This window comes from Mumia flava, assembly GCF_002797495.1.
GTDB lineage: Bacteria > Actinomycetota > Actinomycetes > Propionibacteriales > Nocardioidaceae > Mumia > Mumia flava.
The window spans coordinates 1,084,835-1,168,938 of the sequence record NZ_PGEZ01000002.1; the positions used below are offsets into that span (position 1 = coordinate 1,084,835).

74 protein-coding genes, 2 pseudogenes and 2 other annotated features (1 of these 78 cut by a window edge) are annotated in these 84,104 nt (G+C 70.9%); of the genes and pseudogenes, 44 read left to right on the plus strand and 32 right to left on the minus strand.

Annotated features, from left to right (window positions below):
• The 3 genes in view from CLV56_RS19015 to CLV56_RS19025 are tightly spaced (each overlapping or abutting the next) and all read right to left on the minus strand, a layout consistent with a single transcriptional unit that may run on beyond the window.
• Nucleotides 1-1,267: the 5' portion of a C45 family autoproteolytic acyltransferase/hydrolase gene (locus CLV56_RS19015; RefSeq protein ID WP_039365022.1), read on the minus strand. The gene continues 260 nt to the left of window position 1, outside the view; 1,267 of the gene's 1,527 nt are visible here — the first part of the coding sequence; it begins with the start codon at nt 1,265-1,267; its stop codon lies beyond the left edge, outside the window.
• Nucleotides 1,264-2,109, minus strand: coding sequence for a polysaccharide deacetylase family protein (locus CLV56_RS19020; protein WP_100415447.1), 846 nt, complete (start codon nt 2,107-2,109; stop codon nt 1,264-1,266). The genes CLV56_RS19015 and CLV56_RS19020 overlap by 4 nt, the downstream gene beginning before the upstream one ends.
• Nucleotides 2,106-3,608: an APC family permease gene (locus tag CLV56_RS19025; protein ID WP_100415448.1), complete on the minus strand. Its 1,503-nt coding sequence runs from the start codon at nt 3,606-3,608 to the stop codon at nt 2,106-2,108. Before CLV56_RS19025 ends, CLV56_RS19020 begins: the two co-directional genes overlap by 4 nt.
• Before the next feature lie 216 nt (nt 3,609-3,824).
• On the opposite strand from CLV56_RS19025, the gene CLV56_RS19030 reads away from it, so the two are divergent.
• Both CLV56_RS19030 and CLV56_RS19035 read left to right on the plus strand, forming a co-directional pair.
• Nucleotides 3,825-4,286 carry an Lrp/AsnC family transcriptional regulator gene (locus CLV56_RS19030; RefSeq protein WP_039365020.1) on the plus strand — a complete coding sequence of 154 codons (462 nt, stop codon included), beginning with the start codon at nt 3,825-3,827 and terminating at the stop codon, nt 4,284-4,286.
• A 79-nt stretch (nt 4,287-4,365) separates the two neighbouring features.
• Entirely contained in the window at nt 4,366-5,175 is an 810-nt protein-coding gene (locus tag CLV56_RS19035; protein ID WP_100415449.1) for an adenylate cyclase, read from the plus strand.
• Here CLV56_RS19035 and CLV56_RS19040 read toward each other — a convergent pair.
• Nucleotides 5,169-5,477: a YrhK family protein gene (locus tag CLV56_RS19040; protein WP_039365018.1), complete on the minus strand. Its 309-nt coding sequence runs from the start codon at nt 5,475-5,477 to the stop codon at nt 5,169-5,171. The two genes, CLV56_RS19035 and CLV56_RS19040, sit on opposite strands and share 7 nt — an antisense overlap.
• A gap of 131 nt (nt 5,478-5,608) precedes the next feature.
• Between CLV56_RS19040 and CLV56_RS19045 the strand changes: the two genes are divergently transcribed.
• The 8 genes from CLV56_RS19045 (at nt 5,609) to CLV56_RS19080 (ending at nt 10,593) form a co-directional block, all read left to right on the plus strand.
• Nucleotides 5,609-6,040, plus strand: coding sequence for a YciI family protein (locus tag CLV56_RS19045; protein WP_039365015.1), 432 nt, complete (start codon nt 5,609-5,611; stop codon nt 6,038-6,040).
• Between the two features lie 66 nt (nt 6,041-6,106).
• A complete protein-coding gene (locus tag CLV56_RS19050) occupies nt 6,107-6,568 on the plus strand; it encodes a PPOX class F420-dependent oxidoreductase (protein WP_039365013.1) in 462 nt (153 codons plus the stop codon).
• 62 nt (nt 6,569-6,630) lie between these two features.
• Complete coding sequence (locus CLV56_RS19055; RefSeq protein WP_039365009.1) at nt 6,631-6,978, plus strand: DMT family transporter; 348 nt, start codon at nt 6,631-6,633, stop codon at nt 6,976-6,978.
• Nucleotides 6,978-7,295 (plus strand): DMT family transporter, encoded by a 318-nt coding sequence (locus CLV56_RS19060; protein WP_039365006.1) that lies wholly within the window; start codon nt 6,978-6,980, stop codon nt 7,293-7,295. Before CLV56_RS19055 ends, CLV56_RS19060 begins: the two co-directional genes overlap by 1 nt.
• A 110-nt stretch (nt 7,296-7,405) precedes the next feature.
• On the plus strand, nt 7,406-7,825 hold the full coding sequence (locus CLV56_RS19065) for a YciI family protein (protein ID WP_039365003.1): 420 nt from the start codon (nt 7,406-7,408) through the stop codon (nt 7,823-7,825).
• Between the two features lie 15 nt (nt 7,826-7,840).
• Nucleotides 7,841-9,130 (plus strand): RNA polymerase sigma factor, encoded by a 1,290-nt coding sequence (locus tag CLV56_RS19070; protein ID WP_100415450.1) that lies wholly within the window; start codon nt 7,841-7,843, stop codon nt 9,128-9,130.
• A gap of 25 nt (nt 9,131-9,155) precedes the next feature.
• Complete coding sequence (locus CLV56_RS19075) at nt 9,156-10,010, plus strand: alpha/beta fold hydrolase (RefSeq protein ID WP_039365114.1); 855 nt, start codon at nt 9,156-9,158, stop codon at nt 10,008-10,010.
• Nucleotides 10,003-10,593: a TetR-like C-terminal domain-containing protein gene (locus tag CLV56_RS19080; protein WP_039365001.1), complete on the plus strand. Its 591-nt coding sequence runs from the start codon at nt 10,003-10,005 to the stop codon at nt 10,591-10,593. The genes CLV56_RS19075 and CLV56_RS19080 overlap by 8 nt, the downstream gene beginning before the upstream one ends.
• 70 nt (nt 10,594-10,663) lie before the next feature.
• On the opposite strand, the gene CLV56_RS19085 is transcribed toward CLV56_RS19080, so the two are convergent.
• Both CLV56_RS19085 and CLV56_RS19090 read right to left on the minus strand, forming a co-directional pair.
• Nucleotides 10,664-12,259, minus strand: coding sequence for a M14 family metallopeptidase (locus CLV56_RS19085; protein WP_039364998.1), 1,596 nt, complete (start codon nt 12,257-12,259; stop codon nt 10,664-10,666).
• A gap of 186 nt (nt 12,260-12,445) precedes the next feature.
• Nucleotides 12,446-13,192 carry an ABC transporter permease gene (locus CLV56_RS19090; protein WP_157805228.1) on the minus strand — a complete coding sequence of 249 codons (747 nt, stop codon included), beginning with the start codon at nt 13,190-13,192 and terminating at the stop codon, nt 12,446-12,448.
• 70 nt (nt 13,193-13,262) lie between these two features.
• Between CLV56_RS19090 and CLV56_RS19095 the strand changes: the two genes are divergently transcribed.
• Both CLV56_RS19095 and CLV56_RS19100 read left to right on the plus strand, forming a co-directional pair.
• Nucleotides 13,263-15,374: an alkaline phosphatase family protein gene (locus tag CLV56_RS19095; protein ID WP_100415452.1), complete on the plus strand. Its 2,112-nt coding sequence runs from the start codon at nt 13,263-13,265 to the stop codon at nt 15,372-15,374.
• Between the two features lie 132 nt (nt 15,375-15,506).
• Nucleotides 15,507-17,531: a vWA domain-containing protein gene (locus CLV56_RS19100; RefSeq protein ID WP_100415453.1), complete on the plus strand. Its 2,025-nt coding sequence runs from the start codon at nt 15,507-15,509 to the stop codon at nt 17,529-17,531.
• Between the two features lie 30 nt (nt 17,532-17,561).
• Here the strand turns inward: CLV56_RS19100 and CLV56_RS19105 are convergent, their stop codons facing one another.
• The gene (locus CLV56_RS19105; protein WP_039364992.1) at nt 17,562-18,443 is read right to left on the minus strand and encodes a LysR family transcriptional regulator; all 882 of its coding nucleotides are present in this window, start codon (nt 18,441-18,443) and stop codon (nt 17,562-17,564) included.
• 83 nt (nt 18,444-18,526) lie between these two features.
• Between CLV56_RS19105 and CLV56_RS19110 the strand changes: the two genes are divergently transcribed.
• Entirely contained in the window at nt 18,527-19,780 is a 1,254-nt protein-coding gene (locus tag CLV56_RS19110; RefSeq protein ID WP_245857992.1) for an MFS transporter, read from the plus strand.
• Nucleotides 19,781-19,803: 23 nt separating this feature from the next.
• Here the strand turns inward: CLV56_RS19110 and CLV56_RS19115 are convergent, their stop codons facing one another.
• Nucleotides 19,804-20,490 (minus strand): TetR/AcrR family transcriptional regulator, encoded by a 687-nt coding sequence (locus CLV56_RS19115; protein WP_245857993.1) that lies wholly within the window; start codon nt 20,488-20,490, stop codon nt 19,804-19,806.
• Nucleotides 20,491-20,581: 91 nt separating this feature from the next.
• Between CLV56_RS19115 and CLV56_RS19120 the strand changes: the two genes are divergently transcribed.
• The 3 genes from CLV56_RS19120 to CLV56_RS19130 all read left to right on the plus strand — a co-directional run bounded on the left by CLV56_RS19120 (nt 20,582) and on the right by CLV56_RS19130 (nt 24,366).
• Nucleotides 20,582-22,180, plus strand: coding sequence for an acyl-CoA carboxylase subunit beta (locus CLV56_RS19120; RefSeq protein WP_100415456.1), 1,599 nt, complete (start codon nt 20,582-20,584; stop codon nt 22,178-22,180).
• Nucleotides 22,177-22,521: an acyl-CoA carboxylase subunit epsilon gene (locus CLV56_RS20885; protein ID WP_170224827.1), complete on the plus strand. Its 345-nt coding sequence runs from the start codon at nt 22,177-22,179 to the stop codon at nt 22,519-22,521. The genes CLV56_RS19120 and CLV56_RS20885 overlap by 4 nt, the downstream gene beginning before the upstream one ends.
• Nucleotides 22,522-22,584: 63 nt before the next feature.
• Complete coding sequence (locus CLV56_RS19130; protein ID WP_039364988.1) at nt 22,585-24,366, plus strand: acetyl/propionyl/methylcrotonyl-CoA carboxylase subunit alpha; 1,782 nt, start codon at nt 22,585-22,587, stop codon at nt 24,364-24,366.
• Nucleotides 24,367-24,451: 85 nt separating this feature from the next.
• On the opposite strand, the gene CLV56_RS19135 is transcribed toward CLV56_RS19130, so the two are convergent.
• The 3 genes from CLV56_RS19135 to CLV56_RS19145 are packed head-to-tail and all read right to left on the minus strand — an operon-like array spanning nt 24,452 to nt 26,319.
• Nucleotides 24,452-24,913 (minus strand): GNAT family N-acetyltransferase, encoded by a 462-nt coding sequence (locus CLV56_RS19135; protein ID WP_039364985.1) that lies wholly within the window; start codon nt 24,911-24,913, stop codon nt 24,452-24,454.
• Between the two features lie 31 nt (nt 24,914-24,944).
• Nucleotides 24,945-25,955, minus strand: a complete 1,011-nt coding sequence (locus CLV56_RS19140) for a cation diffusion facilitator family transporter (protein WP_245857994.1) — start codon at nt 25,953-25,955, stop codon at nt 24,945-24,947.
• A 1-nt stretch (nt 25,956) separates the two neighbouring features.
• Nucleotides 25,957-26,319: an ArsR/SmtB family transcription factor gene (locus tag CLV56_RS19145; RefSeq protein WP_039364982.1), complete on the minus strand. Its 363-nt coding sequence runs from the start codon at nt 26,317-26,319 to the stop codon at nt 25,957-25,959.
• Between the two features lie 131 nt (nt 26,320-26,450).
• Here CLV56_RS19145 and CLV56_RS19150 point away from each other — a divergent pair, with 131 nt between their 5' ends.
• Both CLV56_RS19150 and CLV56_RS19155 read left to right on the plus strand, forming a co-directional pair.
• Nucleotides 26,451-26,906, plus strand: coding sequence for a MarR family winged helix-turn-helix transcriptional regulator (locus CLV56_RS19150; RefSeq protein WP_100415458.1), 456 nt, complete (start codon nt 26,451-26,453; stop codon nt 26,904-26,906).
• Nucleotides 26,903-27,325 carry an organic hydroperoxide resistance protein gene (locus CLV56_RS19155; RefSeq protein WP_039364920.1) on the plus strand — a complete coding sequence of 141 codons (423 nt, stop codon included), beginning with the start codon at nt 26,903-26,905 and terminating at the stop codon, nt 27,323-27,325. The genes CLV56_RS19150 and CLV56_RS19155 overlap by 4 nt, the downstream gene beginning before the upstream one ends.
• Nucleotides 27,326-27,583: 258 nt before the next feature.
• Here the strand turns inward: CLV56_RS19155 and CLV56_RS19160 are convergent, their stop codons facing one another.
• Both CLV56_RS19160 and CLV56_RS19165 read right to left on the minus strand, forming a co-directional pair.
• Nucleotides 27,584-28,189, minus strand: coding sequence for a hypothetical protein (locus tag CLV56_RS19160; protein WP_100415459.1), 606 nt, complete (start codon nt 28,187-28,189; stop codon nt 27,584-27,586).
• Nucleotides 28,155-28,586: a hypothetical protein gene (locus CLV56_RS19165; RefSeq protein WP_211288204.1), complete on the minus strand. Its 432-nt coding sequence runs from the start codon at nt 28,584-28,586 to the stop codon at nt 28,155-28,157. Before CLV56_RS19165 ends, CLV56_RS19160 begins: the two co-directional genes overlap by 35 nt.
• Nucleotides 28,587-28,687: 101 nt before the next feature.
• On the opposite strand from CLV56_RS19165, the gene CLV56_RS19170 reads away from it, so the two are divergent.
• The 4 genes from CLV56_RS19170 (at nt 28,688) to CLV56_RS19185 (ending at nt 32,373) form a co-directional block, all read left to right on the plus strand.
• Nucleotides 28,688-29,266: a TetR/AcrR family transcriptional regulator gene (locus CLV56_RS19170; RefSeq protein ID WP_245857995.1), complete on the plus strand. Its 579-nt coding sequence runs from the start codon at nt 28,688-28,690 to the stop codon at nt 29,264-29,266.
• Complete coding sequence (locus CLV56_RS19175) at nt 29,263-30,039, plus strand: IclR family transcriptional regulator (protein WP_100415460.1); 777 nt, start codon at nt 29,263-29,265, stop codon at nt 30,037-30,039. Before CLV56_RS19170 ends, CLV56_RS19175 begins: the two co-directional genes overlap by 4 nt.
• 98 nt (nt 30,040-30,137) lie before the next feature.
• On the plus strand, nt 30,138-31,136 hold the full coding sequence (locus tag CLV56_RS19180) for a PDR/VanB family oxidoreductase (protein WP_100415541.1): 999 nt from the start codon (nt 30,138-30,140) through the stop codon (nt 31,134-31,136).
• Between the two features lie 34 nt (nt 31,137-31,170).
• Nucleotides 31,171-32,373 (plus strand): cytochrome P450, encoded by a 1,203-nt coding sequence (locus tag CLV56_RS19185; protein WP_039364911.1) that lies wholly within the window; start codon nt 31,171-31,173, stop codon nt 32,371-32,373.
• 200 nt (nt 32,374-32,573) lie between these two features.
• Here CLV56_RS19185 and CLV56_RS19190 read toward each other — a convergent pair whose 3' ends face one another.
• Nucleotides 32,574-33,746 carry a LacI family DNA-binding transcriptional regulator gene (locus CLV56_RS19190; protein WP_211288205.1) on the minus strand — a complete coding sequence of 391 codons (1,173 nt, stop codon included), beginning with the start codon at nt 33,744-33,746 and terminating at the stop codon, nt 32,574-32,576.
• 123 nt (nt 33,747-33,869) lie between these two features.
• Here CLV56_RS19190 and CLV56_RS19195 point away from each other — a divergent pair, with 123 nt between their 5' ends.
• The 5 genes from CLV56_RS19195 to CLV56_RS19215 all read left to right on the plus strand — a co-directional run bounded on the left by CLV56_RS19195 (nt 33,870) and on the right by CLV56_RS19215 (nt 41,947).
• A complete protein-coding gene (locus tag CLV56_RS19195; protein WP_039364909.1) occupies nt 33,870-35,180 on the plus strand; it encodes an ABC transporter substrate-binding protein in 1,311 nt (436 codons plus the stop codon).
• A gap of 84 nt (nt 35,181-35,264) precedes the next feature.
• Nucleotides 35,265-36,149: a carbohydrate ABC transporter permease gene (locus tag CLV56_RS19200; RefSeq protein ID WP_039364907.1), complete on the plus strand. Its 885-nt coding sequence runs from the start codon at nt 35,265-35,267 to the stop codon at nt 36,147-36,149.
• A 1-nt stretch (nt 36,150) separates the two neighbouring features.
• Nucleotides 36,151-37,050: a carbohydrate ABC transporter permease gene (locus CLV56_RS19205; protein ID WP_100415462.1), complete on the plus strand. Its 900-nt coding sequence runs from the start codon at nt 36,151-36,153 to the stop codon at nt 37,048-37,050.
• Entirely contained in the window at nt 37,047-39,716 is a 2,670-nt protein-coding gene (locus CLV56_RS19210; RefSeq protein ID WP_100415463.1) for a family 78 glycoside hydrolase catalytic domain, read from the plus strand. Before CLV56_RS19205 ends, CLV56_RS19210 begins: the two co-directional genes overlap by 4 nt.
• Nucleotides 39,713-41,947: a glycoside hydrolase family 3 C-terminal domain-containing protein gene (locus CLV56_RS19215; protein ID WP_039364905.1), complete on the plus strand. Its 2,235-nt coding sequence runs from the start codon at nt 39,713-39,715 to the stop codon at nt 41,945-41,947. The genes CLV56_RS19210 and CLV56_RS19215 overlap by 4 nt, the downstream gene beginning before the upstream one ends.
• A gap of 210 nt (nt 41,948-42,157) precedes the next feature.
• Here the strand turns inward: CLV56_RS19215 and CLV56_RS19220 are convergent, their stop codons facing one another.
• From CLV56_RS19220 to CLV56_RS19240, 5 genes are read right to left on the minus strand one after another with little or no spacing between them, the layout of a single operon-like run.
• Nucleotides 42,158-43,150 carry a cyclase family protein gene (locus CLV56_RS19220; RefSeq protein ID WP_039364903.1) on the minus strand — a complete coding sequence of 331 codons (993 nt, stop codon included), beginning with the start codon at nt 43,148-43,150 and terminating at the stop codon, nt 42,158-42,160.
• Nucleotides 43,147-44,358, minus strand: coding sequence for an alpha/beta hydrolase family protein (locus tag CLV56_RS19225; RefSeq protein ID WP_100415464.1), 1,212 nt, complete (start codon nt 44,356-44,358; stop codon nt 43,147-43,149). Before CLV56_RS19225 ends, CLV56_RS19220 begins: the two co-directional genes overlap by 4 nt.
• On the minus strand, nt 44,358-45,401 hold the full coding sequence (locus CLV56_RS19230; RefSeq protein WP_100415465.1) for a fumarylacetoacetate hydrolase family protein: 1,044 nt from the start codon (nt 45,399-45,401) through the stop codon (nt 44,358-44,360). Before CLV56_RS19230 ends, CLV56_RS19225 begins: the two co-directional genes overlap by 1 nt.
• A gap of 7 nt (nt 45,402-45,408) precedes the next feature.
• The gene (locus CLV56_RS19235; protein ID WP_039364901.1) at nt 45,409-46,347 is read right to left on the minus strand and encodes a VOC family protein; all 939 of its coding nucleotides are present in this window, start codon (nt 46,345-46,347) and stop codon (nt 45,409-45,411) included.
• A gap of 41 nt (nt 46,348-46,388) precedes the next feature.
• Nucleotides 46,389-47,519: an FAD-dependent monooxygenase gene (locus tag CLV56_RS19240; protein ID WP_039364900.1), complete on the minus strand. Its 1,131-nt coding sequence runs from the start codon at nt 47,517-47,519 to the stop codon at nt 46,389-46,391.
• Between the two features lie 114 nt (nt 47,520-47,633).
• Between CLV56_RS19240 and CLV56_RS19245 the strand changes: the two genes are divergently transcribed.
• The 5 genes from CLV56_RS19245 (at nt 47,634) to CLV56_RS19265 (ending at nt 53,361) form a co-directional block, all read left to right on the plus strand.
• The gene (locus CLV56_RS19245; RefSeq protein WP_100415466.1) at nt 47,634-48,626 is read left to right on the plus strand and encodes a LysR family transcriptional regulator; all 993 of its coding nucleotides are present in this window, start codon (nt 47,634-47,636) and stop codon (nt 48,624-48,626) included.
• A 113-nt stretch (nt 48,627-48,739) separates the two neighbouring features.
• Complete coding sequence (locus CLV56_RS19250; RefSeq protein ID WP_100415467.1) at nt 48,740-49,963, plus strand: MFS transporter; 1,224 nt, start codon at nt 48,740-48,742, stop codon at nt 49,961-49,963.
• A 163-nt stretch (nt 49,964-50,126) separates the two neighbouring features.
• The gene (locus CLV56_RS19255; RefSeq protein WP_039364899.1) at nt 50,127-51,326 is read left to right on the plus strand and encodes an MBL fold metallo-hydrolase; all 1,200 of its coding nucleotides are present in this window, start codon (nt 50,127-50,129) and stop codon (nt 51,324-51,326) included.
• A gap of 296 nt (nt 51,327-51,622) precedes the next feature.
• On the plus strand, nt 51,623-52,735 hold the full coding sequence (locus CLV56_RS19260; protein ID WP_039364897.1) for an S-(hydroxymethyl)mycothiol dehydrogenase: 1,113 nt from the start codon (nt 51,623-51,625) through the stop codon (nt 52,733-52,735).
• Nucleotides 52,732-53,361, plus strand: coding sequence for an MBL fold metallo-hydrolase (locus CLV56_RS19265; protein WP_039364895.1), 630 nt, complete (start codon nt 52,732-52,734; stop codon nt 53,359-53,361). Before CLV56_RS19260 ends, CLV56_RS19265 begins: the two co-directional genes overlap by 4 nt.
• Nucleotides 53,362-53,448: 87 nt before the next feature.
• Here CLV56_RS19265 and CLV56_RS19270 read toward each other — a convergent pair whose 3' ends face one another.
• The gene (locus tag CLV56_RS19270) at nt 53,449-54,129 is read right to left on the minus strand and encodes a TetR/AcrR family transcriptional regulator (protein WP_170224828.1); all 681 of its coding nucleotides are present in this window, start codon (nt 54,127-54,129) and stop codon (nt 53,449-53,451) included.
• Between the two features lie 98 nt (nt 54,130-54,227).
• On the opposite strand from CLV56_RS19270, the gene CLV56_RS19275 reads away from it, so the two are divergent.
• Together CLV56_RS19275 and CLV56_RS19280 are read left to right on the plus strand one after the other, a co-directional pair.
• Nucleotides 54,228-54,458: a helix-turn-helix domain-containing protein gene (locus CLV56_RS19275; RefSeq protein WP_100415469.1), complete on the plus strand. Its 231-nt coding sequence runs from the start codon at nt 54,228-54,230 to the stop codon at nt 54,456-54,458.
• Nucleotides 54,459-54,595: 137 nt separating this feature from the next.
• Nucleotides 54,596-57,730 (plus strand): glycosyl hydrolase, encoded by a 3,135-nt coding sequence (locus CLV56_RS19280; RefSeq protein WP_100415470.1) that lies wholly within the window; start codon nt 54,596-54,598, stop codon nt 57,728-57,730.
• Between the two features lie 444 nt (nt 57,731-58,174).
• On the opposite strand, the gene CLV56_RS19290 is transcribed toward CLV56_RS19280, so the two are convergent.
• Together CLV56_RS19290 and CLV56_RS19295 are read right to left on the minus strand one after the other, a co-directional pair.
• Nucleotides 58,175-59,659, minus strand: a complete 1,485-nt coding sequence (locus tag CLV56_RS19290; RefSeq protein ID WP_100415471.1) for a carboxyl transferase domain-containing protein — start codon at nt 59,657-59,659, stop codon at nt 58,175-58,177.
• Between the two features lie 127 nt (nt 59,660-59,786).
• Nucleotides 59,787-60,653, minus strand: a complete 867-nt coding sequence (locus tag CLV56_RS19295) for a fumarylacetoacetate hydrolase family protein (protein ID WP_039343623.1) — start codon at nt 60,651-60,653, stop codon at nt 59,787-59,789.
• Nucleotides 60,654-60,707: 54 nt separating this feature from the next.
• On the opposite strand from CLV56_RS19295, the gene CLV56_RS19300 reads away from it, so the two are divergent.
• Both CLV56_RS19300 and CLV56_RS19305 read left to right on the plus strand, forming a co-directional pair.
• Nucleotides 60,708-61,430, plus strand: coding sequence for a FadR/GntR family transcriptional regulator (locus CLV56_RS19300; protein ID WP_100415472.1), 723 nt, complete (start codon nt 60,708-60,710; stop codon nt 61,428-61,430).
• A 13-nt stretch (nt 61,431-61,443) separates the two neighbouring features.
• Nucleotides 61,444-62,709 carry a DUF3500 domain-containing protein gene (locus CLV56_RS19305; protein ID WP_039343624.1) on the plus strand — a complete coding sequence of 422 codons (1,266 nt, stop codon included), beginning with the start codon at nt 61,444-61,446 and terminating at the stop codon, nt 62,707-62,709.
• A 34-nt stretch (nt 62,710-62,743) separates the two neighbouring features.
• Here the strand turns inward: CLV56_RS19305 and CLV56_RS20725 are convergent, their stop codons facing one another.
• A complete protein-coding gene (locus CLV56_RS20725) occupies nt 62,744-62,893 on the minus strand; it encodes a hypothetical protein (RefSeq protein WP_157805229.1) in 150 nt (49 codons plus the stop codon).
• 116 nt (nt 62,894-63,009) lie between these two features.
• Between CLV56_RS20725 and CLV56_RS19310 the strand changes: the two genes are divergently transcribed.
• The 3 genes from CLV56_RS19310 to CLV56_RS19320 all read left to right on the plus strand — a co-directional run bounded on the left by CLV56_RS19310 (nt 63,010) and on the right by CLV56_RS19320 (nt 64,912).
• Nucleotides 63,010-63,825, plus strand: coding sequence for an IclR family transcriptional regulator (locus tag CLV56_RS19310; RefSeq protein WP_245857996.1), 816 nt, complete (start codon nt 63,010-63,012; stop codon nt 63,823-63,825).
• Nucleotides 63,826-64,082: 257 nt separating this feature from the next.
• Nucleotides 64,083-64,370, plus strand: coding sequence for a DUF1905 domain-containing protein (locus CLV56_RS19315; RefSeq protein ID WP_039343627.1), 288 nt, complete (start codon nt 64,083-64,085; stop codon nt 64,368-64,370).
• 104 nt (nt 64,371-64,474) lie between these two features.
• The gene (locus CLV56_RS19320) at nt 64,475-64,912 is read left to right on the plus strand and encodes a VOC family protein (RefSeq protein ID WP_039343628.1); all 438 of its coding nucleotides are present in this window, start codon (nt 64,475-64,477) and stop codon (nt 64,910-64,912) included.
• A gap of 48 nt (nt 64,913-64,960) precedes the next feature.
• Here CLV56_RS19320 and CLV56_RS19325 read toward each other — a convergent pair whose 3' ends face one another.
• Nucleotides 64,961-66,469: a lipoxygenase family protein gene (locus CLV56_RS19325; protein ID WP_039343629.1), complete on the minus strand. Its 1,509-nt coding sequence runs from the start codon at nt 66,467-66,469 to the stop codon at nt 64,961-64,963.
• On the minus strand, nt 66,466-68,307 hold the full coding sequence (locus tag CLV56_RS19330; RefSeq protein ID WP_039343632.1) for a peroxidase family protein: 1,842 nt from the start codon (nt 68,305-68,307) through the stop codon (nt 66,466-66,468). Before CLV56_RS19330 ends, CLV56_RS19325 begins: the two co-directional genes overlap by 4 nt.
• A gap of 145 nt (nt 68,308-68,452) precedes the next feature.
• Between CLV56_RS19330 and CLV56_RS19335 the strand changes: the two genes are divergently transcribed.
• Together CLV56_RS19335 and CLV56_RS19340 are read left to right on the plus strand one after the other, a co-directional pair.
• Nucleotides 68,453-69,121 (plus strand): helix-turn-helix domain-containing protein, encoded by a 669-nt coding sequence (locus tag CLV56_RS19335; RefSeq protein ID WP_039343634.1) that lies wholly within the window; start codon nt 68,453-68,455, stop codon nt 69,119-69,121.
• A complete protein-coding gene (locus CLV56_RS19340) occupies nt 69,118-69,939 on the plus strand; it encodes a hypothetical protein (RefSeq protein WP_039343638.1) in 822 nt (273 codons plus the stop codon). Before CLV56_RS19335 ends, CLV56_RS19340 begins: the two co-directional genes overlap by 4 nt.
• Here the strand turns inward: CLV56_RS19340 and recD are convergent.
• From recD to recC, 3 genes are read right to left on the minus strand one after another with little or no spacing between them, the layout of a single operon-like run.
• Nucleotides 69,927-71,768, minus strand: a complete 1,842-nt coding sequence (gene recD, locus CLV56_RS19345; RefSeq protein WP_100415473.1) for an exodeoxyribonuclease V subunit alpha — start codon at nt 71,766-71,768, stop codon at nt 69,927-69,929. The genes CLV56_RS19340 and recD overlap by 13 nt on opposite strands.
• Nucleotides 71,765-75,184: a UvrD-helicase domain-containing protein gene (locus CLV56_RS19350; RefSeq protein ID WP_245857997.1), complete on the minus strand. Its 3,420-nt coding sequence runs from the start codon at nt 75,182-75,184 to the stop codon at nt 71,765-71,767. Before CLV56_RS19350 ends, recD begins: the two co-directional genes overlap by 4 nt.
• Nucleotides 75,181-78,570 carry an exodeoxyribonuclease V subunit gamma gene (recC, locus tag CLV56_RS19355; protein ID WP_039343639.1) on the minus strand — a complete coding sequence of 1,130 codons (3,390 nt, stop codon included), beginning with the start codon at nt 78,568-78,570 and terminating at the stop codon, nt 75,181-75,183. Before recC ends, CLV56_RS19350 begins: the two co-directional genes overlap by 4 nt.
• A gap of 42 nt (nt 78,571-78,612) precedes the next feature.
• Between recC and CLV56_RS20730 the strand changes: the two genes are divergently transcribed.
• Nucleotides 78,613-78,762: a VOC family protein gene (locus CLV56_RS20730; protein WP_157805230.1), complete on the plus strand. Its 150-nt coding sequence runs from the start codon at nt 78,613-78,615 to the stop codon at nt 78,760-78,762.
• A gap of 124 nt (nt 78,763-78,886) precedes the next feature.
• Here the strand turns inward: CLV56_RS20730 and CLV56_RS19360 are convergent, their stop codons facing one another.
• The 3 genes from CLV56_RS19360 to CLV56_RS19370 form a co-directional block, all read right to left on the minus strand.
• Nucleotides 78,887-80,224 (minus strand): SNIPE associated domain-containing protein, encoded by a 1,338-nt coding sequence (locus CLV56_RS19360; RefSeq protein ID WP_211288206.1) that lies wholly within the window; start codon nt 80,222-80,224, stop codon nt 78,887-78,889.
• A gap of 89 nt (nt 80,225-80,313) precedes the next feature.
• Complete coding sequence (locus CLV56_RS19365; protein WP_039343647.1) at nt 80,314-81,588, minus strand: hypothetical protein; 1,275 nt, start codon at nt 81,586-81,588, stop codon at nt 80,314-80,316.
• A gap of 489 nt (nt 81,589-82,077) precedes the next feature.
• On the minus strand, nt 82,078-82,446 hold the full coding sequence (locus CLV56_RS19370; protein ID WP_039343649.1) for an IS5/IS1182 family transposase: 369 nt from the start codon (nt 82,444-82,446) through the stop codon (nt 82,078-82,080).
• Nucleotides 82,447-82,505: 59 nt separating this feature from the next.
• On the opposite strand from CLV56_RS19370, the gene CLV56_RS19375 reads away from it, so the two are divergent.
• Both CLV56_RS19375 and CLV56_RS21460 read left to right on the plus strand, forming a co-directional pair.
• Nucleotides 82,506-82,829 (plus strand): transposase, encoded by a 324-nt coding sequence (locus tag CLV56_RS19375; RefSeq protein WP_039343652.1) that lies wholly within the window; start codon nt 82,506-82,508, stop codon nt 82,827-82,829.
• Nucleotides 82,787-82,915, plus strand: a sequence feature (AL1L pseudoknot). (Overlaps the previous gene by 43 nt.)
• Nucleotides 82,916-83,013: 98 nt before the next feature.
• Nucleotides 83,014-83,130 (plus strand): annotated as a pseudogene (locus CLV56_RS21460) (IS3 family transposase); the annotation flags it as partial.
• Nucleotides 83,131-83,209: 79 nt separating this feature from the next.
• Here the strand turns inward: CLV56_RS21460 and CLV56_RS19385 are convergent.
• Nucleotides 83,210-83,952, minus strand: a pseudogene (locus tag CLV56_RS19385) (IS3 family transposase); the annotation flags it as partial.
• Nucleotides 83,504-83,653 (minus strand) — a sequence feature (AL1L pseudoknot). It overlaps the preceding pseudogene by 150 nt.
• Nucleotides 83,953-84,104 lie beyond the last annotated feature (152 nt).

The window sequence follows — 84,104 nt, forward strand, 5'->3', positions numbered from 1 at the left end:
AGAGCGTCAGGTTGCCCAGGTCGATCGCCGCCCACTCCTCCTCCTTCTCGTACGGAAGGTGGAACGGCAGGCCGAGAAGTCCGTGGTAGAACGCCACGAGCCGGTCGACGTCGTGGGTCAGGATGTCCATGTTGTCGATGCGCTTCAGGTTCAGCGTGCTCATCGTGCTCTCCTCGTTCGGTGGTGCTGACAGAGATTCGTGGTGGGCGGGCAGCCGCGGATGGGTACACGGCCCGCCGGGCTCGGCGTCGAGCGTCCCCGCGCGCGGGTCGACGACGACGGTGGCGAGCGTGCGGTAGCGGGGCGTGTCCGGGCGCTGTTCGTCCGGGTGGCAGCACAGGCCGCCACCCCCGAGCAGGTGGCTGTCCATCGCGGCCAGGACGTCCGGGACGGCGACGCGGTCGCGCCCACCGAGCCGGCGACGCAGCAGGTCGAGCCGGACGACGGTGTCCGGGCCGGTGACGAGCTCGGTGTCGCGCCGCGCGGCCGGCTCGGTCAGGAAATGGTTCGTGTGCAGCAGGAGGCCGTGCTCGTCGGGGAAGGCGTACCCGATCCGATCCGGGTTGACCTCGACGCTGACGGCGGCCGCCTCGTCGCCGCGGGCGGAGACCAGGGTGAGCGACGACGACGCCGACACCGGGGCCGCGGCGAGCAGCGCGAGCGCCTGGTTCAGGTCGGTGCAACCGTCGAGCACCGAGCGCGCGAGCACGTGCACGGGCGCTCCGACCGGCCCGCCGTCGGCCTCGTGGTGCAGGATGTTGAACAGCACCCCCAGGCCGTCGGCGTTGACGCCGATCTTGCCGACGATCCCGAACTCCGTGAGCGTGCGCGTGACCCGCCCGTCGGGGTGCGGGATTTCCCAGACCAGCCACAGGTCGGCCAGCGACTCGAACCAGTCCCAGGCCTGCATCGCGACCGGGCCGTCCTCGTACAGCTTCACGACGGTCGAGCACTCGCCGCGCGTGACGGCTCCGCAGGCCGCGAGGATCTCGGTGCGCGCGTTGATCGCGGCGACCTCGGCGACGTCGCGGCCGGCGCCGGCCGCGATGCCTTCGATCTCCTCGGCGAGGTCGGTCGAGACCGCGCGGATCGCGACCAGCGCCTGTGCCCCCAGCGCGTGCACGTCGACCGTACGGCCGGCCACGTCGGCGAACAGCGCCGTGTAGGCGTCGACGCAGGCGCTGACCTCGCGGGCGTGCGCACGACCGAACTCCTCGCCCCGCTCGCGGGGTGGGAGGACGCTCGAGCGGAAGGTCCGCACGGTCATCGGTCCAGCCCCAGCAGCGGCCGCGTGTGCGCCGCCACCTCGTCGAGGCGCGCCCACCAGACGTCGTCGCGCTCAGCGATCCGCGCCACGACCGCCTCGAGCTCCGCGAGCCGGTACGGGCGCCCGATCACCTCGGGGTGCATCGTGAAGCTCGTGTGCCGGTGCTCCGCGACGGCGGAGTCGAACTCGGCGAGCCAGCTGCGGCGCATCTCGGCGGGATCGGCGACGTTGCCGCCCCCGTCGATGTTCCAGCCGTAGCGTGGCCAGTCGTCGAGCGACCAGTGCACCGGGATCTCGAGGATCTCGCGTCCGTCCCAGCTCTCGACGTACGGGCGGTCGTCGCCCATGCAGCTCGAGTCGTACCCGAACCCGCGGTCGACGAGCAGGTCGAACGTCTCCGGCGTGAGCTCCCAGGAGGTGGAGCGGTATCCGGTCACGTCGTCGGCTCCAGCCTTCGCGAGCGCCTCGAGGCCACGGTCGATCTCCTCGGTCTGCGCGGCCGCGTCCACGTGGTCGCTGCGCAGGTGCAGGTAGCCGTGGTGGGCGACCTCGTGCCCGCCGTCGAGGAGCCGGCGGACGAGGTCCGGGTGGGTCTCGGCGGTGTAGCCGGGGACGAAGAACGTCGCCGGGATGGCGTACCGGTCGAGCAGGTCGAGGATGCGCGGGACGCCGCGGACCACCCCGTACCGCCCCTCGGAGAGGATTGTCAGCCGACGGGCGTACTCCTCGCCCTCGCCGAGCCAGCCGGCCTCGGCGTCGACGTCGAAGGTGAGCGAGACGGCCACGTCCTTGCCGTGCGGCCAGGCCCAGTCCGACACGTCGGTGGTCGGTGCGGTGCTCATGCGTGCTCCTTCACGGTGTCGGTCTCGGGACCGGGGCCGGTCGCGGGCTCGTTCTCCACCAGGTCCGCGGTGACCTCGGAGACCGGCTCCTTCCACGCCCACTCCTGCTTGTCCTGCACGAGTCGGCGGTACGCGTAGAGCACGACCGACAGCGACAGGACGAGGACGCCGATGACGAGCTCGCGGGTGCCTCCGTAGCCGGTGATGTTGGCGCTCAGCGCACCGACGACGACGAGGACGGTGTCGACCACGGCGAGCACGCCGGCGACGTAGACCCACTGGCGGCCGAGCTTGATCGGCCGCTCGGCGTCGGGGAGGTCGCGACGCAGGTTCAGGAAGCCGGTCAGCGACAGCACGTGGCAGATCAGGTAGCCGAGGATGCCGGCGACGATCACGGCCAGCGCCTCGCCGACGAAGAGGATGAGGATCACGTTGACCACGAGGTCGAGCGACATCGCGCGACCGGGGACCTTGAAGCGGTTGAGCACGCCGAGCTGCTTGATCGTGAGACCTTCGAGCGCGCTGCCGTGGAGCACCCGGCCGCCGTCCGCGGTCGTCATGATCATGAGCAGCAGCAGTCCGGCGATCAGGCAGACCGTCATGATGATGTCGCCGCCGGGGAAGAGGCTCTCGAACGCCCCGAGGTAGAAGGTCACCGGGTTCTCGGCGACCTCGGCCTGGTCGACCATGCCGCCGACGCCGAACGGCACCAGCAGGTAGACGGCGACGACGAAGAGGCCGGCGAGGCGCAGGGCGATCCGGGTGTCGCGCACGGTGTCGCGGAACTCCGGGACGAAGGAGGCGACGGCCTCGATCCCGTAGACCGACCACGCCAGGACGAACATCCACGCGATGGCGGTCTGCCAGCCCGGGGCACCGCTGGCTGCGATGTCCCAGTGCATGTTCGACAGGGACCAGTCGCTGGAGATGATCGGCGCGAGCGCGAAGGCGATGATCGGGATCATCACGAGGACGCCGGTCGCGTACATCAGCCACATCGCCGGACGCATGCCGAGCACGTTCAGCGCCCAGCCGAGCACCAGCACGCCGAGCGCGACCATGTGCGGGAAGCCGATCTCCGCCAGTCCGGTCGAGAAGGTCCAGGTCTGGTCCGGGAACCACTCGGCCTGGACGAGCGTGCCGATCTGGAGTCCGTAGATCGCGAGCGAGCTGGACCACGCGAACCAGTAGCCGTACGTCGCGAGCGGACCGACGAGCGTGGATCGCGTGCGCCAGCCCTGGTGGGCGTACATCGAGATGCCGCCGACCTTGTCGGTGAACATGCCGGCCATCTCGGAGTAGATGTAGTTCTGCAGGCACGCGATCACCGCGACGGCGCCGAGCAGCGCGAGCGCCGTCCAGGCGCCGATGAAGCCGATCGCGTACCCCATCCCGATGAACAGTGCGGCCGGGATGGACAGGCTGATGGTGAAGCCGTCCCACCAGCGCAAGGTCTTCTCGTAGGCGTGATCGCCCGCGATGGCGTCGTGTGCGCTCATTCGCTCGTCCCCTTCGTGGACCGTTCCTCTGATCGTGACCACCCAGAGCAGCCTCGCCCTGCGCGTATGTGATTGGCAAGACACTAGGACTACGCATTGCGCAGCGCAAGGGTCTGCGCGAAGATATTTTGCGTGGTTCATGATCGAAACACTCGTGCAACGCGCGGAACGGGCGCCGCGGCCCCGCGCATCGCGCACGGCGATAGGGTGCGGAGCGTGGCAGAGCACGCACTGGATGAGCTCGATCGGGCGATCATCGGGGAGCTGGAGTCGGACGGGCGGCGCGCCTTCCGCGAGATCGCCCGCAACCTCGGTGCCTCGGAGGCGACCGTACGGGCCCGCGTGAAGCGACTGCAGGAGCTGAACGTCCTGCGCATCGTCGCCTTCGCCGACCCCGAGCAGCTCGGCGGGTCCCAGCTCAACCTGATGCTCGTCCGCGTGACCCCGAGCCGGCACCAGGCGGTCGTCGAGACCCTGACGGACCGCCCGGAGGTCACCTACCTCTCGACCCTCCTCGGGTCGCACGACCTGTGCATCGAGGTCTCCACGACGGACAACGCCGAGCTGTGGCAGTTCGTCCAGAAGCACGTGCAGACCCTCGACGGGGTGCAGGCAGTCGAGACGCTGCCGATCCTCAAGGTGCACAAGCTGCGCTACGCGAACATCGACCTGAGCTGAGCGCCCCGCCCCCGTACAACGGCCACCCCGTTCACCCGCCCGCGACCTACCGTGATCCCAGGGACGGCGAGGGGGAAGCATGAGCCAGGGCACCGAACGGGTCACGGACCCGACCGCACGAGCAGGACTGGACCCGGCGCAGCTCGCCGAGCTCCTCACGATCCTGCCGGACATGGACTCCGTCGAGCTCAAGCTCGCCGTGGACGACGCGCAGCGCCGGTCGGTGATCGCGGCGCTCGGGCTCGACCCGGTCGGCGCGCAGATCCGCGAGATCGTCTTCGTCGACACGCTCGACCTCGACCTCCTCGCGGCGGGGGTGATCCTGCGCGGCCGCCGGTCGATCGATCGCGCCGACGTCGTGGTCAAGCTGCGCCCCGTCGACCTGCGCACGGTCCCCGAGCACATCCACGGCCTGAAGCGGTTCAAGGTCGAGGTCGACGTGTCGCCGCAGGGCTTCTCGGCGTCGTGCTCCCTGCGGGCGAAGGTCTCGGGCGACCAGGTCCAGGCGCTCGTGACGGGAGGGCACAGCATCACCGACCTGTTCGACGCCCACCAGCAGGAGCTGCTCCGACCCCGGGTCGCCGACCTGGACCTGTCCCGACTGGTGCCGCTCGGCCCTGTCCCGGTGCTCAAGCGCGTGATCGAGCCGAAGGGGCTGGGTCACAGGCTCGTCGCCGAGATGTGGTTCCTGCCGGACGGGCGCCGCGCGCTCGAGCTGTCCACGCGCTGCACACCTGCCGAGGCATTCATGGTCGCGGCGGAGACGAAGGCCTTCCTCGGGACGAACGGTGTCGATCTTGCCGCGCCGCAGGCACCGAAGACGCGGACGGCGCTCGACGCGCTCGTCGCGGACCACAGGGCCGGTGACGCGGCGGCCGCAGGTCAGTAGTCCGCGCTGCCGCTGCCACCGCCGGCGAGCTCGGGGTGCAGCCTCTTGAGGTGGATCCGGCGCGCGAGCCGGATGCCGGGGCGGATCAGCATCTCGATGCTGCCGAGGACGAAGAGCGCCGTCCCGATCTCGGCCGTCGAGGAGAAGAAGAACAGCACGCTCCCGACGAGGAACCACACGCCGATCAGGATGTCGTTCGCGATGCTGAGGACCTCGTACCGGTCGCGGATCACCAGCTCGGCGTGACCGATGCGGAAGCCGACGGTCCCGTCGTCGGCGCTGGTTGGTCCGTCCGGGCTCATGCGCCCAGGGTAGGCAGCCGGAGCACCGCTCCGCTCGGTCGCCGCCCCGGGCAGAAGCCTGTTCGATCTGCCGCCGAGCCGCAGACGGGTGACGATGGTGAGGATCGACCTCGGTCGGACAAGGGACCGCCATGGCGAAGTACATGCTGATCATCCGGACCATCGACGACGTGCCGAGCGCCTCGGAGACCGTCGACCTCGACCAGCTCCTGGACGAGGTCGGCCGCTTCAACGACGCCCTGATCCGAGCAGGGGTCCTGCTGGCGGCGGAAGGGCTCGACCCCGATCCGGCCGAGAGCGTGGTGGTCGACTTCACCGGGGACGCGCCCGTCGTCGTGGACGGGCTGTACGGCCGCTCGGGTTCGCGGTTCAGCGGTTTCTACGTGCTCGCGGTCGCCGACCGCCAGGAGGCGGTGGAGTGGGCGAAGCGCATGCCGCGGACGAAGGGCGCGATGATCGAGATCCGGCGTGTCACGACGCTCGACGAGGTCGCGCAGGTCGCCGGCGACAACCGGTGGATCGCCGAGGAGCGAGCGTGGCGCGAGAGCACGGGACAGCTCTGAGCCGGGCGCGAGCGGGCGTGGCAGGATCGCTCCGAGACCGGCACCGAACCGACGCGGGAGGACCCGATGGCCCGTAGCATCGCGACCAGCACGACCGTCTCGATCGACGACCTCCTGGCGTTCGTACGACCGCGCCACCGCATGGTCCTGCTGACCGAACGGGCCGACGGCACGACGCAGGCGTCGCCGGTCACCGGCGGGGTGGACGACGAGGGCAGGGTCGTGATCTCCACCTATCCCGAGCGCGCCAAGGCCCGCAACGTACGAGCCCGTCCGCGCGCGAGCGTGGTGGTGCTGTCCGAGGAGTGGGACGGGCCGTGGGTCCAGGTCGACGGCGACGCCGAGGTCCTCGACGTCCCGGAGGCCCTGGACGCGTTCGTCGAGTACTTCCGGAACATCTCCGGCGAGCACCCCGACTGGGACGAGTACCGCCAGGCGATGCTCGACCAGGGCAAGGCGCTGGTCCGGATCACGCCGACGCGATGGGGACCGGTCGCCACCGGCGGATTCCCCGCGCGCCTGGCCTGATCCGCGCGACCGCGGCGTTCGAGCCCGCCAGCCTATACCGTCCGGCTGGTACAGTTCCTGCCGTGAAGAGCTGGCTCCTGCTCGGGACGGCGATCGGCTTGGAGGTGGCCGGTTCGCTGTCGCTCAGCGCCGGGCAGGACGCTCCGGCGTGGTACGTCGTGACCGTCGTCGGCTACCTCGGCGCGTTCGTCGGGCTGTGGCTGGTCCTGCGGACCGGGATGCCGCTCGGCGTTGCGTACGGCGTGTGGGGCGCGAGCGGAGTCGCCCTGACCGCACTCGGCGGCACCGTGCTGCTCGGCGACCCGTTCACGCTCACGATGGGGATCGGGATCGTCCTCGTCGCGCTCGGGATCCTCGCCATCGAGACCGGCTCCCGCTCCCGCCCGTCGCTCGAGCGGAGCGAGCCGTGATGTGGCTCGCGCTGCTCGGGGCGATCCTGGCCGAGGTCGGTGCGACCCTCTCCCTTCGGATGCTGGCCCACGGAAGACGGACGTGGATCGTCCCGGTGGTGGCCGGATACGCCGTCTCCTTCGGACTTCTCGCCCTGACCCTTCACCTCGGGCTGACGATCGGCGTCGCGTACGGCATCTGGACCGCGGTCGGCGTCGCGGTCACCGCGCTCGCGGGCCACGTCCTGTTCGGCGAGCCGCTGACCGCGCTGATGGGCCTCGGGATCGCGCTCGTCGCCGCCGGCGTGCTCTTCATCGAGGCCGGCGCGACGCACTGACCCCGAGACCAAGGAAGAATCCGGGTCGTCGTGTCGATCCGGGCGGACGCCGTTCGACCTCCGGGTGACGAGGGGTCGCACGGACCCCCGCGAACGTTAGGACTGGAACCATGGCCAAGTACATGCTGATCATGCGGGCCTCCGAGGACATGAGCGCATTCGAGGGACTCGACTTCGACCAGATCCTCGAGCAGGTCGGCCGCTTCAACGACGAGCTGATCCGGGCCGGTGTGCTCCTCGCCGCCGAGGGCCTGGACCCGGACCCGTCCGAGAGCATCGTCGTCGACTTCACCGGCGAGACGCCGGTCGTGACCGACGGACCCTACGGCGAGACGAAGGAGCTGTTCAACGGCTACTACGTGCTCGACGTCGCCACCAAGCAGGAGGCGGCCGAGTGGGCGAAGCGGATGCCGCTGACCGACGGCTCCCGGATCGAGGTCCGCCGGGTCACGACGATCGACGAGTTCCCCGCGGACAACGAGTGGATCGCCAAGGAGCGGGCTTGGCGGGAGAGCACCGGCCAGCTCTAGAGCGCCGGGTCGACGATGAGCGGGAGCGAGGCGAGGAGTGCCGTCGAGGCGGTGTGGCGGAAGTCGTCCGCCCGCATCGTCGGCGCTCTCGCCCGCTACACCGGCGACGTCGCCCTCGCCGAGGACGTCGCCCAGGAGGCGCTCGCCGAAGCACTCGTCGGCTGGGCGACCGGCGGCGTCCCCACGAACCCGGACGGCTGGCTGCTCGCGGTCGGGCGGCGGCGCGCGATCGACGCCTTCCGCAGGCGTGCCGGGCGCGACGAGCGGTATGCGGCGCTCGCCCGCGAGCTGGACGAGAGCGAGCCCGGCGTGGACGTGCTGTTCGACCCGGACGCCATCGACGACGACGTGCTCGCGCTGATCTTCACCGCGTGCCACCCCGTCCTCTCCAAGGAGGCGCGGATCGCCCTCACCCTGCGGGTGGTCGGCGGCCTGACAAGCGACGAGATCGCCAAGGCCTTCCTCGTCGGCACCCCGACCGTCCAGGCCAGGATCACGCGCGCGAAGAAGACGCTGGCCGCGGCGGGAGTGCGGTTCGCGGTCCCGCCGCCCGAGGAGCGCCGCGAACGGATCGGCTCGGTCCTCGGCGTCCTGTACCTCGTCTTCACCGAAGGGTCGTCGGCGTCGGGCAGCGAGACGTGGATCCGCAACGACCTCGCCGGGGAGGCGCTGCGCCTGGCTCGGATCCTGGCCCGGCTCGCACCGGACAACGAGACGTACGGGCTGCTCGCGCTGATGGAGCTGACCGCCGCCCGGTTCCCCGCACGGCTCGACCGCGACGGTCGCCCGGTGCTGCTGGAGGACCAGGACCGTCGCCGCTGGGACACCGGTGCGATCAGGCGCGGACAGGCTGCGCTCGCGCGGGCGATCGACGTCGGTCGCGGCCTGGGCCCGTACGGGCTGCAGGCGTCGATCGCGCAGTGCCACGCCGTCGCGCGCACCGTGGACGAGACGGACTGGGACCGGATCGTGAGTCTGTACGAGGCGCTCGGCCAGGTCGCGCCGTCACCGGTGGTCGACCTCAACCGGGCGGTCGCGGTGGCGATGGCGTCGGGGCCGACCCTGGGTCTGCAGGCGGTGGACGAGATCGTCGAGCGAGGCGATCTGACCTCCTCGCACCTGCTGCCGGCGGTCCGCGCGGAGATGCTGGCGCGCGCCGGCCGAGCGGCCGAGGCGCGCCGCGAGTACGAGCGCGCGGCCGAGATGTGTGCGAGCCCCGCCGAGCGGGCCGTCCTGGAGGACAAGCTCGCCGCGTTGGGGCGACCTCCCTCTGCGCCCTCCCGGCCACGCCGCCTTGAAAGTTAATGTCATTAGCCGTATGGTGATGGACATGAGCCAGAACGAGTCCACCACACTGCGGCGGCTCGCCCTGCCCGGGGGCGAGATCGCCTACACCGACACCGGGACGGGCCCGCTCGTCGTCGCCGTGCCCGGCATGGGCGACACCCGGGCGACGTACGAGCGGCTCGGGCCGCGGCTGGTCGAGGTCGGATACCGGGTCGTGGTCACCGACCTGCGCGGCCACGGCGACTCCGACACGACCTTCACGTCCTTCGGCGACGCTGTCACGGCGAGCGACCTCGTCGCGCTGCTCGAGCGCCTCGACGCCGGTCCGGCCGTGCTCATCGGCAGCTCGATGGGCGGATCCGCCGCCCTGATCGCTGCGGCCGACCGACCCGACCTGGTCCGCGGCGTCGTCCTGCTCGCCGGGTTCCTCCGCGAGTCGACGTCGCCGGCCACGGGCGCGCTCCTCCGGCTCGCCTACCGCATCCTCTTCGCACGGCCCTGGGGCGGCGCCTTCTGGGCGTGGTACGTCCGCAGCGCGCTGTCCAACGGGCGACCGACCCCGGGCCTCGACGAGCGGGTCGCCGGCCTGCGCGCCGCGTACCGCGATCCCGCACGCCTGCGCAGCCTGCGGCGGTTGGCGGTCTCGCTCGACCATCGCGAGGTCGAGCGGCGCCTCACCGACGTACGCGTGCCGGTGCTGGCGATCTACGGCAGCACCGACCCGGACTTCTCCGACGCCGACGCCGAGCTCGAGTACGCCCGGGAGACTCTCGGCGCCGACGGCCTGGTGCTGGACGGCGTCGGCCACTACCCGCAGCTGCAGGCCGTCGACGAGGTCGCGAGCGCCGTGCTCCCGTTCCTCGCACGCTCGACCGACCATCCGGACAACGATGCCTAGGGTCGGCCTCAACCGCCCTCGCGTCGTCGCGGTCGCGCTCGACGTCGTCGACGCCGGCGGGCCGCGCGGGTTCGACGACCTGACGCTGGCGTCCGTCGCGTCCGCAGCCGGCGTCAGCACTCCGAGCCTCTACAAGCACGTGGCCTCGCTGGCGGACCTGCGGCGCGACCTCGCCACCCACGCCGTCGCCGAGCTCACCCGGCTCACGAGCCGGGCGACCGTGGGACGCAGCGGTCCGGAGGCGATCCGGGCGCTCGCCGCGGCCATGCGCGACTACGGCCGCAGCCACCCCGGCCGGTACGCCGCGCTCCAGGTCGCAGCCGACCCCGACGATCCCGACGACGCGGCGCTCGGCGACGCCGGTCGCGACGCCGTGGCCGTGATCGCGGCGGTGCTGCGCGGTGCGGGCGTCTGCGAGGACCGGCTGATCGACGCGGTGCGGATCCTGCGGGCGGCCGTGCACGGATTCGTCCTGCTGGAGATCGGCGGCGGGTTCCGCCTGCCCGAGGACCTGGACGTCACGTTCGACGCGATGCTCGACGTGGTCGTCGCCGGTCTGGCGGTGCTCGACGCGGCGGAGTGACAGCAGTGCGGTGGATCCAGGGCAGCATGGGCCCCGGATCCACCGCACTGATGCGTGGCGTCTCCGGCCGCTACTTCCGCAGCACCAGCAGCTTCGTCGTCGTCGAGGACGGCGCGCTGGTCGGCGACCCGGCGTACGTCACCGTCAGCTCGTGGCGTCCACGCGACAGCGTGCTCGCATCGATCCTCACGGCCGCACGGCCCTTGAAGAGCGTGCCGTCGCCGATCTCCCGGCCGTCGACCTCGACGACGATCTCGCCGTCGGGCTTGGGCTTGCCCTGCACGTGCGCCAGCACGACCGTGTCGAGCCCGAAGACCGCGGGCAGTGCGGTCGCCTTCACCGTCGTGGGCTCACGGCAGGCGTCGAGCGCCGCCTCGACGGACTCCCCGACGTCGACGTTGACCGTCGTGCTGGCGGTGCGCCCGGTCGGCGACTCGCAGGTCAGCGTGTACGGCTCGGTCAGGTACTCCGTCTGCGGACCCTCCACACCGTTCTCGGTGTAGGCAGGCACCGGCCGGTACGAGGAGTTCACACCCCACGAGAACGTGCCGTCGTCCGCGGTGACCGTCATCGACGACTCGAGGTGCTCCTCGAACGACGTCGGCGCGACCGTCCCGTCGGCCTGCTCGTACGGGGACGTCCACATCGTGAAGTCCTTCGTCAGGGTCAGCTTCGACCCCTTCGGAGCCACACCCGTGATCGTCGCGTGCTCGGCCGGGTCCGCGGCGGTCGTGAACGCCTTCGTCATCGCCTCGGCGTGGTTGTCGTAGACGTCCAGCACCTCGGGACCGAACTCGTGACCCCGCGGACGCACGTCCGGGCAGGTCTCGGTGGTGATCGAGAGCCCGCGCGTCGCGTAGTACGCGTAGTCGATCGCCTCGCCGTTCGTCTCGTAGTCGTCAGCGGACGCGAGCGCGGAGTAGTCCGGTCCGTACGACGCGGCGACGTCGGCGGCGAGCGCGTGCAGTCGCGGGGTGTCCTGCGCGGGGCCGGCCGCCTTGAGCAGCGGCGGGTAGAGCACGACCTTGATGCAGGTGTGCTGGGTGTTGAACACCGTGCCCTGCGACGTCGAGAGGAGCCAGCGCATGTTCCGCGTCTCCGGCTCCGACCACGGCCCGGTGCCCGGACGCGACCGGTTCGCCCAGCCGAACCCGTAGTTGCGGTTCATGTCCACACCGGTGGCGACCTGGCGGGTGTCGGCGATCAGCCCGTCGACGTTGACCACCGGGACGACGACGAGGCGGGCGTCGTCGAGCAGCGACGCGTACGTCGGGCTGTCGGCGTTCTCGACGACCTCGATCGCGTACTCCATCGTGAGCTCGGCGCTCGCCCACTCGTTGCCGTGGTGGAGCCCGACGTCCACGAAGGCAGGCTTGTCGTCCGCGGTCGCGACGTCGGAGCTGATCACGAGCCCGTAGACCTCGCGACCCTGGGTCGTCTTCTCGGGCATCACGAACTTCTCGACCAGGTCGGGGTGCTCGGCGGCCAGCCGATCCATCTCGGCGACGTAGTCGTCCCAGGTGCGGAAGTCGGTGTTGCCGCTGGGCAGCGACGCTTCCTCCGCGGTCGCGACACTCGTCCCCGCGACCAGGCCCGGCGCCGTCAGCGCGACGACTCCGACGAGGGCGGCGAGCCAGCGGGCGGTGCCACGTTTCGTCGTTCTCATGATGTCTCCTCTCGATGAAACGTGGCAACAACCTAGAGGCCGTTGGTGTTGGCAACCAGTCGTCGACACGCAGGAGCGGTCTCGTATGCGAGACCCGAAACGGTGTCGTAATCGCGCGTAACCGGGGGTCCCACGATGCGAGACCGGCGCGTCCTCGGACCGGCGGCGCCCACAGACAGCCGGGCGTCAGCCCGGCGCGTACGCAGGGCGCTGCCGCCCGAGCGGACCCGCGAGCCCGAGCACCGTGGTCGACGCGGCGATGCTCTGCGCCGCCAGCAGCCCGACGAGCACGAGGGTCTGGACGAGCGCGGCCTCGTACGGCGACGCACCGCCGAGCAGCAGCCCGACGTACGCACCGGGAAGCGTCACGACGCCGGCCGCGCGCGTCTGGTCCAGACCCGGCGTCAGCGCCCGCGCCACCGCACGTGGGCCGAACTCGGCGACCGCCTGCCGCGGCATCAGCCCCAACGACACCCCGGCCTCGATCTCGCCCCACCGATCGGCCACGTCGTCGCGCAGCCGCTGCCCGGCCAGGGACGAGGCGACCATGGCGCCACCGATCACCTGTGCGGCGTACGGCACCACCAGCTCGGGCCCGCCGGGCAGGACGTCGAACGCGACGACGAGCGCGACGGTGACCGCCGAGCCGGCCGCGATCGCGCCGAGGACCACCGGATAGACCGCCGACCCGAGGGCGATGCGCCGCGTCGACGTCCACGCGGCAGCAGCCAGCATCACCACCAGCAGAGCGCCTGCGGCCGCCGGGTGCCGGAAGGCCCACGCGATGACCAACGAGATCAGGCTGAGCTGCGCGATCGCACGCAGCGTCGCGACGACGGCGTCCGCGCGCAGCCTCACGCCGGCCCGGGTCATCACCACGACCGTGACCGCCGTCAGCACGGCGAGCACGATCGCGAACCGCAGGAGATCCACGTCCACACGGTAGAGAACGACTGCGCGCGAGTACCGTACGCGCGCCGTCCGCGCGCAGTAGGGTTCCGACATGTCGACCGAACCGCCCCGGCCGAGACCGCGACGGCGACGCTTCGCACCGACGTGGGGCGACCTCGGACGCGCCGCCCTGGCTCTGCTCGGGGCGGCCGCCGGCCTCGAGATCGCCACCTGGATCGTCCCGGACTTCACCCTGCCGGACAACGTGTTCCTGGTCGCCGTGCTCGTGTTCGTCTGGGGCGTCGTCCTCCGGCCGGTCCTCGTCTGGCTCGCGGTGCTGATGGGCTGGTTCGGTGCCGCCCTGGTCGGGCTGTTCGGGCAGGCGATCATCATCATGGCCGCCACCTACGACCCGACCGACGGCGACTCGGTCAGCCTGCTCGGTGCGCTGCTCGCCTCGTGGATCGTCGCGGCCGTCTCCACGCTGCTGGTCTACCTGGCCACCGCGGGCACCTCCGACGCCGTGACCGCGTCGGTCCTGCGGCGAGCACGGCGACGCCCGGTGACCGTCGACGACCCCGAGGTCGCCGGCATCGTCTTCGTCCAGATCGACGGCTTTCCCTACCCGGTGCTCGAGTCGGCCGTGCGCGGCGGCACCCTCCCGACGCTGTCGCGCTGGATCCGCAGCGGCGAGTACGTGATGGCGGAGTGGCGCCCGAAGCTCCCGGCGACGACGCCTGCCAGCCAGATGGGCATCCTGCACGGCACGATCGACGGCATCCCGGCCTTCCGGTGGATCGAGCGGGCCGAGGGACGGACGTACGTCGCGAACAAGCCGGCCGACGCGGCCGTGATCGAGGCCCGGCACAGCAACGGCCGCGGGCTGCTCGCCGACGACGGGGTGTCGGTCAGCAACCTGTTCACCGGCGACGCCCCGACGGCGTACGCGACGATGAGCGCGATCGAGCGGACCCAGGAGACCCGGGAGACCCGGCTCGCCCTGTCGCGCTACCTCGCCAGCCCGGCCGGCATGGCCCGCGGCATCCCGCGTGTCCTCACCGAGGTGGTGCGGGAGTGGTTCCAGGCGTCGCAGGCGGTTCGCCGCGACATCCGACCGCGGGTGCACCGCGGGTGGAGCTTCACCGTCGAACGGGCCGGGCTCACCGGTGTGATGCGTGACCTGAACACCGCCCTCGTCGCCGACTCGATGCTGAAGGGCCGGCGCGCGATCTACGTGGACTACGTGGACTACGACGCGATCGCGCACCACGCCGGGATCCTCCGTCCGGAGTCGCTGGCGGCCCTGGTCGACATCGACGCGGTGCTCGCGCAGCTCGAGCAGATCTGCGAGGTGACGCCGCGCCCGTACCACCTCGTCGTGCTGTCCGACCACGGCCAGTCGCAGGGCGAGGTGTTCGCCGACCGCTACGGCGAGGACCTGGCGGCGCTGGTCGCACGCCTCGCCGGGACGGAGACGTCGGGGACGGCGGAGAGCCACGAGGGCGTCAGCTCGCTGAACTCCGTGGTCGCCGGATCGAGCAGCGACGACAGCGTGCTCGGTCGCGCGCTGCAGCGGACCTCCGACCGGATCGCCGCCAGCGTCGAGGAGGAGCCCGAGGCCGCAGCGGACTCCCCGACGGACCACGACCCCGGCACCCACGACGGGTTCGTGGTGTTCGGCTCCGGCAACCTCGGTCTCGTCTACGTCGCGGACCAGCCGCGACGGATCGTGCGGGAGGAGCTCGACCAGTGGTTCCCGGACCTGGTGCCCGGGCTCGCCGCCCACCCCGGGGTCGCGTTCGTGGTCGTCGACTCGCGTGAGGACGGGCCGGTGGTGATCGGGGCCGACGGGGAGCACCACCTCGTGTCGGGGACCGTCCACGGAACGGATCCGCTGGCTCCCTTCGGTCCGCACGCTCCCGGGTTCGTGCTGCGAGCGGCACGGATGCCGCAGGCCCCCGACCTGTACGTCAACAGCCTGCTGGACGACCTCGGCGAGGTCGCCGCGTTCGAAGGGCTGGTCGGCTGCCACGGCGGGCTCGGCGGATGGCAGGACCGAGCGGTCCTGGTGCACCCCGCCGGGTTCGAGGCGCCGGAGGAGATGGTCGTCGGGGCCGACGCGATGCACCGGGTCCTGGTCGAGTGGCTCGAACGGCTCGGCCACCGGCGCGACCTGCGCGAGGGGCCGCCCGCCGATCAGGACCGCGCCGCGGAACCGACCTGACGCGCTCCGCGCTCCCCGACAGGTCCGCGGCCCACGCGCCGACCTGACCTCGCGGTCTCGTACGGTGGGGCGCGGCTCCGTGCACTCGGGCCGGCGGCCGGCAGGCCCCGCGGAGCAGAAGGAGTCGCCGTCGTGTCGCCCCTCCCCCGGTTCGTGCGCACCGCCCTGTCCCTGACCGCCAGCTCCACCGTCCTCGTCGCCGGTCCGGCCTGGGTCGTCGCACCCGCCGCCGCGGACGAGACTCCCGGAGCGACCGACGGCGCCGCCGACCAGCGGATGCAGCTCGTGCTGGACTCGTCGGGCTCGATGGCCGAGCCGGCGCGCGGCGGCGGGACGAAGATCGACGCGGCCCGCACGGCGCTCGACCACGTGGTGGACACGCTGCCCGCGGACGCGACGGTCGGCATGCGGGTCTACGGCGCGACCGTCGACTCCGGCAGGGGCGCGTGCACCGACTCCCAGGAGGTGGTGGCGCCCGGGACCGACAACCGCGACCAGCTGCGGGCGGCCGTCGACGCGTACGAGCCGCTGGGCGAGACCCCGATCGGGTACGCGCTCGAACAGGCGGCCGTCGACCTCGGGTCCGAGGGGAAGCGCACGATCGTCCTGGTCTCCGACGGCGAGTCCACCTGCGCACCCGACCCGTGCAAGATCGCCCGTGGTCTGGCGAAGGACGGCATCGACATGCGCGTCGACGTGGTCGGGCTGTCGGTCGACAGGCGGACCCGCAAGCAGCTGCGCTGCATCGCCGACGCCGGCAACGGGTCGTACTACGACGCCGACGGCGCCGCGGACCTGACGAAGCGGCTCGAGGTGACCTCGACGCGCGCGTTCCGTCCGTTCCGGTTCACCGGCACCCCGGTCGACGGGGCGACCGAGGCGATCGACGCGCCCACCGTGACCGGCGGGCGGTACGTCGACACCTTCGACCCCGCCGGCGAGATGCTCCACTACCGGATCGAGCGCACGCAGCCGGGCACCACCGTGTACGTGTCCGCGACCACCCGCTCACCCGACGGAGCTCTGGTCGCGAGCCTCGGGCTCGACCTGTCCGACGAGGAGGGCAACCGGTGCGGGTCCTCCTCTCGCAGCATCAAGACGAACCTCTTCGGGGCACGTCCGCTCGTGTCGGTGTCGACGAGCTCCTGGGAGGAGGCGCGCGAGCAGACCCCGAGCACCCAGGAGACGCCGTCCGACCCGACCGCGACCCCCAGCGCGACCCCCAGCGCGGACCCGTGCGCCGACGGGTCCGTCCTGTACGCGTCGCTCAAGCGCCTGGTCGCGAGCGACGATCTCGATGGCGAGCCGTTCGAGCTGCTCGTCTCGGAGGAGCCGCCGTTGGTCGAGGGCGCGTACGACGACCTCCCGCCCGCGACCGAGTCGGTGCGCTGGACGGCGATCGAGCCCGAGGAAGCCCCGTCCAGCGTGGTCCCGGGAGACTCGCTCTCGAACGCCCCCGTGGTCGAGCCCGGGTCGTACGCGGGCGAGGTGCTCGGCGGCGAGACGCAGGTGTTCGCGATCCCCGTGGACTGGGGGCAGCAGCTCCAGGCGCAGCTCGACCTCGGCCCGCTGACCGAGCGGCAGTGGGACGCGACCGGCATCGCCTCCGGGATCAGCGTCGACGTCTTCGACCCCGATCGCACGCCGACGATCTCGACGCTGCGGATCGAGAACGAGCCGGAGTGGTGGCGCGACGGGTTCACCCAGCTGTTCGGCGAGGAGGTGAAGACCTACCGCACGGGTGCGACGACACCCGTGGTCCGCTACCGCAACCGCGCGGAGTTCTCGGCGCGCGACGGCGCTCGGGCCGGCGTCCGCTACGTCGAGGTCAACATGTCCACGAACGTCGACGACGGCGTCACCATCCCGTACACCCTGACGCTGCAGACCTACGGCACCGCCGGTGACGGCGCTCCGGAGTACGCCGAGGTGGACGGGCTGGACACCTCGACCGGCGTCGGCGCTCCCCCGACGACCGGCGCGGGCGGCACGTCGGACGACGGCGCCGACAGCGGGTCGGACGGCGACGCGGCCGCGGCGTCGGACGGTTCGACCGTGCCGTCCTGGCTGGTCGTCGCGCTCGGCGTGGTCGTGGCTCTGCTGCTCGCCGCGGTCGTCGCCGTGGTCGTGCTGGCGCGGCGCGCATCACGCAGCTGAGCTCGGCGCGTACGGGTGGGGCCGGCCGCCTCAGGAACCGCCGTCGGCCGCCCAGCGCTCGACGAACGCGCAGAACCGTGCCGCCGCCGGCGCGAGCGCGACGTCGGTCCGCCAGGTCAGCCCGATCGAGCGGCGGGCCCCGCGCGCCGCGAGCGTGATCCCGGCCGTGCCGGAGACGCCGGCCAGCGTCTCCGGCAGCAGCGCGACGCCGAGCCCGGCCGCGACCAGGCCCTCGATCGTCGCCAGGTCGGCGCTCTCGAAGGCGACCTGCGGCACGACCCCGGCAGCGCCGAACAACGAGTCGACCAACCGGCGGTAGCCGAACCCGACCGGGGTCGTCACGAGGTCCTCGCCGGCGAGGTCGACGAGCGAGACGCGGCGGCGGCCGGCGAGACGGTGCGACGGCGCCACCACCAGGACCAGGCGCTCCTCCTGGAGACCGATCCAGCCGAACGCCCCGGCCGGGCGCAGCGAGGTGACCGCGAGCTCGGCGGCACCGGATCCGAGGTCGCGGACGATCTCGTGACCCGGCTCCTGACGCAGCTCGATCCGGGCGCGCGGCGCGGCCTGGTGGAAGTCGCGGAGCAGGCGCGGGACGAGCGAGGTCGCCATCGAGTCGAGGAACGCGAGGCGCACCACGCCGCTGTCGGGGTCGAGGCGTTCGGCGAGGTCGGCGCGGAGCCGCTCGTACCGCTCGACGAGCTCGCGGGCCGCGGCGAGGGCGAGCTCGCCGTCCGGGTTCAGGACGACACCGCTCGGCACGCGCTCGAACAGCCGGACGCCGAGCTCCGTCTCCACCCGGCCGAGCGATCGCGACATCGTCGGCTGCGTGATGCCCAGAGCGGCCGCCGCATCGGTCACACCGCCGTGCTCGGCCACGGCGATCACGCCGGCCAGGTCGCGGATCTGCATGGGAGTGATCATACGGATATCGCATGGATAGGGCACTCTTGCGACATTTGCCGTATCGACAGGCGCGGCGCAGAGTGGACCGGGTGAGCAGCGACGCGATCACCGGGGGCGAGTGCGGACCCGACGGCGAGCGGGGCCACCGGCCCGGCAGCCGTGCGTACCGCCGGGTCTCGGTGTCGTTGTTCGCCGCTGGGCTGGCGACGTTCGCGCTGATCTACAGCACGCAGGCGCTGCTTCCCGAGCTCGCCGCCGACTTCGGAGTCTCCTCCGCCCAGAGCACGCTCTCGCTGTCGCTGACCACCCTCGGGCTCGCGGCGGCCCTGCTCGTCGCCGGGCCGCTGTCGGACCGCGTCGGCCGGACCCGCCTGATCCACCTGTCGCTGACCGCCTCCGCGATCATCGCCGCCGCCTGCGCGCTCGCACCGACCTGGCACGCGCTGCTCCTGCTGCGGCTCGCCGAAGGAGTCGCACTGGCCGGCCTTCCCGCGGTCGCCACCGCGTACCTCCGTGAAGAGCTCCATCCCGGCAGCCACGCCCGCGCGGCCGGCCTGTACGTCGGCGGGACCGCGATCGGCGGGATGGCCGGGCGGCTGGTCACCGGATCGGTCGCGGAGGCGTTCGGCTGGCGGTGGGGGCTCGCCACGATCGCGCTGGTGGCGCTCGCCTGCGCGGCGACCGTCGCCGCCCTCCTGCCCGCCTCGCGCGGCTTCGAACCCTCGCCGGCCGGGTGGCGGCACCTCGCGACGACGACGCGCCGCGCGGTGACCGATCCCGCGCTGCTCGCGCTGTACGGCGTGGGCGCGTGCTCGGTCGGCGCGCTGGTCGCCGTGTTCAACACACTCGGGTTCCGGCTCACGGAAGCGCCGTTCGGTCTCGGGCTCGCCGCCGCCAGCCTCGTCTTCCTCGTCTACCCGCTGGGCACGATCAGCTCGACCACGTTCGGCCGGCTCGCCGACCGCCTCGGGCGGCGCACGGTGCTCCCGCTCGGTTGCGCGATCGCGATCGGCGGCGTGCTGCTGACCGAGATCCCGACACTGCCCGGCGTGATCGTCGGCGTCGCGCTGCTGACCGCAGGGTTCTTCGCGGTCCACGGGGTGGCCAGCGGATGGGTCCCGGCCCGGGCGCACGCGGGCGGTGTGTCGGCCGGGCAGGCCGCGTCGCTGTACCTGTTCGCCTACTACGTCGGCTCGTCGGTCTTCGGCAGCGCTGCCGGCCGGTCGTGGTCGGGCGCAGGGTGGCCGGGCGTCGAGCTGCTCGCCGTCGGGCTCCTGCTGACGACGGCGGCCCTCGCCTGGCTGCTGCGCCGGACGCCGTCCCTGCTGCCCGCATCCGCCTGACGCCTGCGGTCCGCCCGCGCGGCTCAGGTCCGCCCGGCGCCGTTCGGCCCGGTCGACCACGCCGCGAGCGCACGAGACACGGCTGCCTCGACCGCGGCCGGCGACTCGCCCTCGCGTACGACGACCAGCGCGGCGGACGCGCTCGTACCGTCACCGGGCGGCTCGAAGATCCGGTTCACCTCGGCCAGCGCGCTGTCGATCGCGACCTGCGGATCGGTGGTCTCGCGCCGCAGCCAGCGCCGCAGCGCACGGTTGTGGGCAGCGACCACCGCAGCCGCCATCAGCTCCGCACGCAGCTCCGAGGTCTCCGAGCCGTCGCTCCACCGACTGATGTAGCGGCGGAACAGCTGTTGGTAGCGGGCGGTGCTGACCAGCTCGCGCTCGCGCAGCGCCGGGACGGTCGTGGTCAACCGGTAGCGCTCACGGGCCCGCTCCCCCTCCGCGACGTAGTGGAACAGCACGATCCGGACGGCGTCGGAGACTGCCGCGATCGCCGAGGCCTCGCTGGACGCCTCCAGACGGTGCTCGACGCGGGACAGCAGCGTCTCGTGGTCGGGGAAGATCACCGCCTCCTTCGACCCGTACGAGCGGAAGAAGGTGCTGCGGCTGACTCCCGCGGCCGCCGCGATGTCGTCCACACTGGTGGAGTCGTAGCCCTGGCTGCCGAACAGCCGGAACGCCGCGTCGGCGATCGCCTGTCGAGTGCTCACGGGTCTCCTCGGGCCGGCATGGACAAGCACGTGCGTGAGTCTTAGTATCATCAACTGCAACTGAGTTTCAATCGATGAGCGGACGGATTCCTTGAGCGCAGAAGCGGCACCCGAACCGGAGCAGATCGACACGCACACCACGGCGGGCAAGCTCGCCGACCTCGACCGCCGCCTCGACCAGGCCGTGCACGCGGGCTCGGCCCGTGCGGTCGAGAAGCAGCACGCACGCGGCAAGAAGACCGCGCGCGAGCGGATCGAGCTGCTCTTCGACGAGGGCTCGTTCGTCGAGGTCGACGAGCTCGCCCGGCACCGCAGCACGGCCTTCGGCCTGGAGAAGAACCGCCCGTACGGCGACGGCGTCGTGACCGGCTACGGCACGGTCGACGGCCGCCAGGTGTGCGTGTTCTCCCAGGACTTCACGGTCTTCGGCGGCAGCCTCGGCGAGGTCTACGGCGAGAAGATCACGAAGATCATGGACCTCGCGATCAAGACCGGCTCGCCGATCATCGGCATCAACGAGGGCGCCGGCGCGCGGATCCAGGAGGGTGTGGTCTCGCTCGGCCTCTACGGCGAGATCTTCAAGCGCAACGTGCACGCGTCCGGCGTGATCCCGCAGATCAGCATGATCATGGGCTCCTGCGCCGGCGGCCACGTCTACTCCCCCGCCGTCACCGACTTCACGATCATGGTCGACGGCACCTCCAACATGTTCATCACCGGCCCCGACGTCATCAAGACCGTCACCGGCGAGGACGTCTCGATGGAGGAGCTCGGCGGCGCCCGCGCCCACAACACGAAGTCGGGCAACGCGCACTACATGGCCTCCGACGAGGACGACGCGATCGAGTACGTCAAGGCGCTGCTGTCGTTCCTCCCGCAGAACAACATGGAGGATGCGCCGTCCTTCGAGGACCCGGCGGACCTCGAGCTCAGCGACGTCGACCTCGCGCTGGACACGCTGATCCCGGACTCCCCGAACCAGCCGTACGACATGCACACCGTGATCGAGTCGGTGCTGGACGACGAAGACTTCCTCGAGGTCCAGCCGCTGTTCGCCCCGAACATCCTGATCGGGTACGGCCGCGTCGAGGGCCGCAGCGTCGGCGTGGTCGCGAACCAGCCGATGCAGTTCGCGGGCACGCTCGACATCGACGCCTCGGAGAAGGCAGCGCGGTTCGTCCGGACCTGCGACGCCTTCAACATCCCGGTGCTCACGTTCGTCGACGTCCCGGGCTTCCTGCCGGGCACCGACCAGGAGTGGAACGGCATCATCCGCCGCGGCGCGAAGCTGATCTACGCCTACGCCGAGGCCACCGTCCCGCTGCTCACGGTGATCACGCGCAAGGCGTACGGCGGAGCGTACGACGTGATGGGGTCCAAGCACCTCGGCGCCGACCTCAACATTGCGTGGCCGACCGCGCAGATCGCGGTGATGGGAGCGCAGGGCGCGGTCAACATCCTGCACCGCAAGACCCTCGCCGCGGCCGACGATCCGGACAGCAAGCGGATCGAGCTGATCGACGAGTACGAGCAGACGCTCGCCAACCCCTACATCGCGGCCGAGCGCGGCTACATCGACCAGGTGGTCCAGCCGCACGAGACCCGCGCCGAGATCGTCCGCGGCCTGCGGCTGCTGCGCACCAAGCGCGAGACGCTGCCGCCCAAGAAGCACGGGAACATCCCGCTGTGAGCGCCGACCCCACCCCCGTCGGTCGAGGCGCGAGCGACGACCCCACCCCCGTCGGTCGAGGCGCGAGCGACGACCCCACCCCCGTCGGTCGAGGCGCGAGCGAAGCGAGCGATCGAGACCCCACCACACCCCTCCTTCGCATCGTCAAGGGCGACCCGACGCCGGAGGAGACCGCGGCGCTGGTCGCGGTCGTGAGCGCCCGCGCGGCCGCAGCCGCAGCAGCGGCCGCGGCGAACACCCGCCCGAAGCGCCGCTCCGCGTGGGGCGACCCGGCCCTCGCCGTACGCCCGCCGCACCGTCACGGCCCGGACGGCTGGCACCGTTCGGCGCTCGCCCGCTGACTCCCGGGCCGACCGGGCCCACCGACCACCGACTTCGCCACACAACCACAGGAGCCCCATCGCATGACTGGACCCACCGTCACCCCTCTGCAGAAGGTGCTGGTCGCGAACCGCGGCGAGATCGCGGTCCGGGTGGTGCGCGCGTGCAAGGACGCCGGCATCGGCAGCGTCGCGGTGTACGCCGACGCCGACCGTGACGCGCTGTTCGTCAAGCTGGCCGACGAGGCGTACGCGCTCGGCGGCGTGACGCCGGCGGAGACGTACCTGTCGATCGAGAAGATCGTCGAGCTCGCGAAGCGCAGCGGCGCCGACTCGGTCCACCCCGGGTACGGATTCCTCGCCGAGAACGCCGACTTCGCCCAGGCCGTGATCGACGCCGGCCTGATCTGGATCGGCCCCCCGCCGGCCGCGATCGAGGCCCTGGGCGACAAGGCCAAGGCCAAGCACATCGCCGAGCGGGCCGACGCGCCCTTGGCGCCGGGCACCAAGGACCCGGTCGCCGACGCGGACGAGATCATCGCGTTCGCGGAGGAGCACGGCCTTCCGGTCGCCATCAAGGCTGTCTTCGGCGGGGGCGGCCGCGGCCTGAAGGTCGCCCGCACGCTGGAGGAGATCCCCGAGCAGTTCGACTCCGCGGTCCGTGAGGCGGTCACCGCCTTCGGTCGGGGCGAGTGCCTCGTCGAGAAGTTCCTCGACAAGCCGCGGCACGTCGAGACACAGTGCCTGGCCGACTCTCACGGCAACGTCGTGGTCGTCTCGACCCGCGACTGCTCGCTGCAGCGCCGTCACCAGAAGCTCGTCGAGGAGGCGCCCGCGCCGTTCCTCACCGACGACCAGCTCGAGCGCCTCTACTCCTCGTCGAAGGCGATCCTGCGCGAGGCCGGCTACGTCGGCGCGGGCACGTGCGAGTTCCTCGTCGGCACCGACGGCACGATCTCGTTCCTCGAGGTCAACACCCGCCTGCAGGTCGAGCACCCGGTCTCCGAGGAGGTCACCGGGCGCGACCTCGTCCGCGAGATGTTCCGGATCGCCGCCGGCGAGGAGCTGGGGTACGACGACCCGGAGATCCGCGGACACTCGATCGAGTTCCGGATCAACGCCGAGGACGCGGGCCGCAACTTCCTCCCGGCGCCGGGGACGCTCGCGCGGTTCGAGCCGCCGTCGGGCCCAGGCGTGCGGATGGACTCCGGCTACGTCGAGGGTGAGACGGTCCCGGGCTCGTTCGACTCGCTGATCGCGAAGTTGATCGTCACCGGCGCGACCCGCGAGCAGGCGATCGAGCGCTCGCGTCGCGCGCTGGACGAGTTCGTGATCGACGGCATGCCGACCGTGATCCCGTTCCACCGCCGCGTGCTCGACGACCCCGCGTACAACGCGGCCGGCGGCACGTTCGGCGTCTACACGACGTGGATCGAGACCGACTTCGACAACGACATCGCGCCGTACGAGGCGGTGCCGGCGGACGCGCCCGAGGCCGGTGAGCGTGAGTCCGTCACGGTCGAGGTCGGCGGCAAGCGGCTCGAGGTCGTGCTGCCCGCGGGGATGGGCGCGATCGGCGCCGCGGCCGCAGCGGGCGGCGCGAAGAAGCCGAAGCGCGGCAAGAAGGCCGGCGGCGGTGCTGCGGCCGGCGGCGACGCGCTCGTCTCCCCGATGCAGGGCACGATCGTCAAGACCGTGGTCGAGGACGGTCAGACCGTCGCCGAGGGCGAGCTGATCGTCGTGATCGAGGCGATGAAGATGGAGCAGCCCCTGAACGCGCACAAGGCCGGCACGGTGACCGGACTGAACGCGACGCCGGGCGAGACCCTCGCCGCGGGCGCGGTCGTCTGCGAGATCAAGGACTGACCTCTGACGAACGACGATGCATCCGGACCACCTCACGGTCCGGATGCATCGTCGATTCGCATCAGCCTGCGTCAGGCCGTGCAGGTCAGAGCGTCAGGGTCATGAAGGTGCTGTTCGGGTCCTCGCGGTAGGCCCCGAACGGCGCGCACTCGGTGAACCCCGCGGACGCGTACAGCGCCCGGGCCGGTGCGAAGTACTCCATGCTCCCCGTCTCCAGCGAGACGCGTTCGACGCCGCGGTCCCGTGCGTCGTAGAGCATCCAGGTGAGCATGCGGCGGGCGAGGCCCTCACCCCGTACGGAGGGGTCGGTGCGCATGCTCTTGATCTCCTCGTGGCCCGGCTCGAGCTCGACGATCGCGCCGGTCCCGCGGATCACCTCGCCCTCGCGTACGACCCACATCCGTACGTTCGGAGCGCGCAGCGCGTCGAGGTCGAGCGCATGTCGGCTCTCCGGCGGAGCGGTCGGCTCCATGTCGTCGAGGTGCTGCTGGAGGAAGGCGGCCAGCTGGGGGTCGTCGAAGTTGGCCGGCTCGATCAGGAGGTCCACCGGGACATTCTGCACTTGCCCGACAAACCCGTCAGGCGGCGGCCGACGGAGTCGTGGTGATGTCGACGCGCCCGGCACTGGGCAGAGCCCTCCGTACGGCAGCGGCTGCGCGACCGGCGATGGCGTCAGCTGCCGCCACGCTGGTGCCCGGAGAGACCGCGACGCTCACCTGAACCAGCAGACGGTGCCCGGACCACCGCAACCGGACGTCGGTCGTGCGCTCGACGTCCGGGACCTCGACGAGGGCCTGCTCGACCTGCGCGACCAGGCCGGGGTCGACGCCGTCGAGCAGGCGACGGCCGACATCGCGTGCGGTTCCGGCGAGCAGGACGACGATGGCGGCTGTGATGACGAGCCCGACGATCGGGTCGGCGAGAGGAAAGCCGGCCCAGACGCCGCCGGCGCCGATCACCACCGCGAGCGACGTGAACCCGTCCGCCCGTGCATGCACGCCGTCGGCGACCAGCGCCGCCGAGCCGATGCGCCGCCCCACACGGATGCGGAGCACCGCGACGGCTTCGTTGCCGGCGAACCCCACGACACCGGCTGCTGCCACCCACCCGAGGTGCTCGAGCGGTTGGGGGTCCGCGAGGCGCCGGACGGACTCGACGCCGGCCACCAGTGCGGACAGTGCGATCATCGCGACGACGAACAGGCCGGCCAGGTCCTCCGCACGTCCGAACCCGTACGGGTAGCGCGGCGATGCCGGGCGCCGGGCGAGCACGAAGGCGATCCAGAGCGGAATCGCCGTGAGTGCGTCGGAGACGTTGTGGATCGTGTCGGCGAGCAGCGCAACCGATCCACTCACGACGACGATCACGAGCTGAGCCGCGGCGGTCAGGCCGAGAAGGACGAGGCTGACCTTCACCGCGCGGATACCCGCTCGGCTGGCCTGGAGGGCGTCGTCGATCGAGTCGGAGACGTCGTGCGAGTGCGGGACGAACACGCCCTTCAGCCATGCCCGGACGCCGTGGGCGTGACTGTGCCCGTGGCTGTGCGCGTGACCGTGCCCGTGGCTGTGCGCGTGGCGGGTGGCGTCCACGTCACGCTCCACGTGCGGACGGGGCATGGTGCGCGGGCTGCTCGTCGACCGCGTGCTCGGCCTGGAAGACGGCCTGGGTGACGAGCGTCCGAGCGTGCTCGTCGACGAGCGAGTAGTACACACGGTTCCCCTCCTGGCGCGCACGCACGATCCGCCCCCACCGCAGCTTCGCGAGGTGCTGGGAGACCGCCGCCGGCGACTTCCCCACCGTCTCGGCCAGGTTGCCCACCGAGGACTCGCCTGAGCGCAGCACCAAGATGATCCGGATCCGCGTCGGGTCCGCGAGCAGCGTGAAGACCTCGGCGGCGAGATCCACGTACGGGCTGTCGATCCCGACCTGGACTTCCTTAGTATCTGCGTGCATACGCAGATACTAATGCGATCTCGCGATGCCGGAAACCCTTCCCCTGTTCTCCACCTCGAGGCCATGGGGTGCAGGCCTGGACGCAATGAGTTGTGCACAACTGAATTGCGCGCAATACTTACCGCGTGGCCATGCCGACACTCGACCAGCAGCTGTGCTTCGCGCTCTACTCCGCGTCCCGCGCGATGACCGCGTCGTACCGTCCGCTGCTCGCCGAGCTCGGCATCACCTACCCGCAGTACCTCGTGATGCTCGTGGTGTGGGAGCAGGAGCGCCTCAGTGTCGGGGACCTGGGCGAACGCCTGCGACTCGACAGCGGCACCCTCTCCCCGCTCCTCAAGCGACTGGAGTCGGCCGGGCTGGTCCGCCGTGAGCGGTCGGCCTCCGACGAGCGGGTCGTGGACGTCGTGCTGACCGACGACGGTCGGGCCCTGGAGCAGCGGGCGCGCGACGTTCCGCGCCAGGCGTACCTCGCCACCGGCCTGAGCCTCGACGAGTCGGCAGACCTGCGCGATGCGGTTCGCCGACTCGCGGACTCTCTGGACGAGAACCGACACGATCCCCATCGACGGAAGGACAGCGCATGACCCCCCTCTACACCGCTGAAGCACTCGCCACCGGCGACGGACGCAACGGCTCCGGCCGCTCCTCCGACGGCCGCGTCGAGGTCGACCTCGCGATCCCCAAGGAGATGGGCGGGAGCGGCGACGGGACGAACCCGGAGCAGCTCTTCGCGGTCGGCTACGCCGCATGCTTCCACTCAGCACTGCGCAGCGTCGCCCGCGCCACCAAGGCCGACGTGTCCGACTCGACCGTCGGCGCGCGGGTCTCGATCGGCCAGAACGGCGAGGGCGGGTTCGGACTCGCCGTCGAGCTCGAGGTCGCCCTGCCGAACCTCGACCGCGCCACCGCCGAGCAGCTGACCGAGCAGGCCCACCAGGTCTGCCCGTACTCGAACGCGACCCGCGGCAACATCGAGGTCACCCTCACCGTCACCGACGACTGAGGGCTGCGTACGACCGCGGCCCCTGCGCCCGCCGTCCGGTCCCGGGCTGGCGGTGAGTGGGTTCCCACGCAGCGCGAGCCCGTGGGAACCCACTCACCACCCCCGCCCGGCGGTGAGCTGGTTCCCACGCAGCGCATGCCCGTGGGAACTCACTCACCACCCCCGGTCGGCGGTGAGCTGTTTCCCACGCAGCGCGTGACCGTGGGAACTCACTCACCGCCGGCCCCGCCGGCGGTGCGAGCCGGCGCCCGCCCTCGTTCACCCCACGACGGCGATCGCGAGTGCGCCCGCGCCGAGGGTGATGTCGAGTCCGGCGCACCACTGCGCCATTGATGGCGCGACCACGACGCGCCGCCTGAGGTGGACGATGTCCCACGCGCCGTGCGCGAGCAGACCGATCGCGACGACGACCACCGCGGCCCCGGTGTCGAGCCAGACGGTGCTGAGGACGCACGCGATGAATCCGAATCCCGCCCACCCCTGCCACGCCTGCTCACGCGGCGGCGGCCGCCACCTCCCCTGGATCGCACCGAGGACGACGACCTCGAGCGTGACGATCGTGATGAGGGCGATCCCGGGTACGGGGAGCAGCTCGCCCGCGAGATGGATGGCGACCACGACTGCGAGCAGGGGCCACGACCACGCGGGCCGTCCCGCGTAGGCGATCACGGCGTACCCGCCGGTGGCGAGCAGGAGCACGGTCAGGATCCCGTCCAGATCGTGCGGGTCGGAGACGAGCTGGAAGACGCCCGCCGCGATGCCGATGAGCGCGGGCGTCCATGACAGCCACGTACGCCACCACGCGGGGCGCCGTGCGGCCGGGCCCGACTCATCCCCCAGCGGCCGGGTGAGGCTCCGGTGCACGATCCACCTCCGCTCCGTGACGGTGCGCGTACTCGTGCGGTCGCCGCAGCATGACGGCCAGCATCAGCACGACCATCGCGACGTGACCGAGCGCGTACATCGCGTCACCGCCGATCGCACCGGCCCACAGCAGCGGGAAGAACAGCACGAACCCCGCGTACATCGCCAGCGACATCTCCCAGATCGCAGCCCGGCCGTGCCCGCGGAACCACATCCATGCCGCCATCGGCACGGCCATCGCCGTCGCCATCGCCAGCGCGTCGATCTCGGCCCAGCCCATCCACGCGGCGTCGGTCGCGTCCGCGACAGCGCGCCACGGCGGGTGCAGCAGCATCATCCCCAGCACCATCGCCAGGATCATCTCGGCGAAGTGCCGTACGAAGCGAACGACCGTCATCTCTCTTCCCCCGATCTCGTACACCTGTGTTCGAGATCGCGACACTACCACAAACTCGAACATGGCTGTACGAGATAAGTTCCTGCACCACAATGGGGTTCGTGACCGACGCCAGCCCCGCGCCCAAGCGCGCCGACGCCCGGAAGAACATCGCCGCGATCATCGACGCCGCCGCGCGCTGTCTCGCGCGCAACCCGGATGCCACGATCGCCGAGATCGCGGACGAGGCCGGCGTCGGACGCGTCACGCTCTACGGGCACTTCGACTCGCGCGCGGCCCTGATCGAGCAGGTCGTCGACACCGTGATGACGCGCGCGGAGGACGAGCTGACCGCTGTGGACCTCGACGGGGATCCGATCGACGCGATCACGCGACTGCTGTCGGCCTCCTGGCGCGTCACCCACCGCACCGGCGCGCTCGTCCAGGCCGCCGAGAAGACGCTGAGCCCCGACACCCTCCGGACCGCGCACGAGCAGCCCGTCGTACGGATGCGCGCGCTGCTCGAGCGCGGCCGGTCCGCAGGGAGCTTCCGAACCGACCAGCCCGTGACGTGGCAGGTCACCATGATCCAGAGCATCCTCCACGGCGCCTCGGCCGCCGTGACCCGCGGCGACCACACGGCCGACGATGCCGAGCCGCTCCTGGTGAGCTCCATCCTGAGCGCGCTGGAGCCGCGGTGACCCCAGGCCCCTCAGCGGCGCCGGAGCCGCCCGACGGTGTGCTCGCCCGTGCGGTGAGGATCCTCAGCGCGTTCGACACCCGCTCGACGGCGCTGACGGTCTCCGAGCTGTCCCGCCGCTCCGGACTGCCGTTGTCGACGACCTCGCGGATGGTCGCGGAGCTGGTCCGCCACGACCTGCTCGCCCGCACCGACGACGGCCGCCGGATCCGCGTGGGCGTCCGACTCTGGGAGCTCGGATCCCGGGCGGCCCCGACACGTGGTCTGCGCGAGGCTGCGTTGCCGTTCATGGAGGACCTGCACACCGTCGTACGCCACCACGTGCAGCTCGGCGTGCTCGAGGGGCACGACGTGCTGTTCGTCGAACGGCTCTCTGCCCGCAACGCCGTCATCAACGTCACCGAGGTCGCGGGCCGCCTCCCGCTGCACGCGTCGTCGAGCGGCCTCGTCCTGCTCGCGCACGCGGACACGGAGGTTCAGGCGATGGTGCTCGCCGGGCCCCTGCGCCCGTACACCGCGGACACCATCACCAGCCCGGACCGTCTTCGCGTCCACCTGGCCGAGATCCGCCGGACCGGGTTCGTCCACACGCCCGGCCACATCCGACCCGCGGCGGCCGGCGTGGCCGTGCCGGTCCGCGACGACCGCGACCGCGTGATCGCGGCGCTCGGCGTGGTGGTGCCCAACGACGACACGGCCGTACGGGTGGTTCCGGCGCTGCGGGCCGCAGCCCAGGGCATCCAGCGGACGATGACGACGCCGGATCGCGCGTGACGCGGGCCGCGGCGGGCGCGTGACGCGGCGCACACAACCCTCCCACTGAGTGGAACGGGTCTTCGCCGGCACCGCTCCGCGGACCGACGATCGTGACCGTGCTCACATCCTCACCGCAGCCGTTCACCGCCACCGCGGCGCCGACCGGCGACGCCGACAGCCGGACCACGGTGACGGTCGTCGCCAAGCGCCTCGTCGCCGACGGTGTGTGCGAGCTGACGCTCGCCGACCCGTACGGCCGCCGCCTGCCCGACTGGACGCCGGGCTCGCACATCGATCTCGTGCTCCCCGGCGACCACGTCCGGCAGTACTCGCTGTGCGGCGACCGGCGCGACGCCACCACGTACACGATCGCCGTCCTGCGTGAGCCCGACGGCCGCGGCGGCTCCGCAGCGGTCCACGACGACCTCGAACCGGGCGACCTGCTCGGCATCGGCGGCCCGCGGAACCACTTCCGGCTCTCCCCCGCACCGCATCATCTGTTCATCGCGGGCGGCATCGGGATCACGCCGATCCTGGCGATGGTGCGCGCGGTCGAGGCGATGGGCGGGTCGTGGGAGCTGCTGTACGGGGGACGCAGCCGGTCCTCGATGGCGTACCTCGAGGAGCTCGAGGCGTACGGGTCGCGGGTCCGGGTCGTGCCGCAGGACGCCGAGGGCCTCCTCGATCTCGGCGCGGCGATGGCGTCGCTCCCCGAAGGGACGCGGGTCTCGTGCTGCGGGCCGGCTCCGTTGCTCGCCGCCGTCGAGGCGCGCGGCACCATGCTGCCGGCGGGATCGGTCCGTACGGAGCGGTTCGTCGCCGCCGACCAGCCCGCGCCCGTCCGCAGCACGTCGTTCGAGATCGAGCTGGCCGCGTCCGGCCGGGTCGTCGAGGTCGCGCCGGGCCGCCCGGTCATCGACGCGCTCGCCGACGCCGGCGTCCACGTCCTCACCTCGTGCCGCCAGGGCATCTGCGGCACCTGCGAGACCGGCGTCGTCGCCGGCGTCCCCGACCACCGCGACGCCCTGCTGTCCGACGACGAGCGCGAGCGCGGCGACACGATGTTCGTCTGCGTCTCCCGAGCGTGCAGCGACCGCCTCGTCCTCGACCTCTGAACCGCCCGCGACCTCACCCTCCCTGGAGCCGACCATGACCGTCCTCGACAGCGGAACCGCCCCGATCCTGACCGACGACCCGTTCGGCACCGAGGTGCTCAACGACCCGGCGCCGTTCCACCAGCGCCTGCGCGACGCCGGCCGGATCGCGTACCTGCCGCAGTACGACCTCTTCGCGATGGGGCGGTATGCCGACGTCCACGCCGCGCTGACCGACTGGCAGACCTTCCAGTCAGCGGCCGGGGTCGGGTTGTCGAACTTCCGGACCGAGAAGCCGTGGCGCCCGCCGAGCCTGCTGCTCGAGGCGGATCCGCCCCACCACGACGCGCCCCGGCACGTGCTCGAGGAGATCCTCAACCCGCGGCGTCTCCGCAGCCTGCGCGATCAGTGGTTCGCCGACGCGGAGACGCTGGTCGACGAGCTCCTCGACCGGACCGAGCTCGACGGGGCGCACGACATCGCCGACGTGTTCCCGCTGCGGGTGTTCCCCGACGCCCTCGGACTCCGCCCCGACGGTCGGGAGAACCTCCTCCCGTACGGGGACCACGCCTTCAACGCGTTCGGTCCCGCGAACGAGCTGGTCCACAAGGGTCTGGCGCGCATCGGCGACGTCTCCGCGTGGATCGGGGCGCAGTGCGAGCGCGAAGCGCTGGCGGAGGTCGGGTTCGGCGCCGACATCTGGGCGGCGGCCGACCGCGGCGACATCACGCACGCGATGGCGCCGCTGATCGTGCGTTCGCTGCTCACGGCCGGAGTCGACACGACGGTCCACGGGCTCAGCTCCGTGCTGCACGCGTTCGCCGAACAGCCCGACCAGTGGGAGCGGCTGCGGGCTCAGCCGAGTCTCGCGCGGGTCGCGTTCGACGAGGCCGTACGGCTGGAGTCGCCGGTGCAGACGTTCTTCCGTACGACGACCTGCGACGTCGACGTGGACGGCGTGGTGGTTCCGGACGGGCACAAGGTGCTGCTCGTGCTCGCCTCCGCCAACCGCGACCCGCGGCGGTGGACCGACCCCGACCGCTTCGACCTGTCCCGCGACCCGTCCGGTCACGTCGGCTTCGGGATGGGGATCCACCAGTGCGTGGGACAGCACGTCGCGCGGCTCGAGGCCGAGGCCGTCCTCACGGCGATGGCGCGCCGGATCGAGCGGATCGAGCTCGCCGGCACGGCCGTGCGGCACCACAACAACACGCTCCGCGGATGGCGCTCCGTCCCGCTCCGCATCACCCCGGCCTGACCGGCGCCGACGACGAGCTTCGCACCGTCCGCGCCCGGCCTCGGCAGTCACGGCCGCGGCGAGGTTGGGTACGCGGCAGGCCCGCAGCGTCCTGCACAGCCCCGCTCGCGGGGCCGCCGCGTGTCTGGTGCACCAGAGGGTGAGTCATTCCGTCCATCGTTGCGTGCGTACACCCGTGACCGAAGGGGGCGTTGTGACCGTCACGCGATCTTCATCGAGGAATCGCGGACGAGCACCTTCGGGGACAGGACCGCGCAGCGGTGGACGTGCTCCCCCGACTCCTCCACCTCGTCGGCAACCATTGCGGCGCCGACGCTGCCCATCTCGTGCCCAGGCTGCATGACGGTCGAGATGGGCAACGGGCTGTCCCACGCAGCCTGGTTGTTGTCGTAGCCGATGATGGCGACGTCGCGTGGGATCTGGATGTCACCACGACCCGCGAGAGACTGGACGATCCCTGCCGCCAGGAGGTCGGTGGAGGCAACGATGCCGTCCGCGTCTCCGTCGATGACCCGGCCGGCCAGGTCGGCACCGATACGCCATCCGTCAGCGCGGTTGATCCACGGGGGAACCACCTCGATCGCAGACACCCCGGACTCGGCGACAGCACGCCGGAACCCACGTGCTCGCTGCTGGATCGGTGCGAGCTTGTCCGGGCCCCCGACGAAGACCAGACGGCGGCGGCCTGTCTCGATCAGGTGGCGGGTCGCAAGGTAACCCCCCAGCTCGTCGTCGACGCTCACCGAGCAGAATCGCCCAGGATCGGCTCGGTGGTTGAGCATGACGACGGGTGTGCCCGAGGGAGCGATTCGGCTGATCGCGGCATAGTGCCCCGCGTCGTTCAGGGTGATCAGGATCCCGGACACCCGGCTCTGAGCGAAGACCGCAAGATAGCTGGCCTCGCGCTCCAGCCGGCCGTCGCTGTTGGCGAGAAGAAGTGTCCCGCCGGTCGACTCCGCCGTTTGCTCCGCTCCACGAGCGATGTCGACGAACACGGAGTTCCCGAGGTCGGAGACCACGAGCCCGAGCGCCTGGCTGGAGCCGGCGGCGAGCGAACGGGCGAGACCGTTCGGCACGTAGTCGAGCATGTCCATCGCGCGCCGCACCTTGTCCCGGGTCTTCGCCGCGACGCGGTCGGGATGGTTGAGCACGTTCGACACAGTGCCCTGCGAGACGCCAGCAAGTGCTGCGACGTCGGCGATGCCCGCACGTGCGCGACCTCCGGCTGCTGGCTCCGGCACGTCCTGCTCCCTTCTCGTCCGCGGTTCGGCCGGACACAGCATACGGCCCCGGCGGTCCTTCTTGATGCGCTTCAACTCCCGCGAGCCCGCGGTTCCCCGGGCTGCTTCCCCATCCAGGGTGCTGATGCCCACCATCACATTGTTTTTGAGCGGGAGAAATTTCGTAACCGGCGGTTGATGTGACGCAACGCACTCGTTACGGTCCTGGTCTTGAAGCGCTTCAACAGCACACACCCAGACCTGGAGGGACGCGTGATGACCGCACGCACGAACACTCGCCGTACGACCACGGTGATCTCAGCGGCAGCTGCCGCGGGAGCGCTTCTGCTCACCGGCTGCTCCGGCAGCTCGGACAGCAGCGCCGGAGCGGAGGGCTCCTCGGCGTTCTCGTACCTCTCGTTCGCCGAGAACACCTCGATCCAGGACACGCTCACCGCCCTCAGCGAGGACGCGTGCTCGACCGAGAACGAAGCGGCACCACTGGAGGTGACGACCCAGCCGCAGGCCACCTACGACCAGCAGCTCCAGCTCCAGAGCGGACAGGGAGCGCTGCCGACGCTGTTCGCGAGTGGCAACAGCCCGCTCCTGGCGCAGGAGCTTGACGACGCCGGCCAGCTCGTCGACGTGGGCAGCGAGCTCGAGTCGCTCGGGAAGACCGATGCCATCATCCCTGCTGCCCAGTCGACGATCGAAGCCATCTACGGCGACACGACCTACGTGCTGCCGACCGAGTTCAACGTCGAGGGCATCTGGTACAACAAGGCACTCTTCGAGGACAACGAGATCACGCCGCCGACCACGTGGACCGAGCTCGTCGACGCCGCCACCGAGCTTGCCGCAGCCGGCATCACACCGCTCTCTGCCGACGGCAAGGACGGCTGGCCGCTGACCCGCCTCGTCGGCAACTACCTCTACCGCACCCTCGGTCCCGATGCGCTCCAGAAGGTTGCCGACGGCGACGCAGCGCTGACCGATCCTGAGTACGTCGCCGCAGCCGAGGCGATCGCGGACCTGGGAGCGGAGGGGTTCTTCGGCAAGTCCGTCGGCTCCATCGACTACGACGGCGCACTCAATCAGTTCCTCACCGGTGACGCCGCGATGTTCTACATGGGCAGCTGGGCCCTCGCCAACTTCAACGACCCCGCTCAGAACAAGATCGGGGCCGAGAACATCGGATTCCTGCCGTTCCCGGACGTCGAGGGCGGAGCCGGCACGTCGAGCCAGCTCGCAGCCAACATCGGGGTCCCCCTCGCCATGGCGGACAGCGCGTTCGACAGCGGTGCGAAGGAGTGGCTCGGCTGCATCGCCGACAACTTCGGCACCCAGTCACTCGCCGATCAAGGAGTGATCACCGGCTTCGCCTCCGACGTCGACGCATCCGACCTGCCCCCTCTCACGGCGCTCGTGCAGGAAGAGATCGACCGCACCGACGAGACGGTCCTGTGGTTCGAGGCGCTCTTCAACCCCGAGGCCGCGACGACGAGTCAGACGAACGCGCAGCTTCTCGTCACCGGGAAGATGAGCCCGGAGGACTTCATGGCGGCAGTCCAGCGCGACCTGGGCTGACCAGACTGCCGTGGGCGCCGGCCCCCCTGCCCGGCGCCCACGGCTCGCCCCGCCGCCGCGACCCTTCCCCTTGACAGGACACCCATGAACCGCGTCCTCGGAGACCGACGAGCCATCGTTGTGCTGCTCGGCCCCGCACTTGTCCTCTACTCGCTCGTCATGCTCGTGCCCGTGGTGTGGTCCTTCGGCTACACCGCCTTCGAGGGCAACGCGATCAGCGGGTTCCACTTCGTCGGCCTCGACAACTTCCGGGAGCTCGTCTCCGACCCGAAGGCGCACGAGGCCCTGTGGTTCACCGTGCGATTCGCGCTGGTCCTGACGGTGGTGCAGGTCGGTGCGGGGTACGCACTGGCACTGTTCTACGTGTTCGTCCTTCGGCGTCGGTCGGGACTCGTCCGGACCCTCGTCTTCTTCCCCGTCGTCATTCCGACGGTTGCGGTGGCGCTGCTGTTCCAACAGCTCTTCGAGGTCGCCCCCAGGACAGGACCGGTCAACCAGCTGCTCGAGCTCGTGGGGCTGTCACCCGTCGACTGGTTCTCGGCCGGAGGCACGTCGTTCGTCGTGCTCCTGCTCATGGAGACGTGGCGGTCGATGGGGTTCTACGCGGTGCTGCTCTACGCGGGACTGATCGACATCCCCGAGGAGATGATCGAGTCCGCACGGCTCGACGGCGCCTCGTGGCTCGCCCTCGTGCGGCACATCGTCGTGCCGCTGAGTCTGCCCGTCCTGCTGGCATCGCTGGTCTTCAGCATCAACGGGACCTTGAAGGTCTTCGACTCGGTCGTCGCACTGACCAGCGGTGGACCCGGCAGCACCACCACCCCACTGACGCTCTACATGTTCCAGACGTCGTTCGCATACGGGCAGTACGGGTACGGCAGCACCATCGCGCTCCTGCTGAGCGTCCTGTGCCTGCTCGTGACGCTCGTGATCTTCCGCTCTGCTCGACGCGACGCTACGGAGGCCTGACATGTCCACCGGCACCCTGACAGGCACGACCGTGACCTCCAGCGCCGCACCCAGAGCCTCGAAGGGTCCGCGACGCCGCACCGCCCGTCGAGTCCTGGCCGCGATCGCGACCACCGTGCTGCTGGTGATCGTCGCCTACCCGCTCATCTGGCTGGTCCTCGGATCCTTCAAGAGCCAGGATGAGTTCCTCAACAACTCCGTGTTCGCCCTGCCGGAGTCGTGGTCGCTCGACAACTACGCCACCGCTTGGACCGAAGGCAACCTCGGTACGTACATCCGCAACAGCGTGGTGGCGGTCTTCCCCTCGCTCGCCCTGACGATCGTCCTCGGTGTCGCGGCTGCCTTTGCGCTCCAGGTCATGGTGTGGCGCGGACGCAACGTGGTCCTCTTCCTGTTCCTCGCGGGCATCATGGTTCCGGCCCAGATGATCCTGCTCCCCCTGTTCACGATCTACGTCAGGACCGGACTGACAGGTACGCTGTGGCCCCTGATCATCACCTACACGGCCATCGGGCTTCCGTTGACGGTGTTCATGATCGCGACGTACTTCCGCGGAGTGCCGCGGGAGATCTTCGAAGCCGCCGCCCTCGACGGTGCGGGTGCTCTGCGCACGTTCCTGACGATCGGCTTCCCGCTGATCCGCAACGCGATCTTCACGGTCGCGCTCGTCCAGTTCTTCTTCATCTGGAACGACCTGCTGATCGCGCTCACCTTCACCAGCAGGGACGACCTGCGCACCATCCAGGTCGGGCTGCTGAACTTCACGGGGCAGTTCGGACAGGTCCAGTACGGTCCGACATTCGCCGCGATCTCACTCAACGTGCTCGGCACGCTGGCGATCTATCTGGTCCTCAACCAGCGCGTGATGAAGGGTCTGACGGCTGGATCGGTGAAGGGATGACCCGCGTCGTCGATCTTCGTCCAGAGCACCTGACCGCACCGTACGTCGTCGACACGCCCCGGCCCCGCCTGAGCTGGCGCCTCGTCGACACCGTGGACGGCGAGCGGCAGACGGGCTACGAGATCCACTACGCGCCGCACGCTCGAGCGCCGCGGCGGGTCCGGCACGACGGCGACGAGACCGTCCTGCAGCGGTGGAGCGACGGTGACATCGGGCCCAGGGAGCGCGTCGACGTCCGGGTCCGGGCCTGGACCTCGGCGTCTGACGAGCCGACACCGTGGTCGGCGCCGATCACGATCGAACGAACCTTGACGGCGAACGACTGGACGTCCGACTTCGTGTCACCGTCGCTCGAAGCACAGGAGGATGAGCCGCGGCCGGCGTTCCTCCTCCGTGCGGAGTTCGACGTTCCCGCTGACGTCGTCGGAGCCCGTGCGTACGTGACGGCGCACGGGGTCGCTGACCTGGAGGTGAACGGCTGCGATGCAACCGACTCGATCCTCTCGCCCGGGTGGACCAGCTACGACCACCGGCTCGTGGTCGAGACCCTCGATCTCCGTCGCCTGCTCACCCCAGGACGCAACGCGCTGGGTGTCTGGCTGGCAGACGGCTGGTACCGAGGACGGTTGGGGTTCGGCGGCGGACTGTGGAACGTCTACGGGAACGACGTCTCCCTCCTGCTCCAGCTCGAGCTGTACCACGCGGACGGACGCCGTATCACCGTGCCGCTGGACTGGCGCTGGTCGCACGCACCGATCACCCGGACCGGCCTGTACGAAGGTGAGCACCACGACGCCCGCCGCCACCCACGCGGGTGGTCGGAACCAGGCTTCGACGACGCCGCCTGGCACGCCACCACCGTGCTCCACCGCGACGCAACGGTGGAGCTGGCGGCGCCGACAGGACCTCCGGTACGCGTGGTCGAGACGCTCCGTCCGGCCTCGTTCCATCGCTGTGAGGACGGACGGATCCGCATCGACGTCGGACAGAACATCACCGGGAAGCTGCGCGTGCGAGGCCGCGCACCCCGCGGTCTGGCGATCGAGCTCCACCACGCCGAGGTCCTCGAGGGCAGCGAGCTCGCGACCCGCCCGCTCCGTACCGCCGATGCGATCGACCGGTACACGTTCGCCGGCGAGGGCACGGAGACGTGGACGCCGCGCTTCACTCTGCACGGCTTCCGTTTCGCCGAGATCGTCGGCTGGCCGTCCGATCGCGACCTTCCCGAGGTCGAGGCCCTGGTCGTCCACTCGGACATGCGTCGCCGTGGCACCTTCGCGTCGTCCCATGCGCTGCTCGACCGCTTCCACGAGAACGTCGTCTGGAGCATGCGCGACAACTTCGTCGGACTTCCGATCGACTGCCCACAGCGGGACGAGCGGCTCGGCTGGACCGGTGACGTGCAGGTCTTCGCTCCGGCCGCCGCGTTCCTGTACGACGTGACCGGCGTGCTCCAGAGCTGGCTGCGTGACCTCGCCGACGAGCAACGGGACTTCGGATCGGTCCGCAGCTTCCACCCGTGGGTGGACTGCGGCTTCCCCGCCGATCCTGCAGCGGGGTGGGGCGACGCGGCCGTCATCGTCCCCTGGACCCTGTTCGAGCGCACCGGCGACCTGAGAATCCTCGCCGACGCCCTTCCGAGCATGACGGCCTGGGTCGACGAGGTCACCGCGCTCGCAGATCAGGGCCATTGGCGCAGCGGCTTCCAGCTCGGCGACTGGCTCGACCCGCGCGCGACCCCGGAGCGCCCGGGCGACTCCGCGACGGACCCCTACCTGGTCGCCACCGCCTACCACGCGTACACCGCGGCGTTGCTCGCGCGCGCATGTCGCCTGCTCGGCGACGAGGAGCGGACGGTCCGGTACGAGGCCGTCGCCGCACGCGCACGTGCAGCCTTCCGGCACGAGTACGTGACGCCGTCCGGTCGCATCGTCGCCGACAGCATCACCTCGCTGGCGATGGCGATCACCTTCGGCCTGCTGAGCTGCGACGAGCTGCCGACAGCGGGGCAGAGACTCCGTGCTCTGGTCGAGGAGGCGGACCACCGGGTGATGACGGGCTTCCTCGGCACACCCCTCGTCTGCGATGCACTGGTGCGCACGGGCTTCCCCGACACCGCCTACCACCTGCTGCTCCAGACCGCGTGCCCCTCCTGGCTCTATCCGGTCACGATGGGGGCGACGACCGTGTGGGAACGGTGGGACAGCATGCTCCCGGACGGATCGATCAATCCGGGCGAGATGACGTCGTTCAACCACTACGCCCTCGGGGCTGTCGCAGACTTCCTGCACCGCACCGTCGCCGGCCTCGCGCCGGCGGAGCCGGGCTATCGACGGATCCGTGTCGCGCCCGTTCCGGGGGGCGGCCTGACACACGCACGTGCATCGCACCAGAGCCCGTACGGACCGGTCACGGTGTCCTGGCACCGACGCGGCACTCTCTTCGAGCTCGACGTGAGAGTCCCCCCAGGGACGAGTGCCGAGGTCATCATGCCCGGCGGGAGCGAGGTGATCACGCTCGAGTCCGGAGCCCACCAGCTCGGCCGCTCGTTCCGCGCTGCCGCTGACGACCCGCCGATGCCGCGACGCTGGAACATCCACGACCCGCTCGAACGCGCCGAGATGGAGCGGTTGGCCCCCCAAGCCGCGAAGGAGGCAACACCATGACCGACCCCGGTGACCTCGATCCGGCTTCCGCCGCCATGCCACACGACGACGCGGTGCTGTTGATCAGCGGCAGCGACCTGTCGAGCACCAGACCGTTGCGCGACCGGCAGGTGCCCGCACTCGTCCTCAGCGACGGCCCGCACGGCCTCGCCATGAACCTTCCCGACTGGGCCGGCAAGGTCCCGGCGACCTGTTTCCCGGCTCCGACGGCGCTGGCGGCAACCTGGGACGCGGACCTGGTCCAGCGGGTCGCGCGAGCCATCGGCGCCGAGGCACGTGCGGCAGGCGCGCACGTCCTCCTGGGCCCGAGCATCAACGTCAAGCGTTCGCCGCTGGGCGGACGCGGGTTCGAGTACTACGCGGAGGATCCTATGCTCGCTGGGCGTGTCGGCGAGGCGTTCGTCCGCGGTGTCCAGAGCGCCGGCGTGGCCGCTTGCGTCAAGCACTTCGCCGTCAACAGCCAGGAGACCGACCGCATGAGGGTGAGCGCCGAGGTCTCACCGCGTGCTCTGCGTGAGATCTACCTGGCCGCCTTCGAGCACATCGTGCGTACGGCGAACCCCGCACTCCTGATGGCGTCGTACAACCGCGTGAACGGCGAGTACGCCGCTCAGAACCGCCTGCTGCTCACGACGATCCTGCGCGGCGAGTGGGGTTTCGACGGGGCGGTGATCTCCGACTGGGGCGCCGTCGACGACCCGGTCGCGGCGGTCGCCGCAGGGCTCGACCTCGAGATGCCCGGCCCCGCGGAAGGGTCGAGGGCTGCCGTCCGTGCTGCTCTCGATACCGGAGACCTCGACGCGGATGACGTCCTGCGCGCGGCCGGTCGCGTCGCTCGCGCCGCCCGGACCTGGGCGACGACGAAGATCGAACCGACGGGGGTCGACCACGCGGCTCACCACGCGCTCGCGCGCGAGGTCGCAGCGGGATCGTTCGCCCTCCTCCGCAACGACGGCACGCTCCCGCTCGCCCCGGACGGCGGCCGGGTTCTCGTCGTCGGCGCCCTGGCGCGGAGCCCGCGAATCCAGGGAGGAGGCAGCAGTGCCGTCGAGCCGATCTGCGTCGACGACTGGATCGGTGCGCTGGGTGAGGCGAGCACGCGGGAGGTCACGTTCGAGCCGGGGTACAGCGTCGACGGACCGACTGTCGTCGAGCAGGACGAGCTTCGGCGAGGAGCGGTCGCCCTCGCCGAGGCCGCCGACGACGTGGTGGTGGTCGTCGGACCGGACACGGAGTCCGAGGGCTTCGACCGGAGCACGATCGAGCTGCCGGCCGACCAGTTGACGCTCGTTCGTGCGCTCCGGTCCGCCAATCCTCGGACCGTGGTCGTTCTGAACAACGGTGGCGCGATCGAGGTCGGCGGCTGGCACGAGGACGTCGCCGCGATCCTGGACTGCTGGTTGCCCGGTCAAGCCGGAGGGGCCGCGCTCGCGGACGTGCTCTTCGGCCACGTCAACCCGTCCGGCAAGCTCACCGAGACGATGCCGCTCACGGTGCGTGACACCCCCACCTACCTGGGCTTCCCCGGGACCGGCGGTCACGCCTTCCATGGCGAGGGGGTGTTCGTGGGCTACCGCGGGTACGACGCAGCCGAGCGTCCGGTCGGCTTTCCCTTCGGCCACGGCCTGAGCTACACCACGTTCGCCTACTCGGATGCGCAAGCTGACCTCCTCGATGGCGGCGGCGTCGACGTCGCGTTCACCATCCGCAACTCGGGAGACCGCGACGGCGCCGAGGTCTGGCAGATCTACATCGAACCCGCCCCGGGTCCCGTTGCGAAGCCGCCGCGCACGCTCGCGACCTTCGGCAAGGTCCGCCTCGCGGCCGGCGAGGAGCGGCGGATCGAGGCGCTCGTGGACCGACGCGCGTTCGCGCGCTGGGACGAACGCGAGGAGGGGTGGGTCGTCGACGAGGGGACCTACGGTATCGCCGTTGGTTCGTCCTCACGCGATCTCCGGATCGGCGCCGACGTGTTCGTGCCCGGATCGGGTCCGAGCCGGCGCCTGGACGAGAGGTCCACGCTGCGCGAGTGGTTGGCGGACGCGCGCCGACGACGCGCGCTTCTCGACGAGGTCACGGCTGCCGACCCGACGGGGACGTCCGCCGCCTTCCTCGAGAGCGAGACCATCCTCACGATGATCGGGGACATGCCCGTCAAGCGCCTGTTCGGCGATCCCGCGATCGCCCTCAACGCAGATGTGCTGGACCGCGTGAGGACGTTGGACGACTAGCTGAACGACCCCGGGTGGCCATCACGCCACCGATCGCCCGAGGCGCGATCGCCGGTCGGTCGGTGAGCTGGTTCCCACGCGACGCACCCGCGTGGGAACTGACTCACCCCTCCCGGTCGGCGGTGAGCTGGTTCCCACGCGACGCACCCGCGTGGGAACTAGCTCACCGCCACGCCGCGGTACCGGGGGGCGGGGCCGGTACCCGGGGGGTCAGCGCACCGCGATCGGGTTCACCGGCGATCCGACCGCGCCCGTGATCGGGAGCGGCGCCGCGGTGAGCCAGACGTCGTACCGCCCGTCCGAAGCGCAGGCCTCGGCCAGCGCGTCCAGGTCCCACATCTCCCCGAGGAACAGCCCGATGTGCGGGATCGCGACCTGGTGCAGCGGCTGGAACGCGACGTCGAACTCGTTCGGCCGCACCTCGAACCCCCACGTGTCCGTCGCGATCGCCGCGATCTCGCTGCCGTGCAGCCAGTCCGCGGTCGTGAACGACAGGCCCGGCGCCGCTCCCCCGGCGTAGTCGCCCCAGCCGTCGCCGGCGGCCAGCCCGCGCCGTACACGGGTCAGCTGTCCGGTCCGCACCAGCACGATGTCCCCGCGCCGGATCTCGCTGCTCGGCCCCTGCGCCGCGATGGTCGCGCGCAGGTGCTCCTCGGTGATCGCGAACCCGTCCGGCAGCTCGCCGTCCTCCCCGACCGCGCGCCCGACGTCGAGCAGGACGCCGCGACCCGCGATCACCTCGGCGACGGTCTCGATCCCGGTGACACCGTCGCCGAGCGAGGTGACGACCTGGTCCGCGGGCCGCCCGTTCCAGGCGCGGCCGCGGTCGAAGATGTGCCCGAGCCCGTCCCACTGCGTCGAGCACTGCAGCGGCATCGCGATCACGTCGTCGGCACCGCCGATCCCGTGCGGGAACCCCTGGATCCCCGCGACCGCGTCGGTGCCGGTGTCGAGCATGGTGTGCACCGGGTTCGTACGGCGCCGCCAGCCCTTCTGCGGACCGTCACCGTCGAAGCGCTGCGACAGCGAGAACGACTCCCCGGTCCGGACCAGCCCGGCCGCGGCACGCCGTACGTCGGCGTCGAGGTAGTTCATCGTGCCGCGGACGTCGTCGTCGCCCCAGCGGCCCCAGTTCGAGACGCGGTCGACGGTCGCCTTGATCGCGCCCTCGGGGTCGGTCGGGTCGAGCGCGGCGGGGGTCACTGCGCCGCGTCCAGCCCGGCCGCCGCGTCCAGCCCGACCGCCGCGTCCAGCTCGGTGACCGTGTCGCCGATCCAGTCCGCGATGTACGCGGCGACGTGACCGAGGTGGTCGAGCCCGATGTGCTCCGCGCCGCCCTCCTCAGCGGTGAAGATCCGCAGCTCGCGCTTCGGCGCGTTCACCGCCTGCTCGTACGACCGGTGCGCGTACTCGAGCGGGATCTGCCGGTCGTTCTCGCCGTGGCAGATCAGGAACGGCACCGTGATGTTCTCGACGACGCCGTCGAGGTGGACGCCCTCGGCCATCGCGATGAACGCATCGAGGTCGTCGTACCCCCACACCCACATCACGTGGTCCCAGTAGTGCGGCACCGGGTTCTCGCCCTCCCGGTCGAGGCGACGCTTCTGCACCGCGCCCCAGTTGTGGTTCGCACCCCACGCGACCGCGAACGCGAGCCGCTTCTCGTACGCCGCGGCGCGCGGCACGAAGTACCCGCCCAGCGACCAGCCGGCCAGGCCGATCCGGTCCGCGCGGACGTCGTCGCGTCCCTCGAGGTAGTCGACGCAGGCCGCGGCCCACACCTCGGTGTCGATCCGCGCGGTCAGCCCGCGCAGCCGCAGCGCCTCGCCGCTGCCGGGGCAGTCGACCATGAGCGTCGAGATCCCCTGGGCGGCGAGCATGTGGTGGAACCCCGAGCCGACCATCATCTCCTTGGTCGAGTCGAGGCCGTTCCACATGATCACCACGGGCGCCGGCTCGCCGTCGACCGACGCGTCGCAGTAGTACGCGGGCAGCGCGGTCTCGACTCCGTCCTCGACGTACGGGACGTCGACCTTCGTGGTCCGCGGGTCGATCAGCTCGAACGACTTCGTCAGCAGGTCGACGCTGTGCTGGTACTCCGCGTTGCGCGACGTGTCGCCGGCGGCCTGCATCCGCTCGGCCTGCGACACGTACACCGACGCGCGGAAGTAGCACTCCCCCGCCGTACGGAGGTGACCGGCCTTCTCGGCGTCGACCGCCTGCGCCTCCACCGTGTCGGCGACCGCGCGCCACGACGCCATGAACTCCTTCGTCCCCACGTCGCTGCCCTGCGCGGCCAGCTCGCGGATCGGCCGGCACGCCCGGTCGACCTCGTCGATCACACCGCCGCTGTTCAGCGTCGCGACGACACCGAGGTTCCAGACGTAGTTGCCGGGGAAGTATTCGAACATCACTGATCCTTCGTGTGTGCGGTGTGCTGGGTGCGGGCCTGGTGGGGATCGCGCCGACGCGGAGCCGGTACGGCCGGTGCCGGCGGAGCGGACGTGACCGTGTGCGTCAGCGAGCCGAGGTGCTCGACGGCGATCGTGACGACGTCGCCGTCGCGCAGCGGCGGCGGGTCCTGCGTACCGCGGCGACCCCACAGCTCCGCGAGGCAGCCGCCGTGGCCGACCGTGCCGGACCCGATCAGGTCGCCGGCGCGGACCAGACTGTCGCGCGACGCGTAGGCGATCATCGCCTCGAACGTCCAGCCGGAGTTCGACAGCAGATCGCGCCCGACCTCGACGCCGTTCACGGATGCGGTGCACCACAGGTCGAGGAAGCCGTCGCCGTCGCGGTACGGATCCAGCTCGTCGGCCGTCACGATCCACGGGCCGATCCCGGTCGCGAAGTCCTTGCCCTTCGCCGCCCCGAGACTGACCTGCATCTCGCGGCCCTGGAGGTCGCGCGCGGAGAAGTCGTCGAACAGCGCGTAGCCGAACACGTGCTCCCGTGCGTCCTCCTCGCTCAGCGACCGGCCCTCGCGCCCGACCACGACGGCGACCTCGAGCTCGAAGTCGCGTGCGACGCTGGTCGCCGGGAACGGCACCTCGGTGTCCGGCCCGTACAGCGCGTGCGGGTTGGTGAAGTAGAACGTCGGCGCGTCGTACCACGCGTCCGGGACCCCGCTCGCACCGTCGATGCTGCGCCGCACGCCGTCGACGTGCTCCGCGAACGCCACGCAGTCACGCACGCTCGCCGGCTCCAGCGGGAGCTCGAGCCGCACATCGTCCAGCGCGAGCGACGGGCCGAACAGCGCCCGCTCCCCTGCCTCGAGCGCCGCCGGCAGACCGCGCTCGACGAGCTCCCGCATCGTGGCGGGCTCGTCCAGCGGGTGGACCCGGTCGCCGCGCACGACACCGACGCGGGTCGTACGGCCGGGCGCGCCGGCACCCGCCGTACGGTCCGCTACGCCGGCACCCGCCGTACGGTCCGTGAAGGTCGCGAGCCTCATCGCGCGATCACACCGGGGGCGCGACGAAGGAGCCGCGGTCGGGATCGTTGAAGGACTTGGCGGCGATGAACTCGTCCATCGGGTTCGCGGTGCCCCACTGGTCGGTGACCTCGGGGTCGGAGAAGTCGTACAGGTGCGGGTGCCAGGAGTCCTCGTCGAGCCGCTCGAGCTCGGTCGTGTACTCGACGGTGTTGCCGTGCGGGTCGAGGAAGTAGCTGAAGGTGTTGTTGCCGGCGAGGTGGCGCCCCGGTCCCCAGATCTTCTCGACACCCGCCCGCAGCAGGCGGCCGGTGCCGCGCATGTACTCGTCGATGCCCCGCATCTCGAACGACGCGTGGTGCAGCGACACGTGCGGGCCGCGCGCGATCGCGAAGCTGTGGTGCTGCGGGTTCGTCCGCATGAACCACATGACCTTGCCGACGTGCGGCGAGTGCAGCGTGTCCGAGAGCGCGAACGACAGGTGCTTCTCGTACCAGGCGACGGTCTCTTCGGGGTTCGGGGAGTTGATCACGACGTGGCTCAGCTTGACCGGGACGGACTCGCCCTCCTCGACCTTGCGGTGCTGGCGGACCTCGACGTCGGACGACACCTCGATCGTGCGACCGTCGTTGTCGAAGAACCGGAACCCGTAGCCGCCGCCCGGCGTCTGGAGCTTGTCCGGCTCGCTGACCAGCTGCACACCCTGGGTGCCGAGGCGCTGGGCGAGCTCGTCGACGTGCTCCGGGCTCTCGGCGCCGAACGACACCAGGTCGAGCCGCTTCTCGTCGGCCGCACGCAGCCGTACGGAGTACTGTTCCGGCGAGCCGGCGGCGGCGAGGTACGCGAGGCCGTCGTCGGTGTTCTCCTTCTCCAGGCCCCACATGCTCGTGTAGAACTCGAGCTGCTTGGCGTAGTCGGGCACGGCCAGGTCGACGTGCCGCAGGTGGGTGATGAGACGGTCGGACATCAGTGGTCTCCTCTGTCGCTTCTGTCGTTCGGTGGTGCGTGTCAGGCCGGCTCGGTGAGCATCGCGCCGATCCGGCCCATCAGGCCGGGGACGTCGCCCTGCTCGCCGTCGAGCATCCACTGCCCGAGCTGGACCGAGGCCTCGACGACGGCGCGCGCCCGCTCGTACCGCCGCTCCGTGAACGTGTCCCACAGGGCGTCGTCCACGGCGTCCGCGGCGAGGAGGAGCTCGGCGAGCACGGCGGCGTCCTCGAGCGCCTGCGCGGCGCCCTGCGCGAGAGTGGGCGGGCAGGTGTGGGCGGCGTCGCCGATCACCACGACGCGGCCGCGGTTCCAGGGACCCTCGAGGACGTGCGCCTCGAAGTGCGTGTAGTTGATCCGCGACGGGTCGGTGAGCACGGCGCGGATGTCGTCCCACGGCCCGTGGTACGAGGAGGCGAGGTCGCGCATGACCTCCAGCGACTCCTCGGGCGACAGGCCGCTGCGGTCCTGCGCGTCCTCGACCAGGTACGCGTACATCGAGTCCTCCGCGGTCGGGCAGTAGCCCGCGATGTAGCAGCGCCCGCCGTAGTAGAGGTCGGTGCGCGTCACCGAGTCCGGGCGCGGCACGAAGGCGCGCCAGATCCCCATCCCGGTCGCGCGGGTCTCGAGGTCGATCCCGATCGCGGCGCGGGTCGCCGAGCGGACACCGTCGGCGCCGACGACGAGGTCGTAGCGGGCACGGCTGCCGTCGGTGAAGGTGACGTCGACGCCGTCGTCGTCCGGGTCGAGGGTCTCGAACGTGGTCCCGAGCCGCAGCTTCGCGCCGGCGGCGACCGCGCGGTCGGTGAGGATCCGCGCCAGCGCCGGGCGCTCCATCCCCATCGTGGCCGGCAGGTCGGGACCGCCCGTACGGCCGTCGGGCATCTCCACGAGCAGCGTGCCGTCCGGGTCCGGTGCGCGCAGGCCGAGGGTGTCGTAAGGGTAGCCGTGCGCGCGGGCCTGCTCCCACACGCAGAGCTGACGCAGCACGCGCAGCGCGTTGCCCTGCACCGTGATCCCCGAACCGAGCGCACCGACGTCCGGCTTCACGTCGACCAGGTCGACCGAGACGCCCTGGTCGGCGAGCAGGATCGCGGTCGCGGTCCCGGCGGCTCCGGCGCCGACGACGAGCACGCTTCGTACTGCGGACATGGTTCCCTCCAGCGGTCAGGATCAGCTGTGATCACGACCACTGTGCGACACCGGTCACTATTACGGAAGCAAAGAATCTCTCTACCCGTCATCAGTGCTGTCTATAGTGTCCGGGTGGCCACCTCGTCCCTCCGCAACCTCGACCTCAACCTCCTGCTGACGCTCGACGCCCTGCTGCACGAACGCAACGTCACACGCGCCGCCGAGCGCCTCGGGCTGAGCCAGCCCGCGGTCTCGGCCGCGCTCGGCCGGCTGCGCCGCCACTTCGACGACGAGCTCCTCGACCGCAGCGGCAACCGCTACACGCTCACACCGCTCGCCGAGCAGCTCGTCGCGCGCACGTCGCTCGCGATCGCCGGGGTCCAGCGGGTCTTCGACGCGACCCCGGACTTCGACCCGGCGACGGCCGACCGCGAGTTCTCGCTGATGGTCTCGGACTACGCAGCGACCGTGCTCGGCGACCACCTCGCGACGCTCGTCGAACGCGAGGCGCCGGGCGTGCGGCTGCGGTTCGTCGCCAACTCCCCGTACGCCGTGGACCGCGCCGTCGAGACCCTGCGGACGGTCGACGGGATCGTGCTGCCGCACGGGTTCATCACGGACTTCCCGGCGGTCGACCTCTACGAGGACACCTGGGTGTGCGTGGTCGCGCACGACAACGACCAGGTCGGCGACGAGCTCACCCTCGACGACCTCGCCCGCCTCCCGTGGGTCGTGACGTACCACCTGCCGACCGCGTTCACCCCGGCCGCCCGCCAGCTGCGGATGATCGGCGTCGAGCCGGACGTGCACATCGTCGTCGACAGCTTCCTCTCCATCCCGTTCCTGATCGCCGGGACCCGGCGGGTGGCCGTGCTGCAGAGCAGGCTCGCCGAGCGCCTCGCCCGGGTCACCCCGATCCGCGCGCTGCCGTGCCCCTGGGACGTGGTGCCCCTCAAGGAGGCGTTCTGGTGGCACCCGCAGCACCGCACCGACCCGGCGCACGTGTGGCTGCGCGGCATGCTCGCGGAGGCCGGTCGGGCAGTCGACGGCGAAGGTGCGCCGCGGCGCCGGAGTGACGGTGGGCTGACGGACGACCCCACGGCGAGGTATTCGCACGGTCGATAGCGACGGCCAACAGGATCTATTTCCCTGCTACCGGTGTCGGCGGTCACAGTGGGCGGGCAGTGATGCCAGTCACACGGCACCGAGCGTGGTGCCGCCGACCCGATGGAGCTCCGATGGCCACCACCGAAACCACCACCGACGCGACCACCGTGGTCGTCGACGGCCGCACCCCCGGCCGTACGCAGGGGTTGCTGCTGATGCTGATCAGCTGCCTGCCCGTGCTCGGCTCCGTGCTGCTCGCGCCGATCCTCCCGGCGATGCAGGACCACTTCGAAGGCACGCCGGGCGCCGACGCCCTCGTACCCGTCACCCTGACCGTCCCTGCGCTGATGGTCGGCCTGCTGGCACCGTTCGCGGGACGATTCGTCGACCGGTTCGGCCGCAAGCGGCTCCTCGTGATCGCGCTCGTGGTCTACGCGCTGTTCGGGACCGCGCCGCTGTGGCTCGACGCGCTGCCCGCGATCGTCGCGACCCGCGCCGGCGTCGGCATCACCGAGGCCGCGATCATGACCTGCTGCACGACGTTGATCGCCGACTACTTCTCCGGCCGCGAGCGTGACCGTTGGCTCGGGCTCCAGACCGTCTTCACCGCCGTCGGCGCCACGGTGTTCTTCGCAGCCGGAGGCGCGCTCGGGGCCGCCGGATGGCAGACGCCGTTCTGGCTCTACTCGGTCGGCGCCGTCTTCGCCGCGCTCGCCGCCGTGCTGCTCCTCAAGACCGCGCCCAGCACGGCGGTCGGCGGCCCGCAGGAGCGCGTCACGCTGCCCCCGATCCCCTGGGACGTGCTGCGCGTGCCGGTGATCTTCACGCTGGTCGGCGGCGTCGTGTTCTACACCCCGATCGTCGAGCTCCCGTACGCCCTGGACGACCTCGGCGTCGAAGCGACCGCCGCGATCGGTGGGATCGCTGCGATCGCCTCGGCCGGAACCGCCTTCGGCGCGTTCATGTTCGGCCGTGTCGCGCCGCGCGGCACGGCGGTGCTGCTGCCGGTCGCGGCCGGGCTCGCCGGGATCGGGATCGTCATCATCGGGGTTTCCCCGGCGGTGCCGCTGACGGCGGTCGGCGCGGTGATCGGCTCCGCCGGAACCGGCCTCATGCTCCCCACCTTGCTCACCTGGGCGATCTCCACGCTGCCGTTCGAGCAGCGCGGACGCGGTACGGGCCTGTGGACGTCGGCGTTCTTCATCGGCCAGTTCTTCTGCCCGCTGATCGTCGTCGCCCTCACCGCGATCCTCGGTGGCCTCGGTGGTGCGCTCGTGGTCGTCGGCGTGGCGGCGCTGGTGATGGCCGGCGCCGCCCGCGCGGTCCTCGCCCGCCCCGCCTCCGCGATCGCCTGACGTCCTGCCCCCGCGCACCCGAGCCCGCCGTACGGCGTCGTGCGGGTGTGCCGCAACCCCTGCGGTGCATCCGCACCCCGTTCGGTGCGCACCGAAGGGGCTGCGTACGCACCGAACGGGCTGCACACCGAAAACCCATCCCTCCGACGAAGGAGCCTCTCCCATGTGCAACGTCCTCGGCGATGCCGTGAACTCCCTGCCCGACGCGAGCCGCCGTCGGTTCCTCAAGACGCTCGGCGCGACCGCCGCGGCCGGCGGACTTGCCACCGTGCTCCCGTCACCCGCGTCGGCCGCGACCGCGACGTCCGCAACCGCCTCCCGAAAGCCCGGACGCAACGCCCGCACACGCCTGGTCCTCCTCGGCACGGGCGGCGGCCCCACGTACGTCGGGGGCGACCGCGCCGGGATCTCGACGGCCATCGTGTACGGCGACAAGGTGTACGTGGTCGACCTCGGACTGGGCTCGTACCAGCGGCTCGCCAGCGCCGGCCTCAACCCCGACACCGGACTCGGCGAAGCGCTGACGAACGTCGAGGGCATCTTCTTCACCCACCTGCACTCCGACCACACCGTCGACTGGCCGGGACTGTGGGTCACGTCCGGGATGAACGCGAGCAGCCGCGAGCCCGGTCGTCCGATCCCCGTCTACGGACCGGGTGAGCGCGACACGTTGCAGCGGGTGTTCCCGCCGACCCGCCCCGACCCCGAGGTCGTCAACCCCGAGCAACCGAACCCCGGCATCACCGGGATGACCGGCTACCTGAGGCAGGCGTTCTCCCAGGACATCAACGACCGGGTACGCGACTCGAACTTCACCCGCCCGGACACCATGTTCGACCTGCACGACATCGACCTGTCGGGCGTCTGGACCGTCGATCCGCTGGGTAAGCCGCCGCGCCTGGACGCGCCGCTGGAGATCATGACCGACGGGGACGTACGGGTGACCGCGACCCTGGTCGACCACCACCCGACGGCGCCGGCGTTCGCGTTCCGGTTCGACACCCCGGACGGCTCGGTCGTCGTCTCCGGCGACACCTGCGTGAGCGAGAACCTGATCGACCTCGCCAACGGCGCCGACTACCTGGTCCACGAGGTGATCGATCCCGCGTTCGTGGACAAGCTCACGTCGGCGCTGCCGCCCGAGGTCGGCCCGGCCGTGCGCGAGCACCTGCTCGGCGCCCACACCACGATCGAGCAGGTCGGGCGCGACGTCGCCGAGCCCGCCGGCGCGAAGAACCTCGTCCTCACCCACCTGGTCGGCGACAGCGGCTCGCCGGCGCACTGGCGCAAGGCGCAGCGTGGTTACTCCGGCAACCTCATCGTCGGCAGCGACCTGATGGACCTCCCGGTCGGTCGCCGGTAGCGCCGCTGAGCGGTGAGCTGGTTCCCACGCGCGGCACCCGCCGTACCCCCGGCGGTGAGCTAGTTCCCACGCGCGACGTCGCCGTGGGAACCAGTCCACCGACACCGCGTCGCCGTGGGAACCAGTCCACCGGCACCGCGTCGCCGTGGGAACCAGCTCACCGCCGTACGGCATCCACCGCCCTTTCACTCATCGGGAGCCGGTGGTGCGCGTCGCGGTTTGGCGTGATTGGGTCGCGTTGTGCCGGTTCGCGCCGGTCGAGCTGTCGCAACCACACCCCACCCCGAGGAGCCGCAATGCAGCAGGTCAAGGCCGTCGTCGCCCGTACGAAGGGTGCGCCCGTCGAGGTGACGACGATCAACGTGCCCGATCCCGGACCGGGTGAGGCCGTGGTCGCGATCCAGGCGTGCGGGGTCTGCCACACCGACCTGCACTACCGCGAGGGCGGCATCAACGACGAGTTCCCGTTCCTGCTCGGCCACGAGGCTGCGGGGATCGTCGAGGCGGTCGGCCCGGACGTCACCGGTGTCGCGCCCGGCGACTTCGTCGTCCTCAACTGGCGCGCGGTCTGCGGCGAGTGCCGCGCCTGCAAGCGCGGTGACGTCCACCTGTGCTTCAACACCCACAACGCGACGCAGAAGATGACGCTCGCCGAGGGCGACGACGCCGGTACGGAGCTGTCACCGGCGCTGGGGATCGGCGCCTTCGCGGAGAAGACCCTCGTCGCCGCCGGGCAGTGCACGAAGGTCGACCCGTCGGCGCGACCGGCTGCGGTCGGCCTGCTCGGGTGCGGCGTGATGGCCGGGATCGGCGCCGCGATCAACACCGGCGGCGCGACGCGCGGCCGCTCGGTCGCGGTGATCGGCTGCGGTGGCGTCGGCGTCGCCGCGGTCGCCGGTGCCGCGCTGTCCGGCGCGTCGCCGATCATCGCCGTCGACATCGACCCGAAGAAGCTCGAGGCCGCGAAGAAGCTCGGCGCGACCCACACGGTCGACTCCTCGCAGGTCGATCCGGTCGAGGCGATCCGCGACATCGTGTCGCAGACCTACGAGGGCGCGGAGGGTGCCGACATCGTCGTCGAGGCGGTCGGTCGCCCCGAGACCTGGAAGCGGGCCTTCTACGCCCGCGACCTCGCCGGCACCGTCGTGCTCGTCGGCGTCCCGACGCCGGACATGACGTCGCCGGAGATGCCGATGATCGACTTCTTCAGCCGCGGCGGGGCCCTGAAGTCGAGCTGGTACGGCGACTGCCTGCCGAGCCGCGACTTCCCGATGCTCGTCGACCTGTACCAGCAGGGCCGGCTCGACCTCGACGCGTTCGTGACCGAGGAGATCGGCATCGGTGACGTCGAGGCGGCGTTCGAACGGATGCACCACGGCGACGTGCTGCGCTCGGTGGTGGTCCTGTGACGGCGGCGGGCCCGACCGGGTCGGCGCGCGTCGACCACGCGGTCACGTCCGGGACGTTCAGCCTGGACGGCGAGACCTTCGACGTCGACAACAACGTGTGGGTCGTCGGCGACGACTCCGAGTGCATCGTGATCGACGCCCCGCACTCGGTGGACGACATCATGGCGGTCGTCGGCGACCGTACGGTCCGTGCGATCGTCTGCACCCACGCGCACGACGACCACGTACGGGTGGCTCCGGAGCTGCGCGAGCGCACCGGGGCCCCGATCTGGCTGCACCCCGGCGACGAACCGGTCTGGGAGCTCACCCACCCCGACGTCCGATGGGACGCCGACCTGTCCGACGGGCAGCGGATCGAGATCGCCGGGACCACGCTCGAGGTGCTGCACACACCGGGTCACGCGCCGGGGGCGGTGTGCCTGTACGCGCCGGAGCTCGGGTGTGTGTTCACCGGGGACACGCTGTTCGAGGGCGGACCGGGCGCGACCGGCCGTTCGTTCTCGGACGCGGACCTGATCCGGGCGTCGATCCGGGCGCGGCTGTTCGCGCTCCCGGGCGACACCGTCGTTCACACGGGCCACGGGGACGACACGACGATCGACGCGGAGCGCGCGACGGTCGGCTGAGGCGCCCGTACCGACCACGATTTGTCGAGTTGCGGCGCGATTCCACCCTCGGATTCGCGCCGGAACTCGACAAATCGGGGTCGGTGCCTACGCCTCCGCCTCGCGCAGCCCGGCCTCCGCCGCCGCGACGATCGCCGCCCGTACGTCCGGGGGCCGGCGGTCGGCGGGGATCGCGCCGGTCGCGACGAGCTCGAGATGGTCGAGGACCACCGCCGGGAAGTCGAAGCTGCGCTCACAGATCACCCACTGGAAGTGCAGGCCGTCGCTCATCGCGATGCACTGGCGCGCGAGGCGTTCGGGATCGACGGACGCGAGCAGCTCGCCCCGCTCCCGGCACCCCGCCAGCGTCGCCGTGAGGTGCGCGATCGCGCCCGGGTGATCGGCGACCGAGCCGTCGCCGCGCGCCTTCACGAGGCGCGCGGTCTCGACGGCGGTGAGCACCGACAGGTCGACGAGCTCCGGTGAGCGCGCGAGCAGCAGCGTGCTGATCTGCATCCGCGCGAGCACGTCGATCATCGTCGGCTCGTCCGGCAGCAGACCCCACCAGCGGCGGATCTCCGCCATCCGGACGCCGTGGACCGCGACCAGGAGATGGCCCTTGGTCGGGAAGTAGTGGAGCACGCCCTCCTGGGTGATCCCGACGTCGCGCGCCACCGCGGCCAGCGAGGTGCTGTGGTAGCCCGCGCTCGCGAACCGCTCGGCCGCCGCGGCCACGATGCGTTCCTCGCGGTCACGCCCGGTGACGTACCGGCCCCGAGGTCTGCTCACGCCCGTCATCGTAGGCGATGGCCGGATCCTGACACGCGAAAGCCTTGCGTACTAAGGATTCATTTTCCTAGCATGACGGAGGCCGAGAGGGGGCAGGCATGGGTCGTACGGAGACCGGCGAGCGCATCGCGTCAGCGCCCCGACTCGACCCCGGGGACCTCACGCTCCTGCGACTTCTCAGCACCGGGACGAGCTGGCCCGCGATCGGCGAGCAGCTCCACGTCAGCGAGCGCACCGCCCATCGCCAGGCGCGCGACATCTGCGACCGCATCGGCGTCCGCCGGCCGATCGAGGCCGTCGTCTGGGCGATCCGCGAACAGCTGATCTGACCGCTCACAGGCACGAGCCCGTCGACGGCTCGAAGCCTGACCTATTCCTGCCAGATCGTCCCGAATGTCTTGCCTTCCGTGTGACGCAGCGCACAGGGTATGAATCGATTCATACCATCGACCCCACGGAGGATCCCGTGCTCGATCGATCTCGCTCCAGCAGACGTACGCCGCGGTGGCTGGTCGGCGCCGCACTCGCCACCTGCCTCGTGGCCGGTGCCGTCGCCGCACCCGCGTCGGCCGCACCGGACCAGCACCGCGGCCACGGCAGCGGCAAGGGCGCCAGCGGCCACGGCAGCGGCAAGGGCGGCCACCACCAGAAGCCGAAGGCCTCCTCCTTCGTCGAGGACTTCGCCGAGGCCGACGCCGACCACGGCGCGATGGTCCGCTGGTGGTGGCCCTCGGCCGTCGACGCCGACGTCGCCGTGGAGCAGCTGCGCGAGGTCGCCGACGCCGGCTACAAGGGCGTCGAGATCGCGTTCGTCATGGACGGCACCGACTACGCCGTCGATCCCGACGAGCACGAGTACGGCGACCCGAGCTGGCAGGCCGCAGTGAAGGCCGTTCTCGACGAGGCCGACGACCTCGGCGTCCAGGTGGACCTGACGCTCGGCGGGCGCTGGCCCGCTGCCGTCCCGGGACTCGACGTCGACGGCGATGCCGCGAGCCAGGAGCTGGTCGCCGGCAGCACGGTCGTCGCCGCCGGCGATACATACGGCGGCGCCGTGCCCCAGCCGACGCCGCGGACGTACGAGGACCGCACGTCGGACGACGGCGTGATCACGTCGACGACGAAGACCGCCACCCCGCACTACGTGACCGCGACCGCGGCCCGCTGCGTCACGGACTGCTCCGAGGACCGGCCCCGCATCGACCTCGAGTCCGTGACCGACATCAGCGACGCCGTCGACGGCGACACGATCGACTGGACCGCGCCCGGCGACGGCACCTGGCTGGTCACCGGCTACTGGCGCCGCGGCACCGCGCAGCGCAACGACGCACCCTTCGGCTCGACGGTCTCCCTCTTGTCCGATCCCGAGTCCCGGGTCGTCGACCACTTCGGCCGTGAGGGCACCGACGCGTTCCTCGCCTTCTTCGACACCCTGCTCGACCGCGAGACGCGGAAGCTGCTGCGGCGTGCCGGCGGTTCGATCTTCGAGGACTCGCTCGAGCTGAAGCACGCGCAGCCCTGGACGCCGTCGTTCATCGCGGCGTTCGAGGACACGAACGGCTACTCCGTCCTCCCGTACCTCCCCGCGCTCGCGCACGTCGCCCCGGCGAGCCCGTTCGCGCCGGCGTCCCCGATGTACACCTTCGGCGACGGCCAGGACGAGACCGCCCAGCGCGTCCTGCACGACGTCGACGAGACCCTGAACGACCTGTGGACGGACAACCACGTACGCCCGATCAAGCGTTGGGCGCACCGTCTCGGTCTGACGTTCCGCGCCCAGGCGTACGGCGAGCCGCTCGACCTCGGCTCGGCCGCGAACGCGCTCGACATCAGCGAGTGCGAGACGCTCGGCTGCTCCGAGGACCAGTTCCGCACGGTCGCGACCAGCGTGGCGCTCGCGAGCAAGGATCTGGTGAGCAGCGAGATGCTGCCCGGCGGGTTCGGGAATCTCTACGGCCTCACCCAGGCGCAGATCACCGCCGGCGTGAACCGCGAGTACGCCCTCGGCGGCAACCAGATGGTCTTCCACGGCCTCCCGTACCCGACGGTGCCGCCGAGCGCCGACGGGACGATCACGGACGACGCGTCGTTCTGGCCGGGATTCCACGCCTTCAGCTCGAACATCGGTGAGGCCTTCGGTCCGCGCCAGCCCTCGTGGGGCATGCAGTCCGACGTCGCCGACTACTACGCACGGACCCAGCAGACGCTGCAGACCGGCAACGCGCGCTACGACGTCGCCGTGCTCAACGCCGTGCTCGGCGCCGAGGAGTCCGCGACCGACGGGGCGTTCCTGGACGAGGCCGGCTACACCTTCGGGTACGTGACGCCGGGCTCGCTCGCCGGCCAGAAGGTCAAGCGTGGCGTGCTGGCACCGAACGGCCCGGGCTTCCAGGCGCTGGTCATCGGCAGTGAACCGATCACGCTCGCGACGGCGGAGCAGATCCTGACCGCCGTACGGCGCGGGCTGCCCCTGGTCGTGATCGGCGACGGGCCCGAGCACGCCGCCGGGTACGCCGCGGACTCCGACGCGGCCGCCGCGCTGGATCTGAAGCTCGAGCGGACGTTCGATCGGATCGTCGACGCACCGTCGACCCAGGTCGTCGCCGACGAGTCGGCGGCACTCGACGCACTGGCCGCCACGGGGGTCGCCGCCGAGGCCCAGGCGTCGGACACGGGCGTGAAGGTCGTGCACCGCGAGGACGACGACCGCGACCTGTACGTGCTGGTGAACCGGACCGACGACGCGCAGACCGTCGACGTCACCCTGAGCGGAAGCCGCCGAGCCGTCCCGTACGCCCTCGATCCGTGGACCGGCGACGTGTCCCCGGTGGGCGTCTACACCACCGACCGCGACCAGATCACGATCACCGGTGTCGAGATCCCGGCGGGGAGCACCGCGCTGTACGCGATGGCGTCGACCCGCTTCGCCGGGGAGAAGGTCGGCAGCGAGCACGTCACGGCGACCACGGCCGCGGACGCGACGTGGACCGCCGGGGTGGGGCGCGGCAAGCGCTCCGCCGGCACTCTGACGGTCCGCGCGAGCGAGAACGGCACGGCCACCTCGCAGCTCAGCAACGGCACGACCGTCCGTACGCAGGTCCGTGGGGTCGCCGACGAGCAGCAGCTCGGTGACTGGGACCTCGTGCTCGACGAGTGGCTGCCCGGAGACGCCGACGACGCCTCGGACGTCACACGTCACGTCGAGCACACGATCGACGGCGTCGCGCTGACGTCGTGGACCGAGATCGACGGGATCGAGGACGCGGTCGGGATCGGCACGTACACCACCGAGGTGCAGGCCGACCGTGACCTCGCGCGGTCCGGCGCGGTGCTGGACCTGGGCGCGGTCTCCGGTTCGTACCGCGTCCGCGTCAACGGCAAGGCGGTCGCGGTCGCCGACCAGCTCGGCACCGAGGTCGACCTCGGCGACGCACTGCGACCGGGACGCAACGTGATCGAGGTCGAGGTCGCGAGCACGATGCTGAACCGTCTGCGGATCACCCGCCCGGCCGAGTTCGGCGGCCGGACGCCGACCACGAACGGGCTGCTCGGCCCGATCGCCCTCCAGCCGTACGTGGAGGTGAGCCAGCAGGTGCGCTGACACGTCGCGATCGCACCAGTGCGGTGGATCCAGGGCAGCATGTGCCCGGGATCCGCCGCACTGTCGCGTGTTGTCCCGCTCGCTCCGCCCGCTCAGGTCAGCACGTTGACCGGCGACCCGGCGACCCAGGCGGCGACGTCCTCGACGACCCCGGTGAAGTACGTGCGGTAGTTCCCCGCGGTCACGTACCCGAGGTGCGGCGTGCCGAGCACGTTCGGCAGGTGGCGCAGCCGGAGGTGCGGCAGGCGTGCGATCAGGACGCGGGTGAGCGGGTCCGCTCGCGCATCACGACGAGGATCTCGGCATCGCCGATCGCGTCGACGAGCGCATCACCGCTCAGGTGCGCACGCAACGACGTGCATCAGTGTCGAAGATCGATGTCAGCAGACGTCATCGTTCTTCGACACTGATGCAACCACCAGCCAGATCGCGCAGACGCCGCCGCTATCCCTGCGCCGCGAGCTGCGCGACCACGGCGGCTGCGATCGCACGGCAGTACGCTGCGGGGTCCTCGTGCGCGGCCGGCTGCTCCGGCACGACTGCGTCCACGATCCCGGTCGCCGCGAGATCGACAGCGCGGATCTGGTGGCGCCGCGCCATCTCGGCGGCGCGGTCGGTGGTCCGGTACAGGATCGCGCTCGCACCCTCCGGCGGCAGCGGCGACAGCCACGCGTACTCCCCCGCAACCACGCGCCCCGCCGGCAGCAGCGCCAGCGCCCCGCCGCCGCACCCCTCGCCCAGCAGCACCGACACGCTCGGCACGGACAGCGCGACCATCCGCGCGAGGCACGCCGCGATCTCTCCGGCGAGACCGCCCTCCTCCGACGCGACCGACAGGTCCGCACCGGCGGTGTCGATCACGCAGACCAACGGGAGGCGGAGCTCCTCGGCGAGCTCCATCGCGCGTCCCGCCCGACGAAGCGCGGCCGGGTCGAGCGGCCGCCCGAGCGCCTCGGCCTTGCGGTCCTGCCCCACGAGCACGCAGGACGTACCGCCCAGGTCGACCAACGCGGTCAGCACCGCCGACTCCGGACCACCCGCGGGTGTCCCGTCGAGCGGGACCACGTCCGCTGCCGCGTACCGCAGCAGCTCCCGCACCCCCGGCCGATCCGCCCGGCGGGTGGTCTCGATCGCCGCCCACGCATCCGGGCCGTGGGATGCAGCACCAACCGACGCACGCCGTACGGCGGGTGTTGTCGGCGCATCCGGCTCTGGCAGTACGGCGGATTCCCCCTGCGCATCGACAGACGCCGGCCGCGACGACAGCACCGCGAGCGCGCGGGCGGCGACGTCCGCGAGGTCCTGCGGCTCCACGACGGCGTCGACGACGCCGTGGGCGGCAAGGTTCTCGGCGAGCTGGACCCCGGTCGGGAACGGGACACCCCGCAGCATCCGGTACACACCCGGCCCGAGGAACCCGATCAGCGCCCCCGGCTCCGCGACCGTCAGATGCCCGAGCGACCCCCACGAGGCCAGCACGCCGCCGGTGGTGGGGTGGCGCTGGTAGACGAGGTACGGGAGGCCGGCCGCCTTGTGGGCGACCACGGCGCGGGTGATGTCGGCCATCCGTACGAATGCGGGCGTCCCCTCCTGCATCCGCGTGCCGCCGGACGCGGTGGCGGCGACGAGCGGCAGGCGTTCGGCGGTGGCGCGCTGCACAGCCGCGATGATCCGGTCGGCGGTCGCCGCCCCGATCGACCCGCCCAGGAACCGGAACTCGCTCACGACCAGCGCCACCGCATGCCCCCCGAGCGAGGCACGGCCGGTGATCACGGACTCGTCGGTCCCGGCCTTCGCACGGGCGGTACGGAGGGCCTCGGCGTACGCGTCGTCGACGTCGACGTCGACGATCGGCACGTCCCACGACTCCCAGGAGCCGGGGTCGACCGTGGCCGCGACGAGCTCGTGCGCCCCGAGCCGCACAGTCACGGCTGCTCCCCGCTGGTCGGGTCTCGATCGAGGGCTCGTTCCTCGCCCTCGCCTCGACCAACGGGATCGCGACCCTCCCCGCTGGTCGAGGCGCGAGCGGAGCGAGCGATCGAGACCCCCACCACGCTCACGCCCCCACCCCCGCGTGCCGCACGTCGTTGGCGACCACGGGTGTCGTCAGGATCCCGAGCCGTTCGACCTCCACCTCCACAGTGTCTCCCGGCTGGAGCAGCCACGGAGGATTCCGCGAGTAGCCGACTCCCGACGGGGTCCCGGTCGCGAGCAGGTCCCCCGGCCGCAGGGTCAGCGTCTGCGAGATCAGTGCGAGCGTGTCGCCGACGGTGTAGACCATCTCGTCGGTGCTCCCCGACTGCACGACTTCGCCGTTGACGCGTGTCTCGACCTTGAGCCCGTCACGCAGGTCGCCGACCTCCGCAGCCGGGACCATCGGGCCGAGCGGTCCGGACTTGTCGCCGTTCTTGCCGAGGATCCACTGCGACGTGAGCTTCTGCGCGACGCGCGACGTGAGGTCGTTGAACGTCGAGTAGCCGACCACGCCCGCGAGCGCCTCGTTCGGTGTCACGTCCACCAGCGTCTCGCCGACCCACGCGGCGACCTCGCCCTCCCAGTCGAGCCCGGGCTCGTTCGCGGGGACCGGGACGCCGACTCCGCCGACCGACAGCGACGCGGGCCACCGCGCGAACAGCGTCGGATGCTCGGGCACGCCCGCGTCTGCGTACGAACCCTCGGCGACGTGCTTCAGGTAGTTCAGGCCGATGCAGATCACGCGGGCCCCGGGCAGGACCGGTGGGACCAGCTCCACCGTGCGTGCGTCGACCGGCGGTGCGGCCGGCTCGGTCGCGAGCCACCCGCGTGGATCCGCCCAGAACTCCTCCACCCCGCACAGCCGAGCCACGCTCCGACCGTCGGCGCTCTGCACGCCGACCGCGGTCGACCCATCGGACTCGCGGATCCCCACGATGCCGCCGTTCATGACTGCCTCCTAAAACACCTATACCTTTTATAGGTTTTACGCTACTCTCGCTCCATGAGCAACCCCACGTCCGCGTACGGCACGCTCGACCTGCGGGACCGCGTCACCCAGGCGGGGGCGCAGTCGCGGGCCGAGCGCCTGGCCGCGCTGCTCGAGGAGCGGATGCGCGACGCGGACTGGCCCGCCGGGACGCCGCTCGGGACGCTGGAGTCGCTGCGCGAGGAGAGCGGGCTGTCACGCCCGACCGTGAGCGAGGCCGTCCGGCTGCTCCGCGACCGCGGCCTGGTGGTGATCAAGCCGGGGCGCGGCGGTGGGCTGTTCGTCGCGGAGGGCACGCCGGTCGTCCGGCTCCGGCACACGCTGCTGACCGTCGCCGAGGAGCCGTCGGCAGTCCTCGAGGCGATCGAGCTGCGCGACCACCTCGAGTCGCTGATCGACGTCGCCGCCGCCCGGCACCGCGACGCCGACGACGTCGCAGACCTGCGCCGGCTCGTCGACGCGATGGGCGCGGCCACCGACTGGCCGTCGTTCATGACGGCGAACTGGTCTATCCACCGCCGCATCGCCGAGATCTGCCCGAACGCGATGGCTCGCGCCGTCTACGTCGGCACGCTCGGACACCTGTCGGACGCGTCGTCGCAGTACGCGGACGGGGCCGACGCCGAGGCGTACCGCGCCCGACGCCACCAGGTCCACGCCGACCTCGTCGACGCGATCGCGTCCGGCGACGAGGACCGCGTCCTCGACGCCGTCGCCCACCACCACCGATCCGACTGACTGGAGAACGACCGTGGATGCCAACCCGTCGGAGTTCCGCCGCTATCTCTTCGACCACGACCACCCGCGTCTCGCCGACGTGCGGGGGCTGGACGCGTACGCGTACCGGGAGGCCGCGCGCGACGACGACTTCACCGGCGGCTTGATCGAGGGCTGGACGCCGCTGTACAAGAACGACTTCGTCGGCGTCACCTCCGACGGGACGCTGCGCGAGGGGCTGTACCCGCTGGAGCCCGCGCGGCCCGGCGAGGAGGCGCCGGTCGCGGCGATGGTCGACGCGGCGGAGCACCTGCTCGCGCTGCTCGACGAGGACGCACGCGCCGCGCTCACACACCCGGTCGACGCGGTCGAGTGGCAGACGTGGGCGAACCCGGAGTTCATGCAGTTCGACACCGGCCTGCGGCTGGAGTTCCAGCCGGCGGACGTACGCGCGGCCGCGCTCGCGCTGGTCGAGGCGTCGCTGAGCCCCGAGGGGTACGCGCTGGCGCACCGGATGATGCAGATCAACGGGTTCCTCGGCGAGGTGGTCGACCTGGAGTCGATCCTCAACGAGTTCAGCTACAACGTCGCGCTGTACGGGACACCCGACCTGCGGGCGCCGTGGGGGTGGCAGCTGTACGGGCACCACGCCGCGCTGAACTGCCTCGTCGTCGACGGCCGGATGTCGCTCAGCCCGGTCTTCCTCGGGGCGGAGCCCGACCAGATCGACGCGGGCCCGCTGGCCGGCGGCGGGCGCCCGTTCGTACGGCGGGTCGAGATCGCGACCGCGCTGATGGCCGCGCTGACCGACGACCAGCGCGCGGAGGCGATCGCGTACGAGCAGATGGTCGATCCCGCGATGCCCGAGGGACGCGTGCACCCCGGCGACGAGCGCCATCTCGCGGGCGCGTTCCAGGACAACCGCGTGATCCCGTACGAGGGGGTGCGCGTCGCGGAGCTGCCCGACGAGGCTCAGCGGCTGGCGCTCGCGTTCGTGGAGGAGTTCGTGGCGCTGCTGCCGGAGGGCCCGCGGCGGGCTCGGATGCGCGAGATCGCTGCGCACCTCGACGAGACCTGGCTGACGTGGATCGGCGGGTGGAAGCCGGGCGACGTCTTCTACGTCCGGGTCCAGTCCCCCGTCGTCATCGTGGAGCTCGACCACCATTGCGGGGTGTTCCTGGACTACGACGAGCCGCAGCCGTTCCACATCCACACCGTGATGCGTACGCCGCACGGCAACGACTATGGCCGCGCGTGGGTGCGACAGTGGCAGGAGCAGGCCGCCGGCGCCGCCGGTTGAGACGCAGCACCGCCGGTTGAGCCTGTCGAAACCGCTAGACCGGCAGCCCACGCTCGTCGTAAAGACTGTCCGAGCTCAGCCGCGGCCTGTCCTCGGCGGCGAGCCGCGCGTCGACATCGGCGAGGATCCGACGGACCCGTGCCGCACGGTCCGGGTCCCGCTCGCGGGTGCTGTTGAGGGTCATGGACGAATTTTGCCTGGGCCGCCCCGCGTTCTGCCAGCCCCTTTTCGCACCACGCGGCGGTAACGTCATGCACCGGCGCCCACCGCCGGTCGAGCCTGTCGAATCCAGGGGGACCGATGAACCGCACCGACGCGGCACGCCGCACCCATGGCGGCAAGCCGACGCACGGCGAGCCGATGATCGACCGGGTGTTCGCGCTGCTCCGCGCGTTCAGCGACACCTCCCCCGCGCTGACGGTCCCCGAGCTGAGCGAACGCAGCGGCGTCCCGCTCAGCACCACGTACCGCCTGGTCTCCCGGCTCGCAGCCTGGGGTGCGCTGGAGCAGCGCGACGACGGCCGGTACGCGGTGGGGCTCGGGCTGCTCGAGATCGCGTCGCTCGCGCCGCGCGGCCACGGCCTGCGGAGGGTCGCGATGCCGTACCTGTCCGACCTCGTTGAGGCGACCCGCCAGCACGTGCTGCTCGCGGTGCGGGAGGAGCACGAGGCGGTGCTGGTCGAGCGGCTCTCGCACCACGAGGCCGCGCCGGTGCACTACCGGGTCGGCGGGCGGATGCCGCTGCACTCCACCGGTGTCGGGCTCGTCCTGCTGGCCTATGCCGAGCAGGAGACGCAGGAGCAGATCCTGTCGCGGCGCCAGACGCGGCTCCCCGAGCACGAGCCTGTCGACGTCACCGCTCTGCGCGCCACGCTCGCGGAGGTCCGGCGGGATGGGCTCGCGGAGCTGCATCGCGGATCGCCGCAGCCGGTGCTCGCGGTCGCTGGGCCGGTCCGCGACGCCGACGAGCGCGTGGTGGCGTCGTTGTCGGTGCTGGTGCCGGACGGGTCGGTGCCGGCACGGTCGCTGGCCCCGGCCGTACGGGCGGCGTGCCGTGCGGTGTCGCGTGCACTGGGATCGCCGAGCGCGGGTGCGCCGCGGACGCACGCGCGCTGAGCACCTGGACGACGGGCTTCCGACCGACTGGCGAAGCATGGGTTGTTCTGGATTCCTCGCACGCTGTGCGCGCACAGTGTGCGAGGAATCCAGACATCACCCAGTCTTCGTGTCGCTCGGCCACAGGAGCCGGAGCGCGCAGACCGATCGCGCAGACCGATCCCGCAGACCGATCGCGTAGCGGCGACCGAACGATGATTCCGCCCGGTTGCGGAGGTCTACCCTGCAAGATCCGGAACGACGCGAAGGGGCTCGACATGAGCAGCAAGGCCGGCGCACTCGACATCACCTTCACCGCGACTCTTGGGCGCGTACGCGAGGGCGACACCTGGACCTGCGTGCAGCTCACCGACTCGGCCACCATCTTCGGGACCCGGGGCCTGGTCAAGGTCTCGGGCACCGTCGACGGCGAACCGTTCGACGGCGCGTTCATGGCACTCGGCGACGGCACCCACAAGCTGCCGATCAGCGCCCGGATCCGGCGCGCGATCGGCAAGACCGACGGCGACGAGGTCACGATCCACCTCACGGCACGACGCTCGTGAGCGGCGCCGGCCCTCCCGATGTCGCGGGCCCTCCCGATGTCGAGAACGCGGCGCCGGCTCCGCTCCCCTCATGAGAAGACCCCGAACAACACGAGGATGGACCCATGGCACAGATCCGCTTCGACCACATCGGCGTCACCGTCGCCGACCTCGACACCGCGATCACGTTCTTCACCAAGCTCGGGCTGGATCTCGAGGGCCGGATGTTCCTCGAGGGCGAGTTCCTCGACACCGTCTCCGGGATCCCCGACTCCCGCACCGAGATCGCCATGCTCCGCGCACCCGGCGGAGGCGGCGCGCTGGAGCTCGCACGCTTCGTACGGCCCGACCACCAGCCCGGCTCCCCCGAAGCCATGGCCACCGCGCTCGGGCTGCGCAACGTCTCCTTCGAAGTCGACGACCTCCAGGCCACGACCGACGAGCTCGCCACCGACGGGTACGGCCTGGTCGGCGGCATCGGTGAGTACGAGGGCGTCTGGAAGATGGCCTACGTCCGCGGACCCGAAGGCATCATCGTGTCCCTGGCGCAGCGGATCGGGTGAGAACGCCACCGCGACGACGGAGCTGGTCCGGCTCCGGTCTGGCGCGAGTCAGTTCGAGATGCTGGTGTTGAGGCCGGCCGGGTAGCTGAGCGAAGGATCGCGAGGCTGGGCATCCATCGCGTCCTGAAGCCGCGACAAGTCCGCGATCCAGTCGGCCATGACCGAGGCGGCGCGGGCGTCCAGCGCCAGCTTCGGGACGTCCGCGGTGAGCAACATGTTGTAGGGCTTCCACGTCCCGATGAGCGTGGCCACGAGGTCGAACGCGCGGCGCTGGTCCATCAACTCGCCGGACGCCGGCACGACGGTCGGCGTGACCCAGCCGAGGGTGGTGTAGTCCCACACGACGTTGTTGAGGATGTCGTGCTCGACCGTCGACACGTGGATGAGCGTGGCGCACACCCGGCCGAGGCGGTCTCGGGTGAGCGTGTCACCGACGCCGTTGGGCATCAGCCGGTTGAGCTCGTCGACCCAGCGGCCGATCTCGGGGTCGGCCGCGACGGCCGCGTCGCCGTCGTAGTAGAGCGCCAGGTAGCGGTCCACGTAGTCCCGGGTCACGTCCCAGAACCTCATGACGTTGTCGCGATAGGGATACGGGAACGGCGTCGACGTCGTTCCGCGCCGCTCGAACTGCGTGGGCGGTTCGAAGTCCCAGAAGTCGAAGTGCCCGAGGTGGTCCTCGACCATCGTCCTGAGCACGTCGGCCCGGTGCGAGAAGGTGCTCGCGAGGAATCCTCGCGGCCCCGACAGCTGGGCGCTGGCGAGCTGGCGATTCCCGATGAGCACCGTGTCGAAGCAGTGGTGCACGAGACGCCGTACGGGGTGGTCCGGGCTGAGCCGGTTGTGGGACGCCAACGCGAACGGCGTCAGCATCGACAGGTGCACGTCGACGTTGTGCCGGAAGATGGTGAGCTCCTCGTTGGCGCCGGCGATCAGGGCCGCCTGCGCCTGGCCGCCGCCGTCAGCCGCGCCATCGCTCGTCGTCGGCGAGGTCAGGCGCTGCGTGACGAGCGCTCCGTCCCGTACGACGAGTGAGGCGACGCCGCCCGGCTGGGCCAGCCCCGGCACTGCCGGGTAGCCGCTGACCCAGTCGGAACCGAACGCGTAGCGATCGTCGTCGACCCGGCGCAGTCCGCTCGCGAACGGCCCGCGGGCGGCGAGCTCGGCGACCAGGTCGTCGGTGGTCGCCAGTGCCTTCGGCAGCGTCGGCGCGGTCGGCCACGCCCTGCGGAAGAACCACGGGTAGACGGTGCGGAGGAAGCGCCGCTCGTCGGTCGCGACCGGTGGCGTGCGCCGGGGCGCGATCCCCCTGACGAGGGCGATCAGCCGGCTCTCCATCCGGATGACCCGGAGCCGTTTCTCGGCTCGGTCCGACGCCGGGAAGGTGGTCGGCAGGGAGAGGCCCGTGATCGGCATCTCGGGGTGGATCTCGCCGTAGGGAACGAAGTCGATCGTGCCGTCCTCGGGCACCTCGAGCGGATACACCTTGGGCAGCCGGAACGAGATCATCGTGAGGAACGCGAGGACGGTCCGGTAGAGCCAGAAGCGAGCCGCGCTCATCTGCCTGGCCGCTTCCAGATCGCGAAGGCGTTGGCCGAGGCCCCCGCGAAGGGCCGAAGCTCGGGGAAGTGGCGCGTGAGCACGGTGCCCATCGTGGTCTTCTCGATCCACTCGATGCCTTCGCGGGTGTAGACCTCGTCGGTGAAGTGGGTGGTGAAGAAGCGGTCGCTGTTGAGCCGCCGGGAAGCCATCAGGACGAAGATGCGGAAGGCCGTGTCACTGAACGCGAATCCCTCCGGGCGGTCCTCGGCGAACATCCCGGGGATGAGGTCGACACTGTCGATGTCGCCGTTGTAGACGTCCTGCAGCTCGGCGGCCCATTGCTTGTTGCTCGTGATGTCGTCGAAGGACTCGGGCACCGGCAGGTGCAGGAACCGGCGGAACGCCGTGTAGCGCGGCACCCCCAGCTCTCGGCAGCGCACGATGTCGGTCGCCGACAGGTCCATCAGCCCCCCGTCGTCGGGTCGGCGGAAGGTCTGCAGGTGCTTCGGGAAGTTGTGCAGGCACACGAGCCCGGGGTTCATGGTGCCGAACGTGTAGAGCAGGTCCACGAGCCGGTTCGTCTGCAGAACCTCGGCCCCGGCTGGGCCGGCGAGCTCGTCGAACCCGGTCTGCCCCAAGGTGGGCGCGTCGGTGTCGACCGAGCGGAAGTCGAACTCGTCCGGGACCAGCGGATGCATCCGGTACACGGCGACGAACTCCTCGGTGAGGGCGAACGGGACGCCGTGGTGGTCGCTCTGGCCGCCGACGATCCCGGAGACGATCTCGCTGCCGCTCAGCCGCCCGAAGCGCTTGTGCAGTCGTTCGCCCTGAAGCCCCCACCAGTTGGCGCGCAGACCCGCGACAGCGGTCGGGTGAGCGGTGACGGCGGGTGTCCACTCCACGGTGTGGATCTTCGCCAGCAGCGCAGACAGGACCAGCCGCCCACGCTGGAAGAGCGTCTCGTCGTCGAACTCCGGGTGGGCCGCCGCGAGCATGTCGCAGATCGCGTTGTGCTCCATTGCGAAGAGGGTCTGCAACATGCCCATGCCGACCCAGAACCCGGGCATGTACACCGGGTTCAGTGCGGGATCGTCCGGCACCGGTGGCAGACCGTCGACCAGCCTCAGCTTGCCGCCGGCGTGCGAGCGGAGGAACGACTGCGCCGCCAGGTCGTTGCCGTAGAGCTGCGATCCGTCCCACCAGTGGGTGTTGACGTTGATGTGCGTCGGCGGCTGGTCCGAGTCGGGCGGCGACGTGCGATCCTCCGGAGTTCGCATGACCTGCAGGGGCGGTTCGGGCCAGTCGTCGCCCGGCGCGAGGGGGATGACCCAGGGGTTGTCGGTCGGGCTCGTGCCGTGCTTGACCCAGTCGTGGAGCATGAACTGCAGCCAGGCGGCGATGAGCGCGTTGCCGGCCGACGCCGGGATGATTCCGTTGTCCCGGGTCATCAGTCGGCGGCTGATCTCGCGCGGGCTCGGATCCAGGATCCGCTGGCGGTCGGGCCAGGTGGCCTCGAGCGGGGCGTTCCGCCCGAACCTGGTGCCGGCCATGCCCATCTCACCGTGGACGAGGTCGTTCCAGCTCCCATCGGGCGTCCGCTCGGTGGTGAAGCGTCCCTCGAACGGCGGCGGCTGGACCGGCTCGACGGCCGGCAGCCGAGAGGTGTCCTGGAGATTCTCCTGGCGCAAGGTGTTCCGGATGCCGATCAGCGCGACCAGGCCGAGCGGTTTCGGGAGCTTGTACCAAGGAAGCTTGTGGTCGAGCTTCTCGACCGCAGCGTTGAACACTCGCCCGAAGATGCCTGCCTTCGGCTTCTCGTCGGACGTGCTCGTCGCCGTCTTGTCCTCGTCCGCCATTCGCCCCTCCCCGGCATGATGCGATGAGACACGGGGGGCGTCCATCACATCCTGCCCGAATCGGCGCGCCCGCGCCCGGCCGATTCAATCTCCGTCGCCTCCTCACTGCTTTACAGATTAAGTCCTATAGAGGACATTATCTGTCATGGCAGATCACCAGTTCCTCACCGTCGGGGAGACCGCGAAGACCCTCGGCGTGTCGGCTCGTCACGCCCGCCGGCTTGCCGACGCCGGCGCGGTCAGCCGCGTCGCACGCGGACTGATCGATGGCGCGTCGGTCGACCGCTACCTCCACTCGCAACGCCGAGGCCGCACCCGTGGCTGGGCGCAGCACACTGCTTGGGGAGCCGTGGCGATCCTCGCTGGACGTGATGCCGAGTGGTTGGGTGCCGCACAGTCGTCACGGCTCCGCCGGAGGCTGCGGGAGATCACCGACGCCGACGACCTGCTCACCCGGATGCGTGACCGTGCTCGGGTCCACATCTTCGCGGCCCACCGTGCCGCACTTCCCCACCTGCGCGACCTGGTCGTGGCCGCCGACAAACGGTCCATCGGCTTGAGCGACATGTTCGACGACACGGTCGACGGCTACCTCGCCGTCGACGAGCTGGACGACGTCGTCCAGACCCTCGGTCTCCGGAGTGACGTCGGAGGCGGCGTCATCCTGCGGGTGACGCGCTTCGACTTCGATCGAGTCCGCGAGCTCGTCGACACGCCCGTGGTCGCGGCCTTGGACGCGGCCACCAGCACCGATCCCCGACAACGGGGCGTCGGTCAGCGCGCGCTGCACGACCTGTTGGCGGCGCACCGATGACCGCGCCACGTCCCACGATCGAGGTCGCCTCAACACCCGGCGGCTGGCTGGCGCCGTGGCCCAGCGTGGCGGAACTCGCCGATGCGCTCCCGGCAGGGAGTTGGACACTGGTCGGTGGGCTGATGACTCAGCTCCACGCGATCCATCGCGGCGTAGGCGTCGTGCGCCCAACCAACGACGTCGACATCGTGCTCCACATCGAGACGGGGCGCGGTGTTCCCAATGCGGTCGCCAGGGCGCTGGAGGACCGTGGCTACCGGTTCCGACCGAACATCGACCCACGGAAGAACACCGCGCACCGGTTCGTGCGGGGAACCACTGCGGTCGACGTTGTCGCCGGTGCCGATGAGGACCAGGTGGACGTCCTCATCGCAGACCATCCGGCCCCACGGGTGGTCGAGAAACTACGCGGCCACGAAATGATCCGCATCGAGGGCGGCACCCAGGCCCTGCGCCGCACGGTCAACGCCCGCGTGGAGATCGTGCCCGGCTCGATGTCAACCCTCTCGGTGCCACGCCCGTTCGCGGCTCTGATCCTCAAAGCCGCGGCCTACACCTCTGACTCCCGCGACCGCCAGCGCCACCTCTTCGACGCTGCCGCCCTCCTCGCGTGCATCGACGACCCTTTCGCCGAGCGCCGCGGGTTCAGTGGCTCGGACCGCCGCCGGATCGCGACCCTGGTCGCGCACCTCGAGGCGGCCCATCCAGCCTGGCGGGCTCTGCCCGAGGATCACCGTACGCAGGCCCAGCTGACCCTCGAAATTCTCGCCCGGGCCGACGAGGAGAAGCGACACCCTCGCGCTACTCAGCGCTCGTGACCAGGCTGCCAACCCGCTAGGTCGTCGTTCCTGAGACGCTCCGCCAGGCCCGAGGATCGCTGGGCAGGTGTCTGCGCGGCGTGTCGGACGGCGTCGCGGCTGCCGACGATCGTCAACTGCGCTGACGCGCGCGTGACGGCGGTGTAGAGCGTCTCGCGCGTGAGGAGCCGCGAGCGCAGGGGCGGGACGATCACGACCACGTCGTCGGCCTGTCCTCCCTGGGCCTTGTGCACGGTCATCGCGTGCATGGTCTCGACGTCGGACAGCCGCCACGGCGAGACCGCCAGCCGCTCGGACCCGGACCTGATGACCGCGAGCGGACCGTCCTCGCCGCGCACGATGACGCCGGCATCACCGTTGCGAACGCCGAGCGCGTAGTCGTTGCGCGTGACGAGGATCGGACGGCCGACGTACATCGTCTGGAGCAGGACGTCGGGGACGCGATCGGCGAGTGCCCGTTCGACGAGCCGGTTCCAGTGCCGCGTGCCGAAGGGCCCCTGACGGTGCGCGCACAGCAGCCGGAACGTGTCCAGGTGGTCGAGCGCCGCATCAGGGTCGCCGCTCAGGGCCAGCTCGCGGAGCCGTACGGCGTGGCGGACGACGTCCGGAAGGAGCTCGAGCGACGGTGCCTCGGTCTCGACGAACGTCACGTCCTCGTCGGCCGAGTCGAGCGCGTTGAGAACGGCATCGGCGTCGCCGGCCCGCAACCCCGCCGCAACGTCGCCGCGCATCCCCTGAACGCGATGGTTCTTCGTCAGCCGGACGACGACGTCCTCCGCCTCCAGTCCGTGGACGAGGTCGGCAAGCACCGAGCCGGCCTCGACCGACGCGAGCTGGTCGGGATCGCCGACCAGCAGCAGCCGGGAGTCCGGCGCGAGGGCCTCGATCAGCCGCGCCATCAGGGTCAGCGACACCATCGAGGCCTCGTCCACGATGACGACGTCGTGCGGCAGCGGGTTCCGGGCGTCATGTCGGAACCGTTGGGTGGTGCCCGGCAGCGCTCCCAGGAGCCGGTGCAGCGTCACCGCTGGGCTGACAGGCGATGCGTGACCCGGATCGGATTCGATCATCTCGTTCATGCGGGCGGCCGCCTTGCCTGTCGGCGCCGCCAGCGCGATGCGGAGGGGCTGTCCGGTGCTCGCGCCGAGCATCCGGAGGACGCGGGAGATCGTGTGGGTCTTCCCCATGCCGGGGCCGCCGGTCAGGACGGTGGTGGCGCGTTCGGCGACACTGCGTACGGCGGCGGCCTGTGCCTCGTCGAGGCCGCCAGCGTCGAGGCCGTCCTGGCCCATGACGTCGTCAACGACTGCGGGATCGACCGGCGGTACGGAGGAGGTCAGCCTCGCCCGCATCGCGTCGGCGATGAGCACCTCGTCTGCGTGGTAGCGGTCGAGGTAGACCCGGCCGAGGTCGACGCGCAGCACACCGGCGGTGACGAGGGAGCTCGACCGTACGGCGTCGAGCCACGGCCCCGGCTCGGGCAGCTCGACCGTGCCGCCGACGGTCGGCGCCTCACGTTCTCCGCCATTCTCGTCCACCAGATCCGCCTCGTCCGCCAGATCCGCCTCATCGTCCTGACCTGCCGTCAGCGAAGCGACCGACTCGAGCGCGAGCGACGTCGACCCGTCGCGGACGGCGCGGATGGCGAACGCCAGAGCGAGAGCAGCATCAGTCGTGACCTCTTCGTCCAGCTGGCGGCAGATGCGGACGGCGACGACGCAGTCGCTGCCGTCGAGGAAGCCGGCGTCGTTGAGGGTCTTCAGCCGCCCTTCGGCGGTGACGCTGAGGGCGGGATCGCCGGTCGTGGTCGGTGCCGTGGAGGGCGTCATCGCGCCACCTCGCGCGTACGACCATCGAGGACGGCCGACAGGTCCTCCAGCAGCGCCGACGGTGGACGCCAGGAGAACACCCCGCACGGGTGGCCCTCGACCAGCGGGGTGTCGGGGCCGGCCATGCCGCGGACGTACAGGTACATCACGCCACCCAGGTGCTGGTCGGGGTCGTACGCCGGGAGCCGCCAGCGCAGGTAGCGGTGCAGCACCACCGCGTACAGGATCGCCTGCAGCGGGTACGTCGAGTGGCTCATCGCGTCGGCCAACCGGTTAGGGGCGTAATCGGCCAGGGTCAGATCCGCGTCGGGCGAGCCGAGCCAGTTGGTCTTGTAGTCGACGACGCAGAACTTCCCCCGATGCCGGAAGGTCAGGTCGATCGACCCGGTCAGGTAGCCGCGCAGATCCTGGCCACCGAGCTCGTCCCCATCGAGCGCATCGGCGTACGCACGCAGCGGGTCGCCCGCCGAGAGGTGGTCGCGCAGGACCGGCGCCATCGATCGCAGCTGCGCGTTGGCGTGCGGGCGGTCGCCTCCGCCGAGGGGCAGCTCGAAGTCCATCTCCGCGAGCCGGTCCGTACGGGGTAGGTCGACGAGGGTGACGCCATCGGCGAGCGGCCCCATCGGCGTCCGACACACGGCGTCCAGCGCCGTGGCCAGCGCGTCCGAGTCCACGTCGACGGGCCACCGCGTCCGGTGGTCGCCGATCCGGTCGAGGAGCTCCTGGTGCAGGTCGTCGGCTTGGAAGTCGGCGTCCTCCAGCACCGCGTGCACCAAGGATCCGAACGTGGCGCCGACGGGCAGGTCGGCCATCGGCGAGGGGACGTCGGCACCTGCGGTCGTACGGGGGCCTGCGGCAGCGAGCGGTTCTTCGTCGGCTCGCCCCACCTCGTCGGACTCAGGTTCGGAGGTGGCGGATCCAGCGTCGTGGGAGGCCGCGGTCAAGGAGGAGTACGAGGTCCGCCGCCACACCCGGTCGACCCAGGAGCTGTCGAACGCCCGTACGGCCAGCGGTGTCGTCGCCCGCTCGACCGCGACCTCGGGGGCGCCCTGGTCGCCGTCGAGCACGGTGAGGCTGAACGCGCCGTGCGCAGCCCAGGTCTGGAGCATCCGCTCGGACGTGGTGCTGTCCGGCACCCGTACCTGTTCGGCGGGAGTCACCACGGCACCACCGCCCCCGCCATCCCCGCCATCGCCGCTGCCAAGACCGCCTCGCTCAGCGCGAGCCGTGATCAGCGACGCGAGCTCGTCGGCGGAGTCGGCCTGGCCGAAGAGCAGGCGGTGCAGCGCGGAGTTGGCGGTGTTGCGCGTGGGAGCCCACCAGGCGACGACCTGCGACTGGGCCCGCGTCATCGCGACGTACGCCAGGCGCATGTTCTCCCCCAGCGCCTCGGCCCGGTGCTCGGGCTGGTTCACCTCGGCGGAGTCGAGGGAGAGCACCCGCTGCCCGTCGCGGTGGATGATCGCCGGCGCCGGGTCGTCCCTCATCCAGTGGTCGAAGAGGAAGGGCGCGTAGACGATCGGGTACTGCAGGCCCTTGCTGCCGTGGATCGTCGAGAGGGTGACGGCCAGAGCGTCGGAGTCGAGCCGCATGATGCGCGACGCTGCCGTGGTCGCGGTGTCGTCGGCGCTCTGCTGCCGCAGCCAGGCGACCAGGCTCGGGAGCGCACCGGTGCCCTCGAGGACCTGCTCGTGCAGGAGCTGGGCGCAGTGCTCGATGTCGGTCAGGTCCCGTTCGCCGCCGACCTGGGACAGCACGCGCGCATCGAGACCCTGGCTGCGCGCGACGTCCAGGACGGCCGCGATCGCGCCACGGTGGAACGCCCCGACCAGCGAACGTACGTGCGCCGAGATCGACTCCGTGCTCTGCTCGCCCTCGGCATCCAGCTGCTCGGGCGTCCACCCGAGGAACGGCGTGAGCGCCGCGAGACGCAGGCGCTCGGGGCGGTGCGGCTGCTCCAGCGCCATCATCAGGTGCAGCCACCACTCGGCGGCGGTCGTACGCAGGACGGACTCGCTGGAGACCAGCACGGACGGGATCCCGTGCTTGCGCAGCGCGGCGCGCATGCCGTGCAGGTCCCGGTTGGCGTGCGCGAGGACCGCGATGTGCTGCGGCCGGACCGGCGCGCCGTCGAACGTGGCGTCCGAGGTGAGCAGCCGCGCGATGTCGGCCGCGGCGTCGGCGTAGACGCGCTCGCGTACCCGCCCGATCGCGATCGGCCTCTCGCTGAGCATCGCCCGCAGCCGGAGCGGGCTGTTGTCCGGCGCCCCCTGCAGGCGGTGTGCTGTCCTCTCGGCGGTGATCGGGTGCGCGACGATGCCCGGCGACAGCTGCACGTTCGCCATCAGCCGCTGCAGCGCGTCCACCAGCGGCGCGTCGCTGCGGTAGTTGGTGGGCAGCGACGTCCGCGTCGTCGCCGTCTGCGCGGCCAGCAGGTACGTGGCGACGTCGCCGCCACGGAACGCGTAGATCGCCTGCTTCGGATCGCCGATCAGCACGAGGGTCTTTTCGCCGCCCGGTGGTTGAGCCTGTTCGCCCTCCGCTGGTCGAGCCTGTTCACCCTCCGCTGGTCGAGCCTGTCGAGACCCGAACGCACGCGAGAACACCTGCCACTGCACCGGATCGGTGTCCTGGAACTCGTCGACCAGCACCACCGACCAGCGCTCACGCATCCGCCGCCGCGCCGGGCTGTCGTCGGGCTCCAACGCGTCGGCGAGCTCGCTGAGGAGGTCGTCGTAGCCCAGCAGAGCCGCCCGGCGCTTGCGCCGCGTGACCTCGGCGCGCGCCTTCTCGATGAACGCCAGCCGTGCTGCGACCGGCCCGGTCGCGTCGGTGGGCGACAGCACCGCGCCGGGGTTGTCGAGCGCGATCCGGGCGTCGCTCTTGGCCTGCGCGTAGGCGATCGTCGCGCTCGTCGCGTGGTCGGCCAGGTAGAGGTCGTCGACGACGTCGGCCTGCAGCTCGGTCAGGTCGTCGGCCAACGTGGCGTACGAGTCGGAGTCGCCGGCCACGCCCAGGCCCTTCAGCACGAAGTGGCAGAACTGGTGGATGGTCGCGATCGTCGCGGTGTCGAAGTCCGCCACGGCCGTGGCGAGCCGATCGATCCGCAGCGCGAGCTCGTCGGCGGAGCAGTTGCGCAGGTGGCTGATCAGGACGTCGTCGGTGGCCTCCTCACCCCGCAGGGTGGCGAGGGCGTCGGCCATCCGAGCCCGGACACGTTCACGCAGCTCCTGGCTGGCGGCCCGGCTGAAGGTGACGATCAGCAGCTCGGCGAGGGGCCGACCTTGCTCCGCGACGTACCGGACGACGAGCGCCGACAGCGTCCACGTCTTGCCGGTGCCGGCGCTCGCCTCGATGAGCGTGGTCCCCGACGGGAGCGGCGCGGTGATGTCGAAGCTGGTCATCGCGTCGGTCATGCCTCACCCCCGTGCTCGTGGATGGGGTTCCAGACGCGCGGCCCGAAGTACTCGAGGCCGCGGAGCCGGTTGAGCTCCTCGACGCGCGACTGCGGGCCGAGGACGAGACGCCACCACGGGTCGTCGTTCTCTCCGGGAATCCGCTGGTTGCCCTCCCAGCTCCCGCGTGCCCGTTCGAGCGCCTCCGGCACGCCGTACGGGTCGCCGGGACGGGTCCTGCGGTACGCGGCGGCGTACGCGCTGGCGGTCTTGGGGGCGATGCCCATCGGGAACCGCAGGCCGGACTGCCGGGCCTGCACGAGATCGGCGAGCAGTGCCTGGGCGTCCGCCGGGCTGGGTGACGCCAGTCGGAGGCCTCCCCTCTTGCCGATCAGCTCGGCGCGATGCTCGCGGGCGGGTTCGGCCACGGCGAGCGCCAGGAGGCGGACCCACGCTGCGGCGACGTGCTTCGCGCTGATCGTGGAGTACGTGCGGACCCACACCGTGTCGTCCCGAGCGGTGTTGTCATGAATGGCGCCGACCACGCCGGTCATCCGTACGACCTCGCCGCCCTCGGGCGTCGGCAGGTCGAGCCGGATGTCCACCGAACGCGGCTGGTCACTCCCCCGGTCGGCGGCGATCGCCGTCACCCGGGCGGCGATGTCGGCGCGTGCGGCCTGGCCCAGCGCGCCCGGCGGGAGGGTTCCGCGGACGGCCTCACGGTCGAGCGCGTCCTCGAGCGGCATCCCGTCGAGCACCTCGTGCAGCACCCGCTCCCCGATGTCCCACTGCTCGAGCCCGTCGAGCGCGATCGGCAGCGAGTCGTTCGTCTCGTCCACCTCACGCGGCACCGTCACGTCGAGGCGGTGCCGCAGGAACTCGCGCGCAGGATTCTGCAGGAACGCCACCAGCTCCTCCACCGTGACAGCGGAGGTCGGCCGTACGGGAAGGGGCTGGTCGAGGAAGACCGTCGGAGCAGGCGGATCCGTACGGAAGACTCGCAGCGCCTCGGCTCCCGCGAGGGCGGCGGTGTCGAACGTGCCACCCGGTACGGGACCGTCCGGCCGGAAGTTGCGTTCGTCGAAGGCCTGCAACGGGTGGTGCCGGACGAAGCTCGGATCGCCTGAGCCGTCCGGCGGGTCGTCCGGCGTCGTCGCCGTACGGGATGCTGCCGCGATCAGCTCTTGCAGCGGTACGGCGGGCGGGCGGCGGTTGCCGTTGTGCTCGTCGAAGCCGGAGTAGATCGCCACGAAGGACTCGCCGGCCGCCATCACGGCGTCGAGCAGGAGCTGACGGTCCTCGCTGCGCAGGTCGCGCTCGCCGACCCGGGGACTTCGCGCGATCACGTCGTCCCCGTCGACCACGGGCGAGCGCGGGTAGACGCCGTCGTCGACACCGAGCACCACCACGGCCTTGTGCGGCACCGACCGCATCGGGACCATCGTGCACACCGTGATCGCTCCGCTGCGGAAGTTCGCGCGGGTGGCCCGCGCGCCCCACCGCTGATCGAGGAGCACCCGGATGTCGTTGAGCCGCAGCGTCGCCCCCTCGCCTGCTGCGTCGCCGATCGCGTCGAGGTCGCGGGCCAGCTGAGCGAACTGCCACCGCTCGTCCGGGGGCGTGTCGGCCAGAGCCTCGATGGTGTCCTGCAGCCATCGCATCCACTCACGCACCGACAGGGTGCCGCGTACGGTGTCGGCGGCGCGCTTGAGCCGCTCCATCAGCTCCAGGACGTGGCCGACGACCTCGATGTCGCGACTGCCGATGTCGTCGACCGGGACCCGCGCTGATGACGGAGCATCGCTGTCGGCGGCGACGGCGACACCGAGGGCGATCCGGTCCATGCCGCGCGTCCACGTGTTCGCGTCGAGGTCGGCCAGCTGGTACTCGGCGCGGTGACCCGCGTCGTACCCCCAGCGCACGCCGGCGTCGGCGACCCACCGACTGACCCGTGCCAGGCGCTCCTCGTCGAATCCGAACCGCGCCCGCACCGCCTCGTGGCTCGCGAGGTCGAGCACCTCGGACACCGTCATCCGCCCGGCGACCACCCTGACGACGCGGTGGGCCAGGTCGATGAGCGGGTTCGTCGCACCGAGCGCACGGTCGGCGAGCTGGACCCGCAGCTGCTGACCGGGGTGGTACGGGTCCGCGCTCCGGCCGGCGGTGGGGACCAGGGTGAGTCCGAACGTGGCCTGGATGAGGGGCGCGAACGTCTCGATGTCCGGGCACATCACGAGGATGTCCCGTGGCTGCAGCGTGCCCTGGCCCTCGGCGAGGAGCCACGTGAGGACCTCCCGGAGGACCTCGACCTGGCGTGCCGGGCCGTGCGCTGCATGCACCTGGATCGAGAGGTCGTCGGCCGTGGTGGTCCGCGTGCTGTCGGGGGCGCGGTTGGCGCGGATGTCGGCTTGCAGGAGTGCGAGACGATCCGTCCTCTGCACCGGCGTCGGGTCGAGGGGCTCCTCGATGGTGACGCCGGGTGTGCTCAGGACCGCCTGGAGCTCGCGGACGTCCCGCCCGAGCGTGGCCAGCAGCGGGTGCTTCGCCTCGCGCGCCGTACGGTCGTCCGCCCGCGCCCCGAGGGAGGTCTTGCCGGCGAGGTCGGTCCACAGCTGCGGCGACGGGTGAGGCAGCCAGAGGTGGATGTCGCGTCGGGCGCCCAGGGCGACCAGCAGCTCACGGTCCGAGGCGGCCAGGCGGGTGTAGCCGAAGAACGACAGCCGCGGCGGAAGGTCGAGGTCCCTGGAACCTGACGACAGCTCGTCGGCCACGCGCTGGTGACGTTCGATGACCGACTCGGCCAGGTCGTGCTGCGCGCGTACGAGGTCGACGGTGCGCCGCCACAGGATCGGCTGCCACAGGAAGTCGTCGGGCAGAGTGCCGCCCGCGGCGTCGGAGTGGACACCGGCCTCCCAGTCGGCCAGGAGACTAGGGCGTTCTCGGGCGTACGAGGCGAACAGCCCGGCGATGCGGCGCGCGACGGCGTAGCGGCGCGACTGACGAGCCTTGCGCTCCCACTCGGCCCTCGGGTCCTCGACGATCTCTGGGCCTGCGCCGAGGTGATGCGTGAGCGCTTCGAAGTGACGCGATCCGGTGAGCTCACCGATCGCCTCGAGCGTGGGCCACACCAACCGGTCCGCCTGCCACGGATCGTCGCGCTCACGACCGAGCAGCATGCTGATCAGCGACTGCGGCGCCATGATCTGCAGGCCCGCGCAGACACCGTCATCGCCGACCGTTGTCCCGAGCGCGTGGGAAAGCCGTTGCGCCAACCATCGCTCGATGCCACGCGCCGGCACGACCACGACCTCGGGAGTGAAGACGTCGGCGGGCGCTTCGCGCAACAGCGAGGCGAACGCGCGTGCGAGTGCCTCCGGCTGATCAGCTCGGTGCACGTTGATCCCCACGCGGAGACTCTAGGACAGCGAGCGCAGTGATGCGCGCGCCTGATGCGGGCCGCAGTGTTCTCGGTGACTCCGACCGCAGCAGGCGAGCATGAGGGCGAGTTCCTCGACACCGTCGGCGGGGATCTCAACCGCCGCACCGAGATCACCATGCTCCGCGCACCCGGCCGCGGTCGCACGCTGAAGCTCCCGTGATTCGCCCGACCGAATCACCGGCCCGGCTCACCAAGCTCGGCCCGGGATGGACAACGCGAAGGCCAAGGTCCTCGGTTAGTCTCCGGAGTCGTCAGTCCGGTTCAAAGTAGGGCCGAGCGGGCAGTCAATTGTTGGTCGGCCAGCGGTTCCTAGACTGGTAGTACTCAGGCGCCTCGGGAGTCTCGTTGAACTCTAGGAGCCCCCCGACCTTCTGCATTAGCAGACTGCGTACCTCTGCGGGGGTAGCGAAGAAGAACTCGCGGCGCTCGTTCACCCGGTTGACTCGTCGATCCGAAAACGCCTTGTGGAGTTCGTTCTCGAGAGTGACCGCGTCGTCCGAAAAGAACAGGGCATGGGTGTCGTAAAGGAACGGCACCGATGCGTCCCCAAGCTCTCGGACGCGGTCGCGGGGTTCGAGGCGTCGGGTCATGCCAATCTTGACGATGTTTGGGCCCAGGGCACCGATGTTCGAGATGACGTAGATGTACCCGGCACGGATGTTTGCCGTCCGATAGTCATTGGCCTCGATGGCCTCGTCGATCTGGGTCAGACGGGCAGCGAGCTCGTCCGCAGCCTCGTCGTCACCATTAGCGCGAAGCTGCAGCAGGACGCCCTCGTAGTGCGACTTCTCCTTCTCCAGGCGCTCCCGCTCGGCGGCGAGTTCCTTCTCGGCCTTGCGTTGTTCCCGGAGAAGCTCGCGCTCCTCGCGGGCCTTCTCCTTCTCCTCCTGGACCTTCATCTGATAGTCCGCGGTGAGTTCGAGTTCCTCCACGCGCAGCTGGTGGTAGTCGGGGTTGATGCGCATTTCCATGATGACGCCAAGCTTTTCGATGGACTTCATCGCCTTCTCGAGCCGCTGCTTCGCGGTGGAGATATTGCCATTGCGAAGTGACCGGACGCAGTTGTCTGCCTCGGCGTTGTACGCGCGGAGCATGAGCTTCGATAGGTCGCCAATCATCTTGCGACCCTTCGCCAGTGACCCATCGAACGTGAACAGCTCAGCAGCAAGGATGGCCTCGTTGGCCCTCACCAAGGCGTCGATTCCGTTGTTAATGTCGGTCAGCCGATCCTTGTACGCGGCCGCATCCTCAAGCGGGTGGTGGTAGCGATAAATTCCGACGTCTTGAAGGACGCGCTGGTCGGCGAGCTCGACGACCTCGCTGCCACCGGACTGGGCGAGCGCAGCCTCGAGGTCTGCGATGCGGCGCAGAAGGGTGCTGCTGTCCGCGGCGGGTGCTCTCGAGCGAAGCGGAGACTGCGTCGCGGCTGCCCCAGTGGCGGGTGCCTGCTGCGACGGGTTGGGAATCGTTGGCTCAACCAAGGGCACAGGCTCAGTCGCCTGGGTCGGAACCTGCGCCGTTCCCGGGTCCGAGGAATGCGCGTCATGATCCGCCGGTTCCGGGTCGGGAACGGTCGGAGCGGTTTCCTGCTCAGGGAGCCACAGTTGCCACCCTTCGGGCATCTGCGGCCAGGCTGGATCAGGCTTCCAGTCTGGCGGTGGAACCCAGCCGGCGGGTGGCTGCGGCCAGCCGGGTGGTGGGTTGAACCGCATCACTGGCCTCGCTGTCGAACGCCGCGACTGGTGTCTGCCGGAATCAGGTCGAACGGCGACTTCGACACTGCAGCACCGAGGTGGTCAAGGGTGGCCATCGGGACGACGTTGGCGAGGTCGAAGGAGTTGAATGTCTCCCGATCGGCGGCGACCACCGCGAGCGGAACGTACTCTGGCTGCCCGGTGGCCGGGGCGATGGTGTTGGTGCCGACGGTCAAGGCGATGGAGTGGATCTTTCCGGCTCGGTCCGCCTCGAACACCTCGTGCATCGTCCGAACGGCGACCTGGTGGACGGCAGCGCTGTAACGATCCTTTTGCGCTTTGGCAGCGAGCTGGCTGGATGTGATCGCATCCTTCGCCTTCACGTATCTGTACTCCTTGACCGACGGCACGGCCGACGGCTCGGGGATGTCGACCCTCAAGGTCAGTTCGCGCGCGGCGAGGTCGAACTTGTGCTCGTGCTCGACCGGGAACACGTCGGGATAGACGGAGTTCGCCAGGACGATACCGACGTAGTCCTCGATGGCGTACTCAACGTCGAACGCGAGGTCGTTGATGAACTTCGTCAGCTCCTCGTTCTTCGCAGCAGCATCGGCTTCACGCTCGGCGCATTCGCGCTGGTAGACGGCTTGTGTCTCAGCTAGCCTCACGAGTCGCGCAGCCTCGTCCTGCTCACGCTTCGCCATCGCCGCGACGTGGTGCTCGTAGAGCTTCTTGTTGTTGTCGTGCCAGACAGCAACAGCTCGCTGGTGCTCAGCTTGGGCTGCGGCGACGGCGTCTGCGTGCTTCTTCTTGCCTCCGAACGTGCTCGAGAGGCCTCTTGGTGCGGGTGGCTCGACGTACGCGGGCTGCGCCGGGTACAAGAGCTCGGGGACGGACGCGACAGGGGTTCCGAGACTGCCGGGGTCGAACGGTGGGTGCTCTGCGGCCACCTTGAGTGCCTCCAGGTCGACGTAATCGTCGGTCTCCAGGGTCGAGGCGAGGAGCCCGTCGATCTCATCGTAGGAGGCGGCAAGTTCGGCGTTCAGCGCCTTGACCTCGGCCGTTCGTGCTTCGAGGTGGATGCGAGCGGCTTCCTTCGCGGCAGCCTTACGCTCCGCCTCGGAGGCTCGTGCCGCGGCTGCGCGAGCTCGCTCGGAGGCCTTAACGGCACGCTCGTGCTCGCGGACAGCGGCGTTGTGAGCGCGAACTGCCTGCGCTTCCTGCTGGCGGCGGCGCTTCTCCGCCTGCTGAGCCTGATAGTTAATCTCGGCGAAGAAGCCGCGTTTTGCCATGACCGCACCCTTCAGAACTGACTTTGCAAACGCTCAGCACGGTAGTCCCGGACTCCGACACATGCAGGAGAAAGTCTGGGTTGGTCCCCAAGTCGACCATCCCGGACGTCGGACCCCGGGACACGCCTGCACGAATGTGTCCACCGCAGGTACGAGCAATGATCCCGAGTCAATGCCGTGCCGATGCCAGGAGAGCAACCATCCGGACGATTCGTCGCCGTACCAGTTCTGGAGGCGGAGCCTCTATACCAGATGCCGGTGCGGGCTCGTAGAGCGCCAGCACGACGGCCGACGTGTTGGTGGGCGGCGGCGGCCGGACATCGCCGTGCGCGAGGCAAACGACACTGGCCCCCTCGCCGATCCCATCGTCGAGGGGCGGTGACGATTTGGCCGGCCTCCACCGTCCTTCCGTGGAGGACGGCGCGGAAGTAACGGTCGAGCGGGGCCGCGGAGCTGGGTTCGGTGGCATGGCGACTAGGGCGTGTCTCCTTATTGGCGTAGCCAGAGGACGATTGCGCGGAGGACGGCTGCGCCGCGGTAGACGATGGCGAGCTTGTCGTAGCGGGTGGCCAGGCCGCGCCACTGCTTGACGTTGTTGAAGGAGCGTTCGACCACGTTGCGGCCCTTGTACGCCTCGGCGTCGAAGGCCGGGGGACGTCCGCCGGCCGAACCTCTGCGTCGGCGGTGGCCGGCTTGGTCGGCCGGGACGGGGATCACCGCACCGATCTTGCGACGGCGCAGCAGGGCCCGGTTGCCGCGGCTGGAGTAGGCCTTGTCGCCCAGCACCGCGGCGGGCCGGCAGCGGGGCCGACCCGGGCCGATCCGCGCCACCTGCAGCTCGGCGAGCAGGCGAGGCAGGACCGGACTGAGTCGCCCCGGCGTGTTCGGAGAGTCCTTTCGTTGGAAGGATGATTCCTATGGCACGTCCGTCGAAGTATCCGCGTGAGCTGCAGGAGCGAGCGGTGCGGCTGGTGATCGAGTCGCGCGCCGAGTACGAGTCGGAGTACGCGGCGATCAGGTCGGTCGCGGCGAAGCTGGGCATCACCTCACCGGAGTCGCTGCGCAAGTGGCTGCGCCAGGCCGAGGTCGACAGCGGCGCCCGGCCGGGCAAGACCACCGAGGAGATCGCCGAGATCAAGGCGTTGAAGAAGGAGGTCGCCGAGTTGCGGCGGGCCAACGAGATCCTGAAGAGCGCGTCGGCTTTCTTCGCGGCGGAGCTCGACCGCCCCTCCCGGTTCTGATCGACTACGTCCGCGTTCACAAGGACGAGTTCGGGGTCGAGCCGATCTGTCGCGTGCTGTCCGAGCACGGGATCAAGATCGCCCCGTCTACCTACTACGACGCCGTCGACCGGCCGCCGTCGAAGCGGGCGCTGCGCGACGGCGAGATCGTGGAGTTGATCGAGGCCGAACGGACCCGGCAGAACTGTTCGTCCGGTTCGGTGCCCGCAAGATGTGGATACACCTGCGTTCGAAGGGCCACGACGTGGCCCGGTGCACGATCGAGCGGATCTACCGCGAGCAGGGCTGGGAGGGCGCGCGGCGGCGCAAGAAGGTCCGCACCACGATCGCCGACCCGGCCGCGGCCCGCCCGGTCGACTTGGTCGATCGGCAGTTCTGGGCGTCGCGACGAAGTTCCGCTTCACCAGGTCCGGATGCCGCGCAGCGGTCGGGACCGGCTTGGTGGTGCGGACTCGTTTGGTGCGCCGCGCGCCCTCGATTCCCTCGGCGCGCATCAGCCGGGCGACTTGGTCACGGCCGACATCGTGGCCGGCGCGCTTGGCGGCCTTCCACAGCTTCCGTGCCCCGTAGACCCGGTAGTTGTCCTCCCACAGGCTCCGTAGCGCCGGCCGCAGCACGGCGTCGCGGACCTCACGCGCCGACGGCTCACGGTTCTTCGCCGCGTAGTAGGTGCTCGGAGCCATCTGCAGCCCTGCCTTGGACAGGGTGCTGCAGATGGACTCGACTCCGAGCTTCTTGCCGCCCACGACGTCGTCGCGGTTGGCGTCGACGAAGGCGACTACTTCTTGTGTTGGCGGTCGAGCTCCGCCCCGAAGAAACTGGCGGCCCTCTTCAGGATCTCGTTGGCCCGCTTCAGCTCGCAGTTCTCCTGCTCGAGCTCCTTGATCCGCTGCGCCTCGGTCGTGGTCACACCGGGTGCGTGGCCCTCGTCGATGTCGGCCTGTTTGACCCACTGGCGCACCGACTCCACGCCGTAGCCCAGCTGGGTCGCGACCCGCTGGACCGTTCCGTGCTCGGTTCCCAGCTCTGCTCACAGCGTGCGGACCATCCGGACCGCTGCTGCCTTCTCATCCGGGCTGTAGCGCCGCGTCTGCGGCTTCCCGGGCACCTGCTCCTTCGGCATGGCTCAATCCTCGTTTCCAAGGTCAGGAGCCTCCAAGAAACCCAGGGCGGTTCAGGCACCGCCGGTGCGCAGCTTGGCGGCCACGAACTCTTGCGTGTTGTCGCACCAGACGCCGAGCGGGTGGTACCCGAACGTCTTCTTGAACGTGGGCG

Coding starts and splice junctions, on each gene's coding strand:
- CLV56_RS19020 (WP_100415447.1), bottom strand. CDS start 2,109: ATGAGCACCGCACCGACCACCGACGTGTCGGACTGGGCCTGGCCGCAC.
- CLV56_RS19025 (WP_100415448.1), bottom strand. CDS start 3,608: ATGAGCGCACACGACGCCATCGCGGGCGATCACGCCTACGAGAAGACC.
- CLV56_RS19035 (WP_100415449.1), top strand. CDS start 4,366: ATGAGCCAGGGCACCGAACGGGTCACGGACCCGACCGCACGAGCAGGA.
- CLV56_RS19040 (WP_039365018.1), bottom strand. CDS start 5,477: ATGAGCCCGGACGGACCAACCAGCGCCGACGACGGGACCGTCGGCTTC.
- CLV56_RS19045 (WP_039365015.1), top strand. CDS start 5,609: ATGGCGAAGTACATGCTGATCATCCGGACCATCGACGACGTGCCGAGC.
- CLV56_RS19050 (WP_039365013.1), top strand. CDS start 6,107: ATGGCCCGTAGCATCGCGACCAGCACGACCGTCTCGATCGACGACCTC.
- CLV56_RS19060 (WP_039365006.1), top strand. CDS start 6,978: ATGTGGCTCGCGCTGCTCGGGGCGATCCTGGCCGAGGTCGGTGCGACC.
- CLV56_RS19065 (WP_039365003.1), top strand. CDS start 7,406: ATGGCCAAGTACATGCTGATCATGCGGGCCTCCGAGGACATGAGCGCA.
- CLV56_RS19070 (WP_100415450.1), top strand. CDS start 7,841: ATGAGCGGGAGCGAGGCGAGGAGTGCCGTCGAGGCGGTGTGGCGGAAG.
- CLV56_RS19075 (WP_039365114.1), top strand. CDS start 9,156: ATGAGCCAGAACGAGTCCACCACACTGCGGCGGCTCGCCCTGCCCGGG.
- CLV56_RS19080 (WP_039365001.1), top strand. CDS start 10,003: ATGCCTAGGGTCGGCCTCAACCGCCCTCGCGTCGTCGCGGTCGCGCTC.
- CLV56_RS19085 (WP_039364998.1), bottom strand. CDS start 12,259: ATGAGAACGACGAAACGTGGCACCGCCCGCTGGCTCGCCGCCCTCGTC.
- CLV56_RS19095 (WP_100415452.1), top strand. CDS start 13,263: ATGTCGACCGAACCGCCCCGGCCGAGACCGCGACGGCGACGCTTCGCA.
- CLV56_RS19105 (WP_039364992.1), bottom strand. CDS start 18,443: ATGCAGATCCGCGACCTGGCCGGCGTGATCGCCGTGGCCGAGCACGGC.
- CLV56_RS19130 (WP_039364988.1), top strand. CDS start 22,585: ATGACTGGACCCACCGTCACCCCTCTGCAGAAGGTGCTGGTCGCGAAC.
- CLV56_RS19145 (WP_039364982.1), bottom strand. CDS start 26,319: ATGCACGCAGATACTAAGGAAGTCCAGGTCGGGATCGACAGCCCGTAC.
- CLV56_RS19150 (WP_100415458.1), top strand. CDS start 26,451: ATGCCGACACTCGACCAGCAGCTGTGCTTCGCGCTCTACTCCGCGTCC.
- CLV56_RS19155 (WP_039364920.1), top strand. CDS start 26,903: ATGACCCCCCTCTACACCGCTGAAGCACTCGCCACCGGCGACGGACGC.
- CLV56_RS19165 (WP_211288204.1), bottom strand. CDS start 28,586: ATGACGGTCGTTCGCTTCGTACGGCACTTCGCCGAGATGATCCTGGCG.
- CLV56_RS19185 (WP_039364911.1), top strand. CDS start 31,171: ATGACCGTCCTCGACAGCGGAACCGCCCCGATCCTGACCGACGACCCG.
- CLV56_RS19195 (WP_039364909.1), top strand. CDS start 33,870: ATGACCGCACGCACGAACACTCGCCGTACGACCACGGTGATCTCAGCG.
- CLV56_RS19200 (WP_039364907.1), top strand. CDS start 35,265: ATGAACCGCGTCCTCGGAGACCGACGAGCCATCGTTGTGCTGCTCGGC.
- CLV56_RS19205 (WP_100415462.1), top strand. CDS start 36,151: ATGTCCACCGGCACCCTGACAGGCACGACCGTGACCTCCAGCGCCGCA.
- CLV56_RS19210 (WP_100415463.1), top strand. CDS start 37,047: ATGACCCGCGTCGTCGATCTTCGTCCAGAGCACCTGACCGCACCGTAC.
- CLV56_RS19215 (WP_039364905.1), top strand. CDS start 39,713: ATGACCGACCCCGGTGACCTCGATCCGGCTTCCGCCGCCATGCCACAC.
- CLV56_RS19225 (WP_100415464.1), bottom strand. CDS start 44,358: ATGTTCGAATACTTCCCCGGCAACTACGTCTGGAACCTCGGTGTCGTC.
- CLV56_RS19230 (WP_100415465.1), bottom strand. CDS start 45,401: ATGAGGCTCGCGACCTTCACGGACCGTACGGCGGGTGCCGGCGTAGCG.
- CLV56_RS19235 (WP_039364901.1), bottom strand. CDS start 46,347: ATGTCCGACCGTCTCATCACCCACCTGCGGCACGTCGACCTGGCCGTG.
- CLV56_RS19240 (WP_039364900.1), bottom strand. CDS start 47,519: ATGTCCGCAGTACGAAGCGTGCTCGTCGTCGGCGCCGGAGCCGCCGGG.
- CLV56_RS19250 (WP_100415467.1), top strand. CDS start 48,740: ATGGCCACCACCGAAACCACCACCGACGCGACCACCGTGGTCGTCGAC.
- CLV56_RS19255 (WP_039364899.1), top strand. CDS start 50,127: ATGTGCAACGTCCTCGGCGATGCCGTGAACTCCCTGCCCGACGCGAGC.
- CLV56_RS19260 (WP_039364897.1), top strand. CDS start 51,623: ATGCAGCAGGTCAAGGCCGTCGTCGCCCGTACGAAGGGTGCGCCCGTC.
- CLV56_RS19275 (WP_100415469.1), top strand. CDS start 54,228: ATGGGTCGTACGGAGACCGGCGAGCGCATCGCGTCAGCGCCCCGACTC.
- CLV56_RS19295 (WP_039343623.1), bottom strand. CDS start 60,653: ATGAACGGCGGCATCGTGGGGATCCGCGAGTCCGATGGGTCGACCGCG.
- CLV56_RS19300 (WP_100415472.1), top strand. CDS start 60,708: ATGAGCAACCCCACGTCCGCGTACGGCACGCTCGACCTGCGGGACCGC.
- CLV56_RS20725 (WP_157805229.1), bottom strand. CDS start 62,893: ATGACCCTCAACAGCACCCGCGAGCGGGACCCGGACCGTGCGGCACGG.
- CLV56_RS19310 (WP_245857996.1), top strand. CDS start 63,010: ATGAACCGCACCGACGCGGCACGCCGCACCCATGGCGGCAAGCCGACG.
- CLV56_RS19315 (WP_039343627.1), top strand. CDS start 64,083: ATGAGCAGCAAGGCCGGCGCACTCGACATCACCTTCACCGCGACTCTT.
- CLV56_RS19320 (WP_039343628.1), top strand. CDS start 64,475: ATGGCACAGATCCGCTTCGACCACATCGGCGTCACCGTCGCCGACCTC.
- CLV56_RS19325 (WP_039343629.1), bottom strand. CDS start 66,469: ATGAGCGCGGCTCGCTTCTGGCTCTACCGGACCGTCCTCGCGTTCCTC.
- CLV56_RS19330 (WP_039343632.1), bottom strand. CDS start 68,307: ATGGCGGACGAGGACAAGACGGCGACGAGCACGTCCGACGAGAAGCCG.
- CLV56_RS19335 (WP_039343634.1), top strand. CDS start 68,453: ATGGCAGATCACCAGTTCCTCACCGTCGGGGAGACCGCGAAGACCCTC.
- CLV56_RS19340 (WP_039343638.1), top strand. CDS start 69,118: ATGACCGCGCCACGTCCCACGATCGAGGTCGCCTCAACACCCGGCGGC.
- recD (WP_100415473.1), bottom strand. CDS start 71,768: ATGACGCCCTCCACGGCACCGACCACGACCGGCGATCCCGCCCTCAGC.
- CLV56_RS19350 (WP_245857997.1), bottom strand. CDS start 75,184: ATGACCGACGCGATGACCAGCTTCGACATCACCGCGCCGCTCCCGTCG.
- CLV56_RS20730 (WP_157805230.1), top strand. CDS start 78,613: ATGCGGGCCGCAGTGTTCTCGGTGACTCCGACCGCAGCAGGCGAGCAT.
- CLV56_RS19360 (WP_211288206.1), bottom strand. CDS start 80,224: ATGCCCGAAGGGTGGCAACTGTGGCTCCCTGAGCAGGAAACCGCTCCG.
- CLV56_RS19365 (WP_039343647.1), bottom strand. CDS start 81,588: ATGGCAAAACGCGGCTTCTTCGCCGAGATTAACTATCAGGCTCAGCAG.
- CLV56_RS19375 (WP_039343652.1), top strand. CDS start 82,506: ATGGCACGTCCGTCGAAGTATCCGCGTGAGCTGCAGGAGCGAGCGGTG.